Here is a 115,343-nt window from a genome sequence, read left to right as displayed (position 1 = left end):
CGACGTCGTGGTCGAGCGGCTCACCGTCCGGAACACCGGGCGCGTGATCGATTGCCAAGGCCTGCCGCAGGCGCCGGTCGGCCGGCTGACGCTGCGGGACTGCCGCTTCGACGGGGTGCGCGAGCCGAGCATCGTCCAGCGGATCACGGCGCTGACGCTCGACCGCGTGCTGGTCAACGGCAGACCCGTGTCCAGCCTATGACGGAGCCACTTGTCATATAAGACCCTGCGATCTAGCCTCCCGCCAAACACAAGATAACTCTGGGAGGAGGATGCGATGCAGGCGGACGATCTTGGACGGCGCGCAGTGCTAGTCGGCATGGCGGCGAGCGCCGCGGCGGTAGCGGGACGCGTATCGGCGGCGACGGGCGCGCCCAGACGCTACGTCCAGGTCGGCGTCGGCAGTCGCGCGCGGATGTACCAGGACGCGATCTGGGGCCCGCACAAGGCGCATGCTGAGCTCGTCGGCATCTGCGATACCAATGCGGGCCGGCTGGCGCTGGCGGGTCGGCGCGCCGCGCAGGCAGGGGCACGACCGCCCAAGGCCTATGCCGCCGCCGACTTCCGGCGGATGATCGACGAGTTGAAACCCGACGGCCTGATCGTCACCACGCCCGACGTGACGCATGTCGACTATATCGTCCGCGGCCTCGATGCCGGGCTCGACGTCATCACCGAGAAGCCGATGACCACCGACGCCGCCAAGACGCAGGCGATCATCGACGCGTGCAAGCGCAACAACCGCCACGTCCGCGTCAACTTCAACTATCGCTACGCGCCCTATCGCAGCCAGGTGAAGCGGCTGCTGATGTCGGGCGCGATCGGCGACGTGCTGTCGGTCGATTTCCACTGGCTGCTCAACACCGTCCACGGCGCGGATTATTTCCGCCGCTGGCATTCGCAGAAGCCGATTTCCGGCGGGCTAATGGTGCACAAGGCGACGCATCATTTCGACCTGGTCAACTGGTGGCTGTCGGACATGCCGGTGTCCGTCGACGCGACCGGCAAGCGCGATTTCTATACGCCGGAAATGGCCAGACGCATGGGGTTGAGCGGACCGCACGACCGCTGCCTGACCTGCACCGAAAAGACGAAGTGCAGCTTCTATCTCGACCTTGCCGCCGACCCGGGACTGAAGGCGCTGTTCCTCGATAACGAGGCATTGGACGGCTATCACCGCGACCGCTGCGTCTGGCGGCCCGACATCAGCATCGAGGACACGATGAACGTCATCGTCGGCTATGCCGGCGGCACGACGCTCAGCTACAGCCTCAACGCGTTCAACGCCTGGGAAGGGTATCACGTCGCGTTCAACGGCACCAAGGGTCGGCTGGAGCATAGCGTCGTCGAGAGCGGTGGGACCGCCGGTGCGGCGGAACGCGCCTCGCGCGACGTGGTGACGACGCGGATCATCCCGATGCGCGGCACGCCGCAGATCATCACGCCCGACGAGGGCGCGGGTGGCCATGGCGGCGGCGATGCGGTGATGCTCGCCGATATCTTCGACCCCGGGCACGCGCCCGACCCGCTGCTGCGCATGGCCGACGAGCGCGCGGGCGCGGCATCCTGCCTCGTCGGTATCGCCGCCAACCGGTGCTTCCAGACCAAAAAACAGGTCCAGATCGTCGACCTCGTCACCGGGCTCGGCCGCCCGGACCAGCCGAGGATGCCGCCCCATTCGGGGCCGGTGCCGATGCCCATCAAGCGAGCCTGATCGTTCCGAGATCGATGGCGGAAATTCTCGAAGGACGTTGCCGCGGCGCGCCGCGATGGCGCGCGCGATTTTCTCATTGATCGAAATCCGTTCCAACTATATACAATGGGGTCTCAAAATATGAGATAAATGGACCGGCGGGAAACGCGGGCCAGTTGGGGAGAGAGCCTGATGCGCGTTGTCCACACCGTGACCCGTCTGTTCCTCGCGTCGATGCTGGTCGGAGTACCGACCGCCGTTGCCGCGCAACGGACCGAAACCGCGCCCACCCCGCGCGAATGGGTCGATCCGGTCACCAAGCATCGCATCGTCCGGATCTCTGACGAACCCGGCAGTTCCAGCCTGTATTTCAACTATAACGGCTTCACGCCGCAGGGCGACAAGCTGGTGATCTCGACCCCCAAGGGGATCTCGGCCTACGACCTCAAGACGCGCAAGCTCGCGCCGGTCATCGCGATCGCGCAGCCGTTCCGCCTGTTGTTCACGGGGCACAAGACGCGGTCGGTCTATTACCAGACGCTGGGCACGGCGGGGGACCGTTCGGGCGCCAAGACCGTGTTCGCGGTCGACATCGACACCGGCAAGGCGCGGAAGATCGCCGACGTACCGAACGGCGACATCCAGACGATCAACGCGGACGAGACCCTGCTGGGCGGCGTCCTCACCGATCCGGCTGCGACGGCGGGCGTGCTGCAGACCTTCGCGAAGCGCGATGCGCGGTTCGACCAGGCCGACTACCGCGCCAATTGGCCCGACGGCCGTCCGATGAGCTATGCGGAATCGAAGGAAGTCCGCATGAACGAGCGGCTGGAATCGGCGATCCCGATGTCGATGTTCGTCATCGATACGCGGACCGGCCAGCAGCGCACCGTGCGGCGCGCGACCGACTGGCTCAACCACCTTCAGTTTTCGCCGACCGATCCGAACCTGCTGATGTTCTGCCACGAGGGGCCGTGGCACAAGGTCGACCGGCTGTGGCTGATGCGCGTCGACAAGCCGAACGAGGCGCCGGTCAAGCTCCACACCCGCACCATGAACATGGAGATCGCCGGCCACGAATGGTTCAGCCATGACGGCAAGACGATCTGGTACGACCTGCAGACCCCGCGCGGCGAGGATTTCTGGGTCGCGGGCTATGAGGTCGCGAGCGGCAAGCGCACCAAATATCACCTGCAGCGCAACGAATGGTCGGTGCATTTCAACAGTTCGCCCGACGGCACGATGTTCTCCGGCGACGGCGGCGATTCCGAGATGGTCGCGCACGCCCCCGACGGGAAATACATGTACGCGTTCACGCCGCACGGGATTCCGGACGTCGCGGGCCTGAAGGCGCCGAACGCCGAGACGCTGATCCATCCCGGCTATTTCACGTCGGAGAAGTTGGTCAGCCTCGCGAAGCAGGACTACCGGCTCGAACCCAATGGCGTCTTCACGCCGGACGGCAAATGGCTGGTGTTCCGCGCGAACATCTCCGGCGCGACGCAAGTCTACGCCGTCGAGATCGCAAAGGCGTAATAACGACCGCGGACCAGTCGCCGGAGAACACGGCACGGTCGCGCAACACGACAGACTTTCTACAGGACATCGAGAGGGGATTATCATGCGCACCGTTCGTCATCGTCGCTTCGCCACCGGCTGTGCCACGGCCGTCCTTGCGGCTGCACTCGCGATGCCCGTGACGGCCGTGGCACAGAACACGCCGGTCGACCCGCAGGATCCGGCGATCACCGCCCCCGCGCAGCAGCCGACCCCGACCGACCAGCAATCGCTGCCGACCACCGCCGCCGAGCCTGGCGATCAGGGCCCCGACATCGTCGTCACCGGGTTCCGCCAGTCGCTCGCGTCCGCGATCCAGATCAAGAAGCAGTCGGCGGGCGTCGTCGACGCGATCAACGCGGCCGACATCGCCGACTTCCCCGATGCCAACCTCGCCGATTCGCTGCAGCGCATTCCCGGCATCTCGATCGAGCGCGACGGCGGCGAAGGCCGTACCGTCACCGTGCGCGGGCTCGGCGGCGATTTCAGCCGGACGCGCTTCAACGGGATCGAGGCGATCTCGGCGACGACCGGCTCGACGCTCGGCGCGGGCGTCAACCGCGGCCGCTCGTTCGATTACTCGGTGTTCGCGTCGGAACTGTTCAATTCGATCGTCGTGCGCAAGACCCAGTCGGCCGAGGTCGACGAAGGCTCGCTCGGCGCGACGATCGACCTGCAGACCGGGCGTCCGTTCGACAATCCAGGGTTCCAGGCCGCGATCTCGGGCCAGGCGGCCTATTACGACATCAACGAAAAGGTCGCGCCGCGTCTCGTCGGCCTGATCAGCAACACCTTTGCCGATGGTCGCATCGGCGTGCTGCTGTCCGCCGCCTACAACAAGCGCGTGACGCAGGAGGACGCCTATTCCAATACCGCGCTGACCGATTTCAGCGATCTCAACAACGGCTTCTGCCCGGTCGTCCCGAACACACCGACGACCCCGGTCAACCCGCTGATCGGCAGCGCGCCGCGCACCTCGCCGTGCATCGCGGCGACCGGCGCCAATCCGGGCTCGACCCCGGCGGCGTACAACACGATCAACCAGCCCGGCGTCTTCGTGCCCCGCCTGCCCGGCTATGGCCGCTTCCTCAACAAGCAGGAGCGCCTCGGCCTGACGGGCACGGTGCAGTTCAAGCCGAGCGACACCAGCGTCATCACGCTCGACGCCGCCTATTCGCGGTACAAGCAGGACAAGAACGACCTCGCGACCAACCCGATCAGCCTGAACCGCGGCGCGGGTGTCGCGGCCGCCGGGCTGACCGCAGCGCAGCTCACCGGCCGGCCGAACATGAAGGTGCGCGATGCCATCGTCGAGAACGGCCAGCTAGTCTACGGCGTGTTCGACGGCACCGACTTCTCGGTCACCAACAGCCATGACGTCTCGACCACCAAATTCTACCAGGTCGACCTGCATATCGAGCAGGAGATCGGCGACCGGGGCCATGCCTCGGTCCTGTACGGCCAGTCGGACTCGGTGCTCGACAACCCCTATTCGCGCCTCGTCACCTTCAGCCGCTTCGACGGCAACGGTTTCACCTACGACGCGCGCGGCGCCAACAAGAAGACGCCGCTGATCAACTACGGCTTCGACGCGACCAATCCGACCAACTGGCAGTTCCAGAACGGCTACGACAACATTCGCGAATTCACCTCGCGCGTGACCAACCGGCTGCGTAACCTCAAGGTCGACTTCAAGTACGACCTGACCGACGAACTGACCGGCAAGATCGGCATTGCGGCCAAGCGCTTCACCTTCATCTCGGAACGCCAGCAGCGCATCGCCGGCACGACGGTCATCCCGACGCTGGCCTCTGCCGGGCTCAGCGTCGCCGACGTCAGCCTGCCCGCGATCACCATCGACACGATCGGTATCCCGGCCGGGTCGAGCAACAGCTTCATCGTGCCCGACATCGACAGGATCATGGCGGCGTACAATGTCGATTGCTACTGCATCAACCAGTTCGGCGACTTCCGGATCGGCAGCGTCGGCACCGGCGCGCAGGGCGACAATCGCGCGGTCGTCGAACAGGATATCAGCCCGTACATCCAGCTCGACTGGAAGATCGCGCTTGCCAACGGCATGACGCTGCGCGGCGACGCCGGCCTGCGCTACGCCAAGACCTATCAGCGGTCGCGCGGGTTCGTGGGCACGGGGACGCTGGTGCGCGTGAAGCGCGACTATGACGACTTCCTGCCCGCGCTGAACGCCGCGCTGGACGTGACGTCCAAGCTGACGGTGCGTGCGGCGGCGGCGAGCGTGATGTCGCGTCCGTCGCTCGGTTTCCTGACGCCCGGCGGGTCGATCGGGACCGCGCAGTCGCCCTTCACCGCGACCGTCGGCAATCCGCAGCTCGACCCGTACCGGGCGACCAATATCGACGCGAGCGCGGAATGGTATTTCGCACCGGGCGCGATCCTGTCGGCAGGGTATTTCTACAAGGATATCGCGAGCTTCGTGCAGCAGATCAGCTCGACCACGACCTATGCCGCCGCGGGCCTGCCGCTCGGCCTGCTGACCCCGGCGCAGGATCCCAACACGACCACCAACATCACCTCCTACGTCAACACCACCGGTGGCAAGATCAAGGGGTTCGAACTGCAATACCAGCAGCCCTTCACCTTCCTGCCGAGCTTCCTGTCGAACTTCGGCACGATCCTGAACTACACGCACATCAAGTCGAACATCCGCTACATCCTGACCACCAACGCGAGCGGCCCGACGCTGATCGCGCCCCTGGTCAACGTGTCGCCGAATGCCGCCAATGCGACGCTCTATTACGAGGACAGCAAGCTGTCGGCGCGCGTGTCGGTCGCGTATCGCGACGAATATGTCCGCCAGGTTCCGCTGCGCTCAGGGCTGGCCGACTATACGGGATCGTACAGCACGACCAATGTCGATGCGTCGCTGTCGTACAAGCTGACCGACGGGCTGACGCTGTCGCTCGACGCGATCAACCTGACCAACCAGGCGACCAGCTATTGGGACGGCGTCGCGTTGCGCGACCAGCAGGTCTATTCGAAGACCGGCCGGCAGTTCTTCGCGGGCGCGCGGTACAAGTTCTAGGCGTGCGGCGCGCGATCCTTGCGGCGCTGCTGCTGGGCGCGGGTCCGGCCGCTGCGCTCGATCGACCGGACGCGGTGCTGCAGGTGTTCCAGTTCCCCGCCGATGCGATTCCCCGCATCGACGGGGATGCCGGCGACTGGACGGCGGTGCCCGACAGCTACACCGTGCGGTCCGCGATGTTCGGCGCGGACGACGGCAGCGGTCGACATCCCGACCCGAAAAGCCTGAACGCCACGATCAAGGTGGGCTGGGTCAAGGGGATGAACCGGCTGTATGTGCTGTACAAGGCCTATGACGATTACTGGGACTTCGCATCGCCGGGGCTCGAGCAGGACATTCTCGAGCTGATCGTCGATGGCGACCGGTCGGGCGGGCCGCTGATCGCGCGCTTCCATCCCGACACCGCGCCGCCGGGTGCTCCCCGGGCGCTTGCGTCCGACGGTCGCACATTGTCGGACGCCGACGGGTGGTTCGCCTTCCAGAACCGCCACGCGCAGAACTACCACATCTTCACGCCCGCGCGCGACAAGGACTGGGCGATGGCCTGGGGACCGCAGGCGGCGTGGATCAAGCGGCTGCCCTGGTCGAACATCGCCTATCGCTATGCGTTCAAGCCCGGCGAGCGCGGCAAGCTGACCGCGGAATTCTGGATCACGCCGTTCGACCTCGCGGATGCGGAGGGACCGGGACGATCGGTCGAGACGCGCCTGGTCGAAAACGCGATCGTCGGCCTCGGCTTCGCCATCATCGACCACGACGGTCCCGGCGTGTCACGTTTCTGGAACCTCTCGTTCCCGCAACACACGATGTACGGCCAGGCGTCTGCGTTGCGCGCGTTCCGGCTGATGCCGCTCGACCCTGCGCCCGCGATCCGGGCGGACTGGTCGTTCACGATCCTCGACCGGTCGACGCGCACCGTCGCGTTCCACGACGATACGCAGGCGGCGGTCACGACGCAGCGCTGGGACTTTGGCGACGGACAGACCGGTACCGGCCCCTCGCCCGTCCACCGCTACGCCCGCCCGGGCAAGTATGTCGTCGTGCTGCACGTCGACGGACCGACCGGGAGCTCCAGCCTGTCCAGGGTCTGGGACGTCTCGTTCGTGGGAGATCCGCCGAAATGACGTACGCCCGTCGCGACGCGCTGCGCCTGTCTACCGCGGCGCTGGTCGGCACGCTCGCCGCGCCGCTATCCGCTGCGTCGCGCAAGACGTTCGACGCGCGCAGCTTCGGCGCGAAAGGCGATGGCCGGACGCTCGACACCGCCGCGATCCAGCGCACGATCGATGCCGCCGCGCAGGTCGGCGGCCGCGTCGTCCTCGGCGGTAGCGCGCGCTATCTGACCGGCCCCCTGACGCTCGCGGGCGGGATCGATTTCCATATCGAGCGACACGCGACGCTGTGCGTGAGCACCGATCCCGCGCACTATGCCGATCCGCTCGCAGGCGTCCTGGGTGCCAGAGGCGCGCACGGCCTGACCCTGAGTGGCGCGGGAACGATCGACGGGCGTTCGCCCGCGTTCATGGAACGCTACGACGCGGTCGGCGAATGGTGGATCCCCAAGCCGTTCCGGCCACGCCTGGTCGTGCTGGCGGATTGCGCCGACCTGGTAATCCGCGATCTCACCTTCGCGCGCGCGCCGCACTGGACGGTGCATCTGGTCGGCTGTCGCCGCGTCCTGATCGACCGCCTGACCATCGCCAACCAGCTCGACGTGCCGAACTGCGACGGGATCGACCCGGACCACTGTCAGGACGTCGAGATCCGCAACTGTCGGATCACGTGCGGCGACGACGCCATCGTCATCAAGACCACCGCGGGTTACGAACGCTATGGTCCGTCGCGCAATATCACGGTGCGGGATTGCGTGATCGAAACGCAGGATTCGGGGCTCAAGATCGGCACCGAAACCGTCCAGGACATTCACGACATCCTGTTCGAACGCTGCGAGATCCGCCGCAGCTCGCGCGGGCTGTGCATCCAGCTGCGCGATGCGGGTACGGTCCGCAACATAGTCTTTCGCCAGATCCGGTTCGTCGCGCAGTATTTTGCGGATCCCTGGTGGGGTCGCGGCGAGGCGATCTCGTTCACCGCGGTGCCGCGCACGGCCAGCACCCGAATTGGCACGATCCGCGACGTCCTCGTGGAGGACGTGACCGGGCGCGCCGAAAACAGCATCCGTATCGAGGGGCTGAACGGCGCCCGCGTGTCCGACATCCGGTTGCGCAAGGTGCACGTCACGCTGGATCGATGGACCCGTTATCGCGGCGGCCTTTTCGACAATCGCCCTACCAATGTCGGCGTGGCCCTGGAGCCGCACGATACCGTCGGCGTGAATATCCGCCATGCCGACCGCGTGACGCTGGACGATGTTACCGTCGCCGTTGCGCCGCGTGCCCGGGGGCAGGTCTCCGACGAGGTGCGGAGCGAGGACACCACGGCACTCGTGCGCCGCTGAGGGCGGACTGCCCCCGAACGACGGACCCGCGCGTTGGGGCAGGATACCCCTCCCCACCCACCGACGAGGACGATTGCCATGGCTGATCAGCCGAACACCAAGCCAGAGCCCGAGACTTTCGCCGATCTGGCCAACCAGCCGTCGGGCTCCGGCGTAGCAGCCGAACAGACGGCCTATATGGAGGCGGCGTTGGACGATGCCGCAGCCGAGGGCGCGATCGAGACGCGCCGTTCGGACATTTCGGCCGCGGATGCCGATGCGATAACGCCGACGCAAGGCGGGCCGGCCGAGACCGAGAGCGAGGCCCAACCGAGCTGACATCCGCCGAGACGCCGTGCCGCGGATATTCCTTCCAGGACCCGGCACGGCGCCCCCGGATCGAAACGGTTTGGCAACGAACGCACGATACTTAAGCCCCCGGTAACGACACAACGCCTGTGGGGGGCTCTACGATGAAGAGATTTACGAGGTCGCCGCGTGCGGCCATCACGACTGGTGTGCTGGCCTGCGCGTTCGGCGCGCAGGCGCACGCTGCGCCGCCGTGCCTGCTCGGCACCAGTGCGATGAGCGCGCGACTGGTCTGCGATCAGGACGGCTGCGTCAGGCCACAGGTTGACGCCGAGTGCGCGCTGACCCCTGCAACCGTGGTGCGCGTCGACCGAAGCCGTTCGCCGTCGTTGACGCGCAAGCGCGTCGTGCGGGACGACGTCGCGATCCTGCTCGCGCGACTGGATTGATCCGCGGCGACGGTATGGGGATCATCCCGGCGGATATTGGCTAACCGGCCGCGCTCCGATACCGCCGGGCAGCAACCGGACGGAAGGGATTATCATGGCAGCCACGGTCATCACGCCTAGCGGCACCGGCGCGATGGAGGCGGGGCTGGTCCTGGACGAGGACGGCCAGCGCTTCGTGATCCTGACGTTCAAGGAACCACAGGGCGAGCCGACGCTCGTCACCTTCACCGTTCCGGTCTTCAAGAACTATGTCGAGCATCTCGTCCGCACCGCAAAGGCTGCGGACGAAGAGGCGAACTGGGGCGTTCCCGGCTGACCGGATGGCGGGCCGAAGCCCGCCATCGCGGCGTCAGGGGAGAACCGGCACCTCGGCCGCCTTCGCGCGGTTCTCGGCGCGGGCGTCGCGGACGCGCTGGCCAAAGCAGCCGGTGGCGCCGCCGACGCCGACCGCCGAACAACTGCCGATGCTGTTGACGCCGACACCGGTGTCCATCGTGCCCTGCGCCTTCGCCGCCCAGCTCTCGTTCTCGGGCGTGACGACGAACTCGCGAAGCTCCTTGGGAACGCGATACTGCTCCTGCGCGCTGCGACGGACGCAGACGACGATCTCCTCGCCGTTCGCGTTCGTGGGGCAGCGTTCGTTGCCGAACAGCGTCAGCACGCCGTTGATCGGCGCATTGCGCGAGACCTGTCCCGGCGCGGTCGCCGCCGGCTTGGCTGGGGCCGCAACGGGCCCGTGGACGGTTTGCGCCGTCGCCGGTGCGGCGAGCAGCATCGCCGCCAGGAGAATCTTCATACGCCCACTCCCTCAAATACGCTTTGCGGTCGCGATCGCGACCTTCGTGCCCAGCCGGATCAACCCGCTGAGCACTGGATAGCCGAACGCAGTCTCCGCGCCCGCGGCGAGTGCGGTGTCGCGGTGCTCCAGCTCCTCGGCCTGAAAGTCGGCGATCGCGTCGGACAGTTCGGGGTCGCTATCGCCGAGCTCGACGAGCTGCTCGGCATAATGCTTGTCGATCTCGGTCTCTACCGCCGCGGTGCACGCCATTGCGGCGGCGGGCCCGATCGCCGCGGTGACCGCGCCCAGTGCGAAACCGGCGACGCTCCAGATCGGCTGCAGGATCGTCGGCCTGACACCACGCTCGGCAATCATCCGGTCGAAGAACGCGCGGTGGCGTTCCTCCTGCTGCGCCATGTGGTGGATCTGCCGTGCGGCGGGATGACGGTCGCCCAGCACCGCCAGCTGGCCGGCATAGATGCGGATCGCACCGAACTCGCCCGCTTGGTCCACGCGGACCATCGCATGGGACGCGCGCCTGGCGTCACCGGGCTTCCATCCACTCATCGCGTCTTCCTCATGAGGGCCAAGATGGTGAGCGCGCCGCCCAATGAAAGGATCGCGTTGAACCCGGCGAGCGATATCCCCGCCAGCCGCCACTGCGCAACGTCGCAGCGGATCATCGGCGCGTCCATGATCGCCGCCAGCCGCTCGGCCGAGGTGGTCGCACCACCCGCGATCGTCGAGGTGCAGGCGGTAATGCCGTTCCACCAATGATATTCGACGCCCGCGTGAAACACGCCGATGGCGCCGCTGAGCGCGATCAGCAGCGCCGCGACCAGCACCAGCGATTGCCGCATCGCACGACCGGGCACGATGAACGCGCCGCCCGCGATCAGCACCGCCGAATAATGCGGCCAGCGCTGCCAATGGCACATCTCGCACGGATAGAGCCCGCCGAGATATTGCGACCCTAGCGCGCCGAGCAGCAGCGCCAAGGGCAGGCCGAAGGCGATTGCCCGGGCCAGTTCCTGGTTCTTGGTCACGCTATTTGGCCGCCGGCTTGGCCGGACCGGCCACCGGCCTAGTCGCGGCAGCGACCTGCGCCGCGCCACCCAGCCGGGCGACGGTCTTGAGCGCGTAATAGAGCTGGAAGTCCTCGATACCCTGCTTCTTCAGCTGCTCGGGCGTCTCGGCGAACCGCGGATCGGCCTTGCTGTCCTCCTCGAGAACGGCGTTGTCGGCCTTCATCTCGTTGATCAGATGTTTACGCAGGTCCGCCTCGCGGAACACCGGGCGCGACTTGTAGTCGGGGTCGCTGATCTGTGGCACCTTGATGTCGGGCTCGATCCCGCCCTCCTGCACCGAACGCCCTGACGGCGTGAAATAGCGGGCCGTGGTCAGCCGCAACGCGGTCTGCGGCCCGAGCGGGAGCACGGTCTGGACCGAGCCCTTGCCAAAGGTCCGCTCGCCCATGATCAGCGCGCGGTGATGATCCTGGAGCGCGCCTGCGACGATCTCGGACGCCGATGCCGTGCCCGGATCGGTCAGCACGACGACCGGCAGGCCATGCGCGTCGTCGCCGGGCTTGGCGTAGTAGCGCTCGATATCGGTCTTCTCGCGGCCGCGCTGGCTGACGATCTCGCCGTGATCGAGGAATGCGTCCGACACCGCGATCGCCTGGGTCAGCAGCCCGCCGCCATTCTCGCGCAGGTCGACGACATAGCCGAGCGGCCGGTGGCCGAGCGACTTGTCGATGCTCATGATCGCGGCGCGGGTGTCAGCGCCGGTGCTCTCGGAGAAGGTGTTGATGTTGATGTAGCCGACGTCGCCGCGGACTTCCCACTTCACCGGCTTCTGGACGATGATCTCGCGCATCATCGACACCTCGAGCGGCTTGTCGCGGCCCGGGCGGACGAGGCCCAGCGTGATCTTGGTGCCGGGCTTGCCGCGCATCTTGCCGATCGCCTCGTCGAGCGAGTCGCCGTAGATCAGCTTGCCGTCGATATGCGTGATGTAGTCGCCGGACTTCACCCCGGCGCGGGCGGCAGGCGTGTCCTCCTGCGGCGCCACGACCTTGATCGCGCCGTCCTCCATCTGCACGGTCAGACCCAGGCCGCCGTAATTGCCCTCGGTCATGATCCGCAGATTTTCGTAGTCGAGCGCGTCGACATAGCTCGAATGCGGATCGAGCGCGGCGAGCATGCCCTGGATCGCACCCTTGATCAGCGTCTTGTCGTCGACCTTGTCGACATATTCCGATTTCACCCGGTTGAAGACGTCGAGGAACTGGTCGAACTCGCGATACGTGTCGGTATCGACCGCGGCCATCGCCGACGTCGCCAGCGGAATGAGCGTAAGCGCGCCGACGATCGCGGTCGCGGTAATGATAGGACGAGGCATCAAGGGTCCTGGAGCCGGAGGTGCAGATGAGCCTAGCGACAATATGCGGCACGAGCAAAGGCGCATGGGGCTGAACCGCACCTGACCGGGCGTTTCGGTCCGCCGTTGCCGGAGGATCGTCTATCCGATCAACGCCGCCGCATCGACGGGCCGGCCACGACGACGGAGTTCGACCGTCACGCGCGGATCGTCGCCGCCGGGTGCGGTGCCGAGCGTCGCGCCGGCGGCGAGCCGCTGCCCCGGTGCGACGACGACGCGGTCGAGCCCGGTGACCAGGCTGGTCCAGCCATCGCCATGGTCGAGGATGACGATCCGCCCATAGGCCCGGAAGCGACGCGCGTAACGGACGATGCCCGCCGCCGGCGCAACCACGGCGGCAGCCGGCGCGGTGGCGAAGGTCAGCCCGCGCGATCGCACGCCGGCGTCCGAGACTTCGTCGAATCCGGTGACGAGGCGCCCCGCTACGGGAACCTGGTAGACGCCGCGGGGCGCTGCGGGGCGCACCGACCCCGCGGCGACCGGGCGCGGCGTCGGGCTCGGCAAGCCCGCAAGGCTCGCTGCCGTCGCCTCGGCGCTGCCCGCTTCCGCCATGTCGTCGACGAGGTCGCGGGCGCGCTCGCCGAGCGCCAGCGCGCGGTCCGATTCGCTGAGCGCGCCGCGCCTGAGCGCCACGCTGCGCCGGCGATGCGTCGCTTCGAGCTGCGCGAGCGCGATGCGGTCCGCCTCGAGACGGGCGCGGCTGTCGCGAAGTGCCGTGGCGGCGAGCAGCGCGCTGTCCTGCAATCGCCGCGTCTCCGCCAGCGCCGCCCGCACGCCTTGCGTCCGGACGCGCACGACGGGCAGCGTGCTGCCGAGTACCGCGCGGACATGGACGAGGTCGTCGACCGATCCGGGCTGCGCCACCGCCACGATCGTGGGCCGGCGCGCGAGCGATTCGAGTGCCGCCAGCAGCCGCGCGACCGGGGCCTGGACGACGCCGAGGCGTGCGCGCTGCGCCGCGAGCAAGCGATCGACGATCGCGACCCGGGCCTGCGCCGCGGTGAGGTCCGCCTCCGCCGCGCTCACCCGGGCGGCGAGCGCGCGTTCCTCGGCGCGGGCGCGCTCGGCGGCGTCGCGCTCGGCCGCGGCCGCGGTGGCGAGCCGGTCCGCGCGTCGGGTCGCGGTAGCGGCGTCGCGCTTGGCGATCGCGAGCCGCGCCTGCTGGTCGACGAGCGGCGGTACCCGCACGGCTCCGCCCAGCGCGAGCCCGCACGCCCCAATCGCCAAAACCGTCCCCGCCCGCATCGGGCTATCCTTCGCGGTGATAGGGGTGGTTGGCAAGGATGCTGGTGGCGCGGAACAGCTGCTCGGCGAGCATGGCCCGGGCGAGCAGATGCGGCCAGGTCGCGCGCCCGAACGAGAACAGCAGGTCGGCCTGCGCGCGGGCGCCGTCGTCGAAGCCATCCGCAGCACCGAGTTCGAACCGCACCTCGCGGACGCCATCGTCGCGCCACCGCTCGAGGATCCTGGCGAACGCCGTCGACGACAGCGTTTCGCCGGTCTCGTCGAGCAGCACCCGCCTGGTCTGCGGCTCGACCGCCGGGATCTTGCCGCCGATGTCGGGCAGCTCGGTCACGCGGGTAGGCCAGGCGATCCGCTTCAGATAGCGCGCGACCAGATCGGCCTCGGGCGAGCGCCCGATCCGGCCGCGCGCGACGATGTGAAGCAGCATCGCGCGGCCGGGATCAGTCTTCGCTCATCATCGGTTCGGCAGGCGGGGTCGGCGCGTCGCCGAACGCCCACATGCGTTCGAGATTGTAGAAGCTGCGAACCTCGGGACGGAACAGGTGGACGATCACGTCCCCCGCGTCGATCAGCACCCAGTCGGCGGTCGGAAGCCCCTCGATCCGGGTCTGGCGCTTGAGTTCGCCCTTGATCCGCTCGGCGAGCTTCTGCGCCATCGACGCGACCTGACGCGTCGAGCGACCGCTGGCGATCACCATGAAGTCGGCGATGCTGGTCTTGCCCGCGAGCGGGATCGAGACCGTCTCGACGGCCTGGTCGTCGTCGAGCGACGCCAGGATCAGCGCGTGCAGCGCCGCTACTTCTTCGGGGTCGGTCGCACGCGGGACGGTAGGGGAAGTGGCCAAGTCAGCTCCTGGGTTGGGCTACCGGACCGGCAAAACGCCGGTACCAGTCGGGATCGCCGGCGCGCAGGCCGGTCGCGGAGGTCGGGTCGGGTCGGAAGCGCAACAGCACAAGTGCCGGCAATCTCCACGTCGTCCAGCTCTTCGCCTGGTCTGCGGGCCGTTGGAAGCGTCGCAGCCATCCCATCGCGGGGGCTGCGAGGGCGCGCCCATCATATCCCGGACGGGCGATTACCGCAATCGGAACCTCAGCGGCGATTTTCCGCCACTCCCGCCAGCGATGGAACTGCGCCAGATTGTCCGCGCCCATTAGCCAGATGAAGTCCTGTTTGGGGTATTGGCGCTTCAGTTTGCGGATCGTGTCGAGTGTGTAGCGGGTGTGCAGGCGGCATTCGATGTCGGTGGCGCGGATCGGCGCTCGCCTCGCCATGGCACGGGCGGAGCCCAGTCGCGCGGCGAACGGCGCCATGTCCCCCGCGCCGTCCTTGAGCGGGTTGCCGGGGGAGACGAGCCACCAAGCCTCGTCGAGCGCCAGCGCGCGAAGAGCGGCGAGCGTGATGGCGCGGTGTCCGCGATGCGCGGGGTTGAACGAACCGCCGAGGATGCCGATGCGGGTCAGCGGTCTGTACGCCAATTCTCGTACGCATGACGCAATCGAACAATCTCCACGCCGCCATCAACCAAGCGGTAGATCAGCAAATAATCCGTGTTCGCGATACGCCATTTCCGCGCTCCACCACCGAATACGGGGCCGGCCCGAGGGTGCTCGGCCAAAAACCGCCCCGCGGCGATTGCCGACTGGCCGATACGATATGAGAAATCGGGATTAAGCGGTCGATAATAGGCATCCGCGGCTGCGAGATCGGCGCGCGCGTCCTTCGTCCATCGAACTCGTTTCATTCAGCTGCAGCGGATCGGTATCGCGCCTCGAACCACGCTTCCATCTCTTCCTGACTGTACACGTCGCCACGATCAGCGGAGTCGATCCCCTGCTGGACGAATGCAGCCAGTTCGCCGTCCATCCGCGCCGCTTCCCGGATAGCGGATAGGGCAAAGTCTTCGACGGACATGTCACGCCATACGGCGGCAGCCTGAAGCGCAGCGTTCAACTCTTCATCGAGAGGCAATGACAGGATCTGCGGCTCAGCCATCTGCGGAGAATAAACCTGCCGCAGTTCACAATCAACCGCGCACCTGCCCCGTGCCGCGGCCGACCCATTTGTACGTGGTCAGCCCTTCCAGCGCGACCGGGCCGCGGGCGTGGAGACGGCCGGTGGCGATGCCGATCTCGGCGCCAAGGCCGAACTCGCCGCCGTCGGCGAACTGGGTGGAGGCGTTCCAGAGCACGATCGCGCTGTCGACGCCCGCCAGGAAGCGTTCGGCGACGCCCGCGTCCTCGGCGATAATCGCATCGGTGTGGTGCGAGCCGTGGTGGGCGATGTGGGTCAACGCCCCCTCGACACCGTCGACGAGCCCCGCGGACGCGATCGCCTCCAGATATTCGGTGTCCCAGTCGATGTCGGTCGTCGCGGCAAGCTCGGGTGCCAGGGCGCGCAGCCCGGGGCCGCCGCGGACCTCGCACCCGCTGGCGGCAAGCGCGCGGACCAGTTCGGCGGCGTGCGGATAGGCGCGGTCGATCAGCAGCGTCTCCATCGCGCCGCAGACGCCGGTACGGCGCATCTTGGCGTTGACGACGATCCGCTCGGCCATCCCGGGGTCTGCCGAGCCGTCGACATAGACGTGGTTGATGCCGTCGAGATGCGCGAGCACGGGCACGCGCGCCTCGGCCTGGACGCGTGCGACGAGGCTCTTGCCCCCGCGCGGGATGATCAAGTCGATGACGCCGTCCGCCTTGAGCATCGCGCCGACCGCGGCACGATCGGTCGTCGGCACCAGCTGCACCGCGTCGGCGGGGATGCCCGCGCCGGCCAGCCCCGCCGCCATCGCGACATGGATCGCGCGGTTGCTCGCCACGGCCTCGGATCCGCCGCGCAGGATCACGGAATTGCCCGCCATCACGCAGAGCGCCGCCGCGTCCGCGGTGACGTTCGGGCGGCTTTCGTAGATAATACCGATCACGCCGATCGGCACGCGTATCCGGGTCAGGCGAAGACCGTTTGGCCGGTCGCGCGAGTCGATCTCGGCACCGACCGGATCGTCGAGCGCGGCGACCGCCTCGACCCCCGCCGCCATCCCGCCAACGCGGGCAGGATCGAGCAGCAGGCGGTCGAGCATCGCGGACGACAGGCCACCGTCCCTACCCTTCTGCATATCGACCGCGTTGGCCGCGAGAATCTCCGCCTCGGCACTGCGGATCGCCGCGGCGGCGGCACGCAGCCCCGCGGCCTTGGTCGCGGTCGGAAGCGCGGCAAGCGTCGTCGCAGCGGCGCGCGCGCGCGCGCCCATGTCGGCAATCAGGGCGGTGGTTTCGTCAGCGTCGGCCATGGCGGTTGCTAGCATGGCATTCGCGCTCGCGCCAAACCCCGCGGCGCGGTACGCTGGCTGCGTTACACCGGGGGGCGTGCATGACGGCGAGTATCGAATCGGCAGCGGACATCGCGACGGGCCTGCTGGTGGGACGAGCGGTCGAACCCAGTGCGGGCGAGACGCACGGCGTGCATGACGGGTTATGCCTGAATTGCGGAACGCGGTTGCTGGGCGAACATTGCCATGCGTGCGGGCAAGCGGGACATGTGCATCGCTCGCTCGGCGGGATCGCGCACGAGATCGGGCACGGCGTGTTCCATTTCGAGGGCAAGATCTGGCGGACGCTCCCGATGCTGGTCCTGCACCCGGGCACGCTGACGCGGCGCTACGTACAGGGCGAGCGCGTGCGGTTCGTGTCGCCGCTCGCGCTGTTCCTGTTCACGGTCTTCCTGATGTTCGCGACGATCAGCGCGGTGGGCGGCGACGTCAGCGAACTGGCGCAACAGGCCGCTGCGAAGAGCGACAGCGCGGAGACGCGCGCGCAGCTGGGCGCGGCCCGGGCGGAGCTGACGAAAATCGAGGCCAAGCGCGCCGAAGCGGCGAAGGCGGGCACCGCGACCGGCGACTATGATGCCGAAGCCCGCGTGTTGCGGACGACGATCCGCGGGATCGACGCGGCGTCGGGAAAGCGGGGTTCGTCGCCCTTCACATTCACGACGTCCTGGCCGGTCCTCGACCACGGTATCGCGAAGGCCAACGCCAATCCCGGCCTGACGATCTACAAGCTGCAGACGAGCGCATACAAATATAGCTGGGGGCTGATCCCGTTGTCGGTGCCGTTCGTGGCGCTGCTGTTCCTGTGGCGGCGCCAGTATCACCTGTACGACCACGCGATTTTCGTGACCTATTCGCTGGCGTTCATGATGCTGCTGACGATCGCGTTGATGGTCGCTGGGCTTGCCGGCCTGCCGGGGGACTGGATCAGCACCGCCGCGCTCGTGGTGCCGCCGGTCCACATGTTCGCGCAGCTGCGTGGCGCCTATCAACTGCCGAAACGGTCCGCCCTGTGGCGGACGGCGCTCCTGCTGGCTTTCGCCTTTACCGTGCTGCTGACATTCTTCGTCCTGCTGGTCCTGCACGGACTGACGGAGTAGCGCTCGGGCCGCCCGCCCGCCGTGGACGACGGTCGTCAGCAGGGAAACCGCTTCGCCAGCACCCGCGCATAGCCATCCTTGAGCGGACGCTTCTGATCGGCGGCCGGGAGGGCCGCGAGGCCGTCGAGCATGTCCATGATCCCGATCGACTCACCCTCCGGAACGCAGGCGATCGGCTTCTTGCCGGCCGCCGCGCGCGCGGCGCGATCCGCCTTCAGCTGCGTCGTCGCGGCCTTCGCCTCCGCCTTCAGGACCGGCAGATCGGGGGACATCAGCGCCATCGGGCCCTGATCGCGCAGCGCGTTGGCGCGTTCGAGGAAGGTCTGGACCGTCATGGCCGCGTTCGCGGGAACGGCGATGCCGACCAGAACGAGGCTCGCGACTGCGGTACGCACAAACGACATGGGCCGACCCTTCCGTTGGAAAGGCCGGCCCATGCACCGTTTCAGCTTGCCGGCGGCTTAACCGATCAGGCGCCCAGCGGGGTGGGCGATCCGAACGGCCCGTTGGGGCGGCGCGTCTTGGGGATCGACGTACCGGCTTTGGGCACCGACGAAACCTTCGCGCCGGGGACCGGACGATCCATGTCCTCGCCCGCGATCAGCTTCTTGATCTCGTCGCCCGTCAACGTCTCGTATTCGAGCAGAGCGCCGGCCACGGTGTGGAGCTGGTCGATATGCTCGCTCAGCACCTGCTTGGCACGGTCGAGGCCGCCCTCGACGATCCGCTTGATCTCGTCGTCGATCAGCTGCGCGGTGGCGTTCGACATCCGCGACGGACGGCTCGACGAATAGCCGAGGAAGGATTCACCCTCCGGCTCGCCATATTCGAGCGGCCCGACCTTGTCCGACATGCCCCAGCGCGTGACCATGTCGCGTGCGAGGCCGGTGGCATACTGGATGTCGCCCGACGCGCCGCTCGACACCTTGTCGTAGCCGAAGATCACTTCCTCGGCGACGCGGCCGCCCATCGATACCGCGAGGTTCGCGTACATCTTGTCGCGGTGATAGCTGTACGAGTCGCGCTCGGGCAGCCGCATGACCATGCCCAGCGCACGGCCGCGCGGGATGATCGTCGCCTTGTGGATCGGGTCCGACGCGTGCTCGTGCATCGCGACGACGGCGTGGCCGGCCTCGTGATACGCGGTCATGCGCTTCTCGTCGTCGGTCATGACCATCGATCGGCGCTCGGCGCCCATCATGACCTTGTCCTTGGCCTCCTCGAACTCGGCCATCGCGACCAGGCGCTTGCCCTTGCGCGCGCCGGTCAGCGCCGCCTCGTTGACGAGGTTGGCGAGATCAGCACCCGAGAAGCCGGGCGTACCACGCGCGATGACGCGGGCGTCGACGTCGGGCGCCAGCGGCACCTTCTTCATGTGGACTTCGAGGATCTTGATACGGCCCTCGATGTCCGGGCGAGGCACGACAACCTGGCGATCGAAGCGGCCCGGACGCAGCAGCGCCGGATCGAGCACGTCAGGACGGTTGGTCGCGGCGATGATGATGATGCCTTCGTTCGCCTCGAAGCCGTCCATCTCAACGAGCAGCTGGTTCAGCGTCTGCTCGCGCTCGTCATTGCCATTGCCGAGACCAGCGCCGCGATGGCGACCGACCGCGTCGATCTCGTCGATGAAGACGATGCACGGCGCGGACTTCTTGGCCTGCTCGAACATGTCGCGGACACGGCTGGCGCCGACGCCGACGAACATCTCGACAAAGTCGGAGCCCGAGATGGTGAAGAACGGCACACCAGCCTCGCCTGCGATCGCGCGGGCGAGCAGCGTCTTGCCGGTACCGGGCGAGCCGACCAGCAGCGCACCCTTGGGGATCTTGCCGCCGAGGCGGGCGAACTTGGTGGGATCCTTGAGGAACTCGACGATCTCTTCCAGCTCTTCGCGCGCCTCGTCGATGCCGGCGACATCGGCGAAGGTGACCTTGCCTTCCTTCTGCGTCAGCATCTTCGCGCGGCTCTTGCCGAAGCCCATCGCGCCGGAGCCGGAATTCTTCTGCATCTGCTTGAGCACGAAGAACGCAATGCCGAGGAACAGCAGGAACGGCAGCGACTGGTAGAGCAACAGCATCAGCATCGACGGGCCCTCTTCGGGCTTGGCGCTGATTGCGACGCCCTTGTCGCGCAGCTTCGGCACCAGCGTCGAGTCGGGGATCGGGTAGGCCTTGAACTTCTCGCCGCTCGAAAGCGTGCCGGAGATCATGTCGCGGCTGATGTTGACGTCCTTAACGGTGCCCTCGTCGACCTTGTCGAGGAACGCCGAATAGGCGATCGTGTTGCCGCCCGTCGTCGCAGCCCGGCCGTCGAACATCGTCACGAAGATCGCCAGCGCCAGCAGGATGCCGACCCAGATCAACAGGCTCTTCATCCAGGGATTGCTGCCGCCGCCCCCATTGCCACCATTGTCGGGGCCCTGGGGCTTGTCGCCGCGGTTGTCGTTGTCGCTCATGGGTGCCGGATACCTTTCACCGCACAAGATAAGCGCCCGCGGGTTAATGGCAATGGAACAAGACGCAGAACGACGTCGCTATCCGGTGCGGCGTGCCGGGGCCACGCGGAACCGCCATCCGCCACCGCGCGGCGACACGATCACGCCGGCCTGCGTCGAGCGTTTTCCCGTCATCAACGCGTCGAGCAGGCGTTCGATATTGGCCGAGTCGCTCCAGTCCGGCTGCTCGATCGCGGCGTCGGCCCGCACGCAGCCGATCGCGCGGCGGGCCAGCCGGCGCAGCAGCTCGCGCGGCAGTCCCGCGGTGGCGATCCGGACCTCGCCGTCGGCGCGTACCGCGCGTTCGGTCCAGAGCCATTCGACGATCGCGCGGACGTCGGCATCGGTTTCGGCGAGCGTCGCTGCCGAGCGGGCGAGATGCGGCGGATCGAGCCATTCATTGTCCCCGAGCAACCGCCGGAAACGGGTGCGATCATGCCGATCGTCCTGGTTCGACGGATCGTCGACGAACGGCACCTCCGCGCGGCGTACGATCGCGCGCAGTTCCGCGCGACGCCAGTCGAGCAGCGGGCGCAGGATGGTGATGCCGGCGATCTCCGTGCGCGCGCGAATTCCGGCTAGTCCCGCCAGCCCCGATCCGCGTGCGGCGCGCATCAGGAACGTCTCGGCCTGGTCGTCGACGTGGTGCGCGGTGAGGATTGCCCCTGCCCCGCACGACCGCGCGTGATCGGCGAGCAGCGCGTAGCGGCTGGCGCGCGCCTGCGCCTGGATGCTCGCGCCGGCGATCGGCGTCGGCGGGGTGAGCGTCGCATGGGCTACTCCGATGCCCCGACACTGCGCCGACACCATCGCGGCTTCGTCGGCGGCCTCGGCACGCAGGCGATGATCGACGGTCGCAGCCATGACCTGTCCCGGAAACGCCTCCGCGGCGAGGGTCAGCATCGCCATGCTGTCGGGTCCGCCAGACACCGCGACCAGGAACGGTCGGTCGATGTCATGCGCGATCCGATCGATATCGGCGCGGAAACGGCGGGCTTCGTCGGACACTGATCACTCCATGTCCGTCGACCGGACTGCCGGGGCCGACCGTACCGCGAGCCCCGAGCGTGCGGATGTGCGGTGCGGGGGGTGCCGGAACAAGCCCAGCGGATCGAAAATGCGTCAGCCCGTTACGAGCATTTCGCCGCCGTGCGGCCCTTGGCGACATCCGCCTTCATCGCGGCCGACATCTTCGCGCCGTAGACATCGTTGAGCTCGTCATAGACCTTGCACGCGTCGGCGGGCTTGTTGAGCCGGGTCAGCGCGCCGCCCAGATTGAGCAGGCTGTCGGGGGCACGCTCGCCGTCCGGCATCTTCTTGTAGTTGTCGTAGAACGCCATCGAGGCGAGGCTGGGCTTGCCCTCGTCGAGATAGGCGCGGCCGAGCAGGTTCTGCGCGTAGCTCGCGCGCTTGCTCTTGGGATAGTCGGCGACGACCTTCTTCAGCTGCGCCTCTGCTTCGGGGTAGAGTTTCGCCGACCAGAGGCGATAGCCGTAGAGATAGGCGTCCTCAGTCGCATCGCCGGTCGACGGCTTCTCGACGGCGTCGACCAGCCGCGCGCGGTCCGAGCCGGAGGGCTTTGCAACCGGTTCGGGCCGCGTGGTCGGTCGAGCAGCAGCAGCGGCAGCGGCGGTCGTCGACGGCGCGGACATGCCGGGATCGGTGTCCCCGGTCGCACGCGGGGTAGCGCCGCCCTCAACCGACTTCATCCGCGCGTCGTTGCTGCGCTTGTAGGCGTCGAACGCCTCTTGCAGCTGGCGGGTCTTGTAGGTGTTCTGCTCGATCTGGCCGGTGAGGCCCGCCATCTGCTGCTCGAGCGAGGCGACGCGGCTCGACAGGTCGGCGATCGCGCTGGTCGCGGGAGACCCGGGTCCGGGGCCGGTGCTGCCCTGCGGCGCGCTCACCTCGGGCTGGAGCAGCTGCCCCGCGCCGCCCGGGAACACCTTGCGCTGTACCGCGCGCATCTCGCTCTCGAGCTTGCCGACACGGCCTTCGACGCCGGACTGCGCCAGCGCGCCCGCGGGCATCATCGCAATGGCGCAAACGCCGATCAGAACAGACTTACGCATGGGCGACACCCCCCGGTGCAGTGGTTAATTGGCACCGTATAGCTGCAACAGTGATCCTGTCGCCAGCCTTAAGGGGCGGGCGGCGGGTTGGCGGCAGATTGCAGGTTGGCGCGCTGGGTCTCGGTCAGGACGCGACGCGGCCTCGACCGATTGCGCTCGGAGCGAGCGCCGCTCGATGCCGCCGGGCTCCGCGCGGGTTCCGCCTGCGAGACCGTCGCGCCGGACAGCCGTGCGGCGATCGCTTCGGGTCCGACCTTGACGTCCTTGATCGCACGTTCGCCGGTACCGAGCGGCGGCACGTTCGCGCCGTTCAGCGTCACCGTCAGCTTGTCGGGCCGGCCGACGTTGATCATCGGGTCCTTCGCGCCTGCGGGCACGTCGTACTTCTCGCCCGGCTTCATCGTGCCGAGGTAGAGCGTCTTGTCGTCCGCGTCGTAGACCCGCATCCAGACTTCGTCGGTTGCGGCCAGCGTCACCTGCCCGCCGGTCGGCGCAACCGGCTTCGGCACGGCGACCGAGACGGCGGGAGCCGGCACCGTGGCGACCGTCGCCGGGCCGCTCGCGCCGCCGGTGTCGCCTGCGCGGAACCAGTCGGTGCCATACCACAGCCCGACCAGGACCAGCACCGCGAGCGCGAGGCCGAGCGCGACGACGGCCACCCCGCGCGAGGGCACGCGGGCGGGGTCGGTCATCGTATAGGGTTCGTATTCCGGTGTGCGCCGACCGAGCTTGGCGACGTCGTCGCGGACCATCTGCGCGACGCGCACCTCGTCCGCGCCGATCGCGCGTGCATAGGCCCGCCCGAAGCCGACCGCATAGGTCGGCGACGGCAGGCCGGCATAATCCGATGCGTCGATCGCCTCCAGATGCCGCAGCGGGACGCGCGTGCGCGCCGCCACATCGGCAAGCGTCAGACCCTGCGCCTCGCGAGCGACACGGAGCACGTCGCCGGCACGTTCGGGGTGCGCCGGTGCCGCAGGGTGCCCGGTTTCGACCTCGTCCATTCTCGTCTCCGCATGCGGGCCGTCCGGGTTGGCCCTGGCTTGGGTTCCCATGTCACAGAGGCCCTAACCGGTGTCAACGCGCTCGCGTCCGATCGCGCGATCGGCTCAGGTCAGTTCAACGCCGTTTTGCAACGCCCAGTCGGTCAGCGCCCCGCGCATGTCGCGCGGCGGATCGGCGAGCAGCCCCGTCATGAAGCTGGTCACCGCGCTGCGATCGAGGCTGCGGACCATCGCCTTGATCGGGCCGACCGCCGCCGGCGTGATCGACAGGCGATCGATCCCGAGCCCGATCAGCGCCATCGCCTCGAGCGGCCGACCGCCCATCTCGCCACATACCGCCAGGTCGACCCCGGCCGCGCGTGTCGGACCCACCACCCGCGCGAGGAAGCGCAGGATCGACGGGCTCAGCCAGTCGTAGCGCTCGGCGAGCTTGGGATTGGCGCGATCGGCGGCGAACAGGAACTGCGTCAGGTCGTTGGTGCCGATCGACAGGAACTGGATGCGCGGCAACAGGATGTCGAGCTGCTCGGCGAGCGCGGGCACCTCGAGCATCGCACCATAGCGGATCTCGATCGGCATCTGCCGCCCCCGCCTGTTCATCCAGGCGCGCTGGTCCTCGAACAGCGCGCGGGCTTCGTCGAACTCCCAGGGCTCGCTGACCATCGGGAACATCACGTTCAGGGTCCGCCCCGACGCCGCCTCCAGCAAGGCGCGCGCCTGGACCTTCATAAGCCCGTCGCGTTCCAGCCCGAGCCGCAGCGCGCGCCAGCCCATTGCCGGATTCTCTTCCTCGGCATCGGTCTTGTGGAGATAGGGCAGCGCCTTGTCGCCGCCGATATCGACGGTGCGGAAGATCACCGGCCGATCGCCCGCGACGTCGAGCACTTCGCGATACAGCCGCTGCTGGCGCTCGCGCTGCGGCAATGTCGCCGAGACGAGAAACTGGAATTCGGTGCGGAACAGCCCGATGCCGTCGGCGCCGGTGACGTCGAGCGCGGCGACGTCGTCGCGTAGGCCGGCGTTGACCATCAGCGTCAGGCGATGGCCGTCCTTCGTCACGGGTGGCACGTCGCGCAACGCCGCGAACGCCGCCTTGCGCTTCTGGCGCAGCGCGAGCCGCGCCTCGAACGATTCCTCGATGCCGCTGTTGGGCCGCGCGAAGACGGTGCCGTCGCTGACATCGAGCAGCAGCAGGTCCCCTTCCGCGATCAGCCGGCGGACGTCGCGGACGCGGCCCAGCACCGGCACGCCCATCGCACGCGCGACGATGGTCACGTGCGCGGTCAGCGAGCCCTCCTCCAGCACCACGCCCTTCAGCCGGCGGCGGTCATATTCCAGCAGTTCGGCGGGCCCGAGGTTGCGCGCGATCAGGATCGTGTCCTGTCGCAGCCCGACCTGCGCCGCCGTCCCCATCTGGCCAGAGACGATGCGGATCAGCCGGTTCGACAGGTCCTCCAGGTCGTGCATGCGATCGGCGAGCAGCGGATCGTCGATCTGGCGCATCCGCTGGCGCGTGCGTTGCTGGACGCGCTCGATCGCCGCTTCCGCGGTCAGCCCGGAATCGATCGCCTCGTTGATGCGCCGCGCCCAGCCCTCGTCGTAGGCGAACATCTTGTAGGTCGCGAGCACCTCCTCATGCTCGCCGCCGACGCCGAATTCGGCCTCGCGGGTCATGCGGTCGATGCCTTCGCGCATCTTGTCGAACGCCGCATAGACACGGTGCCGTTCGGCATCGATATCCTCGGCGACGGTGTGCTCGATATGGATGCGCGGCTGGTGGAACACCGCATAGCCCGCGCCCATGCCGTCGACGAGCTTCTGCCCCGGAATCCGCATCGCCGCGGTCGATTGCGGCCGGTCGGTGCCCCCGCCGGTCGCGTCGATCAGCCCGGCATTGGCGATCAGTTCCGACAAGACCATCGCGACGGTCTGCAGCGCCTCGATCTCGACATCCGCATAGCGGCGACGGTCGGTATGCTGCACCGCAAGAACGCCAACCGCGCGTTCGCGGCGGATGATTGGCACGCCGGCGAAACTATGGAAGCGATCCTCGCCGGTCTCGGGCTTGTAGGCGAAGTCGGGATGGCTCGCGGCCTCGTCGAGGTTGAGCACTTCGACCCGCTGCGCGATCGTGCCGACCAGCCCTTCGCCCAGCGCCAGCTTGGTGACGTGCACCGCGCCCTGATCGAGCCCGCGCGTGGCGTAGAGTTCGAGCACGCCCTCGCGCAGCAGGTAGATCGAGCAGACTTCGCTGTGGATCGCCTCGCCGATGATCGCGACGACCGAATTGAGTTTCATCTGCGCGGTCGTCCGCGCCGCCATCACGTCGTGGAGGCGAGTCAGGATCTCGCGGGCGGAGGCGGCGGCCGAAACGGGCATGCGCGTTGGCTAGCAGGTCGAAGGCTTGGGTGCCACGCAACAAAAGCTAGGTCGGTCGGAAGCCGACGCGCTTGCACGCTCAGGCATCGAACAACCCGTCCTGCGCGCCGGCGGGCGGATTGAGCCCCAGATGCTTCCAGCCGCCCGCGTTCAAGCAGCGCCCGCGTGCGGTACGGGCGACGAGGCCGAGCTGGATCAGATAGGGCTCGATCACTTCCTCGATCGTGTCGCGCGGTTCGCTGAGGCCTGCAGCGAGCGTTTCCACGCCAACGGGGCCGCCGCGATAGATGTCGGCGATCATCATCAGGTAGCGCCGGTCCATCGCGTCGAGCCCGAGCGAATCGACCTCGAGCCTGGTCAGCGCGGCATCCGCCGCCTTGCAGTCAACGAGGGCGTGCCCCGCGACGTCCGCAAAATCGCGCACGCGGCGCAGCAGCCGACCGGCAATGCGCGGCGTACCCCGCGCACGCCGCGCGATCTCGACCGCGCCGTCGGGGGCGATGGCGAGGCCGAGCAGCCCCGCAGCACGCGTGACGACGCGCGTGAGTTCCTCGACCGTATAGAATTGCAGCCGCACGGGGATGCCGAACCGGTCGCGCAGCGGCGTAGTCAGCAAGCCCTGTCGCGTCGTCGCGCCGACCAGCGTGAAGCGCGGCAGGTCGATACGGACGCTGCGCGCGCTCGGCCCCTCGCCGATCATCAGGTCGAGCGCGCGATCCTCCATCGCCGGGTAGAGCACCTCCTCGACCGCGGGCTGGAGCCGGTGGATCTCGTCGATGAACAGCACGTCGCCATCCTCGAGATTGGTCAGCAGCGCAGCGAGGTCGCCCTGCTTCGCGATCACCGGCCCCGAGGTGGCGCGGAAGCCGACGCCCATCTCGCGCGCGACGATCTGCGCGAGCGTGGTCTTGCCGAGACCCGGCGGGCCGAAGAACAGCACATGGTCGAGCGCGTCGCCGCGGTTCTTGGCCGCCTGGATGAACACGCGGAGATTTTCGCGGGCGGCCTTCTGCCCGACGAAATCGTCGAGCGTCTTGGGGCGGAGCGCGGCATCGACGTCCTCGGGACGGCGCGCGGCGTCGAGGATGCGACTGTCGCTCACTTCGAGGCCTTGCGCAGCGCGAGGCGGACCAGCGCGTCGAGGCTGGCATCGGTGCCCAGTTCCTCTTCGGCGGCAGCGACCGCGCTAGCCGCCTCGGCAGGGCGGAACCCGAGGTTGAGTAGCGCCGAGACCGCATCGGCCGACGCGCCCACGGCAGGCGCCATCGCCACGCCCCCGGGTGCCAGCGCGATGCCGCCGGTCTTGTCCTTGAGCTCCATGACGATGCGCTGCGCCAGCTTCGGGCCGACGCCGTTCGCGCGGGCCACCATCGCCTTGTCGCCACTGGCGATCGCACGGGCGAGGTCGTTCGGCTCCAGCGCCGACAGGATGGCCAGCGCGACGCGCGCGCCGACGCCTTGCACGCCGGTCAGCAAGCGGAACCAGTCGCGCTCCGACCCGCTGGAAAAGCCCATCAGCCGGATCGAGTCCTCCGATACCAGCATCTCGGTGAAGACGGTCGCCGCCTCGCCGATCGGCCCCAGCGCCGCGAGCGTCCGCGCGGAGGCGCCGACCAGATAGCCGACGCCGCCGACATCGATCACGGCATGATCGATTCCAGTGGAATCCAGACGTCCTTTGAGATGCGCGATCATCAGCCCGGAGTAGAACAAAGGGAGGGCGCCGTCACCCCGTCGGCTGCGTCGGACCCGAAGCTTATTCTCCGGTCGCCTTTACCCGACGGACCGGATTCACCATATCCGCGCTTCACCAATGCCATCCGGCTCGCGACGCAGACGCGCGACCGGTTTCCCGAGGATATGCCATGACCGCCGACCCGATCATCATTGCCAGCTATGCCCGTACGCCGATGGGCGGCTTCCAAGGCGCGCTGTCCGGCGTCACGGCCGTCGAACTCGGATCGACCGCGGTCCGCGCGGCGGTCGAGCGCGCGGGCGTCGACCCGGCGGCGATCGACCGGATCTACATGGGCTGCGTGCTCCCCGCGGGGCTGGGCCAGGCGCCGGCGCGGCAGGCCGCACTCGGTGCAGGCCTGCCGATCTCGGTCGAGGCGACCACGATCAACAAGATGTGCGGATCGGGCATGCAGGCGACGATCATGGCGGCCGAGGCGCTGATGGCGGGCACCGTCGACGTCGTCGTCGCGGGCGGTATGGAAAGCATGACGAACGCGCCGTTCCTGCTCGCCAAGCACCGTTCGGGCGCGCGGATCGGCCATGACGTCGTCTCGGATTCGATGATGATGGACGGCCTCGAAGACGCCTATGACAAGGGCAAGCCGATGGGCGCCTTCGCCGAGGACACCGCCGGCGAATACCAGTTCACGCGCGACGCGCAGGATGCCTTCGCGATCGAGAGCCTCGAGCGGGCCAACGCCGCGGTGACGGGCGGCGGCTTTGCCGACGAGGTCGTGCCCGTGACCGTCAAGACCCGCGGCGGCGACGTCGTCGTCAGCGAGGACGAACAGCCGGGCAAGGCCAGGCCCGAGAAGATCCCCGGCCTGCGCCCCGCCTTCGCGAAGGACGGCACGATCACCGCGGCGACCTCGGCCTCGATCTCGGACGGCGCGGCGGCACTGGTGCTGACGCGGGCGAGCGTCGCGGATCAGCTCGGGCTGACCCAGGAGGCCGTGATCGTGGCGACCGCCGCGCACGCACACGAACCGGCCAAGTTCACCACCGCGCCGGTCGCGGCGATCCGCAAGGTGCTCGACCGCGCCGGATGGAGCGTGGAGGAGGTCGACCTTTTCGAAGTGAACGAAGCGTTCGCGACCGTTGCGATGATCGCGATGCACGAACTCGGCATTCCGCGCGACAAGCTGAACGTCAACGGCGGTGCGACTGCGCTCGGTCATCCGATCGGCGCCAGCGGCGCGCGGATCATCGCGACGATCGTCGCCGCGCTGAAGCGGCGCGGACTGACCAAGGGCGTCGCGGCGCTGTGCATCGGCGGCGGCGAGGCGACCGCGGTCGCGATCGAACTGGTGCGATCTGTGGACGGATGACCCTCACACTCTAATCTGGGTAAGGGCGGCGTCGTGGCCGGATCGTTAGCCTTCCGTGATGGGGAGCGACGAATGCCACGATATTACTTCAATTCCGACAACCATCAGCATGACGAGGACCGCGAGGGAACGGACCTGGCCGACGCCGACGAGGCGCGCGCGCAGGCCGTGATCTTCGCGGGCGACTATCTGCGCGATCATCCCGAACTCGTTTGGGATGGATCGCGATTCAAAGTGACCGTGGTCGACGAAGCGAGGACGGTACTGCTCACCGTCGTCGTCAGCGCAGAAAAACCGGCGGCCGAGGCAACATAGATTGGTTTAAGATCAGCAATCGTAGGATAAGGTAACGAAATCACCGGCGCGCTAGTCAAGGCATGGCGACAGTGAGAAACTAATGCTCCCCGCCCCAGAAGCGGAGCGACCACGTGGACATTTCCACCGTCATTGAACATATCGTCAGAAGATTTGCATTGCGGGTCGAACTACCCAGCGAAGCGCGCGAAAAGATCGCGAGTCTTGCTATCAAGATCCGCACGCTCGAACCGTCGACCTATCTGCTGCGCGAAGGCCAGCGGCCGCAACGTTGCGCGTTCATCGTCGACGGGTTCGCCTATCGCCAGAAGCTGACGCCCAATGGCGAGCGCGAGATCGTGTCGATCCTGATGCCCGGCGAGTTCATCGACGTGCAGAACCTGTATATCGAGGAATCGGACCACGATATTCAGGCGCTGACGCGGATCACGGTCGCGGAGATCATGATCCCGGCGCTGCGCGACCTGGCCGAAACCTATCCCGCGGTGAACCAGGCGCTGTGGATCGACGCACTTGTCGAGGCATCGATCCACCGCGAGTGGCTGCTCAACATCGGCCGCCGCAACGCGAAGACGCGGATGGCGCATCTGCTGTGCGAGTTCTGCGTGCGGCTGAAGACGTCGGCGGTAGGGGCGACGCGCGCGTACGACCTACCGATGACGCAGGAGCAGCTGGGCGACGCGCTGGGCCTGACGCCGGTGCACGTGAACCGGGTGCTCAAGGCGCTCGAGACCGACGGACTGATCGTCCGGCGCAAGCGTCAGGTCAACGTCGTCGACTGGCCGGCGCTGCGCGACGCGGCGGAGTTCAACGAGCGGTATCTGCACCTGGAGCTCATGCGGCGGTAGCGCTGGCCGCCCGGCACCTTGACATTTTGGGCGGCGGGGCGCATCTGGCGCTCATCGAGGCGTCATGCAGCGTGATCGGACCTTAATCGGTTCAAGCTCCGCCTCGGTCGATTCCAACGGGCTTCCCTTTTCACGCGGGGTGTCAAAACACCACCGCCACTCGTGCGTCCGCTTCGTGGATTCGCGAGCCCGGCATCTATTGAGAGACCATATATGTCATTCGCAAACCTCGGCCTCGCCGAGCCCCTCGTCCGTGCGCTCGAAGCCAAGGGCTATACCGAGCCGACGCCGATCCAGGCGCAGTCGATCCCGATCCTGCTCGAGGGCGGCGACCTGCTCGGCATCGCGCAGACCGGCACCGGCAAGACCGCCGCGTTCGTGCTCCCCTCGATCCAGCGCCTGACCGAAACCCAGAAGCGCGTCCTGCCGACGCATTGCCGCATGCTGGTGCTCGCGCCGACGCGCGAACTCGCCAGCCAGATCGCCGACAGCGCGCGCGCCTACGGCCAGTTCAGCAAGATGTCGGTGACCACCGTGTTCGGCGGCACCAGCATCAACAAGAACCGCCAGGACCTCAGCCGCGGCGTCGACATCCTCGTCGCCACGCCGGGCCGCCTGATCGACCTGATCGAGCAGGGCTTCTGCAACCTGTCGATGATCGAGATCCTCGTGCTCGACGAAGCCGACCAGATGATGGACCTGGGCTTCATCCACGCGCTGAAGAAGATCGTCCGCATGCTGCCCAAGAAGCGCCAGACGCTGTTCTTCTCGGCGACGATGCCGACCGCGATCCGCGACCTCGCCTCGCAGTTCCTGCACGAGCCGAAGACGGTGTCGGTGAAGCCTGCGGCGACGACCGCCGAGCGCGTCGACCAGTATGTCACCTTCTGCAACCAGTCCGAGAAGCAGGCATTGCTGACGATCACGCTGGGCGATCCGGCGATCGACCGCGCGCTGGTCTTCACGCGCACCAAGCATGGCGCCGACCGCGTCGTGAAGCTGCTCGCGGGCAACGGCATCGCCTCGAACGCGATCCACGGCAACAAGAGCCAGGGCCAGCGCGAGCGTGCGCTCGGCGAGTTCAAGCAGGGCAAGGTCAAGGTCCTGATCGCGACCGACATCGCCGCGCGCGGCATCGACGTCTCGGGCGTCAGCCACGTCATCAACTTCGAGCTGCCCAACGTCGCCGAGCAGTATGTCCACCGCATCGGCCGCACCGCGCGTGCGGGCGCCAGCGGCATCGCCGTCGCGTTCTGCGCGGATGACGAGAAGGCCTATCTGCGCGACATCGAGCGGATCACGCGCCAGAAGGTCACGGTGCGTCCGCTGCCCGAGGACTTCGTCAACCTGTCGAACCAGATCAAGGCGACGCGCGTCAAGACGATGGGCGCCGACCCCGAGGTCCGGATCGACCGTCCGCGCGATCCGGCACGTCCGCGCGCGACGCATGCACCGCGCGCGACCGGCAGCACCGGCCGCAACTATGCCGGCGCGAGCCGTGGCGGCCAGGGCGGTGGCCAGGGCGGCGGCGGCGGTCGTTCGCAGGGCGGCGGCCGTCCCGGTGGTCAGGGCGGCAGTCGCCCGGCTGGCGGCGGCGGCCGTGGTCCCGCCCGCGGTGCCGGCCCGAACTCGGTACGCTAAGCATCGGATGATCCCCTCGCGCGTTTGCTCTATGCAGATGCGCGAGGAGAAGGATCATGGACGTTTCCACTACCCCGGTCGCCGAGCGCATCGCGCGCGTGCTGGCCGGTCAACGGATCAGCTGCAACGCCGGCGGTGACGCTGGGTCCGCCGCGCAGCTGATCGATGCGGCGTGGCCGGATTATATTCCCGATGCCCTCGCGGTGTTGAAGACGCTGCGGGAGCCCGACAAGGCGATGGCCGCGGCGGGGGATCCGGCGGTCTGGGAGGCGATGATCCTCGCGGGGATCAAGGGCGCTACGCCGAAGACCGTGGTTCTGTAGCCCCGTCGTCATGCTGAACTTGGTTCAGCATCCACGTTGCCACGGGCGGTATCGCTCGTGGTGACATGGCCCCTGAAACGAGTTCAGGGTGACGGGTGGGTTACAGCACGTAGCGGCTCAGGTCGGTGTTCCGCGCGATTTCCTTGAGCTGGCTGTCGACATAGGCACCGTCGATCGTGACGCTCGACCCGCCGCGGTCCTCGGCGTGGAAGCTGACGTCCTCGAGCAGCTTTTCCATTACCGTCTGCAGACGCCGCGCGCCGATATTCTCGATCTCGGCATTCACCTCGGCCGCGATCCGCGCGATCGCGGCGATACCGTCCTCGGTGAACACGATGTCGACGCCCTCGGTCGCGATCAGCGCCTTGTACTGGAGCGGCAGCGACGCCTTGGTGTCCGACAGGATCGCGACGAAATCGCTTTCGGTCAGCCCCTTCAGCTCGACGCGGATCGGCAGGCGGCCCTGCAGCTCGGGCAGCAGGTCGCTCGGCTTGGCGACGTGGAACGCGCCGCTCGCGATGAAGAGGATGTGATCGGTCTTCATCGGCCCGTATTTGGTCGCGACCGTCGTCCCTTCGATCAGCGGGAGCAGGTCGCGCTGGACGCCCTCGCGGCTGACCGAGCCGCCGCGGCCGTCCGAGACCGCGATCTTGTCGATCTCGTCGAGGAAGACGATGCCGTTCGCCTCGGCATCCGCGAGCGCGACGCGGCTGACCTCGTCCTGGTCGAGGCGCTTGTCGGCTTCCTCCTCGACGAGTTTGTCCCAAGCCGCGGTGACGGTCAGTTTCCGCCGCTTCAGTTGCTGGCCGCCGCCGAGCGACTTCATCATCTCGCCGATATTGATCATCTGCGGCGCGCCGCCGGGGATCTCGAATGGCGTGGTCGGAGCCTGTTCGACCTCGATCTCGATCTCGGCGGTGTTGAGATGCCCGTCGAGGAAGCGCTGCTTGAAGCTCTCGCGCGTCGCGGTGCTCGAATCCTTGCCGACCAGCGCGTCGAGCAGGCGGCCCATCGCCGCTTCCTCGGCCTTGTCCTTCACCGCGATGCGGCGGCGTCCCTTCTCCAGCCGGATCGCTTCCTCGACCAGGTCGCGCGCGATCTGTTCGACGTCGCGGCCGACATAGCCGACCTCGGTGAACTTGGTCGCCTCGACCTTCACGAACGGTGCGTCGGCGAGCTTGGCCAGGCGGCGGCTGATCTCGGTCTTGCCGCAACCGGTGGGCCCGATCATCAGGATGTTCTTGGGCGTGACCTCGTCGCGGAGATCCTCGTCGAGCTGCTGGCGACGCCAGCGGTTGCGCATCGCGACCGCGACCGCGCGCTTCGCGGCGGACTGGCCGATGATGTGCGCGTCGAGCGCTGCGACGATGGCTTTCGGGGTGAGCTGGTCGTTCATGTCACTTCTTGCTCCCCTCCCTGGAAGGGAGGGGTTGGGGGTGGGTGGAGGCAAGGGCGGCGCATGTGGCGACCCACCCCCGGCCCCTCCCTTTCAGGGAGGGGTGAATCTGTTATTCGGTCGCGATCGTCTCGATGGTCAGGCGGTCGTTGGTGTAGACGCAGAGCTCGGACGCGATGCCCATCGCCTTGCGGCAAATCGCCTCGGCATCCTGTTCGTAATCGACCAGCGCCCGCGCCGCGGCGAGCGCATAGTTGCCGCCCGAGCCGATCGCCGCGACGCCCGCCTCGGGTTCGAGCACGTCGCCATTGCCGGTCAGGATCAGCGTCACGTCCTTGTCGGCGACGATCATCATCGCCTCAAGGTTGCGCAGGAACTTGTCGGTCCGCCAGTCCTTGGCGAGCTCGACCGCGGCGCGGAGCAATTGCCCCTGGTGTGCCTCGAGTTTCCGCTCGAGCCGCTCGAACAGCGTGAAGGCGTCCGCGGTCGCGCCGGCGAAGCCGCCGATCACGCTGCCGTCGCCGAGGCGCCGGACTTTGCGCGCATTGGGTTTCATGACGGTCTGGCCCATCGAGACCTGACCGTCGCCGATCACCACCACCTTGCCGTTGCGCCTGACCGAGAGGATCGTCGTGCCGTGCCAGACCGGCGTTTTGTTTTCGCTCATGGGCCGGATGTAGGGTGCGCGGCACGACGTGCAATCCTCCCCTGCAAGGGGAGGTGGCTGGCGCAGCCAGACGGAGGGGTGACCCGCTCTCGATAGGGCGACACCCCTCCGTCAGCCCTGCGGGCTGCCACCTCCCCTTGCAGGGGAGGATGCAAGGGTCACTCCATCCCGCGCAGCTTTCCCCAGCAGCGCGCCGCCGTGTAGCCGAGATAGCCGGTGCCGAAGAGCGCGTAGAGCGGTTCCGGGATGCCGTTGAGATACGCGCTCATGCCCTGGATCATCGCCGCCGCGGTCGCCGGACTGAGCGCCGCGACCACGCCCATCGGGATCGACCAGAGCAGCAGCACGTACATGACGTAGAGAAAGGCGGGCCGCGCGCGGGCGGTCCAGGGGTCGGGCAGGACGGGATCGGGCAGGATCGGGTTGGGCATCATCGGTCTCCAACGGGCCGGAAGTTGTCGAACTTCACGCTACGTCCCCGCGAAACGGGGGTCCGGCGCGCTATCCGATGCGGTTGGTGAGCCAGCCGTAAAGGAACGCCTCGTTCGCCGGGCGACGTTCGGCGAGCGCGAGATAGCGTTCGCCCTGGAGTGCCTCGATCGCCTTGAGCAGCACCCCCTCCGCCCCCGGCCCGCGCCGCGCGAGGAAGGCGTCGAGCGCGGTGAGCAGGCGCGGGCCGACGACGCCGTCGAGCACGATGTCGGGATAGTCGGTGGCGCCGCGGTTGAGCGCGTTGAGCGCGCGCTGCAGGAACCCGGTCGCGACCGCGGGCCCCATGTTGATGCCGGTGTCGAACAGCTCGGCGGCGATCGTCGGCGCCCGCTGTGCCACGGCATCGAAACCGGGCTTCAGCCAGTAGAGCCGACGATAGATCGCGGCCGCGGTCGCACGCGGCAGGGCGCGCATCGCGCCGGCATAGCCGTTGGCGCGCGCGACCGCCTGCGTGATGCCCCAGTTGGTCGCGCCGCCGCGGTCGGCGGGGTGGTCCACGAAACCGCCCTCGCGGTCGATCGCGCCGTCGATCAGGTCGTCGATGTCCATCGCCTTGCCCCCGGATGCTGGAACGGCATGTGAACCATATAGGTTCGCTGTAGGACAGCGGCTTTTTCGTGCGGTTGCGCGCGGCGGGGTGCGAGGCTAGCGCGCGGCGATGCGGTTCCTCCCCTTCCTGTCGCTCGCGACGCTCGTCGCCACTCCCGTCCTCGCGCAGCCTATCCCGGGACCGAGGCCCGGAATCGTCCGGGTGAAGATCGTGACCTCCGACGGCGCGATGCTGCTCGCGATCGATACGAAGCGCGCGCCCAAGACCGCGGCGAACTTTCTCGCCTATGTCGATGACGGGCGGTTCGACGGGACCAGCTTCTACCGCGCGGCGCGCAGCAAGAAGGATCCGAAATCGGGGTTCATCCAGGGCGGGATCCAGACCGACGCGCGACGGATCCTGCCGCCCTTCCCGCTCGAGACGACGGCGATGACCGGGATCCGCCATCTCGACGCGACGGTGTCGATGGCGCGCGCGGCGAACCCCGATTCGGCGGGGGGCAATTTCGTGATCACGATCGGCCCCGCACCGCAGATGGACGCGCGGCCGGGATTTCCGGGCTATGCCGCGTTCGGGCACCTGATCGCCGGGCGCGACACCGTGAAGCGGATCCTCGCCGAGCCGAGCGGCGGCGGGATGGATGCGTTCAAGGGGCAGATGATCCTGCGCAAGGTCAGGCTGATCAGCGCGCGGCGGCTGGACGGCGTGGCGAAGCCGACGGGCGGGCCGAAGGTATGGTTGCTGATGCGGGATTGAGGGGCGGCGGCGAGCGGCGGCTCGTCGGGTGCGGTCCGTCTATATCCGTTCGTGCTGAGCGCCGTCGGAGCACCTCCGCCTGGGGCATGCCCTTCGACTTCGCTCAGGGCGAACGGAAAACTTGGCGTCACCCCAGCGCGGGCTGGGGCCTTTCCATTAGCGGATGCCGTGGCCCGAACCGGGAGACCCCAGCCTTCGCTGGGGTGACGGCGCATCAGGCCGAGTGACGGATTGATGACCGGGCCCGTTACCCCGAGTCCCGGGTCTATCCCGTGATGCCGATCTATTGATTTTGGTCGGGGCGACAGGATTCGAACCTGCGACCCCCACACCCCCAGTGTGATGCGCTACCAGGCTGCGCTACGCCCCGACCGAGCCGCGCGCCCTAAACGGGTGTTGGCGGATATGCAAGCGATGGATGCGTGAAGGTCATCCTCCCCCGCCAGGGGGAGGTGGCGCCGAAGGCGACGGAGGGGGCGGACACGGAACGGACGTCACACTTTCCGCCCCCTCCGTCACGCTGCGCGTGCCACCTCCCCCTGGCGGGGGAGGATTTGCGTCGGCCAACCCCGTCAGTTGCACGCGGGGCCGTGCGGTGATAGCGGGCGGCCCATGCGAGCGCGGGCCGTTGATGGCCCGTCAGAGCCCACGTCCTTCAGATACGGAACGCCATGTTCATCTCACAAGCCTATGCCCAGGTCACCGACGGCGCGTCAGCAGCAGGGGGAGCAGCCGGGGGCGGGATCGCGTCGTTCCTGAGCCTCGCGCCGCTGTTCCTCGTCTTCGTCGTGTTCTACTTCCTGATGATCCGCCCGCAGCAAAAGCGGATGAAGGCGCTGCAGGCCTCGGTCGCAGCGGTGAAGAAGAACGACAGCGTCGTCACCGCGGGCGGCATCGTCGGCAAGGTGACCAAGGTCGAGGACGCGTTCGTCGAGGTCGAGATCGCACCGAACACGCGCGTGCGCGTCGTCAAGGCGACGCTGACCGACATCACGAGCCCCAACACGAAGCCGGCCAACGACTGATGCTGGATTTCCCGCGCTGGAAGGTCGCGTCGATCATCGGCCTGCTGGCCGTGCTCTGCGCGCTTGCGATCCCGAGCTTCTTCCCCGAATCGACCACCAGCAAGTGGGGCGCGATCCCGCATCCGCGGATCAACCTCGGGCTCGACCTGGCGGGTGGCAGCTACCTGCTGCTCGAGGCGGACACCGCCGACCTCGCCAATTCGCGGCTCGAGGTGATGCGCGACAGCGTCGCGGGGACGATGCGCAACGGCACGCCGCGGATCGACATCGGCGACATCTCGTCGCGGAACGGCCAGCTGTCGTTCCTGCTGCGTGATCCGAGCCAGGTCGATGCGGCGCGCGAGCGCTTGCTGGCGATCACCGGCGGTGGCGCCGGGATGAGCGGCCAGCGCGAATGGGATATCTCGGTCGTCGACACCAGCCGGTTCATCCTGAAGCCGACCGAGGCGGGTCTCGCCCAGGCGGTCGACACCGCGATGAAGGACGCGACCGAGGTCGTGCGCCGGCGCATCGACGAGCTCGGCACCAAGGAGCCGACGATCATCCGCCAGGGCGCGACGCGAATCGTCGTCCAGGTGCCGGGCCTGCAGAACCCGCAGGCGCTGAAGGACCTGATCGGCAAGACCGCCAAGCTCGAATTCAAGCTGGTCGACGAAAGCGCGAACCCCGCCGACGTGGCCAAGGGCATCGCGCCGATCGGCAGCCAGGTCCTGCCCTATCCGGGCGACCCGCGCGGTGCCGTGGCGCTGAAGCGCTCGGTCGTCATTTCGGGCGACCAGCTCGCGGACGCCCGGCAGGAATTCGACCAGCAGACCAACGCGCCGCAGATCGCGATCACGTTCGACGCGGTCGGCGGTCGGCGCTTTGCCAAGGTCACGACCGAGAACGTCAACAAGCCGTTCGCGATCGTGATCGACAACAAGGTGATCTCGGTCGCCAACATCAACGAGCCCATCCTGGGCGGGCGCGCGTCGATCTCGGGCAGCTACACCGTCCAGACCGCGAACGACCTCGCGATCGCGCTTCGGTCGGGCAAGCTGCCGGTCAACCTGAAGGTGATCGCCGAAAGCACGGTCAGTCCCGACCTCGGCAAGGATTCGATCCGCGCCGGCGTGCTGGCGAGCGTGATCGCCGCGGTCGCGGTGATCGTGTTCATGCTGGTCACCTATGGCCGGTTCGGCGTCTATGCGAACCTCGCCGTGGTCATCAACATCCTGGTGATCGTCGCCGTGATGGCGATGCTCAACGCGACGCTGACGCTGCCCGGCATCGCCGGGTTCGTGCTGACGATCGGTACCGCAGTGGACGCCAACGTGCTGATCAACGAGCGTATCCGCGAGGAACGCCGTCGCGGGCGCAGCGTGCTGCAGTCGGTCGAGCTCGGCTACAAGGAAGCGTCGCGTACGATCTTCGAGGCCAACGTGACGCATGCGATCACCGGCGTGATCATGCTGTTGCTGGGCTCGGGGCCGGTGAAGGGCTTTGCGGTCGTGCTGCTGATCGGTATCTGCACGAGCGTGTTCACCGCCGTTCTGTTCACGCGGATGCTGGTCGCCTTGTGGTTGCGCAAGAACCGTCCCACCACGATCAATATTTGAGGCGGGAGACACCATCATGCGCCTGCTGAAACTCGTACCCGACAACACCAACCTGAAGTTCGTCGCCCTGCGCAAATGGGCGTTCGGGCTGACGCTCGCACTGTCGCTGATCGCGGTCGGACTCGTCGTTACGAAGGGCCTCAACATGGGCGTCGATTTCGTCGGCGGCGTGCTGATCGAGGAGAAGTTCGCGACGCCGCCGTCGATCGACGCGGTCCGCAGCGAAGTCGACCGGCTCGGCGTCGGCGAGGCGGCGATCCAGTCGTTCAGCGACCCCAAGACGCTGTCGATCCGCCTGCCGCTGCCCGAGGGCGGCGACGAGGGCGCGACGAACCGGCTGGTCAAGAAGGTGTCGGACGACCTGGCGGTGAAATTCCCGGGCGCGACCTTCTCGAAATACGACACGATTTCCGGGAAAGTCTCGGACGAGCTGATCAGCAAGGGACTGCTCGCGGTCGGCCTTGCGATCCTCGGCATCGCGCTGTTCGCCGTCGTGCGGTTCGAATGGCAGTTCGGCGTGTCGACGGTCGTCGCGATCGTCCACGACCTGCTGATGACGCTGGGCTTCTTCGCTCTGACGGGGTTCGAGTTCGACCTCAACATCGTCGCGGCGGTGCTGACCATCATCTCCTATTCGATCAACGACAAGATCGTGATCGACGACCGCATCCGCGAGAACATGCGCCGGTACCGCAAGATGGACATGCGCGAGATCATCGACCTGTCGGTGAACGAGACCCTTCCCCGAACCGTGATGACGTCTGTGACGATCCTGCTGGCGCTGGTCGCGATGCTGGTGCTGGGCGGCCATGTGCTGCGCGGCTTCACCGCAGCGATGATCCTCGGCATCGTGGTCGGCACCTATTCGTCGATCTACGTGTCGTCGTCGCTGCTGATCACACTGGGGCTGCGCGCCGAGCCGACCCCGGGCAAGGCGAATGCCGCCGATGGTGCGGAGCGCGTGGGACCGAAGACGCCGCGCGCATGACGCCTCGCATGAGCCCCTTCGCGTGAGAATGGACCGCGAGAAGACCGATGGGCCGATGATCTCGGCGTTCGGTCGCCACGGGTTCAAGGTCGACGACGGCTATTACCGCGCGCTGCTGATCACGCCCGAGCGCGCAGACGGATGGGAGCCACCGGCCTTCGAGGCGCTGGGCGAGGCGGACGTGGCAGCGCTGTTCGCGCTCGACCCGGCGCCGGAATTCCTCCTGCTCGGCACCGGCGCGACGCTGCGGCATCCGCCGCTCGCGTTCCGCAAGGCGATGGAGGCGCGCGGGCTCGGCATCGAGGCGATGGACAGCCGCGCCGCGGCGCGCGCGTGGAGCGTGCTGCGCGGCGAAGGCCGCTGGGTCGCGGGCGCGCTCTACCCGTTCGCGGAGTAGGCTGATCCTCCCCCGCCAGGGGGAGGTGGCAGGCGCAGCCTGACGGAGGGGGCGGAAACGATACCGCCCGTTCCGTGCCCGCCCCCTCCGACGCCTTCGGCGCCCCCCCCCCCTGGCGGGGGAGGATTATCGCAGTTCTGACAGATGCGCGTAGAGCGCGTCCGTGTTCGCTTCCCAGGTGAAGCGGGCGGCAGTTGCGCGGGTCGCCGCCTGTGACGGCGGACACGCCAGCAGGTCGGTGATCGCGGCAGCAAAGGCCTCGGGCGTCCGTGCCGCGATGCGACCGGCATCGGGACCGGTCACCACCTCGCCCGCGCCGCCGGCATCGGTGATGACGATCGGCGTGCCGCAGGCGAGCGATTCGACCCAGGCATTGGCAAGCCCCTCCGACGACGAGGCGAGCGCCATGACGTCGGCCGCGGCGATCAGGTCGGGAATGTCGGCATGCGGCACGCTGCCGAGCAGGCGGATGCGGTCGGCGGCGCCGGTCCGCGCGACGAGCGCTTCGAGACGCGCCTGATCGGGGCCGGCGCCGGCGATCCGCAGAGACACGCCGGGGAGGGCCGCGACCGCCTCGATCACGATATCATGGCCCTTGCGCGGGATCAGCGCGCCGAGCGACACCACCAGCGGGCCGTGGATGCCGAGCAACGTCTTGGCGCGGCCGCGGTCGACGGGGGCGAAGCGGTCCTGGTCTACCCCGGTCGCGTGGACGCGGATGCGGTCGGCGGGCATGCCGAGCGCGATCATGTCGCGCTTCATCGCGTCGCCGACCGCGAGGAGCCCGGCGGCCCCCTGCCCCGCCGCGCGGACCTGTGCGGCGGTGGCAGGGTTGGCGCCCCAGTGATGAATGTCGGCGCCGCGCGCCTTGATCGAGACGGGAACGCCGTAGCGACGTCCGAGCGCGACCGCCGCGGGGCCGTCGGGGTAGAAGAACGAGGCGTCGATGACGTCGAACGCGAAGCGCTCGCGGATGCGGTCGAGGACGGGGACGAGGGCGCGTTCGAGGCTGCGCGCGTGGTGGCGGCCGCCGGTCATCGGCCAGGCGGTGAAGCGTGGGCGGTGGACGTCGACGCCCTTCCAGGTCTCGCGCCCGGGAAGCGCCGCCAGCGCGGAACGCCCAGGGAGGTAGCGGAGCGGGCCGGGAAGCAGGCCGACCGGGGCCACGACCTCGAGCTCGACATCCGGGTGCGCGGCAAGGCCGAGCGTCTGGCGTTCGACAAAGACACCGAAGTTACGGCGCGTGGCGTCGGGAAAGAGCGTGGAGAGGGTCAGGACGCGGAGCATGCCGGGGGTGTAGCGGGGAATGGTTAAGCTGGGGTGGTGGATCTGATCTGCGGCGCGACGCGTGCCTATCCTCCCCCGCCAGGGGGAGGTGTCACCGAAGGTGACGGAGGGGGCGGATACGGAACCTCTGTTACCCGTTCCGCCCCCTCCGTCAGGCTACGCCTGCCACCTCCCCCTGGCGGGGGAGGATCATGGGTCAGATCCGCTTCGTACCCGGATAGGCGAACAGCACGTCCGCGTCGGCGCTGGTCTCGATCGATTCGCTGCCCGTGACGGTCACGCACTCCCCCGCCTTGAACGCGACGTCGGCGACCGAGCCGGAGCCGGTGATCGGAATCACCCAGCCGGTCTTCCCCTCGGGCAGGTTGACGACATGCTCGCCGCCCTTCCAGCGTTCGAGGACGAATTTCGGGCCCTCGACCATGATCGTGCGGCCGGTCTCGATCTCGAGCGGCGGGGCGACCGGCACGTACGGCGTGGGATCGGCGACATCGATGCCGTCGTCGAGGTGCAGCTCGCGGTCGCTGCCGTAATCGTAGAGCCGGTAGGTGGTCTCCGAATTCTGCTGCACCTCGATCACGGTGAGCCCGCCGCCGATCGCGTGGATCGTGTCGGACGCGCAGTACATGAAGTCGCCGGCCTCGACCGGCTTCCAGTCGAGCTTGTCCTCGATCGTGCCGTCGATCGCCGACGCCCGTAGCTCGTCCTTCGCGATCGGCGCCTTGGTGCCGACCGCGATGGTCGAGGTCGGTTCGGCGGCGAGCACGGTCCAGCACTCGTCCTTGCCGCGCGGCAGGCCGCGTGCATGCGCCTGTTCGTCGTTCGGATGGACCTGCACCGACAGCTTCTCGCTGGTGAAGAGATATTTGATCAGCAGGTCGGGCGTGGTGTCGCCGGGTTCCTGGAACCAGACTTCGCCGATCTTCGGCGAGCCCGGCGCGGGATCGTCGAAGCCGGGCCACAAGGTGCTCCGCCCCCAGGGCTTTTCGACGCGGTGCGTGTGGAGCAGAGTGGCGGGCATGGTAGTCCTTCTTGCAGTATGACGAGACGCGTCAACGCACGGACTTTGCCCCGCGATCCACCCGGCGTGAAGCCCCGCCGGAAGGGCCGCCGAAAGGGATTGTTCGCGTGGCGCGGCATACGCTATGGAACCTGTCGATGCGTATCCCCCAGTCTCGTGCAAAGTTGCCTCGTGCGCTTGTCGTCACGCTCCTCGCCGCGCTTGCGCTCCCCGTCGCCGGTTGCGCGAGCTCGCGTACGAAGGGCGACCTGCCCTATGTCGCCCGCGACGTGGGGACGCTCTACTCGACTGCGAAGAACCGACTCGACCAGGGGCGGTACAAGGAAGCAGCCCAGCTGTTCGACGAGGTCGAGCGCCAGCATCCCTATTCGATCTGGGCCCGCCGCGCGCAGATCATGAGCGCGTTCAGCTATTATCTCGGCAAGGACTACACCGCGTCGATCTCGTCGGCGCAGCGCTTCCTGGCCGTGCACCCGGGCAACCGTGACGCGCCCTATGCCTATTACCTGATCGCGCTCGGCTATTACGAGCAAATCACCGACGTCACGCGCGACCAGAAGATCACGCGCCAGGCGCTCGATGCGCTGGGCGAGCTGATGCGGCGCTATCCGAACACGCGCTACGCGTCGGATGCGCGGCTGAAGATCGATCTGGTCAACGACCATCTCGCGGGCAAGGAGATGGAGATCGGTCGCTTCTACGAGACGCGGCGCCAGTGGCTCGCGGCATCGGGCCGCTACCGCACGGTGATCGACCAGTATCAGCAGACCACGCACACCCCCGAGGCGCTGATGCGCCTGACCGAGACCTATCTGGCGCTCGGCGTGCCGGTCGAAGCCGAGAAGTCGGCGGCGGTGCTGGGTCGCAACTATCCGGGTACCGACTGGTACAAGCACGCCTATGAGCTGCTGGAGAAGCACCCCGCCAAGCCCGTCGCGCCGCTGAAGCCGGGCGAGCCGGTCGTCCCCGTCGGGACCAAGGGAACGCCGTCGGTCTCGGTCGAGCTCGACGAGCCGACCTCGACGCCGGCCGGACCCGCGGGTCCCGCGCCGCGCGGGAACCCGGTCGGGTCGGGCGGGCAGCCGTCGAACACGGGTCCGGGGATCTGATCCTTTCCGTCACGACTGCAGACGCGGGCGACCTTCCGCCCGAACGATCCAGCTCTCGATCCTCCCCCGCCAGGGGGAGGTGGCACGCATAGCGTGACGGAGGGGGCGGACGCGCGGAGCATCGTTGCAGAGGGCGTCGTCTACCGCCCCCTCCGACGCCTTCGGCGCCACCTCCCCCTGGCGGGGGAGGATTTCGGCAACATGGAACATAGGGGGATCACTTATCCTCCGTGTTCGTCTATGGCGGCGTCACGATGCTGACCGAACTCTCCATTCGCGACGTGGTGTTGATCGAGGCGCTGGACCTGGGGTTCGGCGACGGGCTCGGCGTGCTGACCGGCGAGACCGGGGCGGGCAAGTCGATCCTGCTCGACGCGCTGGGACTGGCGCTGGGCGCGCGCGGCGATTCGGGGCTGGTGCGGCACGGCGCGACGCAGGCCGTGGTCACCGCGACGTTCGATCCCCCTGCCCCGGATGCGCCGCTGACCGCGTTGCTCGACGACAACGCGCTCGAGATCGAACCGGGCGAACCGCTGATCATCCGCCGGATCGTCAAGGCCGATGGCGGCAGCCGCGGGTTCGTCAACAATCAGCCGGCGTCCGCCGGGCTGCTGCGCGAGATGGCGCCCCATCTGGTCGAGATCCACGGCCAGCATGACGAGCGCGGGTTGCTCAATCCGCGCGGACACCGCGCACTGCTCGACATTTTCGGGCGGACCGAGCCAGGGGCGGTATCGCGCGCCTGGGGCGTGTTGCGCGCGGCGGAAGCCGAGCTTGCCGCGGCGCGTGCGGAGATCGAGACCGCGGCGCGCGATCGCGAATGGCTGGAACACACGGTCGGCGAGCTGACGACGCTCAGCCCGCAGCCGGGCGAAGAGGAGACGCTCGCCGAGACGCGGCGGTCGATGCAGCGCGCGGAGAAGATCGCCGACGACCTGGCCGCGATCGACGAGTATCTGGACGGGTCGGACGGCGGGCTGGCGAAGCTGCGCCAGGCGGCGCGCGTGCTGGAACGGATCGCAGGCGATCATGCCGCGCTCGGCGAGGCGCTGGCCGCGATCGACCGTGTAGTGATCGAAGGTGCGCTGGCAGAAGAGCATCTGCGCGATGCCCGCGCGGCACTGTCCTATGATCCGCGCGCGCTGGAGGATGACGAGGCGCGGCTGTTCGAGCTGCGGGCGATGGCCCGGAAACACCGCGTGCAACCCGACGAGCTGGCAGCGCTGGCGGACGAAATGCGTGCCAGGCTCGAGCGGCTCGATGCGGGCGAAGGCGGCGTGCTGGTGCTCGAGACGCGCGTGAAAGAGGCGCAGAAGGATTTCGACGCGGCGGCGGCGGCGCTAACGACCCGGCGGCTGGCGGCGGCGGCGAAGCTCGACGCGGCGGTGGCGGGCGAGCTGGCGCCGTTGAAGCTCGACGCCGCGCGGTTCCGGACCGTGGTCGCGGAGACCGAGGAGTGGTCGGCGGCGGGCAAGGACCGGGTCGAGTTCGAGATCTCGACCAACCCGGGCGCGCCGTTCGCAGGGCTGACCAAGATCGCGAGCGGTGGTGAATTGTCGCGCTTCATCCTCGCGCTGAAGGTGGCGCTGGCGGAGGAGGGCGGCGCGTCGACGATGGTGTTCGACGAGATCGACCGCGGCGTCGGCGGCGCGGTGGCAAGCGCGATCGGCGAACGGCTCGCGCGGCTGGCGCGGACGACGCAGCTGCTGGTGGTGACGCACAGCCCGCAGGTCGCGGCGCGCGGTGCCGAGCATCTGCTGATCGCCAAGAGCAACGACGGCATCGTCACGCGGACCGGGGTCCGGACGCTCAGCGAAGCGGAACGGCGCGAGGAAATCGCGCGGATGCTGTCGGGCGCGTCGATCACCGACGAGGCGCGCGCGCAGGCCGAGCGGTTGTTGGAGACGGCGTAGCGCGACCGCCGGCCGGCGTATCGGGGCCGCGTGCAACCGAACACGGAATTCATCTGACATTGCCGCGGGCGTGGTATAATTCGTGCCATGGCGCTGACCAAAGCTGCATCCCTGGCCGACGATCTCGTGCGGCTCTTCGCGATGCAGATCGAGAACGGCACGCTGGCGCCCGGCGCGCGCTTCCCCACCGAGAAGACGATCACGCTCGACTATGCGGTCAGCCGCACCGTGGTCCGCGAGGCGTTCGCGCGGCTGGCGGCGCGGGGCCTGTTGCAGTCGCGGCGCGGGTCGGGCGCCTATGTCGCGGACAATGCGCGGTACCAGGCGTTCCAGGTGACCCCGGACGAACTGGGTGCGATCGAGGACGTGTTGCGGCTGCTCGAGATGCGCGTCGGGTTCGAGACCGAGATGTCGTCGCTGGCCGCGGAACGCCGGACCGATGCCGACCTGACGGCGATGCGCGCGGCGCTTGACGCGATGGAGGACAGCCACGACATGACGGAGTCGGTCGCCGCAGACGCCGCTTTCCATGCCGCGATCGCGCGGGCGTCGAAGAACGACTATTTCCAGCGCTTCACCGATTTCCTCGGCGTTCGGCTGGTGCCGTCGCGGCGGCTGTACCTGCAGACCGACGACCCCGCAGCGCACCGGGCCTATGCGCGGACGATCAACCGCGACCACCAGGCGATCTACCGCGCGATCGAGGCGCAGGACCCCGCGCGCGCGCGAAGCGCGGCGCGGCGGCACATGCAGAAGAGCTTCGAGCGCTATCAGGCCTTGCGCGAGCGGATGCCGGGCTGAGGCGCGTCGATGTCGACCATGTAGACATGGTTGGTGCCGTGCATGTTCGACCCGAACACGATGTGCCGGCCATCGGGCGTGAAGACGAGGTTGGGTTCGAGCCGGTAATCATGCGCGCGCAGGTCGACGAGGCGCTGCGGGCGTAGATATTCTGGGGTGACGAGGTCGGGATCGTAGACCGCGGTATCGCCGTCGACGACGGGTTCGGGACGCAGCAGCACGAGCCATTTGCCGTCGGGCGCATGCGCGACCATGTCGGCGTCGCCGCCGTCGCCCGCGAAGGTCCGGCCATCGGGCGACACGGTGAAATGGACCGACCAGTCGTTCCTGTCGACACGGCGCCTGAGCCGCCGGCCGCTGGCGAGATCGATGCCCGCGACCCAGAACACCTGGCCGCGCGGGGTCTGCAGGTCGTACCAGACCGTGCGGCCGTCGGGCGCGAAGAATTCGTGGCCCCAGATCTCCATGTTCATCGTCCGCGTGTGCAGCGGCGCGAGGCCGCTTCCGTCGGTGCGGATCCGCCACATGCGCGTGACGCGGTGCCAGGGCCCCTCGTGCGAGAAGATGATCTGGCCGGGATCGGTCGGCGAGAATTGCGGATGGTTGAGCCAGTCGGTCGCCTTGTGGACGATGCGGCGCTGGCCGGTGGCGATGTCGATGACGAACAGCTCCATCGGCACGCGCGCCGCCCAGCGCTGCAGCATCCGCACGCCCTTGGCCTTGGCGAAGTTCAGCGGGCGGCCATCGGGGCCGTTGGCGGCATATTCCGCCTGGCCGAAGCGTCGGTTGCGCGGATCGGGGACGTCCGGCTGCAGCGGCGTGTCGCCATAGGCGACGGTGCCGACCAGCAGCGTCTCGTCGGCGTTGATCGATCCGACCTGCCCCTGCGCCAGCCGCGCGATCCGGCGGCTGCGGCGGGTGTCGATATCGAGCGCGAAGATGTCGCGCGGACGATCGGTCGGCGCGCCGTCGCCGGGGTCGGATATGCTGTAATAGACGGTCCGCGTGCGCTGCCCGGTGAAGAGCAGGTCGGCACGCGGGTCGCGGACCAAGGGCGTCAGCGCGTGCGTCTTCATGTCGACCGCGACGATACCGGCGGGCGTCGACATCACCATCAGGTCGCCCTGCGGCGTGAAGCTGTTGCGGTAGAAATAGAGCTTGCTGCCGCCGCCATCGTCCGAGAGCCGGACGATGCGATGCCCGGTCGCGGGGTCGGTCCACGCGCGCGGTGCGGGTGCGACGGCCGCTGCCGCCGCGGCTGCCGACCGGGCGGGCGATGCCGCCGCGGCGACGCCCATCGCGGCCGCGCCGAGAAGATCGCGGCGGGAGGGGTGCAGGTCCGTGATCATGGGGTCGGCGCCAGGCCTTCGGACCGGACGCGCCAGCCCTTTGCCGGGAACCCCGGCGCGGATCCGGTCGAGCCGTCCCAGCCGCCCGCCATCATCCCGACCGCGAACAGCAGCGCGCCGTTGGACGGGAAATAGGTCTCCGCCGCGCGCGCATAGCCCGGCCCGTCGGGATTGGCCGCGAGCGCGGCTCCCCCTGCCCCCGCCGACTTCGGGACGAGCTCGGCGGCGTGCGCCTCGACATGGACGCGCGGGGTCATGCCGGTCGGACCCCATTGGTTGTTCTTGCGGTCGGCGAACAGCCAGTCGACCGCCTTGTCACGCTCGCCGAGCCGCGCCGCGGTCATCGCGATCATCGGGAAGTCCCAGCCCCAGGTCTGGCGGACGTCCCAGTTGCGCTCCATCGCCTCGAAGGTGCGCCGCATCGCTGCGGGATCGATCCGTGCGCCCGGGATGAAGCCGTACGCCATCAGGAAGGACGGGTGGTCGCGGTTGGCGCAGGACGGTGCGTCGGCATGGCCGCGACACAGGTCGGAGGCCGCCGTCTTCCAGAAATCCGGCACCGATTCGGCGGGAAGGTACACTCCGTCGCGCATCGCCGGCGGGGCGATCCGGGCGATCGCGCGATCCCAGTCGGCGCGCCGCGCGAGCCCGCGGCGTTCGCGCCAGTCTTGCGCCACGCCGATCGCCCAGCGGAAATATTCGACCTCGAAGGTCGGGTTGCGCGTCGTCAGCGGGTCGTAATTCTCCTGCGCAGGAATGATCGGCGGGCCGAGATCGAGCCGGCCGTTCCGGTCGAGCGGCCAACTGGCGAGCAATGTCGCGGTCTGTTCGACGATCTCGCCGTAGCGTTCGAGCACGGCGGGATCGCGCCGCGCGCGCCAGGTCAGTTCGGCGAGCAGGATCGGGTGTGGTTGCTGCCACATCAGGAAGGGCGAGATCAGGCTCGGGCTGTTGCGCCCTTCGGGTCCGACCATCTTGGGCCACCAGGCCCCGGTGACCCTGTGCCGCGCCGCCTCCGCGCGCGCGGCGGGCAGCGTGCGAATGTACCAGGCGAGGCTGCGTTCGAGCAGCGCGGGGTGACCCCAGAGCGCCTGCCAGGCCTGGTGCCAGGGATGCATTTCGAGGTGGAACTTGCCGAACCAGCTGTTCGAGAACAGCCCCTCCTCCTGCGGCGGCAGGCTGCCCGCGCCGTTGATCGCGGACAGATATTGCGACAGCACGACGCGGCGTTCGAGTTCGGGCGCACGCGGATCGGTGCTGCCCGTGAAGTCGACCGCGGCGCCGTCGCTCCAGAACGACCGCCACTGCGCCGCGACGGCTGCGGCCACGGTGTCGAAGGCGGGGGCCGCGGGCGCGTCCGCGGTCTGGTCGAAGGTGACGATCGCGCGGAGCGACTGGGCCTTATCCCCCTGGACCAGGAACCGGCCGTCGGTCGCGGTCGAAACGGTGCCGTTCGCGGCGATCGTCGACCAGTAGCGCGTGGCGTCGAGCGTGCGTTCGATCCGCCACGCGCCCGGCGCGCGCGACACGATGCGCGTCGCCTCGCCCGCGCGCGGCGTCCAGCTCGACGGATCCGGGTTGATCGCGGGCGCGACGCCCGGATAGCCGACCGCCAGTCCCAGCTCGCCGCGCGCGACGAGCGGCGACGTGATCTCGACCGCGACGGCATCGCGGCCCGAGATGACGCGCGTTACCACCGTTACGGCCACGCCGCGATAGGTGAAGCGGCTGGTCAGCGTGCCGGTCCACATGTCGAGCCGCTGGTCGGTCGCCGCGATGTCGGCGAACCGCACCGCGCTGCCGCCCGAGACGAGCGAAAGCCGGGCGAGCGAGATGCGGTGCGGGTTGGCGCGCAGCCAGCCGAACGCCGGGTTGGCGTCGCCGTCGGCCCACGACTTCATATAGGCATAGGGTTGCGCCCCGCGGCCGGGCACCGCGACCATCTGCAGCCCGTCCTTCTCGGTATAGCCGCGCGGATTGGGGAAGCTGTGCCACACTCTTTGCGACATCGTCAGCAACGGCGCCATCGACGAATACCGATCGGCGAAGGTCTGCAGCCCGGTGATGTCGGCGGTGAAGCCGAGTTCGCCGTTGCCGAGCATCACCGGCGCGTGCGGATCGAGCGTCGTGAAACGCGGGTCGTGCCGGCTGACCAGCGCATGGCGATCGATGCGTTGCGCAGCCGCCGGCATGGGGGTCGTCGCGGCACCGAGCAGTGCGGCGGCGACGATCGAGCGTCGTATCAACGATACCGTGGTCGGGGCTTTTGCCATCATTTCTCTCCCTCGACCCAGCGTAGCACGACCCGCCGTTCGTCGCCCCGAATATAGCAACATGCGAAGTTGTATTGCAACTAATGGGACGATTGGCGCATAAGCCATTGATGACACCGGTGACACCGCCGAGCATGGGAGAGGAAAGTATGACAGGTTTCGGGGGGACGGCGCGATCCGCGCTACTGGGTTCGGCGTGTATATGGGCGATGTCGATGGCGAGCGGGGCACAGGCGCAGACTGCGATCGCCCCGCCCGAACCGTCGGTACAGACGCAGGTACCGACCGCGCCGACATTGCCCCCCGCCCCGGCCGTACCGCAGGCAGGTCCCGCAACGCCTGCCGCCGGCGATGCGCCCGCCGATCCGGCGTCCGACGAGGCGGCGAGCCCCGATATCATCGTCACCGGGTTCCGCTCCAGTCTGCAGGAAGCGCTCAACATCAAGAAGCGCGAAGCGGGCGCGGTCGATGCGATCCTCGCCGAGGACATGGCGGATTTTCCCGACCTCAACCTCGCCGAGGCGATCCAGCGCCTGCCCGGCGTGACGATCGAACGCGACGCCGGCCAGGGACGCACGATCAGCGTCCGCGGGCTCAGCGCCGATTTCACCCGCGTGCGGATCAACGGGCTGGAGGCGCAGGCCGCGGCGGGCGGCAATCGCAGCCGCGGGTTCGACTTCTCGATCTTTGCGTCCGAGCTGTTCAACAGCATCACGGTGCGCAAGACGCAGTCGGCAGAGATCGAGGAAGGGTCGCTCGGCGCCACCGTCGACCTGCAGACCGGCCGCCCGCTCGATTTCAAGCGCGGGTTCGATTCGGCGGTGTCGGTGCAGGGGTCGTACAACGACCTGTCGAAGAAGCTGCTGCCGCGCTTTGCCGGGCTGGTCAGCTGGACCAATGACGACCAGACCTGGGGCGGGCTCGTCTCGCTCGCCTATTCGGAACGCCGGCCGACGTCGGAGAGCTTCAACACCACGCGCTGGCAGTCGGGCAACGCCGCGCAGGCTTACGGCACCAACCAGAATTTCGCGGGCTGCCCGAGTTGCTCGCCGGCGCAGCGGACCGAATTGCTCAACGCCTACTATCCGCGCATCCCGCGCTACACCTTCGGCAGGTTCGCCGAGGACCGGCTCGGCATCACCGCGTCGCTGCAATGGAAGCCGACCGATGCCACCGAAGTGGTGGTCGACGCGCTGCATTCGCGCTTCAACCAGGAGTTCGAGAGCCCGAACATCGAGGCGATCTCGTTCAGCCGCGCGACCGCCGACGGCGTGCGCCAGACGATCGTCCGCGACTATGCGGTCGACCCCGAGAAGAACATCATCTCCTACGGCGTGTTCGACCGCGTCGACGTGCGGTCGGAGAACGGATTCGATCGCAACGAGAGCCGGTTCACGCAGGTCTCGCTCAACGCGCGCCACCAGTTCAGCGAAAAGCTGCGCGGGCAGCTGAAGCTCGGCAAGTCGAAGTCGGAGGCCAACACGCCGATCTCGATCGCGTACCAGTTCGATGCGCTCAACGTGAACGGCTATACGTACGACTTCCGCAAGAACGACCGGACGCCGCTGATCAACTACGGCTTCGACGTCACCGACCCGTCGAAGTTCACGCTGACCGAAGTGCGGTCGAGCGAGACCGGCGCGACCTATGGCCTCGAATCGATCTCGGGGGCGCTCGCCTACAAGATCGATTCGGTGTTCGAATTGAAGCTGGGCGGCGAGCGGCGCGGCTATGCGTTCAGCCAGTTCGGGCGGCAGCGCAACCGCGTGCTGACCGCGGCCGAACAGATCGTCGGCGTCGGTGGCCTCGGCAAGGTGGTGAGCATCGACGGGGGGCTCGACATCCCGTCGGGGTCGAACCTGAGCTACGTCACGCCCGATGTCTTTGCGATCACCGACAGGATCGGGCTGTACCAGAACTTCCCGCTGACCACGACGTTCAACGGCAACCGCGACGTCAGCGAGATCGACACCGGCGCGTACGGCCAGCTCGATTTCAGCTCGGACCTGGCAGGCATGACGCTGCGCGGCAATGTGGGCTTGCGCTACGCGCGCACCGAGACGTCGTCGTCGGGGTTCCTGAACACGACGTTCGTGACGGTCGACAACAAATATGCCGACTGGCTGCCGTCGACCAACCTGGCGCTGGACGTGACCGACAAGCTGATCGTCCGGCTGGGCGTGGCGAAGGTCATGTCGCGGCCGACGCTGGGCGCGCTGACGCCGGGCGGGTCGCTCAATACCTCGGGCCAGACGATCACCTATGGCAACCCGTTGCTGAAGCCGTTCCGCGCGAAGAACGTCGACCTGTCGGCGGAATGGTATTTCGCCAAGGAGTCGCTGATTGCGATCGCCGGCTTCTACAAGACGATCGACAGCTTCGTCGCGACCGACATCTCGTTCCTGCCCTATCGCGAGCTGGGTCTGCCGGATTCGCTGCTGATCGGGACGCCGTCGTCGCCCGACCAGCTGTTCCAGGTGACACGCAACATCAACGGCACCGGCGGCACGCTGAAGGGCATCGAGTTCCAGTATCAGCAGCCGCTGAGCTTCCTGCCGGCGCCGTTCGACAAACTGGGGTTCATCGGCAACTACACGTACGTCGACAGCCGGGTGAACTACCGCACGGCGGCCAACCCGTTGTTCAACCGCCTGACCGGCCAGTCGCGGCATTTGTACAACGCGACGCTGTACTACGAGCTGAAGGGGTTCAGCGCGCGCGTGTCGGCGGCGTACCGCGACGGCTATCTGGTCGCGTTCCCGGGCGGCAACGGCAACAGCGAGGAGGGCGTCAACGCGGCGACCAACATCGACGCGTCGATCCGCTACGACCTGACCCCCAAGATCAGCGTCACGCTGGAAGGCGTGAACCTGACCGACACCTATTCCGACAGGTATGCGGACGCGACCAATCGCGTGTCGAACTATCGACATTTCGGCCGCGAGATCCTGTTCGGTTTGCGTTGGCGCTACTGAGCCCCCTTCCGGTGGCGCCGTTCTGCCCGGAGCGACCGTCGCTCGCTCCGGGCTTTTTTCCACGTTTGCAGGAGGCAGCATGAGCGTGTCCGGATACTGGGTCGGCTTGGCGGCCATTGCCGTCGCGCAGGCTGGACCGCTTGCCGCCCAGCCATCACCGACTCTGGGCGTCGAGGCGGCGTGGCAGGCCGTGCCGCCGCGGCCGTCGCTCGATTTTCCCGCGACTGCGGTGCCCGACAGTGCTGCGGTGCTGCGCGCGCTCGACTATGTCGTGGCAGCGCAGATCGCGGAGCTGAGCCGCCGCCCCCTGCCGCTCGCGACTGGCGGCGCGCTCGACAGCATCGCGTCGAACTGGGTGGCGGCGACCTTCTATGTCGGCGCGGCGCGGCTCGCGCGGGTGTCGCCACGGCCCGAGACGCTGCGCTTCCTGACCGCGACCGCCGAGCATTACAATTATGCGGTCCGCGGTGCGCGGTCGGGGGCGACGATGCTCAACGCCGACGATGTCGCGATCGGTGATCTCTACGAGGAACTGTACGCGCGCCGACGACAGCCGGGGACGCTGCTGCCGCTGCGGCAGCGGCTCGACTATATGGTGCCGCATCTGGCGCGGACGCAGGAGACCGAGGCGCTGGTCTGGTGGTGGTGCGACGCGCTGTTCATGGCGCCGCCGGTGCTGGCGCGGATGTCCGCGCTGACGGGCGATCCGACCTATCTGCGGGCGATGGACAAGGAATGGCGGCGGACCGCGGCGCGATTGTGGGATCCGAAGCAGCGGCTGTTCTTTCGCGACGCGCGCTTCAAGCGTCGTGAGGGCACGCCGGTCTTCTGGTCGCGCGGCAATGGCTGGGTGCTTGCCGGGCTCGCGCGAACGATCGAGGCGATGCCCGCCGACTTTGCGGGACGCGGCTATTATACCGACCTGTTCGTGAAGCTCGCGACGCGGGTCGCGGGGCTGCAGCAGGCGGACGGGCTGTGGCGGTCGAGCCTGCTCGATCCGAAGGGCTTTCCGGAAGCCGAAACGTCCGGGTCCGCCTTGCTGCTCTACGGGCTCGGCTGGGGGGTGAACCATGGCCTCCTGCCCCGTGCCGCGTTTGTGCCGAAGGTGACGCGCGGCTGGGCGGCGCTCAACCGCCAGGTCCTGCCGAACGGACTGCTTGGCGCCGTGCAGAAGACCGGCGACCAGCCGGTGCCGACGCTGCCCGGCGAGACCGGCCTGTATGGCACCGGTGCCTATCTGCTCGCGGGGCTGGAGGTCGCGCGGCTCGGCCAACCGCCGCGTGCGCTGCCCGAGCCGGAACCGGCGCGCGACGCCCCCGCGCTGATCGTCGCGACGACGCCGCAGCCGCCGCCCCCCGCCACCGTGGTCGGCGACGCCGAGCTACGCCGTCGCGCGGTCGAGATGCAGGCGGTGCGCGCACTGGCCTACGACCCCGACACGCTTCCCCCGGCGCCGCAGCCGTGAGGCCGCCGATCGGCCGGCGCCTCCCCCCACCCATCCCGTTCCTAATCGAAAGAGGATCGTTCGCATGACGTACAAGCCATTCCTGCTCGCGCTGGCCCTCGTCGCGGCGCCGCCCGCGACCGCGCGTGTCATCGGCAAGAACACCCCCGCCGAGCGCGTGACCGCCGCGCGCATCGCGACGCTGCCGACCGCACGGCAGGGCGCGTGGCGGACCTATCTTCAGCGCTCCGAAACGCAGCGGGCGGCGGACCGCGCATCGCTCGCCGCCGAGCTGAAGCCCGGGCAGACGCCCCCGCCCCCGCCGCTTGCGGTCGGTGGCGGCGAGGGCGGCATGCCGCTCGACCGCGACGCCGCTTGGTATGGCGGGCCCGAGGCGCGCGCGATCGCCGACACGATCGTCAGTTTCCAGACGCCCGCGGGCGGGTGGAGCAAGAACCAGAACCGCGCCGGCCCCAAGCGCTTGCCCGGGCAGCGCTTTGCCAATGATGCCGAGACGATGAACCCCGACCGCTCCAATTTCGATGCGCCGGACGACCGCTACTGGACCTTTGTCGGGACGCTCGACAACGACGCCACCACGCTGGAGATGAAGTTCCTCACGCGGGTGGCGCGGGCGCTGCCGGGAGCGCAGGGCGCGGCGTACCGGGCGAGCATCGTCAAGGGCATCGGCTATCTGCTCGCCGCGCAATATCCCAATGGCGGCTGGCCGCAGATCTGGCCGCTGGAGGGCGGGTTCCATGACGGCATCACCTTCAACGACAATGCCGTCGCGCAGGCGGCGATGCTGTTGCAGGCGGTCGCGCACGACCCCGGCTACGCGTTCGTGCCGGCGTCGCTGCGCAAGGCCGCGGCCGCGTCGGTCGAGCGCGCGGTGGCGGTCATTCTCGCGGCGCAAGTCCGGGTGGATGGGCGCGGCGCGGGCTGGCCGCAACAGGTCGATGCGCTGACGCTCGCGCCGATCTCCGCGCGCAACTACGAACCGCGCTCGATCGCGAGCGGCGAGACCACCGACATCCTGCTGTTCCTGATGGACCAGCCCCGTACGCCTGCGATCACGCGGGCGGTCGATGACGGCATCGCCTGGCTCAAGGCGCGCGCGATCTACGGCCAGGCCTGGACCGGCAAGGGCACCCCCGAGGGTCGCCGCATCGTGCCGCAAAAGGGCGCCGGGCCGATCTGGTCGCGCAACTACGACCTGGTCACCGGCCAGCCGATCTTCGGCGACAAGGACCAGTCGATCCACGACGACGTCAACGACATCTCGATCGGTCGTCGCAACGGCTATAACTGGTACGTCACGCAACCGCTGCAAGCGATCGCCGCCTATGACGCATGGCGGGCCGGCACACGGGCGATCACCCCGAAACCGGTATCGTTGAGGGTGCAATGATCCGGTTTGGAATGGATCCGGTCCGTGGTAGACGCGGCCGCCATCAACGGGAGGGCGTGTCGGGACGGCCGGCATGACCGCGACCGACGCCAAGGGAGGACGCTGACACATGACCGAGGTCGCCGATCGCACGCGGGACCCGTCCGGGAATCCGGACGAGGCCGTGGCCCGTATCGTCGGTGCACAGACGCTCGAGCGCGGGCTCGACCTGCTGGAGCGCGCGGCGCGCGATCCGATGTCGATCCTGGACCTGATCCGCCAGTCGGGCATCAACCGGGGCGTGGTCTACCGGCTGGTATCGGTGCTGACCGCGCGCAACTATCTGTCGATGACGAGCGACGGGCGGCTGTGCGGCGGTTCCACGCTGCTGCAGCTGGGACAGGCCGCCTCGGCCTCCACCGACATCGTCACGGTGACGCAGCCGCATCTCGAGGCGCTTGCGCAGCGGACCGGCCTCAGCGCGTTTCTCGCGCGGCGCGACGGCGATCATTCGGTCCATCTGTCGCGGGTCGCGGGGACCGAGCGGATCGCGGTGACCTCGCAACCCGGGACGCGCCGGTTGCTGCCGGAGACGGGCCTCGGCAAGACGCTGATGAGCGACGACGATCGCGCGAATTGCGAGCGGTTGTGCGACCGGGTCGACGAGCGGTACCGACAGGCGGACCTGTACGACCAGCTGGCGACCGTGCGGACGAAAGGCGTCCTGAACCAGATCGGTCCGGCGCCCGATTTCATCAATTCGGTCTGTGCGCCGATCCGCGACGCTGCCGGCCGGATCGTCGGCGCGATCAACATCGCCGCGCCCGCGCATTATCTCGATGCCGAGACGATGGCGCTCTACACCCCGCTGGTGACGGAGACGGCGCGAGCCGTCAGCCGTGCCCTCGGCGCCGTGGACCGGACGACCGCTGCCGGATGAACCGGGATCACCCTGACGCCGCCGGACGGCCGGCGGATCAGGGCCGCGGGCGATCAGGCGGTGGCGGACACCTCGGTGATCAGGACGGACGCGATGTCGCCGTCGTGCAGCACGGTCGTCAGTCCCTGGCGGAGTAGCGCGGCGTCCACCGGCATCCGCGGCGAGGCGTGAAGGCGCGAGAATTCGATCGCCTGCCCCACCGCGGTCGCACGCAGCACGGGGAGCTTCTGGGTCAGGCGGGCAAGAGCCGGTTCGTCCGGCGCGGTCAGTGCGACCGTGATGCGCAGCGCGCCGTCGAGCCGATCGGACGCGACGATCGGCACGACGATCGGTTTCATCGCCAGGATCTGCGGGGGCTCGTGCGACGACCCGGCACGCGCTCCGGCGGCAGGTTCGGCGGTAGCGGCCGTCAACGACAGCAGCAGGAGCAGTCTCACTGGCATGATCGGAATGGGACGAACTCCGGCGGTGGCCGCATCTGGGTGCGGGCCCCTGTCATCATAGATTCTCATTATAGACGATCCGCGGACCGGGTGGCGCGCCGCACGATTTTCTAGATTTTCGCATATCGCGCTCGCAAGTAACGGTCGGTCGCGCTGCGCGCGTCCAGCCTAAGTATCGCGCGGCGTCCTGGCCGGCGTGATCGAGGGGACGACGCGACCGAGTTCGTTCAGCCGCGTGAGCGTCGTCTGATGCGCGGTGCAGATAAAGGCACCAACGACGAACTCCTGCAGGCTGTCCGCGAGTTCGAGGCACCGCGCGAGCTGCGCTTCGATCACGCGAAGCGTCTCCGCGGGGTTAGAAGGATGGGTCATGGGTCGGGCCTTTGCCGGTGTTCGCTATCCTATGATTTATAGCTGCGGCCCGGCTCCCTCCGTCGCGGGGGCGCACAACCACGTGTTCGTACGGATGGCGGGCGGGTGGCGCTGCGTGATGCGGCAGTCCGGGCTTCGGTCCCTCTATAAGGAAGAGATCGACCGAAACGCGGGAAAGCAATGAGCAGCGACCAGAGACCGGCCCGTACCGTCATCGTCGCGCCCGATGCGGCGCGCGTCCCGCCCGAGCGTCGTGCGGTCGATCCCGTCGGCGACACCACCGCGCCTGCCGCCGGCGCAGCACCGCGGACGCTGTTGTTGTCCGGGCTGTTCCTGTTCGCCTGTGTGGCGGGTGCCGTCGGCGTCGCGTTGGCACCGTGGCTGATGTCGGGACGATGACCGCGCGGTTACCGTCGATCGTCGCGCTGTTGCTGGCATCGGCATCGGCATCGCCACCCGGAACGCGCTCGGCGGTACAATCCGGCACGTCGAATGCGGCGGCAGGACCGGGCGACCGTGCCCGCGTGGCCGTGAAGCCCGCGCTGCTGCCCTTCTCTCCGCATCTGTCGAACCTGCCGCTGCTGACCACGCCGCAGGGCTGGCAACGCGCAGGTCGCCGCGGCTGGGAAGGCCTGATCGCCGCGGGACCGGCCGATCGGCAAGCGGCACGATGGACCTATGCGAACGCTGCGATCGCAGACGGCCGGGCACAGGAAGCGATCGGTGCGCTCGACGTCATGCGGCAGGACGAACCGGACCTGATGCTGGTGCCCGCGTTCCGCCTCGCGCTCGGTGCGACGCTCGCGATGCTCGACCGGGCGACCCCCGCCGTCGACGCGCTGTCGACCGATGCGCTGGCGGGCAATCCGGAGGCCTGTGCCTGGCGGATCCTGGCGCTCGCACGCGGCGGTCTGCCCGGGCCGGCGCTGGGCCAGGTCCGCTGCGCCGTCCCGGCGCTGAACGCGCGCCCCGCCAACGCGCGCGCGCCGTTCCTGCTCGCCGCCGCGCGGGCCGCCGCCGATCTCGGCAAGCCCGCGCTGACGATACAGTTGCTGGAGACGATTCCCGCGGGCGACCCGGCGGCCAACCTGCTGCGCGGCCGCGCGACCATCGGCCTGGGCGACGATGCCGGGGGCCGGTTGCTGCTGGGACGCGCGCGCCAGAGCGGCGACGATGGACAACGGATCGATGCCGACCTCAGCCTGATCGAGGTCGCCGCGCGGGCCGGCGCGCTCGGGGGCCAGGACAAGGCGACGCTGCGCCGCATCCGGTTCGTCTGGCGCGGCGACGACATCGAGGTGCGCGCGCTGCGGCTGAGCATCGACCTCGCGCGCCGCGCGCATGACCTGCCGGCGACGCTCGAGGCGGGAGCGACCCTGTTCCGGTATTTCAGCGGGGGCGCCGATCGCGCCGCGCTGGTCGCCGAGCTGCAGCAGACGGTCGCGCAGCTGCTCGCGCCCGACAGTGCGTTGCCGCTCGACCGGATAGCCGGGCTCTATTGGGATTACCGCGATCTGGCCCCGGCCGCCGCAGCGGGCGACCTGCTGGTATCGCAGCTGGCGGACCGGCTGCAGGCCGCCGGGTTGTACGAGCGTGCGGGCGAGCTGCTCGATCACCAGCTGCGCGTGCGCACCCGCGACCTTGCCCAGGGGCCGCTATCCGCGCGCGTCGCGTCGCTGTTCATCCTCGCGGCAAAGCCCGCACGCGCGCTGTCGGCGCTTCGCGATACCGACGGCTATGCCTATCCCGACGAGATGCTGTGGAACCGCCACCGCGTCGAGGCGATCGCGCTCGACCAGGTCGGGCGGACGGCGGAAGCGATGGCGGTACTGCAGGACGTCCCCGACGCAGCGGTGATCCGCGCCGAGATCGCCTGGAAGCGCCATGACTGGAAAACCGTGGCCGCCGACGCGCCGCCGCCCGCGGGGGGCGGGCGCCTGACGACGGTGATGCAGGCGCGGCTGCTGCGCTATGCGACCGCGCTGGCCATGCTGGGACGCGAGGGCGATCTGGCGCAGTTGCGCGTCCGCTACGCCGGTGCGTTCACCGGGCTGCCGACCGCGGCGGCGTTCGCGGCGTTGACCGATGCGGTGGGCGCAGTCGATCCGGCCGCGCTGAGCGCTGCCATGGCTGCAATTCCCTCCGCCAGCCCTGCCGGCGGGATCGCGGACCTGATCGACGCGGCGCCGGGCGTGGTTCGCCAGAACTGACGCGACCGCCGCTTCCACGGTATCCGACTGTTACGTAGTACTCAGGTCCGGCGTCGATTGCCGCCGCGGCCGTGCCCTGCGCGAGCGCAGCGAGGGCGGCGCCGGCCTCATCCCCTCGCCACCCGGTTCGCGCTCCACCGGCGTAGGGCAGGCATAGCGGTTGCCGCCGCTTCCTCGCGCGAGCCATGACAGGAGCGCGGGCATCGTCATCGCGCTGCCGAGCAGATAGCCCTGCCCGATCCGGTACCCCAGACGGCGGACCTCGCGAAACTGCCGCTCGGTCTCGATCCCCTCGATGATGCAGGTGAGGTGGAGCGTGGTGCACAGCCCCAGGATCGCCGTGATGATCTTGCTGCCGGGATCGTCGTCCATCCGCGCGACGAAACTCCGATCGACCTTGACCTTGTCGAGCGGGAGGCGGTGGAGCGAACTGAGGCTGGAATAGCCGGTCCCGAAATCGTCGAGCGCGATCCTGATCCCCAGCGCGCGCAGCCGGTCGATCGCGATGATCGCCGCGTCGAAATTGCGCATCAGCGCGGTCTCGGTCAGTTCGAACGTGATGCGCGAGGGATCGGCCCCCTCCTGCTCGATCGCGTCGATCAGCTGGTCGACGGTCTCCGTCGAGACGATGTCGTGCGCCGAGAGATTGAACGACAGGCCGATCGCCCGGGGCAGGACCGCGAGGCTCGCCAGTGTCTTGCGAAACAGGATGAGCGTGATCTGGTTGATGAGCCCGACGCGCTCGGCCATCGCGACGAAGCGGTCGGGCGCCACCACCCCGACCAGCGGGCTGGTCCAGCGGCCGAGCGCCTCGACGCCGACGATCGTCATGGTGTCGAGGCACATCAGCGGCTGGAAGACGACGTGGAGTTCGGCATGGAGATCGGCCGACTGGAGTGCGGCCTCTGCCGCGCGATCGGATCGGATCCGCATTTCCTGCTCGCTCGAGAACAGGGCGCATCCCCCGCGGCGCTGCGACTTGACGTTGTAGAGCGCATAGTCGGAACGATCGAACAGCGCGTTCGCGGTCGTGCCGGCGTCGGGGTAGATCGCCAGCCCCCCCGAGCAGCCGATCGTCAGGCGGTTGTCGTTGATCTCGAACGGCTGCGACAGGAGGTTGCAGATCCGCTGTCCGGTCGCACCGACATCGGCGATGTCGCTCTGGACGATCAGCCCGAACTCGTCGCCGCCGAGCCGCGCGATGATCGCGTCCTGGCGCGTGAAATCGGCGAGCCGTCGCCCGACCTCGACGAGCAGGCGGTCGCCGACGATGTGGCCATAGGTGTCGTTGATCGGCTTGAACCGGTCGAGGTCAAACACCCCGACCGCGAACCGCTGGCCGGTCGCCTGGTGCTCGCGCAGGACCTCGTCGAGGCGGGCGAAGAAGTACCGGCGGTTGGGCAGGCCGGTCAGGACGTCGGTCAGCGCCAGCCGGGCATTGTCGAGGCCGAGCCGCTCCGCCTCCGACTGTTGCGCCGCGAGGCTCGCCTGCGAGCGGATCAGCTCGGCAAACCGGTCGAAGCTGGTGAACAGCACCCGCAACGTCACCGACGTCACCAGCATGAAGTTGAAGGCGATCGCGATCATCACCGCGTCGCCCAGCCACAGGTAATAGGCGAGCACCGAGACGGTGACGATGACGTGCACCAGCAACGCCACCTGGGGCACGTAGACCAGGCAGAAGATGCAGCCGATCACGGTGACCGCGGTAAAGACGGCGATCCGCGCATGTTCGAGCGGTCCGCCATATTGATCGAGCAGCGCGGCCCAGACCAGGAAGGCGGACGCGGCCACCGCGGCGGATACCATCGTCCTGCGCAGCACGCTTCGCGCGCGCTCGACCGTGATCGTCTCGACCTGCTCGGCAAAGGCCAGCCAGTAGATCATCCGTGCGACGCAGACCGCGATCAGCAGACCGGTCCCGCCGACGGTGAGCCAGGTCGGCGCATAGGCGTGATGGGTGACGGATACGGCCAGCGCCGTGATGACGAGCAGCGCGTAGAGCATCGGGTTCTGGCGGCGCAGCTCGCCATATTGCGCGATGACGATACCGGGATCGGTCGCGAACCTCAGCCATGCCCCGAATTGCCGAACCATCGTCACATCCCTGTATGCCTCTCGGCGGACCCGGCCGGGCGACTGAGAGGCGCACGCCGGCGGTACGAGGCGGGCGCGATGCGCTTGCGGGGCGCGGCGAGCCGGGTGTTGCCGCGCCCCGCAAGCGCCCCTTTGTCGGTCCCGATGCTAGCGCAGCAGCGCGGGGACGGCGGCGGATGGCAGGGGGCGTGCCGCGGCGGCTGCGTTGGGTGTGAAGTCCCCCGTGCCGAACGCACTGCGGACCTTGGCCCGTACGCCCGTGCTGCGGATCGTGAAGCGATTGGCCGCCTCGGTCAGTGCGCCGACCTCGCCGCTCAGGTTGCGCGCCGCCGCCGAGGTTTCCTCGACCATCGCGGCGTTCTGCTGCGTCGATTCGTCCATCGCGCGGATCGCCGACGAGATCTGGGTGATCGCGGCGGACTGGGCCTGGTTGTCGGTCGCGATCGTCGCCAGCAGCTCGTGGACCTGCCCGACGTCGCCCGAGATACCCTCCAGCGCGCCATCGACCTTCTGGACCGCCTTTACCGCGATCACGATCTCGGACTGGGTCGCGGTCAGCTGGTCACGCGCGCGCTTGGCTTCCTCCTCCGCGCGCATCGCCAGCGCCGAGACGAGATCGGCGACCACCGCGAAGCCGCGACCGGCATCGCCCGCACGCCCCGCCTCGACCGCGGCGTTCATCGCCAGAACGCGCGTCTGGAACGCGATCTTGTCGAGCCCCTCGATCACGCTGTCGATGCCCTTGGCGCTTTCCGAGACCCGGCCCATCGACTGCACCGCCTCTGCGGCGACCGCGCGGCCGCTGCCGACGGTCTCGATCGCCTGGTCGGCGCGCCCGACGGTGCTCTGCGCGGCAACCGCCGTTGCCTTGAGGCGACCGTCCATCTGCGTCACCGCGGCCGCGGTCTCCTCCAGGCTGGCGGCATTGCCTTCGGTACGGCGGGCCAGATCCTCGGACGCCTGCGCGATCTCGCTGGAGCCGGTGCGGATCGTCGCGGCGCCGTCGCTGACCGACGTGATGAGCGCGCGCAGGCTGTCGAGTGCGGCGTTGAAGTTGGTCTTCAGCGCGAGATATTCCTCGGGAAATTCCATCTCGATCTCGGCCATCAGGTCGCCCGCCGACAGTTGCTCGAGATGGTGCGAGACCGTGTCGACGACGATCTTCTGCTCGCTCGACTTGTCCATCTGGACCGCCAGGTCGCGGAAGGTGAACATCGCCTTGGTCAGCCGGCCGACGCAATCGCCATAGTGCGTGAACTGGATCGGGCTCGCCAGATCGCCGGCAGCAAGCCCCTCCATGCGGACGACGGTCGTCACGTACGGATCGGCGATCGCGGTGCGGCACCAGGCGCCCACCACCGCGGACAGTGCGGCCATGACCGCCGCCACGCCGACGCCGGCGACGAGCCCGCTGAACGATGTCGCCAGCGCAGCGCCGATCGCGCCGAGTGCGACCAGGGCCGTCATGATGCAGAACGTCACGAACAGTTTCTGCCGGATGGGAGCCGTTTCACGATACCATGTCATCATTGTCTGGATCTTTCGGAGACTAGCCCGAAGGCCGTTGCACATTCATTTTAGACGCGAATTGTCCGACGCCGTTCGCGAGGGATCGATTCTTGCCTGTTTCGCGATAGTGTCCGGTGGTTGCGCAGACCGCGGGCGGTTCAGCGCGCGGTGTTCGCGATCGGACCGGTTGCCGAATGACGGTGCAGGGTCGCGCTGTTCTTCATCACGAACTGGCCCGCCTGCGCCGCGGTCATCGCCTTGCCGAACAGATAGCCCTGCCCGAAGTCGCAGCCCCAGTCGGCGAGGCTGGCGAGCTGTTCGGGATCCTGTATGCCTTCCGCGGTCGTCGATAGGCCCAGGCTCTTGCCGAGGCTGATCATCGCGCGGACGAGGATGTTGCCCTCGCCTTCCTGCTTCATCCGCTCGATCCGCTCGACGAACGACCGGTCGATCTTGATCTTGTCGAACTTCAGGTCGCGCAGCTGGTAGAGGCTGGCATAGCCGGTGCCGAAATCGTCGAGCGATATCGTCATGCCGAGATCGCGCAGCGCGAGCAGCAGCGTCTTGGTCGCATCGAGATCGGTGATCAGCGCATTCTCGGTCACCTCGATCTCGATCCGGGAAGGCGATATCCCGGTCTGGTCAAGGATCGCCTTCAACCGTGCGGCGAGCAGCGGATCGCTCAGCTGGCTGGGCGCGAGGTTCAACGACAAGGTGAGGTTCGACGGCCAGGGTCGCGCATCCTCGCAGGCGCGGCGGAAGATCTGGTAGGTCATGTCGGTCAGCAGGCCGCGTTCGTCCGCCGCCGCGATGAACTGGTCGGGCATGATGATCCCGCGGGTCGGGTGATGCCAGCGGGCGAGGATCTCGAAGCCGACCACCTCGCCACATTCGATGCCGACGAGCGGCTGGTAATAGGGCCGGATCTCGCCATCCGCGATCGCGCGCCGCAGTTCCGTATCGATGAATGCGCGGTGCTGCGCACGGTCCTGCATCGATTGTTCGAAGAGCTGGCACGACGCGCCGGGTTCCTGCTTGGCGCGGTACAGCGCGAGACCGGCGGCGCGCAGCAGTGCGGAGGGGTTGGCGCCGTCCTGCGGATAGAGCGCGACGCCGATGGTCGCGCCGACTTCGAGCCTGGACCCGGCGATGTCGATCGGCTGCACCACGATGTCGCGGATCCGCTGTCCTGCCGCCACCGCGTCGTCGGTGCCCTCGCGGATCGGAACCACGACGGCGAACTCGTCCCCCCCCAGTCGCGAGATGACGCCGAGGTCGTTCCGGTGGCGAACGAACCGGTCGGCCAGTTCGCACAGCACCATGTCGCCGGTTTCGTACCCGTGGATCTCGTTGATCGGCTTGAAGCGCTTGAGGTCTATCAGCAGGACGGCGCAGCGCGCGGCGGGATCCTGCGTCGCGCGCATCAGCGAATCGACGAACTGCCGGCGGTTGGGAAGCCCGGTGAGAATATCGTTCCGCGCCAGGCTGTCGGCATGCGCCTGCGCCTCGCGCGTCTGGCAATGCGCGACTTCGAGTTCGCGCGCGCGCCGGCGGAAGATCTCGAGCGCCCGCACCAGCGCACCGACCTCGTCGTCGCGCTCGCCGCCGCCGACCGCGACATCGAGATCGCCTGCGGCCAGATCGGACAGCGACCGGGTGATGTCGGTCAGCGGACCGACGACCTCTTCGCGGACGTATCGCAACAACAGCAGTTTCAGGACCGCGCCAAGGACGCTCAGAACGAACAGCGCGAGGATGATCATCTCGCCGTTGAACTTGGCCCTGTCCTCCATGGTCTTGGACGAGTGCATCAGCCCAGTCGCGAGCGTGTCGATGGCCGCATCCATGTCACGATGCGCGACCTTCAGCCGCGCCCGGTAGATGCTGGATCGTTCCGATTGCGACGCCCGCTGCGCCAGCGCCGTCTCCGACGCCAGCCATTGCCGGGCGTTGGTCCTGTACCGGTCCCAGGACCGTTCGAACCCCGCGACATCGGCGGCGGCAGCCGGCCCGTCGGCGAGCGCTTTCAGCGCCGCGATCCTGGCGTCGACGGCCTGGGTGTTGCGCAGGACGATCGCGCCGCTCCGCGGGTCGGGATGGAGGACCAGTTCGGCTTCGGCGAGGTGCTGGTCGGACAGGATAGCGGCGATCTGCCGGGCCGTGACCAGGCTTTGCATGTGCCGTTCGTGCTGCAGGTTCGCGCTGCGCGACACGTAGATCGCCGACAGGACGCCGCACGTCATCAGGCCATACAGGACAAACCCCAGCACCTGGATTCTGACGAGCGCTGTTCCGATACTTTTCATGACACCCCGCCGGCTCTCGAACCTCTATTCCTGGAAGGACCCGAGACCGCGTCCGCGGGGCTTTCCGTTGAACATCCCGAAGCACTCAGGTCATTATAGACTAGAGGATCGGCAGAGACGGGATGCTCGCCAGAATAGGGAAGGCAGACGTCGAGCAGAGACCGCTGCCGCGATCATGGCAATCGCGGTACTGCCATCGCCTTTGCGCTATTCGGGCTCGACGACCGTTGCCCCATCCTGCCGCGGACCTCGCCTTGCGAGATATATCCGACACCTAGACGCGGGCAGACAATTTGACAGGTCGGGACGACGCCCGACAACTACGGCAATTTCGCCCAACGCAAATTATACTAAAGTACATTATATAGGAATTTATAATTTGGGTTATTAGTCAGTATCATTCGGACAAGACGATTCAAAACCATTCTGGGTGTATTAGCGGCGGCGATGGGGCAACATTCTACACAGGTTACCGCCGCCCCGATGTCCGGTATCGTCCGAACCGAGCCCTACGCTCTTCTTGCGATCGTTCTCGGGGGCGCCGGCCTACTGGCCCGCTGGAACGGCTATTCTCTGCCCGAAGGGTATGCCAACGCCGGCCATGCGGCCAACCCCTTGGCATTGCTTGCCTATATGGCGCTCGCGGGGGCGGGGTTGGGGGGGGTGCGGGGGTGGGGGATGATGCGGCGGGTGTTGCTCGCGGTCCCGGTATTCATCATCGCGCTCGCCGTGTTCCGCATCTCGCTGGGTACGCGGTTCGCGACCGGATCGCTGATCGCGCTCGTGCTGGGTCGGCCGCAGGCGACGGCGCTGATCGACCAGTTCAAGCCCGTCGGCGTGATCACCGTCGCCACGCTGGGCATGCTCACGCTCGCCACCGCGATCATCAACCGCAGCGGCCGCGGCGCCACCTGGGCGATCGTCGCCCTCGTCAGCGTGGCGATGGGCGTATCGATCGTCGCCGGTGTGGCCGTGGTGACCCAGGTCGATGCGGAGGATGCCGCATCGCAGGCCATGCTGCCCGCCTTGCTGCCGATCGCACAGGCGATACCGATCGGGATCGGGCTGTTGCTGTGGCGCGGCCGGTACGGCTGGTCGGACATCCTCGCGCTCGGCGCCACGCCCGGCAGGATGTTCCGGCGCGCCTTCCCGCTGGTGATGATGGTCCCGGCGCTCATCGCGCTGTTCGACATCTTCACGATCTCGGCCGAGATACTCCCCACGCTGATCGCCGACATCTTCATCGCGGGCTGCAACATCGCCATCTTCTCGGCGCTGATGCTGTGGTCGATGACGATGGTGTCGGCCGAGCACGTGGCGCTGGCCGAGGCGACCACCGCGATCCGCAGCGAGCGCGAAGCCGAGCTGCTCGAACAGCACGAACTGCTGCAATCGATCCTGAAGACCGTGCCGTCCGCGCTGGTGGTGTTCGATGCGCGGGGCGTGATCAAGGCGTTCAGCGCCTCGGCCGAGCGCATCTTCGGCCATGCCGCCAAGGACGTGATCGGCTGCAGCGTCGAGATCCTGTCGTCCGGTCCGGATCGCAACTCGATCGCGGCCTACGTCACGCGCTACCTGGCCACCGGCGTCCGCGAGATGTCGGATGGCACCCGACCGCTGTACGCGCGCCGGCGCGACGGTACGATGATCCCGGTCGAGCTGTGGCTGGGCGACCTTCAGGTCGGACCGAACCGCCTCTTTACCGGCTTCTGGAAGGACATTTCCGAGCGCCTGGCGAACGAGGAACGCCTCGCCTCGATGCGGAGCGAACTGCTCCACGTCGCACGGTTGAGCGCGATGGGCGAGATGGCGGCGGGGCTGGCGCACGAACTGAACCAGCCGCTGGCGGCGATGGTCTATTTCCTCGGCGCGTTCGAGCATCTGCCCGACGACGAGACGAACCGCGAACGCGGGCTGGCGCTGGTCCGGATGGCGTCGCAGCAGGCGATGCACACCGGCGAGATCGTCCGCCGGATGCGTACCTTCGCCAGCAACGACGATGCCGAAATGCGCGTCGAGCCGATCGCGGAGGTGCTGGACGATGCGATCGCCGTCACCTTCCTCGACGGCGGGCGGTACGACATCCAGCTGGTCTACGATCTCGATCCGGCGGCGGTGAACATCCTCGCCGACCGGGTCCAGATCCAGCAGGTGTTCGTCAACCTGGTGCGCAACGCGATGGAGGAACTGGGCAAGAGCCCGCCCGGTCACCGCACCATCACGATCGCGACCGAACTGATCGATCCCGAGACGGTGGCGTTCAGCGTCGCCGATACCGGACCCGGCATCGACGCCGCGATGATCGAGCAGCTCGGCATGCCGTTCTTCACGACCAAGGGGACGACGGGCATGGGCCTGGGCCTGTCGATCTCGCGCCGCATCATCGAGGCGCATGGCGGCGTGCTGACCGCCGCCAACGGCCCGGCGGGCGGCGCGGTCTTCCGCTTCACCCTGCCCCATATCGACGCTTAGCCCCGGAAGGAAAGTTGGATGGCGACCCGGAATATCTACATCGTCGACGACGACCAGTCGGTCCGTGCCGGCTTGCAGAGCCTGCTGGCGACGCAACCCAGCCTGATGGTCTTCACCTATCGATCGGGCGAGGACTTCGTGGCGCAGATCGCCGACCTCGAACCCGGCTGCCTGCTGCTCGACTACAACATGCCGGGGATGGACGGCCTGGACGTGCTGGAGGCGATCGCCGACGTGCGGGACCGGTTCGGCACGATCATCCTGACCGGGCAGGGCGCGATCTCGGTCGCGGTCCGGGCGTGGAAACTGGGTGCGCTGGACTTCCTCGAAAAGCCGTGCGACCCGGCGCTGCTGCTGCAGGCGGTCGAGAGCGCGTTCACGATCGTCGAGCAGGACCAGCAAAAGGCGTCGGTCGCCGAGCGCGCGAAGAAGAGCGTCGACAGCCTGACGCAGCGTGAACAGGACGTCCTGCTCGGCCTGATCGAGGGCCGCGCCAACAAGCTGATCGCCTATGACCTCGCCATCAGTCCGCGGACGGTGGAGATCCACCGGGCCAAGCTGATGGCGAAACTGGGGGTGCGCAGCCTGTCCGAGGCGCTGCGGATCGCCTTCGCCGCCGGGCTGATCCCGATACGATGATCAGACCGCGAGTTCGCGTCGCCACCGGTCGATGATCGGCGGGATGGCAGCGGGCGCCTGCCGCCGATGCACCAGCGCGACCCCTTGCGTTTCCGGGACCAGTTCGACGAGCGTGTGGGTGATGATGATGTGCCAGCCGGTCCAGCACTGATCGTGCAGCGTTTCCGTCCAGTCGCGCGGCTGCGATGCGATCAGCGTTTCCTCGATCACCAGGATCGCGCTGTTTCGCAGTGCCGCATTCAGCGTCGGATCGAGATGGTCCGCGGTCGAGATCGGGGTCTCGCCCGCCATCGTCAGATAGGCCGCGAGGATGGCGCGCAAGCCCGGGTCCACGATTGCCAGGATCAGCGGCCGCTCCATCGGACGCCTCCGCTTTTCGCAGACCCGGTTATCATATCGTGGACCATGATAGCGTTATACACACCAATCTGATTGTAATAATGGCCAATGAATAGGTACATTTACCTATAGCAGGGCCCTCTTCGTGCGCGCTGCCCCCAAACGGGGCCGCGCGATCCGAACGGCCGGCGGTCGGGCCGGCCTGTCTGCACTATAGGTGATCCGGGATAGCGGAGGGTCGACTAGGTAGTCGTCGCGCGCGCCGGCGGACCGGCGCCAGCCGAGACGAGGCATTAGGCTGCGCGATGATGCAGTGCGGTAGCGGAGGGGTCGAGCGTGGACTGCGGCGGGGCGGCGGCGGGCGATCAGCCCGGCAGGCCGGTGCCCGACAGTCCGTCGATGATGTCGCGGTTGACCGCAATCAGGTCGTCGATCGATTCGCGCCCGACGACGACGTCGCTGGTGAACTGATCGACCCATAGCGCGAGCGACACGATGCTCGCGCGCATCGCGACGGGCAGCGCGTTGCCGCTGCTGCCGCACGCGGCCGAGAAGGTGCTCCACAATTCGCGGTTCCGGTGCAGCGGCTCGATCAGCGCGCCGCCGCGGCGGCCGGCGTCGCGCGCCTGCATCATCTCGCCGGTGATCTCGCACATCAGCCGGCGTTCGGCCTGGCGGGGCGTCTCGACGATGCTGCGGGCACGTTGATAGGCGTTGAGCGACATGGGCATTCCTCCGGACTGATACCGCATTCTAGACGGTTCGGGCGCGGAAGCGCGCGCGCACCCGCGATGCGCAGCTCATCCTATAATGGATGAACGCCCTCCCCCGAGCGGCATCTCCCCTCTCCTGCCGAGGACCTGCCCCGCATGACCGACACGATCCTTGCGCGCGATCTTTCCACCGCCCTGGATGCGTGGCCCGGCTTGCGCGTGCTGTCGCTCGACTGTTTCGACACGCTGCTGTGGCGCGATACGCATGCGCCGCAGGACGTGTTCGGCGCGCTGGGCGCCCCCAATGCGCACCAGCGCGTCTGGGCCGAACAGCGCGCGCGCGGCACCGCGACGCTGCGCCATCACCGCAACGAGGTGAGCATCGCCGAGATTTATGCCGAGCTCGCGCCGAACGCGACCGCCGACGCGCGTGCGGCGATGGTCGCGCACGAGTTGGCGACCGAGGCACGCCACTGTTTCGGCTTCGCGCCGGTCATCGCCCTGATGCAGACAGCGCGCGCCCGCGGGCTGATGGTCATCGTCATCAGCGACACCTATCTCGACCGCGAGCAGCTGGGCGCGTTGATCGCGCACGCGGCGGGCGCCCCGGTCCGCGCGCTGATCGACCGGATCTATTGCTCGTCGGATTACGGCGTGTCGAAGGGCGAGGGCCTGATCGGCAAGGTGGCCGCGCAGCTCGGCGTGCGGCGCGACGCGATCCTGCACATCGGCGACAATCGCGCCGCCGATCTGGTCGCGGGGCAGAAGGCGGGGGTGCACGCGCTGCACCTGAAACAGTTCGGCACGACGACCGAGCAACGCCTGCGCCTGGAAGCAGCAACAAGCGCGATGATTCATCCAGGTACCGCCATCGGCGAGGCCGCCGACGTGCCGGCCGCGCAGCCGCACCGCGCCGCGATCGCGGTCGCCGAGCCGGGCATCGACGATCCCGCCGAGCGGCTCGGCTATACCACGATCGGTCCCGTGCTGCGGGGTTTCGCCGACTGGATCGCGCGCGAGGCCGCGACGCTGCGAACGACCTGTACCGGCCGGGTGCATGTGCTGTTCCTCATGCGCGACGGGCATCTGCCGCGCCTCGTTCAGGACGCAGTCGCGCCGGACGGCATTTCGCACGCGATCGAGATCAGTCGGTTCACCGCGACCGCGGCGACGTTCGAGACCGAGGACGACGTGACGCGCTATCTCGAAGGGGAAGCGGGGAGTTCGGCGGACGCGATCCTGACGCAGCTGCTGTTCGTACCCGCCGAGATCGCGGTGATGAAGCGCGGACTGCCCGCGCAGGGCGCGCACGCGGCGCTGGTGAAGGCTATCCGTGCGCCGCACCGCATGGCGCGTATCCTGACGCGATCGCGCGCGTTCGCCGAACGGCTGTGCGGCTATCTGCGCGCGACCGTGGCGCCGGATGCGAGCGACACGCTGATGCTGGTCGACCTGGGCTATAACGGGTCGGTCCAGAACCAGGTCGAACCGGTGCTGCGCCGCGCCCTGGGCGTCGCGGTCGCCGGCCGGTACCTGCTGCTGCGCGAACAGGACATGCCGGGGCTCGACAAGCGCGGCTTCATCGGCGCGCGCCACTACGACGCCAACACGCTCGAGGCGCTGTGCGGCAATGTCGCGGTGCTCGAACAGCTGTGTACCGCGGCGCAGGGGTCGGTCGTCGACTATACCGCCGACGGCCACTCGGTGCGCGCGGCGAACGCGATCAAGGGCGCGCAGAGCGAAACGCGCGACGCGGTGCAGCGCGGCGCGATCCGGTACGCGCGGGAGGCTGTCACGCCGATCGTGCGCGCCAGCCCGGCAACCGACATCGACGTGCAGCGCCGCGCCGCGGTGTCGGTGCTGGCGCGGCTGATGTTCCTGCCGATGCCCGACGAGCTGGCGGTGCTCGATCAGTTCCAGCACGACGTCAACCTGGGCGGCGGCGAGGTCGTGCCGCTGTTCGACCGCGCGATCGCGCAGCGTGGGCTGCGCCAGCGCGGGCTGTTCTACATGCGCGGATCGGAACGCATGTACCTGCCCGCCGAGCTTCACGGCGAGGGGCTGGCGGTCAAGCTGACGCTGCTCGCGCACAAGCGGTTCGGGCTGGCGCTGAAATATGCCGATTTCATCGACCGGACGATCACCCTGCCCGTGCTGATCGCGGACGGCCGCACCGTCGATACCGCGACGATCACCGCGACGCCGACGCATGACGGCTATTTCGTCGCGCCGATCCCGATCAGCGACTGCCGCTATGCGATCGGGCTGCAGTTCGGCCAGCTGTACGAATGGCTGCAGGTCGAGAGCGCGGTGTTCATGCCGGTCGACCGTTTCCTGAGCGACCGCCAGCGCGCGGGCGCCGAGGAGGTCGCCGCGGTGCCGACGCTGGAGGGGATGGAGCAGGCCGGGCCGCATCTGTTCCGGTGCGAGGACCGCGCCGCGTTCATGATGATCCCGCCGCCGCCGCGCGCCGATGCGCGCGCGATGATGCTGGCGGTCGTGTTCCGGCCGATCGTCGCGCGCGACGCCGTCGATACGCCGCCGGCCGGGTCCGCGCGCGCAATCATGGAGGTCGCACGGTGACCAATCTGCTGATCCATTCGATGGCCGAGTTTTCGGACCTGATCCTCGGCGCGCTCGACCTGGCGGGCGCGCGGCACGTCGTCGAGATCGGTGCCGAGTTCGGTGGCATGTCGCAGGTGCTGGCGGACCATGTCGCGACCGTCGACGGCCGGCTGACGAGCATCGACCCGTCGCCTGCCCCCGCCTTTGTCAGCTGGGCGGCGCGGACGCCGCACGTGACGCATCTCGCCGCCCCCAGCCTGGAGGTGATCGCGGACCTGCGCGACGTCGACGCGTGGCTGATCGACGGCGATCATAATTACTACACCGTCCTCAACGAGCTGCTGGCGGCCGACGCCGTGTGCGCGCGCGACGGCAGGCCGCTGCTCGCGTTCCTCCACGACGTCGGCTGGCCGGCCGGCCGGCGCGACATGTACTACGCGCCCGATCGCATTCCCGACGCCTATCGCCACGCGCATGAATTCGGCGCCGGCGCGATGCTCGACCAGGTCCGGCTCGTGCCGGGCAAGGGGTTTCGCGGCAACGATGCCTGGGCGATGGCCACGCTGTCGGGCGGCCTGCGCAACGGCGTGCTGACCGCGGTCGAGGACTTCATCGTGCACGCCGGCGAAACCGGGCGGGTGCTGGCGTTCGCGCAGATTCCGGCGGTGTTCGGGCTCGGCATCCTGTTCGACGCCGGCGCCGCGTGGAGCCCCGCGCTGGCGACGCTGGTCGCGCCGTTCCACGACAATCCGCTGATCGCGACGCTCGAGCGCAACCGGCTGCTCAACTACCTCAAGGTGATCGAGTGGCAGGATGCGGCGGCGCAGGACCAGAGCGACGGCCCCAGGTAATTCGGGCCCCGGTAATTCGGGCCCCGGTAATTCGGACCTGCCGGACCCGTCCGGGACCGGCGCTCTCCTATAAACAAATACCATCCTCGTCCACGGAGACACTGTCCTCATCATGCTGAACGGCGTCGGTTTCCTTCTCATCCTCGGATGCGTGTTCGGCAGCTTCCTGATGTCGGGGGGCAAGATGGAGGTGATCCTCCATGCGCTGCCGCACGAGCTGATGGCGATCGGCGGCGCGGCGATCGGCGCGTTCGTGGTCGGCAACTCGCTGGCCACCGTCAAGAACGCCGGCAAGGGCCTGCTGCGCGTGTTCAAGGGACCGCGCTGGAAGGACAGCGACTATCGCGACCTACTGACGCTGATGTTCGGGCTGCTGACCACCTTCAAGAAGGGGGGCGCGACGGGCATCGAGCCGCATCTGGACGATCCCGCGAGCAGCCGGCTGTTCGCGCCCTATCCGCGGCTGCTGGCGGACCACCACCTGATCGAGTTCGTCTGCGACTAGCCCTGGAGCGCGCGGTGGACGGCGATCGCGCAGCACTGCTCCGCGTCCTCCCAGTGCGAGACCAGCCCGTACTGGCGGATGAAATGGCGGATGCGCGGCGCGATGAGCTTCAGGATCGCGGTGAACGCCTTGTCGATGTTGGCGCGCTGCCGTGCCGCGGACAGACCTTCGGTATTCATGTGCTGGGCGAGAACGGCGGCGACGGCGGCCTCCAGTGCGATCGTGGTCTTCGACATAGATATCCCCTGTTTTACGGGGCTTTCCGACCCTCTGGTCGCCCGCCCTCGGCGCTCTTTTGGGATAAGTGCGGTAAAAGACCTGGTAGCAAACCTATATGTAGGAATACCTACTAGTCCTATATTTGACGGAGCGTTTAGGCGGCGAACCGTCCCGGGGTCACGTGGCGATCGATATAGTCGAGCAGCCAGGACCGGTGCGCGCTCGCGGCATCGCCGGTGCTGGCGATGCGACGGCTGGCCGCCGCGCTGCCGACCTGCGAATCGAGCAGCAGCCTGGCGCGGCCGCTGCCGAGGCCGCCTTTCAGGAAGCGGACCGCGTCGGCGGTGCCGAGATGGTGCCCGAGATACGCCGCGCGCGCGACCGTCGTGACGTCCTCGCCGATCGCGATCCCCGCCTTCTTCAACAGCGTCACGCTGCGATGTGCATAGTCGGCGGTGGCGTTGATCGCGGTCGCGGCGTCGTAGCGCAGCGCCAGCAGCGCCGAGCGTGCGCCGGGAAGGACATGGCCGTCGGCGGACAGCCACCCCTGCCCCAGCGCGATGCCGTGGAGCCAAGTCCCGGCGCGCTCCGCCTCGCTCTGCCAGGTGGAGCCGAGGAACTGGCCGAGCCCCGCGGCGCTGGACCGCGGATTGCGCGAGGTCGTCTTCCAGCTGCCGTCGCATCCCTTCGCCGCCTCGGCATCGACGATCGCGGCGAGGGCGGCCGCGGGGATCCCGGTGCGCCTGGCGGTGGCCTCCAGCGCGTCGCCGAACCGGCCATTGGGGCCGAGCCCGCCGAGCCTGCCCGGCTCTGTCGTGTCGACGACGCACGGCACCCGGTCCGCGGGCGCGGCGGTGCCGTCGACGGCGGCGGGGGGCGCTGCCGTGGCGGTGTCCTGCGACGTCAGCAGCGAGACCAGGGCGTCGATGTCGAGGTCCGGCGCATCGGTGGTGCGGAGGCGGCGCGCGATCGCATCCGCGCTGCCGTCACCGTCGGTGTCGCCACCCAGCGCCGCGCGCCAGAGCCGGTTCGCGACATTGCCGTGCGCCTCGGCATAAATCATCGCCGCCCGTTCTTTCGGCGCCAGGCGCGCCAAGTCCGCCGACACGATCATGCGAGACGCTCGTCCGTTGCGCGGGCGCGGCGGGCGGCATGGCGCGCGCGCGCGAAGCCGGCCGCGGCGAAATCGTCCATCTGGCTCTGTTCGGCGACCGCGGCGAGGCGGGCGGCGTCCTCGCGGTGTCGCAGCGCCGCACCCTCGATCGCGCGCACCGCGCCGTACGCGTCCGCGGCCTGCGCGCGCAGCACCGCGAGCCGGCCGTCGCTGGCTTGGCGGTCCCGACCGAGCGCCTCGCGCTGCGCCCGCATGCGACCGGCAAAGGCATGCGCGGACAGCATCGGGTCGCTACCGGCGAGCGACAGTTCCTGCCGGACCGTCCGGTCGATCGTGTCGCGGTGGCGGTCGAGGAGGACGATCTGGTTGACCTCGACACTGATCGACAGGCGCACCGCGTCCATCTCGCGCTGGCGCAGGCGCAGCGCGGCATCATAGGGGGTGATCATGCCGCATCCTCCGGCTCGACAGTCCCCGAGCCTGCGTCTTCCAGGATCGCGGCGAGCGCGGCGAAGCTGTCCGCGACGTCGCCGCGGTCGCGCTTGGTTTGCATCAGCAGTGCCTCGATCCGCGGCGCGAGCGCGATCGCGCGATCCACCTCGGGATTGGCGCCGGTCTTGTACGCGCCAAGGCGAACGATCTCCTCCATGTCGCCGTATGTCGACAACAGCGAGCGCGCCGCCAGCCGCAGCGCGTTCTGATCCTCGGCCAGCGCGTGCGGCAGGGTCCGCGACACCGATTTGAGGATGTCGATCGCCGGATAGCGGCCGCGCTCGGCGATGCGGCGCGTGATGACGATATGCCCGTCGAGGATGCCGCGCACCGCGTCGGCGACGGGCTCGTTGTGATCGTCGCCGTCGACCAGCACGGTGAACAGGCCGGTGATCGAGCCCTGCCCCGGCCGCCCCGGCCCCGCGCGCTCGAGCAGCCGCGGCAGTTCGGCGAACACCGTCGGGGTATAGCCCTTGGTCGCGGCGGGTTCGCCGCTCGCCAGCCCGATCTCGCGCTGCGCCATCGCGAAGCGCGTGACCGAATCCATCAGGCACAGCACGTTCAGGCCTTGGTCGCGGAAATGCTCGGCGATCGCGAGCGTGGTCCACGCCGCCTGGCGCCGCATCAGCGCTGGCTCGTCGGAGGTCGCGACGACGACGACGCTGCGCGCGAGCCCGTCGGGGCCCAGATCGTCCTCGACGAATTCCTGCACCTCGCGACCGCGCTCGCCGACCAGGCCAATGACCGCGACGTCGCACGCGGTCCAGCGCGCGAGCATCGACAGCAGCACCGACTTGCCGACGCCCGAGCCTGCGAACAGCCCGAGCCGCTGGCCGGTGCAGAGGGGCGCGAAGATATCGAGCGCGCGGATCCCGGTGCCGATCCGCGCACCGACGCGCGCGCGCTCCGCGGCAGGCGGCGGCGGTGCCTTGATCGGGCGCGGATCGAGGCCGACCGGGAGAAGCCCCTTGCCGTCGATCGGTGCGCCGAGGCCGTCGACCATCCGCCCGAGCCATGCATCGCAGGGCCGCACCACGAACCGCCCGGCAACGAGGTCGACGCGCGATCCCGATGCGATCCCCTGTGGATCGCTGAACGGCAGGCAATGCGCGACGCTGCGATCGAGCCCGGTGACCTCGGCGGCGACCACGCCGTCCGCGGCGGTCACGGTGATGTGCGAGCCGATCCGGGCGGCGCCGTCGAGCCCCTCGACCTCGATCAGCGTGCCGCGCACGCCGATCACCCGGCCGAAGCGGCGATCGGGCGACAGGTCGCGCAAGCTGCGGGCGGCGGCGGCGAGCGTCTTCATCGGGGCTTACGCTCAGGCGGCCTGGTCGGCGCGTGCGAAGACGTCGGCCTCGTAGGCGATCAGCGCGCGGCAATCGGCCAGCGCGCGGTAGAAATCGGAGGTGGCGACCTTGCACGCAAACCGCGTGCAGGCGGCGCGCGCCTCGGGGGCTTCGAGTGCGCCGACCAGGCCGCGCAGATAGCCGACGATCGCGTCATGGTGCGCCGCCGCGCCGTCCGGGTCGATATAGGCGAGCATACAGGCGTAATAGAGCCGGCGCGCCGGGGTGGTGGCGTCTTCGGCGGACATGACCTCGCGCCCGCGCAGCACCGTCACGCTGTTCTCGACGCACAGATCGGTGCGCCCGATCGAGCGCAGCACCGCGCCGTTGACGATCACCTGCTCGCCGTCACGCAGGGAAATTCGCAGTGTCATGGGTCCGGTCCTCGATTGATGTCCTTCCATTATAGGAGGGCAAAACGCAGATCGGTTTCCCGAAAAATGTGCCGGCGATCCGTCGTTCCGTGCGCGACCATCCTACAAACGTAAGGAGCGCTATCGCTGCGGCCATTCCCGTTTCCTGGAGACCTGTCTTGAGCATCTATTCCGCCCTGTTCGCCGGTGTGTCCGGTCTCAATGCGCAATCGGCCGCGATGGCGAGCGTCGCGGACAACATCACCAACATCAACACGGTCGGGTACAAGACCGCGGACGCGCAGTTCCGCACATTGGTGTCCAGCGGACGCAGCTCGGCGGCCTATTCGGCGGGCGGCGTCAACGCGGTGACGCATACACTCGTCTCCAAGCAGGGCGTGCTGGCGGCATCGGGCAGCACGACCGACATGGGCATCGACGGCGCGGGCTTCTTCGTCACGCGCACCGGGCTCGGCGCGAATGCCGAGGTCGCCTATACGCGCGCCGGGTCGTTCACGCCCGACAAGGCCGGGTATCTGAAGAACTCGGGCGGCTATTATCTGCAGGGCTGGCCGCTCGACGCGCAGGGCGGCTATGCGAACACCGGCAGCCTCGGGTCGCTGGTCCCGGTGCGGCTGAGCCAGCTGACCGGCACCGCGACGGCGACCAGCCGTTTGCAGATGCGCGCCAATCTCGATGCGACCGCGGCGGCGTTCACCGGCACCTACACCGCGGGCGATCTGGCCTCGGGCGCGACGCCCGCGCAATTCTCGCGTCCGTTCGACATCTCGGACGCGCAGGGCGGCAAGCACACCGTCACGATGGCGTTTCTCAAGACCGGGCCCAACAGCTGGGTCGGGGAAGTCTATGCCACGCCCGCGACCGACGTGACCGCACCCGGCGGCTTGCTGGCGAGCGGTGCGGTCGCGTTCAACGGCGACGGCAGCCTCGACCTCGCGGGGTCGGATCCGGGCATGTTCGCAGCACTCACCCCGACCTGGACCAATGGGGCCGGCACCGGGCCGATCGCGGTCAGCCTCGGCACCGATGGCGGGCTCGACGGGCTGACGCAGTTCGGCGGCACCTCGTCGTTGATCTCGTCGAGCGTCGATGGCGGGCTGCTCGGCAGCGTCGCCTCGGTCCGGATCTCGGATGCGGGAATCGTCAGCGCGGTGTTTGACGACGGCACGACGCGCGACGTGTACCAGTTGCCGCTCGCCAGCTTCCAGAACCCCGACGGGCTCAACCGCCTGCCGGGCAATGCGTACGGCATCTCGGATGAATCGGGCAGCGTCGCGATCAACGCGCCGGGGTCGCTCGGCGCGGGCATGATCTCGGCGAGCGCGCTGGAGACGTCGACGGTCGACCTGGCGCAGGAGTTCACCAACATGATCCGTTTCCAGCGCGCCTATAGCGCGTCGTCGAAGATCGTCACGACGGTCGACGAAATGTTGCAGGAAATCAACACGTTGAAGCGGTAAACTACGACGCCGCAACGGACACATAACGGGGAGGACGCACGCGCGTGTCACTGAACGAGATCATGTCTGCGGCGATATCGGGGCTGGCAGCCTCGCAGGCGGGCTTGCGTTCGGTGTCCAACAACATCGCCAATGTCGGCACGCCCGGTTACGCCCGCGAAACCGTCAGCCAGACCACCGGGGTGTCGGCGGGGCGGGTCAACGGCGTCACGGTCGGCGAGCCGTCGCGGATCGCCGACAGCTTCCTCGAGGCGACGGTGTACCGGCGCGCGGGCGACATCGGGTCGGCCAGCGTCACCGCCTCCTATCTCGACCGCCTCCAGTCGCTGGTCGGCGCGCCGGGGGCGGAATATGGCCTGCCCGCGCGGCTCGACGCGATCGCGTCGTCGGCGGTGGCGATGACCGGCACGCAGACCTCCGCGCAGACCGCCGCGGCGTTCGTCGCCGACGTGCAGGACGCGATCACTTCCATCAACCAGCTCGGCACCGACGTCGCGGGGCTGCGATCCGACGTCCAGTCCGAAGTCGGCCAGTCGGTCGACCGGATCAACAGCCTGCTGGTCCGCATCAACGACCTGAACGGCACCGCCGCACGGCTCGACGGCAACGGGCGCAGCTCGGCGGGCGTGGTCGACCAGCGCATGGCCGCGATCGAGGAACTGAGCGGGCTGGTGAAGGTGACGGTCCGCGACCAGCCCGATGGCCGCGTATCGATCGACACCGCGTCGGGAATCCCGCTGCTCGACAACCGCTTGCGGCAATTGACGATGCCCGCCGCTGCCAGTTTCGGCCCGCAGACCAACTTCCCGGTCATCGCGCTGCGCTTTGCCGATGGCGGCGCGAGCGTCGGCGCGGCGACCGGTGACGTGCTCGATTCGGCGGCGGTCGGCGGCAAGCTCGGCGGGCTGCTCGACCTGCGCGACCGGGCGCTGCCGGCGTTCAGCGAGAAGCTCGGCGTGCTGTTCACCGGGCTGTCACAGACGCTCAATGCCGCGTCGAACGCCGCCACCACGGTGCCCGCGCCGGCGCAGCTAGCCGGGCGGCAATCCGGGCTGGTCGGGACCGACCGGCTGGGGTTCACGGGGTCTGCCGTCTTCGCGGTCACGAGCGGATCGGGCGCGCTGGTCGCATCGACGACGATCGACTTTTCAGCACTGGGGCCGACCGCCACGGTCGACGATGCGGTCGCGGCGATCAACACCGGGCTCGGCGGCAGCGGCACGGCGTCCTTTGCCGGCGGGATCCTGTCGATCACCGCGAACGGGGCGGGCAACGGCGTGGTCATCGCGCAGGACCCGACCGTACCCAGCGACCGCGCGGGCGTCGGCCTCTCGCAGTATTTCGGGATGAACGACCTGATCCGCAGCGCGGACAGTCCGCTGGTGCCGTCGGGCTTCGTCCCTGCCGACCCGCACGGCTTCGCGTCCGGTCAGTCCGCGCAGATCGTGCTGCGCGACGCGTCGGGCCGGGCGATGAGCAGCTATACGATGACGGGATCGGTCGGCCCGACCTTCGGCGATCTCGTCACCGAACTGAACGCCAGCCCGATCGCCGGCTTCGGCAGCTTCGCGATGGACGACAAGGGGCGCATCCAGTTCTCGCCCAAGCCGAGCATCGCCGGTGCGATGCTGTCGGTGCCGTCGGATACCACCGACCGGCTCGGCTCGGGCCGGTCGTTCTCGAGCATCGTCCAGCTGACCGGCGCGACGAGCGGCGTCGCGAGCGCGGGCGTCCGGCCCGACATTCGCGGCAACGCGGGCAAGCTGGGGCTCGCGCAGTTGCAGACGGGGGCCGCGGTCGGCGCGAAGGCTTTGGGGTCCGGCGACGTCCGCGGCGCGACGCTGTTCGCCGACCGGCTGGCGGGCCGGGTCGATCTCGGCAAGGACGGCGTGACCTCGACCGCTGCGTTCACCGCGCAGCTGCTCGGCAATGCCGGGACCGCGGCGGCACAGGCGAAATCCTCGCTCGACGACGCGACCGCGCGGCGCGACGATGCCGTCAACCGGCGCGACAGCTTCTCGGGCGTCAATATCGACGAGGAGCTGGCGCAGATGGTCGTGCTGCAGAACAGCTATTCCGCCTCGGCGCGCGTCATCAGCACTGCCAGCCAGATGTACGACACGCTCATCTCGATGATCCGCTGAAGGAAGCCCCATGTCCCGCGTCGCCACCATCCCGCTCCAGCGCAGCATGTCGGTCGCGATCCAGCACGCGCAACAGCTGCTCGCGACGACGCAGCAGCAGCTGGCGACGGGCAAGAAGGCGCCGGACTATGCCGCGCTCGGCACCGAGGCGGTGCGCACGCTGTCGACGCATTCGCTGATGGCGCAGCAGGACGCCTATGTCGCGGTCGCGACCCGCGTCGCCACCACGCTGTCGCTGAACGACGCGCACATGGCCACCATCGACACCGCCGCGAGTTCGTTGAAGCAGGAGCTGATGACCGCGGTCGGCACCGGCCGCGCGGCCGGCCTCGCCGACAGCATCACCGCGGCGTTCGGCCAGTTCCGCGCGGCGCTGAATGCCAGCGACGGCGGTGGATCGCTGTTCGGCGGATCGCAGACCGACACGCCCCCGTTCCTGCCCGAAACGCTCGCCGGCACGATCGGCGTGCCCGCCAGCGCCGCCTTCGCCAATGACGGCGTGAAGGCGACGGTGCGCGCCGCCGACGGGCTCGACGTCGAATATGGCGTGACCGCAAGCGATATCGGATCGGGGCTGTACGCGGCGTTCCAGACGCTGGCAGGCGCCGGCGCGATCGGCGACCCGCCGACCGCCGCGCAGCTCGGCATCCTGGCGACCGCGGCGGGGCAGATCGATACCGGGCTTGAGAGCCTGCGCACCGTCAACGCCGAGAATGGCCGCAAACAGGCGCAGACCGAGACGCTGTCGGTGCGCGCGGAGGACCGCAGCACGCTGTTGCAGGGGATCATCCAGGACAATGAGGATGCCGATCTCGGCCAGGTCGCGATCGACCTCGCGCAACAGAAGACGATGCTGCAGGCGAGCTATTCGGTGTTCGCGCAACTCTCGGGACTGAGCCTGTCCAGCTATCTGCGCTGAGCACGACCCTGGCACCGATCCCGGTGCGACCGGGCCGGCCGGCACGGGAAAATCGACCACCCGTCTGACATTTCTACCACGCGCGATGGGTGTTTCCGATCACGCGCGGCATACCGCGTTGCCGTAACGACGGCGCTCTATCTTCCGGGAGTGAGCGCCGTGACGGACCAATCCGCTATGATTTTTGCCGACGACGACGATACCGACCAGCTCTATTTTCGGCAGCGATCCGAGTGGCATGCGCATCGCGCAGCGATCGCCGACGATGGCTCCACCCGGACGCTGCACGAACGGTTCGCCGCGTTGTATGCACAGCGTGCCGTCTCCCCTTCTAGTACATAACAGCCACGATCCTGCTGCAAAAATACCAGGAACCAAGCATCCGCGTTGAGTCTTTACGCATCCTGTTCCGAGCGACCGACCGTGTTCCGCATGATGACGGACGCGGGCGACGGGCCAATTCGAAAAGGATGACGCGATGAACAAGGACGAATTCCAGGGCGGCGCGCGCTATGTCGGCGGCAAGGTCGAGAAGACCGTCGGCGATACCGTGAACAGCCGCGACTGGCAGGTCGACGGCGTCGTCGACCAAGTCGCCGGTGGCGCACAGAACCTGTACGGCCGGGCGAAGTCGGCGATCGAGGACGTCGTCGACGGCGCCCCCGAGCTGGCCGACAAGATCGGCAGCGACGCGCGCGAGGCCGCCGACCGCGCCGCCGAAGCGGCCAAGCGCGGCGCACGCACGGCACAGGAATCGGCAAAGGATGCGCCTTTGCTGTGGGCGCTGGGTGCCGCCGCGATCGGCTATGGCATCGCCTGGTTCGTGCACGGCTCGCGCGACTGACCGCGTGACGTCGGCCCCGCCCCTCAAGTCGTTGCGCGACTCCGCCGATCTGCGCCACCTGCGCCAGATCATTGCGGGGCTCGACGAAGGCGTCATACTGGTCGACCCCGACCAGAGCATCCTGTGGGCCAATGAAGCGGCGCTCGGGATGCACGGGGTCGATTCGGTCGAGGACCTCGGGGCCGACGTCGACGAGTATCGCCAGCGGTTCCAGCTGCGCTATCGCAACAACCACCGGCTGAACGACGCCGACTACCCGATCGAGCGGGTGGTGTCGGGCGAGGCGTTCTCGCAGGTCGTCGTCGAAGTGGCGGTGGCCGGCGAGGCGGAACCGCGCTGGGTCCACCAGGTCCGCAGCCTGGTGCTGACCAACGACGCGGACGAGCCCGAATGCCTGGTCATGGTGATCCAGGACGTGTCGGCACAGTTCGAGGCGGAGGACCGGTTCGAGCAGTCGTTCAACGCGAACCCGGCGCCGGCGGTGATCTGCCGGCTGTGCGACCTGCGGTTCGTGAAGGTCAACCAGGGCTTTATCGACATGACCGGGCATGACCGGGCGACGATTCTGTCGCGGACGGTGTACGATATCGACGTGCTGGAACGCGCCGAGAAGCGCGATCTGGCCAAGGAACGGCTGTCGGAAGGGCGCACGATCCCGCAGATGGAGGCCGAGCTCGGCCTGCCGGGCGGCGGGACCAAGCTGGTCATCGTCGCCGGCCAGCCGATCGACATGGGCGACCAGCCCTGCATGCTGTTCACCTTCGCCGACCTCGAGCCGCGACGCAAAGCCGAGACCGCGCTGCGCCACAGCGAGGAGCGGTTCATGCGGACCTTCTCGCTGGCGCCGGTCGCGCTGGCGATCGGTGCGCTGGACGGCCACCGGCTGTGCGACGTCAACGAGGCGTTCACCGCGCTGACGGGCTATGGCGCCGAGATCATCGGTCGTCCGCTCGGCGATGTCGACCTGTGGGAGACGCCTGCGCTGCGCGAGGCGATCGAGGCGGATATCGAGGCCGGCCGCCCGATCCGCGACCGCGAGGTACGGATCCGGTCGAACGAGGGCCAGGTGCTCGACTGCATGGTCTCGGCAGAGCCGATCCAGCTCGACGACGAGGCCTGCGTGTTGTGGGCGATGCGCGACATCAGCGTCCGCAAGGCGTCGGAGCGCGACTTGGTCAACGCGATCGAGGCAGTGATGAAGGACACCAGCTGGCTGAGCCGCTCGATCATGGAGAAGCTCGCGCGGATCCGCACGCCCGACGCCGAGCCGGCCGGCGTCGGGCTCGACGAGCTGACCCAGCGCGAACGCGAGGTGCTGGCGCTGATCTGCCGCGGGCTCGACGACAAGTCGATCGCGCGCGCGCTCGACGTCACCGGCAACACGGTGCGCAACCATGTCGCGCGGATCTACGCCAAGATCGGCGTCAACCGCCGCAACGCCGCCGCCGCCTGGGCCCGCGCCCGCGGGTTCGACGGCGATTCCCTGCCGACTCCGCACCGCAGCGGCACCAACGTGAAGGACGCAGCAGCATGACCAGCGCGAAGGACACGGGCGCTAAGGACACTGGCGCGAAGGACACCGGCGAAAAGGGCAAGGGCCGCGTGCTGCAGGCGAAGGGCTCGGTGCGCGAAGCCATCGGCAAGATCACGGGCAACGCCGCGGTCGAGAAGCAGGGGCTGCGCGAGAGCGAGGCCGGCGCGAAGCAGGCCGAAGCGGACCACCCCTCCGATACCCCCATCGATACCGGCGCCAAGGACTGACGCCGTCCCCTCGAGTTTTCCCTACGTATAACAGGAGTGATTATGGCTACCCATGTGACGACCGGCGTCCTGCCGGTCGATGACGTTCGCTACGCGAAGACCCCGACCCGGATTTCCTGGGGTGCGATCTTTGCCGGCGTGGTGATCGCGATCGCGATCCAGCTCGTGCTCGGCATCCTCGGCACCGGCATCGGCCTGACGCTGGTCGATCCCGTCGAAGGCACCACCCCCGGCGCGGCCGGGTTCGGCATCGGCGCCGGGATCTACTGGATCGTCACCACCGTGATCGCACTGGGTGCAGGCGGCTATGCGGCCGCGCGCGTCGCCGGGGTGCAGGACCGGTTCGACGGCCTGGTCCACGGCCTGGTCGTGTGGGGCGTCACGCTCATCCTGACCCTGTACCTGCTGACGTCGGCCGTCGGCGGGATCATCGGCGGCGCGTTCCGCACCGTCGGTTCGGTCGCGACCGCAGCGGGTAGCGGCATCGGCGCCGCTGCGCCCAAGGTGGCGGACGTCGCGAACGTCGACGTCGGCGACGTGCGCGAGGAGGCCTCGGCCTATCTGTCGGACGCGCCGTCGGACCCGGCGCAGATGACTCCCGAGCAGGCGCAGAAGGAAATCGCCAAGGAACTGCCGGCGCTCGCGCGTGGCGGCCAGGACGGCGTCCGCGCCGAGAGCCGGATCGTCGACATCGTCGCCGCCCAGCGCAAGATCAGCCGTCCCGAGGCGCAGGCCCAGGTGACGCGCGCCAAGGCGCAGTTCGTCAAGACGAAGAACGACACGATCGCCACCGCCAAGTCGGCGACCGACACCGCCGCCGGTGCTGCCGCGGGCACGTCGTTCATGGTCGTGATCGCGCTGCTGATCGGCGCCGCCGCAGCAGGCTTCGGCGCCACCGCCGCGGCTCGCCGCCGGATCTGATCGCCACAGACCTGATACCGCGTTCGAGGGCGCTACCGGTTCGACCGGTAGCGCCCTTTTTTTGTGTCACCGAAGCGAACCCGAGTGCCGCTGCGCCTGGTCTCGTCGACCGCCTGCTACCCGAGGTCGGTGCGTGGTGCGCGCGCGATCACGCCTTGCGCCACGCGAAGGCGCGCCTTCCATGTCTTCACCGATGGATGCCCGGCGGCGAGGTCGCCGAGACGGGCCTCGATCTGCGCGACCTCGCGCCTGGCGGCGTCGAGTTCGGCGGCCGTCGGCGGCGGCTGGATGTTCGCGCGCGCATGTGCGCCGGTGCGGCCCTTGCTTTTCGTCATCGCCCCCGATGGTACCAGATGCCGGGTCCGGTCAATCTCGTATGGCATCACGGATGGTCACGCCGTCGTATCCGGCGCCTCGACCGGGTCGAGCCGGACCAGCGCGCCGATCAGCACATGGAGGTCGATCACCGAGCAGGCGCCGTCGGCCGTCTTGATCGTCGCGGCGATGCGGCCCATCGCGCGGTCCGACCCGGCGTCGCGCAGGAGCTGGACGGGCGACCGTTCGACCGCGCAGAGTTCGTCGACGATGAACCCGGCCTGGTTCCCCTCGACCGACGCGAGGACGGTGAACGCTCCGCCCGGAGGGTCGCCGGGACGCTCTGCGGACAGGCCTAGCGCGCTCTGCAGATCGACCAGCGGCACGCCCCGCCCGCTATGGATGGCGAAGTCGACGATCGCCTGCCCGGGATCCGACAGCCCGATGCCGGATGCGCGTGTCGGGATGATCTCCTCGATCTGGTCGAGCGGGATGGCGAGGCGGCGGCGGCCCAGCCGGACGATCAGGAACGCCCGCAAGGTCTGCTGGTGGTCGCGCTCCGCCTGCCCCGCCATTTCCGCAGGATCGTACAGCCGGCTGACGACGGCGAGCCGGTCATCGGCCTGCACCGCGTCGGACGCGAGCACGAGACTGGGGTCGTCGGTGCCGTACAGTCCGGCGAACAGCCGCGCGTTGCCGACCGCGAACTGCTGCAGCGGCTTGATGTCGGAATCGACGATCCGCCGCATGTCGTTCACCGCGTCGATCTGCAGGCCGACGAGCCGGCGATCGGGCAACCGCACGATCACCGCCGCGGTGCGCGTGCGCGGCTCGCACGCGCCCAGCTGCAGCAGGCGCAACGTGTCGACGACGGGAACCCGGCAGCCGTTATGCGTGAGCGTCCCGCACCAGAAATCGTCGTCGACCGGGCTGGGCATCATCGCCTGCTCGGGCACCGACGCCTCGATCGCGCGCGCCGCGAGGCCAAGCCGCACCGATCCCACCGTGAACAGCAACGTCGGCACGCCGCCCGTCGCGCCGCCAGTGTCGATGCCAGCGGTGCTGCGCTCGACCGACAGCGGCATGCCGTCGAGCCCGGCGAGCGCATGCGGATCCAGCACCATCCCGCGCGTCGCGTCGCGCACGAAGCCGGCGCGCATCAGCGTCGCGGTACTGCCCTGCCCGCTCGCGCCCGGGTTGCCCCGCAACAGCGTCAGATCGGCCGCGCGCAGCGACACCACGCCGGCGATGCCGTCGATCGCGATGCCGAGGACACGGTCCTCGTCGCGCAGGATCAGGACCACGGCGCACGCACCCGCATCGGTCACATGGAGCAACGGGACCGGGTCCAGCACCGGAATCAACCGGCCGCGCAGGTCGATCGCGCCGAGGATGTCGTCGCGCGGCGAGGGGAACGGCAGCAGCGCGCGCGGGCGGGGTACGACTTCGCAGATCGCGCGGATCGGGACGGCCAGCGTCAGCCCCCCGACGATCACCGCACCGTAGAGATCCGGCGCCTGGTCGTTCGCCGGATCCGCGACGTCACGCCGCAGCACGATCGGTGGCCTTGGACAGCGTGCAGATCAGCTCGACGACCTTGGCGGATGCCTCGTCCTGGATGACCGTCGTCCGGGCGATCGCGTCGATCGCGTCCCCGGTCTTGTGGACCGAGTCGACGATTCCGGAGAAGGCGCTGGTCGCCTCGCGCGACCGATCGGTCCCCTGGTTGATCCGTTCGAGCGATTCGTCGACCAGCCGGTTGATCTCGCGCGCGGCGGTCGAGCTGCGTTCGGCGAGCTTGCGCACTTCGCCCGCGACGACCGAGAAGCCGACGCCGTGCTCGCCCGCGCGCGCGGCCTCGATCTCGGCGTTGAACGCCAGCAGGTTGGTCTGCCCCGCGATCTCGCCGATGACCGAGACGATCTCGGCGATCCCGGCGGCGGAGCGCTGGATCAGGTCGATCGATTCGATCGCGCCGTTGAGCGCGGTGCGGCCCTCCTGCGCTTCGGTCCGGGTCCGCGCCGCAAGCTCGGTCGCGATATCGGTGGCATTCGAGATCGACGTGATCGACTTGGTCAGCGCGCCGACATGCGCGGTCATGTCGTGCGAACAGGACTGGATCTGGTGTTCGAGCTGGACCTGGTCGGTGACGTCGGTCGCGTATTTGATCACGCGCACGGGGTTGCCGCGCAGATCGAGCACGGGGTTGTAGGTCGCCTGGATCCACACGTCGCGGCCATATTTGCCGATCCGGTGGAACCGCCCGAAATGCACCTCGCCCTTGTTCAGCTTCAACCAGAAGTCCCGGTATTCGAGGCTCCGGATGTAATCGGGCGAGCAGAACATCGAATGGTGCTGGCCGATGATCTCGCGTAGCGAATAGCCGGTCGTGAGCAGGAAATTCTCGTTCGCCGACAGGACGTTGCCCTCGAGGTCGAACTCGATCACCGCCTGCGCACGATTGATCGCCTCGATCTTTGCCTGGTGATCGTTGGCGGCGAGCTTCTGGTCGGTCACGTCGACCGCGAACTTGACGACCTTGATCGGCTTGCCGCCGAGGTCGAAGATCGGGTTGTACGTCGCCTGGATCCAGACTTCGCCGCCGCCCTTCTTCAGCCGCTTATATTCGCCCGCGTCGTATTCGCCGCGGCCGAGCTTTTCCCAGAACGCGGCATAGCCGTCGGATCCGGTCGTGGCGGCGTCGCAGAACAGCCGGTGATGCCGCCCGCGGATTTCCTCCAGCGCATAGCCGGTAAGCGCGAGGAAATTGGCGTTCGCGTCGAGGATCGTCCCGTCCATCGCGAATTCGATGACACCCTGCGCGCGGTCGATCGCGCGCGCGCGCCCCTCGAACTCGGCGTCGCGCAGCTTCTGCTCGGTGATGTCGTAGGCGAACTTGACGATCTTGCGCGGCTTGCCCTCGATATCGAGGATCGGGTTGTAGGTCGCGCGGATCCAGACGTCGCGCCCGCCGTGCGCGACCCGTTTGAAGACGCCGGAGACGAACTCGCCGTCGCGCAGCCGCCGCCAGAGATCGGCATAGTCGGGCGACGCGACATAGCCCTGGTCGCAGAACATCCGGTGCGGCTGTCCCACCACCGCGTCGCGGTCATAGCCCATCACGCCGAGGAAATTGGCGTTGGCGTCGAGCACCGTGCCCGCCAGGTCGAATTCGATCACCGCCTGCGCACGATCGATCGCGGCGGCCAGTCCCTGCGCCTCGATCATCGCGAGCCGCTGCATGGTGACGTCGGTCGCCACCTTGACGACGCCGTAGGGTTGCCCGTCGGTATCGAACAGCGGGTTGTACGACGCCTGGATCCAGACCTCGCTGCCGTCCTTGCGCAGGCGCTTGTACTCGCCCTGGTCGAGCTCGCCGCGGCCCAGCCGCTGCCAGAACTGGCGGTATGCCGGGCTTTGCGCATAGTCGCGGTCGCAGAAGATGCGGTGGTGCTCGCCGACGACCTCGTCGAGCGCATAGCCCATCAGCGCGAGGAAATTGGCATTCGCCGAGACGACCCGGCCCGACAGGTCGAACTCGATCAACGCGAACGCCCGGTCGATCGCGACCATCCGGCCATGATTGTCGACCGCGGTCTGGTGCTGCGCGCTGATGTCGTAGGCGTAGCTCAGGACCGAGACGAGCTGCGCGGTTTCGTCGAACGTCGGGACGAAGATCTCGCGGACCCAGACGGTATGGCCGCTCTCGTGCTTGTACCGGCGGATCACCGTGTCCGATTCACCGCGCGCGAACTTGCTCCAATAGGTCTCGGCGTCGCCGGCCTCGCGCTCCTGCGGGGTCCATAGCGCATCGAAACGGCACCCGACCGATGCCTCGCGCGACAGGCCGGTCAGTTCGAAGAACCGGGCGTTGCCGTCGAGCAATACGCCCGCGGGCGAATATTGGCAGATCGCGAGCGCGGCGTTGATCGCGTTGAAGCGATGCCGCATCAGCGCCGTGTCGTGCAGGCTGGCGGGCGTGACCGAGCCCATGAACACCAGTTTTCCCGATGCCGACGGCACGACGCCGAGCAATCCCTGGACGTGCTGGCAGCGGCCGTCGGCATCGGCGAGCATGCCCTCGACCGCCACGGTCGTCGTCGCATCGTCCGACAGGCTCTGGATCGCGTCGGCATACAGCGGGAACAGCGTGGCGAAGCCGGTGTCGCCGTGGATCGATTCGAGGAGATGGCGAGCGGCGTCATTGGCCTCGATCAGCGTTCCCTCCGCGCTGAAGGCCAGAACGATCATCGCGTCTGCCAGCGTCGCCGCGGCGCGTGCGCTCAGATCGATAACGGCGTGCTCGACGGACATACCAGGCTCCAGGGCTGTTTCCGTCATTATAGGAAGCGGTCCGGGGGGATGGGCCAGACCCCGGTATTTTGCCGGGCGCGGCGGACCGGTCGGGCGGCCGGGCCTAGCCGCCGGCCGCGGCGACGACCGCGCGCGTCACGTCGCCCATCAGCCGCATCCGCACGGGTATCGGCTGGCGGGTGCTCGCGATCATCACCGCGACCGCATAGCGATGGCCGTCGGGCGCAACGAGCAGGCCGACATCGTTGTAGCCGGTCGACAGGCTGCCGAGATCCTGCCCGGTCCCCGTCTTGTGCGCGAGCGTCCAGCCGGGACGGAGGCCGGATTTGAGGCGAAGCGGGCCGGTCTTGCTCGAGCGCATCAGCGTCAGCAGCGACGCCGTCGAGCGCGCGCCCAGCAGCTTGCCTTGCGCGAGCAGCGAGAGTCCGAGAGTCACGCCATTCGCCGACGCGCCGTCGATCGGATCGGCGAGATAGCGCCGCAACGCCTTGTCCCGCGCTTCGTAGCGCATCGCGGCGCGGGCCTGCAGGAATCCCCAGCCCCCTGCCCATTCGGGTCGCCATTCCAGCCCGGTGGTACGCGCCTGCAGCTGGCGTTCGCCCGGGCCGAACGTCACGCCGGCAATGCCCTTGTCGGCGAGCATCCGGTTGATCGCGGCGGGCCCACCGACGCGCCAGAGGAGCACGTCGTTGCAGGTGTTGTCGCTCCGCGTCATCGCACCGCGCAGCAGCTCGCCGATCGTCGTCCTGTAGCCGTCCGCGCCGACGAGAGTCCGGATCGGCTGGTGGAACACGGTCAGGTCGGACCGCGTGACCGTCACCGGATCGGCGAGCGACAGCCGGCCGCGGTCGACCGCATCCATGACCGCGATCGCGACCCACAGTTTGCTGACGCTCTCCTGCGGACGCGGCGTGTCGCCTTCCCAGGCGACCACCCAGCCCTCGTCGATATCGCGGACGCTGATGCCCGCCGCGCCCTGGAAGCGCGCGCCGAGCGCCTGGACCGCATTGAGCAGATCGGCCGATGGCTGTGCCCGGCGTGCCGGTCGCGGCGGCGTCCGTGCCGGCGTGGTGGTCTGGACCGTGATCGGTACGGACGCGGGCGAGGCCGGCTGGCGTCCGGCGGGAACGCACGCCGCAAGCGCGGACAGGCCGGCAACGAGGCCGAGGCGACGACACAGCAATTCAGATGGCAACGGCACTTCCCTTTTGGGGCTTTGTACCCGCCTGTCCCGGCAGCGATACCGGACCGGGGGCGCGTTCGACGCGCATCGCACTCCGTCTGACGCAGATACGCGGCCGGACCGGACTCATCGAAAGTGCCTTGGCCAGCATGAACATCCTGTCATATTCCGGTTACGCTCCCGCGTTCGAGGCGCTAGGGCGACCGGGAAAGCTGACGGCAAGGGCGTGATGCGGACGAAGACTTTTCCAGCCGCGGTTCTGGCGCCTGCCCTGCTCGGCGCCTGCAACCGCCATCAATCGACGCTCGCGCCGTTCGGCGAGGACGCCGCCGACATCCGCAGCATCGCGATCGTGCTGCTGGTCGGCGCGGTGGTCATCGCGGTCGGCATGGCAGCGCTGATGCGCGCCGCGGTCCGCGCGCCCGAAGGACGGATGACGCACCAGGGCGGCATGAAGATGGTGCTGTGGCTCGGCGGGATCATCCCGTCGATCCTGTTGTTTGGGCTGCTCGTCTGGTCGCTGCCCGCGATGCGCCCGCGCGAGGTCGCCCCCGCCGACCTGCGGGTGGGCGTCGAGGGCGAGCAGTTCTGGTGGCGGATCCGCTACGCACCGCAGGGCGGGACGGTCGTCGAAAGCGCGAACGAGCTGCGGCTGCCGGTCGGGCGCACCGTATCGCTCGCGCTGTCGAGCACCGACGTGATCCACAGCTTCTGGGTGCCGGGCCTTGCCGGCAAGATGGACATGATCCCCGGGCGCACCAACCGCCTCGTCGTCCGCGCGACCAAGGCGGGGCGGTACCGCGGCGTCTGCGCCGAATTCTGCGGGCTGAGCCATGCGTTGATGGCGTTCGACGTGATCGCGATGGAGCCGGCCGCGTTCGATCGCTGGCTCGCCGGGGAGCGCACGCCCGCGCCGGACTCGCCCGGCGCGCGGCAGTTCGCGGACGCCGGCTGCGCGGCGTGTCATGCGATCCGCGGCACGGCCGCGGCCGGCAAGATCGGCCCGGACCTGACGCATTTCGGGTCGCGCACGACGCTCGCCGCGGGCGTGCTGCCGATGACGCGTGCCAATATCGCCGGGTTCATCCGTGATCCGGGCAAGACCAAGCCCGGCGTGCGCATGCCCGCCTTTCCACAGATCTCCCCGGCCGAGGCCGACGGTATCGCCGCCTATCTCCAGGGTCTGAAATGACGACGAGCCCCGACCAGAACGATCCCGCGGTCCGCGCCGCGCAGGAAGAGCGGCTGCGCGAGGTGTGGAAGCCGCCCTCGGGCTGGTTCTTCCGCTGGACCGACGTCAACAACAACCGGATCGGCGTGTGGTACACGCTGACCGCGTTCGGCTTCATGCTGTTCGCGGGCGTGCTGGCGCTGATCATGCGCACGCAGCTCGCGGTGCCGAGCAACGACCTGGTCACCGCGAACACCTTCAACCAGCTGTTCACGCTGCACGGCTCGATGATGATGTTCCTGTTCGCGGTGCCGATGTTCGAGGCGGTGTCGATCATCCTGCTGCCGCAGCTGCTCGGCGCGCGCGACCTGCCGTTCCCGCGGCTGTCGGCGTTCGGCTATTGGAGCTTCCTGATCGGCGGCGTGTTCGTCTCGGGCTCGATCTTCTTCGACGCGGCGCCCGATGGCGGCTGGTTCATGTACCCGCCGTTGACGACGCGCACCGACCTGAGCGGGCTCGGCGCCGACATCTGGATGCTCGGGCTAAGCTTCATCGAGGTGTCGTCGGTGGCGGCCGCGGTCGAGCTGATCGTCGGCGTGCTCAAATGCCGGCCGCCGGGAATGCGGCTGAACCTGATGCCGCTCTATGCCTGGTACATCCTGGTCGTCGCGGTGATGATCCTGTTCGCCTTCCCGCCGCTGATCGCGGGCGACGTGCTGTTCGAGATGGAGCGGCTGCTCGACTGGCCGTTCTTCAACGAGGCCAAGGGTGGCGATCCCTTGCTGTGGCAGCACCTGTTCTGGATCTTCGGCCACCCCGAAGTCTATATCGTCTTCCTGCCCTCGATCGCGCTGTTCGCGATGCTGATCCCGACCTTCGCGCAAAGACATTTGCTCGGCTATCCGTGGATCGTGCTGGCGGCGGTCGGTACCGCGTTCCTGAGCTTCGGGTTGTGGGTCCACCACATGTTCACGACCGGGCTGCCCAAGATCAGCCTGGCGTTCTTCTCGGCGGCGAGCGAGGCGGTCGCGATCCCGACGGGGGTGCAGATCTTCGTGTTCATCGCGACGCTCTGGGCGGGCAACGTCAAGAAATCGACGCCGCTGCTGTACGCGTCGGGGAGCCTGGCGATCTTCGTGATCGGCGGGCTGACGGGCGTGATGGTCGCGGTCGCGCCGTTCGACTGGCAGGCACACGACACCTATTTCATCGTCGCGCACCTGCATTACGTGCTGATCGGCGGCACGCTGCTGCCGCTGTTCGCAGGGCTCTATTATTACTGGCCGCTGGTGACGGGGAAGAAACTGTCCGACCGGATGGGCAGGACCGCGTTCTGGATCCTGTTCGTCGGCGCGAACCTGACCTTCTTCCCGATGCACCTGTCGGGGCTGCTCGGCATGCCGCGGCGGGTGTTCACCTATCCGGGCGAGCTCGGGATCGGCGGACTGAACCTGGCGTCGACCGCGGGATCGTATCTGTTCGCGGCGGGCGTGCTGATCATCTGCGTCGACCTCGCGCGGTCGCCGTGGCGGGCGAAGGCGCCGCGCAACCCGTGGAACGCAGGCACGCTCGAATGGCTGGCGCTGCCCGATGACGAGGACTGGGGCATCCGGTCGGTGCCGCTGATCGAGAGCCGCTATCCGATCTGGGACCAGAAGGACTTCGTCGCCAAGGTCGACGAGGGCCGATTCTTCCTCCCCGATGCCGAGGAGATGCGGCGCGAGTCGATCGTGACGACGGTGCTCGACGCGCGGCCGCTGCAGGTCATCCGGCTGGGCACGCCGAGCGTGAAGCCGATGCTGACCGCGATTGCGCTGGCGGGCGTGTTCATCCTCACCACCTATCATTTCTACATCGCCGCTGCGCTGAGCGGCGTCGCGACGCTGGCCTGCGTGCTGACCTGGTTGTGGACCGGGACCGCCGAGATCCCCGAAAAACCGACCAAGTCGATCGGCCACGGGATCGAGCTGCCGCTGTATCTGTCGGGCCCGGCGGCGTCCGGCTGGTGGGCGATGTTCATCACGATGATGGCCGACGCGACCGCGTTCTCAGGGCTCGTCTTCGGCTATTTCTTCTTCTGGACGATCCACAGCGATTTCCCGCCGAGCGGCGCCGGGCTCGACGGGCCGGGCGTGGTCTGGCCGATGGTCGCGCTGGCGACGACGCTGGCGGGCTGGGCCGCGACCGTCGTCGCGCGCGAGGTGCATCGCCGCGGGCATGTCGGCCTCGCTCGCGCGCTGCTGGTCGGCGGGATCGTCGCGACGCTGGCGAGCCTGTTCGCGGGGCTTGCCGGACCGTGGCTGTCGGGGCTCGAGCCGACGTGCCACGTCTATCCGGCGATCGTCTGGACGCTGGCGATCTGGACCGCGGTGCATGCCGCGATCGGCGCGATCATGCAAGCCTATACGCTCGCACGCAGCCTGGCCGGCAAGATGACCCCGCAATACGACGCCGACCTGCGCAACATCACGGTGTTCCACCACTTCCTCGCACTGACCGCGCTGGTGACCTATTGCACCATCGGCCTGTTCCCGGGTGTCGCATGAAGCGCCGGTTCGGACATTGGGCGCACGACCTGAAGGTCACGCTGTGGACGCTGATCGTGCCGCCGACGATCTGGGCGGCGCATTTCCTGTTCTGCTACCTGTGGGTCGCGGTGACGTGCGCGAAGACGCCGGGGACGTCGCTGCGCGGCTTTCCGCTCGCTGTGCTGATCGCGACCGTCGCCGCGCTGCTCGGGATCCTCGCGGCCGGCTATATCGCGCGCGTCCAGTCGCAGGCGCCGGGCGACCCCGCCCCGCACGACAGCAGCACCGAGATCGACCGCCTGCGCTTCCTCGCGCTGTCGACCCGGCTGCTCGCGGGGCTGAGCTTCATCGCGGTGCTGTTCACTGCGGTCCCCGTCGTGATCTTCGGCGACTGCCGGTGAGGCGCGCGAGCCTGGCGGCGGGGGTCGCGCTGGTCCCCTCAGGCTGGGCGTTCGCCGCCGCGCCGCTCGGCATGGTCGGGCACATGGCGGGGCACATGATCGCGGTCGCGGTTGCGGCGCCGCTGCTCGCCTACGGCGTGGCGGGGACGCGGTACGATCCCGCCGAGCGCTGGCCTGCGATCGTGACGCCGCTGGCGATGTCGCTGGTCGAGCTGGTGGTCGTCTGGCTGTGGCACCTGCCCGCATTGCGGCTCGGCGTCGACAGCCAGCCGCTCGCGCTGGTCGTCGAGCAGGCGAGCTTCCTCGCTGCCGGCGTGCTGTTGTGGAGCGCCGTTCTCGGCACTGCGACCGGCGGCGCGAGCGACCGGCGCGCGGCAGGAGTCGCGGCGCTGTTGCTCACGTCGATGCACATGACCCTGCTCGGCGCGCTGGTCGGGCTCGCGCCGCGCCCGCTCTACGCGGCGATGCATCATGCCGGCCACGGGCTCGACACGCTCGAGGACCAGCAACTGGGCGGCGTCGTCATGCTGCTGGTCGGCGCGGCGAGCTATTTCATCGGTGGCCTCGCGATGCTCGCGGGCCTTCTCAGGACACGCACGGCATGACGATCCGCATCACCTGGGCGCGCGCGGCGGCGGCGATCGTCGCGCTCGCGCTCGCCGGCCTGCTCTTCGCCTGGTCGGGTATCTTCAACATCGCCGCGTCGTCGGGGCATTGGAAGGTCACCGACTGGTTCCTGCACTGGACGATGCGCAATTCGGTCCGCACGCACGCCGCGCTGACCGCGCCGTCAGACCCCAAGGCCGACCAGCAGCTGGTCAGCGCCGCCGGCCTGTTCGCGGCGAGCTGCGCCAGCTGCCACGGCGCGCCGGGCGTGCGTCCCTCGCCGGTGATGCAGGCGGCGACGCCCCCTGCCCCCGACCTCGCGATCAACGCGCGCGAATGGACCGACCCGCAGCTGTTCTGGATCCTCAAGCACGGCGTCAAATATACCGGCATGCCCGGCTGGGCAGCGAAGCACCGCGACGACGAGGTGCGGCGGATGGTCGCGTTCGTGCGGCAGCTGCCGACGATGACGCCCGCGACCTACCGGGCGCTGACCGCGATGCCGACGGGCGACGCAGTGCTCGACAGCTGCACGGGGTGCCACGGCACCGACGGCCGCGGGCGTGGCCAGCCCGACATCCCGGTCCTGGGCGGCCAGGACCCCGCTTACCTGCTCGCCGCGCTCGAGGGCTATGCGACCGGCAAGCGGGCGAGCGCAGTGATGCAGACCGCCGCCGCCCGGCTGCAGCCGGCCGACATGGCTCGGCTCGCAAAGCATTTCGCCGCGATGCCCGGGCTGGCCCCGGCACCCGCCGGCACGACCGCGGATCGCGCCGCCGCGCAGATCATCCGCGTCGGCCGGCCGGACCTCCAGCTGCCGGCCTGCGCGAGCTGCCACGCGCCGGGCAAGCCCTATCCCGTGCTGACCGGCCAGCGCGCGAGCTATCTGGCACAGCGCCTGCGCCAGTGGCGCGGCGACGAGACGATCGTCGACGCCCGCAAGTCGCAGGCGACCATGCCCGTCATCGCCCGCCGCATCCCGGAGGACATGATCGTACCGCTCGCGACGGCGCTGGCGGGACGCTAGGGGTCCACCGGAGCGAACGCGCCGGCACGGGTCACGCGTCCACGCTTGGTCCGCGCGTTACAGGATCACCGTCCTCTGTCCGTTGCGGAAGACGCGGGCCTGCGCGATCCAGGTCAGTGCCCGCGCCAGGACCTGCGCCTCGACGTCGCGACCTCGACGGACCATCTCTGCGGCGTCGCAGCGATGATCGATGCGCATGACCGCCTGTTCGATGATGGGCCCGCAATCGAGATCCGCCGACACGAAATGCGCCGTGGCCCGATGAGCTTCACGCCGTTGTCATAGGCTTGCCGGTACGGGTGCGCGCCTTTGAAGCTCGGCAGGAAGCTGTGGTGGATATTCACCACCCGCCCCTCGAAATCGCTGCAGAAGCGCGGCGAGACGACCTGCATGTAGCGCGCGAGCACGATCAACTCGATCCCGTGCTCGGCGATCAGCCCGCGCCACGCCGGCTCGACGCTCGCCTCGTGCCCCTCCGCGCCGACCGGCACATGGACGAAGGGCAGGCCGTGCCGCTCGACCGCGCAGCGCCACCGATCGTGGTTGCTGACGACGGCGACGATGTCGATGGCAAGGTCGCCAGTCTCGTGACGGTAGAGCAGGTCCGCGAGACAATGACCCTGTTGCGAGACCATGACCAATGTCCGCGGCCGGTGATCGGCGCGCTGCACCGCGAAGGTGAGCCCGAGCGGATCGGCAAGCCGGACCAGACGCTCGGTCAGATCGGGCATGTCGGCCGCGCCAGCCGCGACCTCTAGCCGCATGAAGAAGCGGCCGGTTTCGGGATCCGCATATTGCGCGGAGTCGACGATGTTGGCGTGCGCGGCCTGGCAGGCATTGGCGATGACCGCGACCAGCCCCAGCCGATCGCGACATTCGATCGTCACCCGCCATCGCAGCCCGTCGCTTGCAGCACCCCCGCCCCCGTCCGGCGCAGGCAGATCAGCTTTCACGGAACGCCCGGCGGAAACTGTCGATCAGCGGCTGGCTGAAATATTGGAGGAGCGAGCGTTCGCCGGTCTGAACGAACACTTCGGCGGGCATCCCTGACACCAGCCGGACCGAGGGGACTTCGCGCAGGGCGGCGGGCGGCAGGATCACCTGCGTCTCGTAAAAGACCTCGCCGGTCTTCTCGTCGACGCTGGCATCGGCACTCACCTGGCGGACATAGCCGATCAGGGTCGGCACGGACCGCGTCTTGTAGGGGGTCAGCCGGACCTCGGCACGCAAGCCCGGATGGACGACGTCGATATCGTTGGCATGCAGCCTGACGATGACGACGGGCGGCATGTCGCGGGGCACGATGTCGAGGATCGGCTGGCCCGCGGGCAGGACGCCGCCCGGCGTCACCAGCCGCAGATTGGTAACGATGCCGGCGACAGGCGCGGAAATGATTCGCCGGCGGGCGATGTCGCTACTGATCTTGAGTTTCTCGCGCGCCTCCGTGAGCCGGGCCTGCACCTCGCGTTGCTCGGCCGCCGCTTCCGTCGTCCGCTGCCCGCGCACGAGCGACACCTGTGCGCGCAACTCGCCGATCGTATCCGCAATCTTGTTCCGGCTCGTCGCCAGCCGTTCGCGCTGCGATGCGAGGTCGGCCTGCTGACGCTGCAGCGTCAGCAGGCGCGTACGGCGCTCCAGCCGTTCCCCGACCAGCGTCTCCACGCCCGCCAGTTCCTCGCCGATCAATCGCGACTGCTCGGCGACCGCGGCGAGCTGGGGTGCGGTGCCGACGAGTTCGGCGCGGCCCTGCGCGATGCGTTGCGCGAGCACGCGGACCTGGTCCCCCTGCGATCCCAGCCCCGCGCGGAACAACCGGTCCGACGCGCCCAGGATCGCCTTCACCTGGGGTTCGTCGCGGCGCGCCAGGAGCTCGTCGGGATAGACGACCGAGTCCAGCCCCTGCCGTTCGGCGGAGAGTCGCGCGTCCTGGGCCAGCAGGGCGTCGTAGCTCCCGCGCAGCGCCGCGCCTTCGGCCGCGGTCGCGGTGCTGTCGAGTTCGACCAGCGCCTGTCCCGCCGCAACGCTGTCGCCCTCGCGCACCAGCAAGCGTTTGATGATGCCGCCCTCAAGATGCTGGATGACCTTGCGGCCGCCCTGATCGGCGCGCAGCAACCCGCTGGCGACCGCCGCGCTGTGCAGCGGCGCGAGTACCGTCCAGAGCCCGAACAGCAGGACGAACGCGGCCAGCCCCATAGGCGAGACGCATCGACGCGCGTACCGGGGGGCCGTGATCGACGGGCTCCGCGGGCGCCGGCAGCTGGAGCGGCGTGCCTTCCCAGTTTCCGATGACCGTCGCGTTCATGCCCGAGCCTCCCCGACGGCGGCAGGACTGCCGTCGGCCGTCGGCGCGGCGCGTACCGGGGTCGGCGGTTCCACGCGCGTCGGCCTTTCCGCCGCGCGCGCGAGCTTCGCGACCACGTCGCGCGCCGTGCCGAAACTGGCGACCATGCCCGCATCGAGCACGAGCACCTTGTCCGCGATCCGCAACAGGTTGGTACGATGCGACACGACGATACAGGTGACGCCGCGCGTCTTGAGCTGCCGCAGTGCGCGAAACAGCGCGTCCTCGCCCGCGGCGTCGAGGCTGGCGTTGGGCTCGTCGAGCACGACGAGGCGCGGCGTCCCGATCAGCGCGCGCGCCAGCCCGATGCGCTGGCGCTGGCCTCCCGACAGCTGCAACCCGCCATCGGTCAGCTGCATGTCGTACCCGCCCTCGAGCTGCAGGATCATCTCGTGGCAGTCCGCGAGCTGCGCTGCCGCGACGACATCGTCGTCGGTCGCATCGGCGCGAAACCGCGCGATGTTGTCGCGCACCGATCCCGGCAGCAATTCGACGTCCTGCGGCAGATAGCCGATATACGGCCCCAGATCGCTGCGCATCCAGTCGAACGCATCCGCGCCATCGAGCCGCACATGCCCCTGAGTCGGCTGCAGCGTGCCGATCAGCGAGCGTGCCAGCGTCGTCTTGCCCGATGCCGACGGCCCGACCAGTGCGAGCATCTCGCCCGCCGAGACCGCGAAACTGACGTTGCGGAGCACCGGCATGTTCAGCGCGGGCGGCACATAGGTCAGGTTGGCGACGGTGATGGCGCCGGTCGGTGCCGGCAGTCGCATCGTCGAGGTGCGCGACGGCGGGAGCCGGCAGAAGGCCTCCACCTGCCGGAAGGCATGGCGCGCCGCGACGAACTGCCGCCAATAGCTGATCGAGGATTCGATCGGTGCCATCAGCCGGCCGACGATGATCGAACCGGCGATCATCGCGCCGCCGGTCAGTTGGCGATCGAGCACCAGCCAGGCGCCGACCGCGAGTATCGCGACCTGGATCGCGTAGCGCACGAAGCGCGCGATGCTCGTGATCGTCGTGGTGAAGCGCTGTGGCCGGCTGCTCGCGGCGATCTGCTGCCGGTGGCGCCTGGCCCATTGGTCGACGGCCGCGCCAGTCATGCCGAGCGCGTCGATCACCTCGCCGTTCCGGACGAGCGCCTCGGCATGGTCGAGATTGGCCGACGCGAGCGACTGGGCATCCCCCAACCGGGCGCGCGTGCCGCGTTCGTTGATCCATGCCAGCGTCAGCAGCACGACCGCGCCCACCGCCGCGACGGTGCCAAGGTCGGGATGCAGCAGATAGATGGCGATCAGGTAGACCGGCACCCAGAGGATATCGATCACCGAGAACAGGGTCGGGGTCGAGAGAAAGCCCGTGACCGCCGAAAGCCCGCGCAGTGCGCCCAACCGCATGTCCGGCGGCAGCGATCGCTGGTCGAGTGCGATGGACAGCAGCATGGGTGCCAGCCGTTCCGACAGCCATTGTCCCAGCTGCCCGGCGACGCGTTGCCGCACGCCCTCCAGCGTCGAACTCAGCGCGATGGCGAGCATGACGGCCAGACACAGGAAGCCGAGCGTATCGAGGCTCGAGCTGGTCAGCACCCGGTCGAACACGTTCAGCGAGAAGATCGAGACCGCCAGCGCCATCACGTTGACGATGCCGGAGAACACCAGCAGCGCGATCAGCACCGACCGATAGGGCGCGAGCAGCGCGGCGATGTAGCTCGTCTGGCTGCGCTGCGGCTTGCCGGGTTTGGGGCGAACCATCGGCCTATTCCGCCGCGACGGTTTCGGTGGCCGGAAACAGCGGCGGCACCAGACCGAGGACGAGCCGCGCGAGATCGATCTGCCGATGCACGCCGAGCTTCGCACGGACGCGCTTCAGGTAGGTCCGCGCGGTCTCCTGCGACAGGTTGATGCGCTCGGCCGTCTCGGCAAGGCTGTTCGATCGCAGGAAGCTGTCGAGGAAGCGCTGCTCGGACGGCAGCAGGCCGAGCGCTGCGAGAACGCAGGGCGGCGCGCTGATTGCGCCCAGCTCGTGCACGACGATCATCGCGACGTTCCGCTCGGCGGCGCCATCGTGGAAGCGCGCGGGCACGACGACGGCCAGCATCAGATTGGCATCGTCGTCGTTGATGCGCACCGCGCGCATGTCGACCTTCTCGGTGATCGTCTCGATGACCGCATCGCGCAGGTTGCGGGTCTCGCGCGAGTAGCGCGTGGCGATCGTGCCGTCCCCGGGACGCAGGAAGATCGACCGACGACGCAGAAGGTGCCCGGCCGACGCGTTGGTCAGCAGGGGCGTCATCCGCTCGTCGACCAGGAACGTCGGCATGGCCATGCGATCGAGGACCGAGCGCATCATCGACAGCCGGCCGGCGCTGCGGTCGTTCGCGGCTTCGGCGAAGATCAAACTGACGATCAGGGGCAAGGCCGCGCGGAAGGCAGCGGCCGTCGCGTCGGCGATCGGCACGTCCATCGGATCCCGAAACACGATTCCCTCGAGCTGCCCCGACTCCGCGTCGCACGAGACGGCCAGGCCCCTCGCATAGCGGCTGCGTCCCGGCGGCAGGTCGTGCCGCGCAGCGGCCGCAGGCGACAGCGCAGTCGAGGCGGGCGGCATCACGACCTGCCGTACCGCGCCCGCCCCCGAAAGCCCGTCCCAAAATGGTTCACAATCCCGTGCAAACCGCCGTATCGCTTCCGGATCGCGCGACACGTGCGGCAACCCGACCAGGATATGCATCACCGGCGCCCCCTCCTTCGAGGTCGCGCGGAAATAGGCATGGTCCAGCCCCAGTCCGTGCAGGAAGGATTCGCACGCGTCGGCGAGCTGCATGCGCGCGTGAGGCTTGGGAATGTCGATGCGGACCGTGTGCGAGCCCGGTGGCCGCGCTCCGATGATCGTCTTGTCGGCCATGCTGTCCCCCCGTTTCGACGTGTATCGAAATCTGTCCGCGCACTCGGCGAGAGGCCTCGCAATGCGCTGACAAATCAGGCGTTCGCTTGTTGGGCGCCGTCTTATGCATCCGTTTTGGAGGATTACGGCGAACGATCGGGACCGGCAATTGCGGCCGACTACGCAAGTCCGCAGCCCCGCCGCGTTCCCGAAAGGGAACAGATGACCACCATCTTTGGTGCGATCCTTCCCCCGCAACCGAAGCAACGACTTCGAGGTGGGGGAGATGAAATGAGCACCGAAAGAAGGGCGTTCTGCCTGCTGGTCTCGAGCGTCGCGCTCTGCGGCGCAGCGCCGCACCAACCGTACCGGCTGGCCGAGATGGTCTATGCCGCAAACCCCCGCATCCAGGCGCAACGCGAGGTCGTGCAGCAGGCCCGAGCCCGCCTGGATGCCGCGCGCAGCGGCAGCCTGCCCTCGATTGAGGGCGATGCGCTGGTGCAGCGCCGTCGTCTGGGCGTCGTGAACGGTCCGGGCGATCAGACCTTCACGCTCGGCCAGGCGTCACTCGAGGCCAGGATGCCGCTGTTCGACGGCGGCCGGACCGGGGCCGCGAAGGCAACGGCGCGCGCCGAGCTGGACAATGCGGAAGCCGTGCTCAACGATACCGTCGAACAGGTCATGCTCGACCTCGTCACCGCGCTGGCGGACACCCGAAGCGCCGCCGAGGTGGAAGGCTTCGTGCAACAGCAGAACGCGTCGCTGCAGAGCGAACTCGCCATGACCGAGCGTCGTCTCTCGGTTCGCGATGCGACGCTCACCGACATCAGCCAGGCGCAGGCACGGCTGGCGACGTCCGAAGCCGGCATGCTCGATGCGCAGACCCAGCGCGCGGCGAGTCGCAGCCGCCTGGAAGAGTTGCTCGGCGCTCCGATCGCCGACGAGACGATGGCCCTTCCGCAGATCGCGGCCGGACCGCCGACGATCGAGGACGCGAAGCAGCACGCGATCAGAAACAGCCCCGTGCTGCGGGCCGCGCGCGCCGCCGTCGCCGCCGGGCGCGGGGCCGTCTCCGCCGCGCGCGCGCAACTGGCACCCAATGTCGAGGCCGTGGTCGGCGTCGACTATCTCACCGGCGGCGTCGCGAACCTCTTCACCGGCCAGTTGCCCAACGACCGGACCGCGACCTTCGGCGGGGTCAGCGCCCATGTGCCGATCTTCCAGCGCGGAGCGGAATATGCCGAGATCCGCCGCGCCAAGGGGCTGGAAGCGCAACGCATGTTCCAGCTGGCCCAGGTCGAGCGCGAGGTGGTGCGGGACGTCGAGGTCACCTGGACCCGTCGCCAGGCCGCCGCGCGGATCGTCGCCATCGCCGGCAAGGCCGTCGTCGCGAACGAGAGCGCCGTCAGCGCGATCACGCGCGAGGCGACGTTCGGCGAACGCACGACCATCGACGTCCTCGATGCACAGCGCGACCTGTTGACCGCGCGTATCGACCAGACACGCGCCGCACGGGCGGAAATCGTCGCGCAGGCAACGTTGCTGGCCGAGATCGGTTCGCTGGCGCAAACCTTGCTCGGCTCGGCCCCGCCAAACAGGCCGTAAGTCGGAACACTGTCCCCGCCGGGGAATATGGCCGGCCGGTACCACTCTCTACGCCACGATGCGTGATGAACACTTTCATCGCCGGAACCCTTCGGGGAGCCCGTTCATAAAGGGAGAGAAGAGATGGTAGCTCCAACGACGCCCAAAGCGGCGACTTCTCGTGCGCAAGTACTTGGCACGAATGCCAACGAGATCATCGATCTCGCGACCAGCAACACGACTGCAGGTTTGCCGTACAATGCCCGGGCTGGCGGCGGCAACGACTATGTGTTCGGCAACAATTTCGACAATGACCTGTATGGCGACGCCGGCAACGACGTGCTGCTCGGCCGCCGGGGCAACGACCGCGTCGAGGGCGGCATCGGCAACGACGTGCTGTACGGCGATGACGTGGCCGAGTCGGCGAACGACGGCAACGACACGCTGCTCGGCGGCGCCGGCGACGACGCACTTTACGGCGGAGGCGGGAGCGACTTCCTCCATGGTGGCGACGGCACCGACATCCTCAATGGCGGCAGCGGCGACGATCGCGCGATCGGCGGCGTCGGCAACGATACCGTGAACGGCGATGCCGGCGACGACGATCTGTTCGGGCAGGCCGGCGCGGACACCGTCAACGGCGGCACCGGCAACGACTATATCGAGGGCGGGCTCAACGCGACCGGCGTCGACACGCTGAACGGCGGCGACGGCAACGACGTCATCTTCGGCGACAACGGCCACTCGTTCGGTGCCACCACGAGCGCCAACATGGGGGCGGGCAACGGCGCCAACGCCGTCGGCGGTCGCGAGGACGACAGCTTCGCCTATAATTCCGGGTTCGAATATAATCCGGACGAAGGCAATGCGGACGTCATCACCGGCGGTGCCGGCGACGACCAGGTCTTCGCCCAGGGTGGCGACGACCGCGTCAACGGCAATGACGGCAACGACCTGATCTGGGGCGATGCCGGCAACGACACGCTGGCGGGCGACGCGGGCGACGACCAAGTCGATGGCGGCGACGGCAACGACACGATGGACGGCAATGACGGCAATGACGAACTGGACGGCGACGCCGGCGAGGATCTGATCCGCGGCGGTGCCGGCAACGACTTCGTCCAGGCGGGTGCTGACAACGATAGCGTGTTCGGCGGTACCGGCGACGACGTGCTGAACGGCGACGACGGCAACGACCTTGTCGAGGGCGAGGCCGGCGCCGACAGGATCCAGGGTGGCCTGGGCAACGACACGCTCAATGGCGGCGACGGCAACGACGTCATCTACGGCGCCGGCGAGTCGATCGACGATAACACCGATCCCGGCGCCAGCGACAACGACGTCATCACCGGCGGCAACGGCGAGGATACCGTCTATGGGGGGATCGGCGACGACCAGATCTACGGCAATGTCGGCAACGACACCCTCCAAGGTGACGAAGGCAATGACTGGATCCACGGCGGTCAGGGCAACGACACGGTCTACGGCAATGACGGCAACGACGATGTCAACGGCGGCGTCGGCAACGATTCCGTGTCGGGCGGCGCCGGCAACGATATCGTCAATGGCCAGGCCGGTGACGACCAGCTGTACGGCGATGCCGGCAACGACACCGTGTACGGCGAGACCGGAAGCGACCTGCTGGTCGGCGGCCTCGGCAACGATACGCTCTGGGGCGGTGACGACAACGATACGCTGTACGGCGATGCCCAGGAGCAGACCGGAGTCAGCGGCGGCGGGATCGACGTTCTGCACGGCGGCAACGGCAATGATGCCATCTGGGGCGGCGGCAACAACGACACGCTGTACGGCGATGCCGGCGACGACCAGATGTTCGGCGACACCGGTAACGACCGCCTCGAGGGCGGCGCGGGCGACGACCGGCTCGAGGGTGAGGATGGCAACGACACGCTGCTCGGCGGAGAGGGCAACGACACGCTGCTCGGCGGAGAGGGCAACGACCTGCTGATGGGCGGCGCGGGCCGTGACATCTTCCGGTTCGACGAGACCAACAGCAGTCCCGGCTATGGCGACGACGAGATCTCCGGCCAGTTCGGGAACGGTCGCGACTTCAGCCTCACCAACCGTGACGCCGTCCAGCTCGATGTCGACGCCGGTTTCGACCGGAGCTCCGTCATCGTGGTCAACCTGGACTGGGATGGCCAGGGCGACGCGGTCGACGTCATGATCTTCACCGCGAACGGCTCGATCATGATCGAGGATTTCTGGGCAGGCGCCGATCCGCTGATCGCCAACCTGGCCGAAACCACGACCTTCTTCGACTCGGTCGAGGCGATGAATGCCTACAGCCAGGGCAATGCCGGCTACGACATGATCCAGTTCGTCTGACCGTATCGTCCGATCCGTCTCCCCCCACATCCGACGGATCGGGGTCGGATGCTCCTCAGGGCGGCCGCCTCACGCGGCCGCCCTTTTTTAATCTGCCCCCAATAAGGGACTCCCCGTATCCCCCCGTTGCTCCACGGGGTCTGGAAAGCTTCGGGGGGACCAGTGCGCCGCAGTGAGATCATCGCGATTGGCCGCTATGGCGTGCTGCCGCGCACCCGCTTGGCCCTGCAAGGCGGCCGGCCCTCATCATGACCGGACTGCTCGTCATCCTGCTGGCCGCCGGGCAGCCTTCGCTGATGCTGCCGGTCCGTTGCGACGTGCCGAAGGCGTGCGTCGTCCAGAAGCTGCCCGACCACGGTCCCGGCGCGGCGCGGCGCGCGAGGATTATCGCTGCGGTTCGCTGACGACCGATGCGCATGGTGGCACCGATTTCCGCGTCGTGGACGAGGCTGCGTTCGTCACCGGCGTGCCGGTCGTCGCGGCGGCGGCGGGAACCGTCGTGCGGCGCCGCGACGGCGAGCCGGATGTCAGCGTCCGGACGCGCGCCTTCGCGGCCGGCCGCGACGCGGGGAACGGCGTCGTCATCGATCACGGCGACGGCTGGGTTACGCAGTACAGCCATCTGCGCGCCGGCAGCATCACGGTCGAGCCGGGCGAACGCGTTGCCGCCGGCCAGGCGATCGGCATGGTCGGGTTGTCGGGCAACACGGAATATCCGCACCTCCATTTCGACGTCCGGCACGCCGATCGCCCCATCGATCCGTTCGACGCGCGGCCCCTCACGGCGGCATGCGCGCGATCGCGGGGACAGACCGGCCTGTGGACGCGCGGACTGGCAGCGGTGCTCGACCGTGCGACGACGGCGATCATCGGCGGCGGGTTCGCCACCGGTTTTGTCGACCCGGCGCATCCCCGGGCAGCCGAGGCCGCGACCTCGCTCGCGACGACGCGGCCACTGCTGCTCTGGAGCGAGGTGTCGGGAGGCCGCCGGGGCGACATCCTGCGCTTCGCGATCACGGGACCGCAGGGTGCGATTTTTGACGCCCAACGACCGCTGGACGGCGATCATCTGCTATGGATGAACTTCGGCGGCAAGAAACCGCCCCCGCGCGGCTGGCCACCCGGTCTCGTCCGCGGTGAGATTACCCTGTGGCGGGACGGCACGCTGATCGGAGACAGGACGGTGACCGCTCGCATTGATCCATGATTCTGATTTTAGGAAATAATCGCGGATGAAAATCGCACGACGCCGTGCGACCCTGCGACATTGGGAGAGATATAGGCCGCAATGAACCGGCTTTGGGAAGCACTCGACGACCGACCATCGGTACACCCTGTCCCGTTTGGTTCGGCTATCCGCGTCGGCTGTCTGGCGGCATGCGCGGCGCTGGCGACCAGCCTGACCATTCGGACCGTGTTCCACTATGAATGGCCCTTCATCTTCGGGTTCCTCACGACGCTCGCCGCATCGCTGCGTGCGAGCTGGCGCGCGGGAATCGTCGGTGCGGTGCTGGTTGTCGTCGGCGGGGTCCTGCTGTTTCCGGACGCCCCGCTGGTGACCGAACCGATCGTGATGGCGGTCATCGGATGCTATCTGATCCTGGCCGTGACGGGCGACACGCTGCGCCAGTCCCGGCTGACCGAACACGCGCTGGCGCAGCAGATTCGACAACGCGAAACCTATCTGCAGGCCATCTTCGCGACGCTTCCCGCGGCCATGCTGATCGTCAACGACAGCGGCATCATCGTGACCGCGAACCAGTGTGCCGAGCAACTGTTTAAACATCGCCACGAGCCGCTCGCCGGATGCAGCATCAGTGCCTTGCTGAACCTGCCGAACAACGGCTCGGCGATCGGTCATCTGGCGAAGCAGGTCGCGATCGGCCAGATGACGGGCCAGACCGTCTGCATTCCGGTATCCGGCGCGCATCCGCTCGAACTCACGATGCAGCTGGCCGAAGTGCCGATTTCGGGCAAGCCGTTCCACATCGTCTATCTGCGGGACGAAACGCCGCAACGCACGGCCGACGCCCGCCGCGCGGGCCTGGAGGCGCAGGTCCAGCAGCTGGGGCGAGCAACCGCGCTCGGCCAGCTCGGCAGCGCAATCGCGCATGAGCTCAACCAGCCGCTGGCGTCTGCGGCGCTCTACGCCGGCGCGGTGCGGATGATGCTGGCCGATCCCGATCACGACAAGGCGGAGGTCGACGCGACCGTCGTCGACATGCTGGGCCAGCTCTTCCGCGCCAAAACGATCTTCCAGCGCCTGCGCAACTTCGTCGCCGCGGACGAGCTCGACATGGAATGGGTCGACGTCCGCCGGATCGTCCTGGAGGCCAGCCAGCTCGGACGGATGGCGATCCGGCAGGCGAGCGCGCACCTGACGGTCGTGCTCGACGAGGAGTTTGGCGAAGTCTTCGTCGATCCGGTCCAGATCCAGCAGGTCTTGCTGAACCTGATCGTCAACGGGGTCGAGGCGGTACAGGACCGCCCCGTCCGCGAGGTGACGCTGAGCGTCGCACGCTGGACCGACCGCCAGCTCGTGATCAGCGTATCCGACACGGGCTACGGTATCGCCGACGAGGTCCGCAACCGCCTGTTCGAGCCGTTCGCGACCAGCAAGCGGCACGGCCTGGGGGTCGGGCTATCCATCTCGAAATCTATCGTCGAGCATCATCAGGGCGAACTTTGGTATGATCACGAACAACCCGAAACCACGTTCCGTTTCACCCTCGGATATCGCCCGACAGACGCCGTCGGCGTCGCTGCCTGATCTGCCCGTCTATATCGTCGACGACGAGCCCGAGGTGTGCCGGGCGATGAGCGCGGTCTTCCGCGCCTGCGGCCAGCCCCATGCCGGCTTCACCTCGTCGATCGAGTTCCTCGACGAACTGTCCGCGCTGGCGCCGGGCATCATCGTCAGCGACATCTGCATGCCCCATCTCGATGGCCTCGAACTGTTACAGGAACTGGCGATGCGCGGCCGCAAGGATCCGGTGATCATCATCACCGGCCATGCAGACGTCCCGCTCGCGGTACGGGCCCTGAAAAGCGGCGCGGTCGATTTCATCGAAAAGCCGTTCGACGCCGACGTCATCCTCGATGCGATCGCCTCGCTGCGCATCGAACCCATCGCGCACGACCAGGACCCGATGGTGACTCGCATCGCCGCGCTCTCCCGTCGCGAGCAGCAGGTGTTCGAACGCATCGTCGAGGGCGGAACCAACAAATCGATCGCCGCGTCGCTGAGCCTCAGCCCCCGCACCGTCGAATATTACCGCGCCCAGGTGATGCACAAACTGAAGACCAAATCGCTGTCCGAACTCATCAAAATCGGGATGCAGACCCCCTATTCGAACGGTGACCTCATGACGGCTGCACGCAGACGAGAGTGAGCCACCCGGGATTTCCCACTGGGCGGGTCGATACGACATGGGCCGTTCTTCACATGATGCGGTCCGGACCATGAGCCGGGCGGCCTGAGTTTGCGAGGATCCGCTACTCCGTCGGCGCAGCCTTCCCTCGCGATCATCGCGGTTGACAGGGCGAAAGGCGAACATGTTGCAGACGCGGCACGCGATTGGGCTTGAACCGGACGCGGGGGCGGGTAGCGCAGGACCGATGTAGCAACGCGCGGCAGTGAGGAACGATGATGTCAGACGAAGCTGGCGCGACCCTGGGACGCGTCATCCATATCGCCACGCAGGGCGATGCCGGCTGGTTCGAGAAGAACCCCGACCGCCGGATCCGCATCCGCAAGGCCGTCCCGATGGAATTCAGCGAGGACATGGGCCAGGCGCCGGTCAGCATGGCGTGGTTCGTGCTGGTCCTCGAGGCGCAACCCGGGGCCCGCCTGCGCCAGCCCATCGCGCTCCCGATCGGGTTCGACATCGGCGACATGGACGACAGCGCGTTGTTCGCGCTGTTCCGGCAGGCGGCCCCGGACAGCGCCAGGGACCTGCTGAAGACGCTGCGCGTCACCAAGCTGCCCGGCACCGGTAGCGGCCAGCATTAAGCGGCTTCCCGCGCGGGACTTCGCGGCTGGCAAAGGGCGCTGTTGTATGACAGGTTGGCGGCCAGTCCGATCGGAGACCCTATGACCGCCGCCTGCCTCGCCCTTGCCCTTCGCCCGCCGCGGCGACCGTCGCCGATGCGCGCGCGCCCGGCCTTGCGCTGACGACGCCGTAAGGATCCCGTCCGATGTCGACCGCGACGACGCCCCGCCCTGCCCGGCCGATCCGCACCGGCGCGTTCGCGCTGCTTTTCGCGCTCGCGGGTACCCCCGTCGCGGCGCAGGACCCCGCGCGCGATGCGCTGCTGCGCGATTTCCAGTCGCCGCCGGATGCGGCGAAGCCGATGGTGCGATGGTGGTGGTTCGGCCCCTCGGTCGACGCGCGCGAACTCGACCGCGAGATCGGGATGATGAAGGCCGGCGGGTTCGGCGGGTTCGAGGTCCAGCCGACCTATCCGCTCGCGCTCGACGGCGCGCTGCCGGGGGTGACCAACACGCCCTATCTGTCGCCTGCGTTCCTGGACGCGCTCGCGCACGCCGGCCGGACCGCGCGCGCGCGCGGCATGCGGATCGACGTCACCCTCGGCAGCGGCTGGCCGTTCGGCGGGCCGCATATCCCGATCAGCCAGGCGGCGTCGCGGGTCGAACGGCGCGTCGTCGCGATCCCCGCCGGCGCGACGTCCGCGACGCTGCCCGGCATGCAGCCGGGCGAACGCCGCCTCGCGGGGTTTCTCGACGGCCAGCGGATCGCGCTGACCGACGTCGATGCGGTGACGGTCGCCGCGGCCGCACGCGACCGGACGCTCTCGCTCTACACCGCCGGGCGCACCGGGCAGCAGGTCAAGCGCCCCTCGGTCGGTGCCGAGGGCTATGTGCTCGACCATCTCGATCCGGCGGCGATCGCCAACCACCTGACGACCGTCGGCGACCGGCTGCTCTCCGCCTTCCCGGCATCGGCGCCGCCCTATGCGATGTTCTCCGACAGCCTCGAAGCCTATGGGTCTAGCTGGACCGGCGACCTGCCGCAGGAGTTCCGCCGCCGGCGCGGCTATGACCTGCTCGACCATCTGCCGGCGTTGTTCGATGATGCGAAGGGCGGCAACGGCGTCCGGTACGACTGGGCGACGACGCTGTCCGAGCTGGTCAACGAACGCTATTTCGCACCGATCGACGCCTGGGCGGTCCGGCACGGCACGCGGTTCCGCGCGCAGGCTTACGGCATCCCCGCGCCGACTCTGGCGAGCAGCGCGCTGGTCGGCTTGCCCGAGGGCGAGGGCGACGATTGGCGCAGCTTCACCTCGACGCGCTGGGCGACGTCGGCCGCGCATCTCTACGCCAAGTCGGTGATATCCTCCGAGGTCTGGACCTGGCTCCACTCCCCCGCCTGGGCGGCCACCCCGCTCGACATGAAGGTCGAGGCGGATCGCCATTTCCTGCAGGGGATCAACCAGCTCGTCGGCCATGGCTGGCCGTACAGCCCGCCCGGTGCGCCCGAGCCGGGCTGGTCCTTCTATGCCGCCGCCGCGCTCAATGATCACAACCCCTGGTTTGCGGTGATGCCCGACGTGACGCGCTATCTGCAGCGCGTGTCCGCGATGCTGCGCCAGGGGCAGCCGAGCAACGCGGTCGCGATCTACCTGCCGGTCGAAGACGCCTTCGCCGCCATGCGACCGGCCCTCGCATCGGTGAACGACGTGATGCACGCGCATGTCCCCGACACGCTGATCGCGCAGGTGCTGGACTCGGGCAACGGCTTCGACTTCATCGATGCGGCCGCGGTCCGCGCGGGCAAGCTGACGCAGCGTGTCCTGATTTTGCCCGAACTCGCGCGGATCGATGCCGATGCCTATGCGGCGATCGCGCGCTGGGTGGCAAAGGGCGGCACGCTCGTCGCGATGGGGGCGTTGCCGCGTGAATCGGGCGGGCTGCATGCCGAGCGCGCGCGCGCCGCGGTGCAGGCGCTGTCGAACCGGCTCGCAAAGACGACCGCCAGCCTGCCGCAAGCGCTGGCCGCGACCGCCGACGTGCGGCTGGGCCGGCCCGATCCCGCCTTCGGGTTCGTCCGGCGGCATCTCGCGGACGGCGACCTGTATTTCGTCGCCAATACCGGCAACGTGCCGATGCGCACGACCGCGCGGTTCGCGGGCGACCGCGGCAACGGCGAATGGTGGGATCCGATGACGGGTACGCGATCGCCTGTCGGGCGCGACGCGATCGCGATCGATCTCGCGCCCTACGAAAGCCGGATCCTCGTGTTCGCCGGCGCATCAAAGACCGAGGGGCCGAAGACCGAGGGCCCCAAGCCCCTGCCCGCCACCCGCGAGCCGCTCGACGGCGGCTGGACGCTCGACCTCGCCGGTCCGCTCGACCGGCTGACATCCTGGACCGAGCGCCCGGCGCTGCGCAGTTTCTCGGGCACCGGCATCTATCGCCGGACCATCACCGGCGGCGGCTGCGTCGTGCTGGACTTCGGCGCCGCCGCGCCCGTCACGCCGCCCGCCGGCGCGCGCCCGTTCGCGGCGGTCGCAGCCCCCATTCGCGACGCCGCGATCGTCCGCGTCAACGGCGTCCGCGCCGGCAGCCTCTGGGCGCCGCCCTATCGGATCGACCTGACACGGTGGCTGAAACCCGGCCTCAACACGGTCGAGATCCAGGTCTCGAACACCGCGATCAACCAGCTGTCCGGCCGTCCGCGCCCCGATTATCGGCTGCTGACCGCGCGGTACGGCGAGCGCTTCCAGCCGCAGGACCTCGATCGCATCGCGCCGCAACCCTCGGGGATCGTGCAGCCCGTGACGCTCGAACGGACAGCCGGGGGCGGCACGTGCGACGTACCACGCTAGCCAGCCGTGAACGCCTGAACTCACACGCGGAGAATACGCCATGTCGACCCCGATCCTCACGCGCCGCCGGTTCACCGCGGCGATGCTCGCGGCACCCCTGGTGACCGCAGCAGCGCGCAAACCGGCGCAGGCCCTCATCACCGCGTTCGGCGCGCGCGCCGACGGTGTGACGCTCAACACCCGCGCGATCCAGGCGACGATCGATCACCTCGCAGCCGGCGGCGGCGGGACGGTGGTCGTGCCGTCGGGGGTGTTCGTCAGCGGCGCGCTGTTCCTCAAGCCCGGCGTGCACCTGCGGCTCGACGCGGGCGCGGTGCTCCGCTGCAGCACCGAGATGGAGAATTTTCCCCGACGCCGGACGCGGATCGAGGGTCATTTCGAGGCGAGCTTCACCCCCGCGCTGATCAACGCCGATGGCTGCGACGGGCTGACGATCAGCGGCACAGGGACGCTCGACGGCGCCGGGCGGCCGATCTGGGACCTGTTCTGGAAACTGCGCGCTGCGGCGCCCAACCCCGCCAGCTTCGCGAACATCGGCATTGCGCGCGCGCGCCTCGCGCTGATCGAGAATTCGAAGGGCGTGACGGTCGAGGGCGTCACCTTCAAGGATTCGCAATTCTGGAACCTGCACATCTATCGCTGCGACACCGTGCTGGTGAAGAACGCGCGCTTCGTCGTCCCCGACGACTATCCGCAGGCGCCGAGCAGCGACGGCATCGACCTCGACAGCAGCCGCAACGTCACGATCGACGGGTGCTATTTCTCGGTCACCGACGACTGCATCGCGGCCAAGGGATCGAAGGGACCCCGCGCGCTGCAGGACACCAACAGCCCGCCGGTCGAGCATATCCGCATCCGCAACTGCCATTTCCGCCGCGGCCATCAGGCGTTCACCTGCGGCAGCGAGGCGACGGTGGTGCGCGACGTGATCGTCGAGGACTGCCGGGTGACGGGCGCGATCAACCTGCTGATGCTCAAGCTGCGCCCCGACACGCCGCAGCTCTACGAGGACATCCACCTGCGCCGCATCACGCTCGACAGCGACGGCGGGCGGATCCTGCTGGTCGAGCCCTGGGGCCAATATGCCGACCTGCAGGGCCTGCCGCCGCCCAGGTCGACCGTCCGCAACGTCACGCTGAGCGCCATCACCGGCCGCTTCGGATCGTTCGGGATCATCCGGCCCAATCCCGGCCAGACGAGCTTCGGCGCGATCCGCGTGAGCAACCTCCGCGTCGATCTGACCAAGGACGCGATGCTGGTCGCCGAGGGGGTTCCCGATCTCGCCTTCGACCGCGTCGTCATCGGCGGAAAACCCGCCAGCGCCCCCCCCTATCGCGCCGCCGCCCCGGGCAAGGCGGATCCGGGGTACCGCGTATCCGGGTGACCGCGACGGCGTCCGTCGTCCCGCATCGGCTGCGATGCGCTGCTGCCATCTCCCCAACGAGCCGCGCATCGGGCCGGCAGGGGGCGATGCGCGTAACCTACTCGGCGCGTCCTGCCGTGGGAGACGCGCCGAGCGCGGTCGAGATCGCGTCCCCGGCCGTCATTAGCATCTGACGGGTCTGGTCGACATCGGTGCGTTGCGAACCGTCGATCATCTCGAGATAGGGAACGGTCAGCGCCGCCGCGATCGCGCCGCCGAAGCCGAAGATCGGCACGCTGATATCCGTCACGCCCGACGCCCGCGCGCTCGGGCTCATCTCATACCCTCGCTCGCGGACCGTCGCGAGATGCGGCGCCAACGCGCGACAGGCGGCGGCGGACTTCGCCGGAAGGGCGGCCAGCACCGCGTCGCGCTGGGTATCGTCTGAAAAGGCGAGCAGCACGTGTCCGGAACAGCTGGTCACCAGATCAATCACCGCGCCGGCCCGCATCGCGAAGCCAGCCGGGCCGATATTCTCGTTGCGCTGAATGACTAGGCCGCGGGCCTCCGCACGAACCACCAGGTGGCACGACTGGTTGGTGGCGCTGGCGAGCGACTGCATGATCGGCGCGGCGACCGTCGCCAGCGATTGCGCGGGTGTCGCGCGGTAAGCGACGTCGAGCATCCAGTAGGACACGCTGTACTGGTCCGACTGCGCGTCCTTCCGCAGCCAGCCGCGACGCTCCATGACGATCGTCACGCGGAACACCTCGCTCATCGAACGCCCGAGCTGCTGGGCGATCTCGGTGATCGTCAGCCCTGCCGGCGCCGTCGCCAGCAGTTCGAGAATGTCGAAACCGCGCTCCAGCGCGGGCGCGGCATAGGTGGTACGGCTCTTT

General features: G+C 68.5%; 102 protein-coding genes, 1 tRNA gene and 3 pseudogenes (2 of these 106 cut by a window edge). 57 read left to right on the top strand and 49 right to left on the bottom strand.

Annotated features, from left to right (window positions below):
- From FSB78_RS01065 to FSB78_RS01025, 9 genes are all read left to right on the top strand, one after another.
- Positions 1-202, top strand: the 3' end of a protein-coding gene (locus tag FSB78_RS01065; RefSeq protein ID WP_242007898.1) for a glycoside hydrolase family 28 protein. 1,196 nt of this gene lie to the left of the window's left edge; the window shows 202 of its 1,398 coding nt (coding positions 1,197-1,398); its start codon lies beyond the left edge, outside the window; it ends in the stop codon at positions 200-202.
- A 75-nt stretch (positions 203-277) separates the two neighbouring features.
- A complete protein-coding gene (locus FSB78_RS01060; RefSeq protein WP_147079218.1) occupies positions 278-1,714 on the top strand; it encodes a Gfo/Idh/MocA family protein in 1,437 nt (478 codons plus the stop codon).
- Between the two features lie 171 nt (positions 1,715-1,885).
- Positions 1,886-3,229 carry an oligogalacturonate lyase family protein gene (locus tag FSB78_RS01055; RefSeq protein ID WP_147079216.1) on the top strand — a complete coding sequence of 448 codons (1,344 nt, stop codon included), beginning with the start codon at positions 1,886-1,888 and terminating at the stop codon, positions 3,227-3,229.
- A gap of 85 nt (positions 3,230-3,314) precedes the next feature.
- Positions 3,315-6,314, top strand: a complete 3,000-nt coding sequence (locus FSB78_RS01050) for a TonB-dependent receptor (RefSeq protein WP_158637940.1) — start codon at positions 3,315-3,317, stop codon at positions 6,312-6,314.
- A gap of 2 nt (positions 6,315-6,316) precedes the next feature.
- Positions 6,317-7,438, top strand: coding sequence for a PKD domain-containing protein (locus FSB78_RS01045; protein WP_147079213.1), 1,122 nt, complete (start codon positions 6,317-6,319; stop codon positions 7,436-7,438).
- Complete coding sequence (locus FSB78_RS01040) at positions 7,435-8,772, top strand: glycoside hydrolase family 28 protein (protein WP_147079211.1); 1,338 nt, start codon at positions 7,435-7,437, stop codon at positions 8,770-8,772. The genes FSB78_RS01045 and FSB78_RS01040 overlap by 4 nt, the downstream gene beginning before the upstream one ends.
- A 78-nt stretch (positions 8,773-8,850) precedes the next feature.
- Positions 8,851-9,090 carry a hypothetical protein gene (locus FSB78_RS01035; protein ID WP_147079209.1) on the top strand — a complete coding sequence of 80 codons (240 nt, stop codon included), beginning with the start codon at positions 8,851-8,853 and terminating at the stop codon, positions 9,088-9,090.
- Positions 9,091-9,224: 134 nt separating this feature from the next.
- Positions 9,225-9,509 (top strand): hypothetical protein, encoded by a 285-nt coding sequence (locus tag FSB78_RS01030; protein ID WP_147079207.1) that lies wholly within the window; start codon positions 9,225-9,227, stop codon positions 9,507-9,509.
- Positions 9,510-9,603: 94 nt separating this feature from the next.
- Complete coding sequence (locus tag FSB78_RS01025) at positions 9,604-9,825, top strand: hypothetical protein (protein WP_147079206.1); 222 nt, start codon at positions 9,604-9,606, stop codon at positions 9,823-9,825.
- A 33-nt stretch (positions 9,826-9,858) separates the two neighbouring features.
- Here FSB78_RS01025 and FSB78_RS01020 read toward each other — a convergent pair whose 3' ends face one another.
- The 11 genes from FSB78_RS01020 to FSB78_RS00970 all read right to left on the bottom strand — a co-directional run bounded on the left by FSB78_RS01020 (position 9,859) and on the right by FSB78_RS00970 (position 17,261).
- Positions 9,859-10,305, bottom strand: a complete 447-nt coding sequence (locus FSB78_RS01020) for a hypothetical protein (protein ID WP_147079204.1) — start codon at positions 10,303-10,305, stop codon at positions 9,859-9,861.
- Positions 10,306-10,317: 12 nt separating this feature from the next.
- Entirely contained in the window at positions 10,318-10,854 is a 537-nt protein-coding gene (locus FSB78_RS01015; protein WP_147079202.1) for a demethoxyubiquinone hydroxylase family protein, read from the bottom strand.
- Positions 10,851-11,333, bottom strand: a complete 483-nt coding sequence (locus tag FSB78_RS01010; protein WP_147079200.1) for a disulfide bond formation protein B — start codon at positions 11,331-11,333, stop codon at positions 10,851-10,853. The genes FSB78_RS01015 and FSB78_RS01010 overlap by 4 nt, the downstream gene beginning before the upstream one ends.
- A gap of 1 nt (position 11,334) precedes the next feature.
- Complete coding sequence (locus tag FSB78_RS01005) at positions 11,335-12,690, bottom strand: S41 family peptidase (RefSeq protein WP_147079198.1); 1,356 nt, start codon at positions 12,688-12,690, stop codon at positions 11,335-11,337.
- A 120-nt stretch (positions 12,691-12,810) separates the two neighbouring features.
- Positions 12,811-13,974: a murein hydrolase activator EnvC family protein gene (locus tag FSB78_RS01000; protein ID WP_147079196.1), complete on the bottom strand. Its 1,164-nt coding sequence runs from the start codon at positions 13,972-13,974 to the stop codon at positions 12,811-12,813.
- Positions 13,975-13,978: 4 nt separating this feature from the next.
- Positions 13,979-14,401: a 23S rRNA (pseudouridine(1915)-N(3))-methyltransferase RlmH gene (locus tag FSB78_RS00995; RefSeq protein ID WP_147079194.1), complete on the bottom strand. Its 423-nt coding sequence runs from the start codon at positions 14,399-14,401 to the stop codon at positions 13,979-13,981.
- 13 nt (positions 14,402-14,414) lie between these two features.
- Positions 14,415-14,819, bottom strand: a complete 405-nt coding sequence (rsfS, locus tag FSB78_RS00990; RefSeq protein WP_147079192.1) for a ribosome silencing factor — start codon at positions 14,817-14,819, stop codon at positions 14,415-14,417.
- Between the two features lies 1 nt (position 14,820).
- The gene (locus FSB78_RS00985) at positions 14,821-15,450 is read right to left on the bottom strand and encodes a nicotinate-nucleotide adenylyltransferase (RefSeq protein WP_422396658.1); all 630 of its coding nucleotides are present in this window, start codon (positions 15,448-15,450) and stop codon (positions 14,821-14,823) included.
- Complete coding sequence (locus tag FSB78_RS00980; RefSeq protein WP_147079189.1) at positions 15,432-15,716, bottom strand: type II toxin-antitoxin system RelE/ParE family toxin; 285 nt, start codon at positions 15,714-15,716, stop codon at positions 15,432-15,434. Before FSB78_RS00980 ends, FSB78_RS00985 begins: the two co-directional genes overlap by 19 nt.
- Positions 15,713-15,967, bottom strand: a complete 255-nt coding sequence (locus tag FSB78_RS00975) for a hypothetical protein (protein ID WP_147079188.1) — start codon at positions 15,965-15,967, stop codon at positions 15,713-15,715. Before FSB78_RS00975 ends, FSB78_RS00980 begins: the two co-directional genes overlap by 4 nt.
- 31 nt (positions 15,968-15,998) lie before the next feature.
- Complete coding sequence (locus tag FSB78_RS00970; protein WP_147079186.1) at positions 15,999-17,261, bottom strand: glutamate-5-semialdehyde dehydrogenase; 1,263 nt, start codon at positions 17,259-17,261, stop codon at positions 15,999-16,001.
- A gap of 80 nt (positions 17,262-17,341) precedes the next feature.
- Between FSB78_RS00970 and FSB78_RS00965 the strand changes: the two genes are divergently transcribed.
- Complete coding sequence (locus FSB78_RS00965) at positions 17,342-18,397, top strand: DUF3667 domain-containing protein (RefSeq protein ID WP_147079185.1); 1,056 nt, start codon at positions 17,342-17,344, stop codon at positions 18,395-18,397.
- Between the two features lie 35 nt (positions 18,398-18,432).
- Here FSB78_RS00965 and FSB78_RS00960 read toward each other — a convergent pair whose 3' ends face one another.
- The 8 genes from FSB78_RS00960 to ruvA form a co-directional block, all read right to left on the bottom strand.
- Positions 18,433-18,801, bottom strand: a complete 369-nt coding sequence (locus tag FSB78_RS00960) for a hypothetical protein (protein WP_242007897.1) — start codon at positions 18,799-18,801, stop codon at positions 18,433-18,435.
- A 65-nt stretch (positions 18,802-18,866) separates the two neighbouring features.
- A complete protein-coding gene (gene ftsH / locus FSB78_RS00955) occupies positions 18,867-20,855 on the bottom strand; it encodes an ATP-dependent zinc metalloprotease FtsH (RefSeq protein ID WP_147079183.1) in 1,989 nt (662 codons plus the stop codon).
- 78 nt (positions 20,856-20,933) lie between these two features.
- Positions 20,934-21,902, bottom strand: coding sequence for a tRNA lysidine(34) synthetase TilS (gene tilS, locus FSB78_RS00950; protein WP_199743093.1), 969 nt, complete (start codon positions 21,900-21,902; stop codon positions 20,934-20,936).
- Between the two features lie 122 nt (positions 21,903-22,024).
- On the bottom strand, positions 22,025-22,963 hold the full coding sequence (locus tag FSB78_RS00945) for a tol-pal system YbgF family protein (RefSeq protein ID WP_147079181.1): 939 nt from the start codon (positions 22,961-22,963) through the stop codon (positions 22,025-22,027).
- 68 nt (positions 22,964-23,031) lie between these two features.
- Positions 23,032-23,967, bottom strand: a complete 936-nt coding sequence (locus FSB78_RS00940) for a helix-turn-helix domain-containing protein (RefSeq protein WP_147079180.1) — start codon at positions 23,965-23,967, stop codon at positions 23,032-23,034.
- A 105-nt stretch (positions 23,968-24,072) separates the two neighbouring features.
- Positions 24,073-26,346 (bottom strand): phosphoenolpyruvate--protein phosphotransferase, encoded by a 2,274-nt coding sequence (gene ptsP / locus FSB78_RS00935; protein WP_147079178.1) that lies wholly within the window; start codon positions 26,344-26,346, stop codon positions 24,073-24,075.
- A 79-nt stretch (positions 26,347-26,425) separates the two neighbouring features.
- On the bottom strand, positions 26,426-27,448 hold the full coding sequence (ruvB, locus tag FSB78_RS00930; RefSeq protein WP_147079176.1) for a Holliday junction branch migration DNA helicase RuvB: 1,023 nt from the start codon (positions 27,446-27,448) through the stop codon (positions 26,426-26,428).
- The gene (gene ruvA / locus FSB78_RS00925; protein WP_147079174.1) at positions 27,445-28,041 is read right to left on the bottom strand and encodes a Holliday junction branch migration protein RuvA; all 597 of its coding nucleotides are present in this window, start codon (positions 28,039-28,041) and stop codon (positions 27,445-27,447) included. Before ruvA ends, ruvB begins: the two co-directional genes overlap by 4 nt.
- Between ruvA and FSB78_RS19210 the strand changes: the two genes are divergently transcribed.
- The 6 genes from FSB78_RS19210 (at position 27,994) to FSB78_RS00900 (ending at position 32,538) form a co-directional block, all read left to right on the top strand.
- On the top strand, positions 27,994-28,215 hold the full coding sequence (locus FSB78_RS19210) for a hypothetical protein (protein ID WP_199743309.1): 222 nt from the start codon (positions 27,994-27,996) through the stop codon (positions 28,213-28,215). The two genes, ruvA and FSB78_RS19210, sit on opposite strands and share 48 nt — an antisense overlap.
- Entirely contained in the window at positions 28,212-29,411 is a 1,200-nt protein-coding gene (locus FSB78_RS00920) for an acetyl-CoA C-acyltransferase (protein ID WP_147079172.1), read from the top strand. Before FSB78_RS19210 ends, FSB78_RS00920 begins: the two co-directional genes overlap by 4 nt.
- A 33-nt stretch (positions 29,412-29,444) precedes the next feature.
- Positions 29,445-29,726 carry a DUF6894 family protein gene (locus FSB78_RS00915; RefSeq protein WP_147079170.1) on the top strand — a complete coding sequence of 94 codons (282 nt, stop codon included), beginning with the start codon at positions 29,445-29,447 and terminating at the stop codon, positions 29,724-29,726.
- Between the two features lie 113 nt (positions 29,727-29,839).
- Entirely contained in the window at positions 29,840-30,574 is a 735-nt protein-coding gene (locus tag FSB78_RS00910; protein WP_147079168.1) for a Crp/Fnr family transcriptional regulator, read from the top strand.
- Between the two features lie 213 nt (positions 30,575-30,787).
- Positions 30,788-32,215 carry a DEAD/DEAH box helicase gene (locus tag FSB78_RS00905; RefSeq protein ID WP_147079166.1) on the top strand — a complete coding sequence of 476 codons (1,428 nt, stop codon included), beginning with the start codon at positions 30,788-30,790 and terminating at the stop codon, positions 32,213-32,215.
- Between the two features lie 56 nt (positions 32,216-32,271).
- Positions 32,272-32,538: a hypothetical protein gene (locus FSB78_RS00900; RefSeq protein WP_147079164.1), complete on the top strand. Its 267-nt coding sequence runs from the start codon at positions 32,272-32,274 to the stop codon at positions 32,536-32,538.
- Between the two features lie 100 nt (positions 32,539-32,638).
- Here FSB78_RS00900 and hslU read toward each other — a convergent pair whose 3' ends face one another.
- The 4 genes from hslU to FSB78_RS00880 form a co-directional block, all read right to left on the bottom strand.
- Positions 32,639-33,934: an ATP-dependent protease ATPase subunit HslU gene (hslU, locus tag FSB78_RS00895; RefSeq protein ID WP_147079162.1), complete on the bottom strand. Its 1,296-nt coding sequence runs from the start codon at positions 33,932-33,934 to the stop codon at positions 32,639-32,641.
- A gap of 112 nt (positions 33,935-34,046) precedes the next feature.
- Complete coding sequence (gene hslV, locus FSB78_RS00890) at positions 34,047-34,601, bottom strand: ATP-dependent protease subunit HslV (RefSeq protein WP_147079160.1); 555 nt, start codon at positions 34,599-34,601, stop codon at positions 34,047-34,049.
- Between the two features lie 158 nt (positions 34,602-34,759).
- The gene (locus FSB78_RS00885; RefSeq protein WP_422396656.1) at positions 34,760-35,032 is read right to left on the bottom strand and encodes a 3TM-type holin; all 273 of its coding nucleotides are present in this window, start codon (positions 35,030-35,032) and stop codon (positions 34,760-34,762) included.
- 70 nt (positions 35,033-35,102) lie between these two features.
- The gene (locus tag FSB78_RS00880; RefSeq protein ID WP_147079157.1) at positions 35,103-35,642 is read right to left on the bottom strand and encodes a glycoside hydrolase family 108 protein; all 540 of its coding nucleotides are present in this window, start codon (positions 35,640-35,642) and stop codon (positions 35,103-35,105) included.
- A gap of 109 nt (positions 35,643-35,751) precedes the next feature.
- On the opposite strand from FSB78_RS00880, the gene FSB78_RS00875 reads away from it, so the two are divergent.
- Positions 35,752-36,399 carry a peptidylprolyl isomerase gene (locus tag FSB78_RS00875; protein ID WP_147079155.1) on the top strand — a complete coding sequence of 216 codons (648 nt, stop codon included), beginning with the start codon at positions 35,752-35,754 and terminating at the stop codon, positions 36,397-36,399.
- Between the two features lie 293 nt (positions 36,400-36,692).
- Here the strand turns inward: FSB78_RS00875 and FSB78_RS00870 are convergent.
- Positions 36,693-36,769, bottom strand: a tRNA-Pro gene (locus tag FSB78_RS00870).
- A 301-nt stretch (positions 36,770-37,070) separates the two neighbouring features.
- Between FSB78_RS00870 and yajC the strand changes: the two genes are divergently transcribed.
- From yajC to FSB78_RS00850, 4 genes are read left to right on the top strand one after another with little or no spacing between them, the layout of a single operon-like run.
- A complete protein-coding gene (yajC, locus tag FSB78_RS00865; protein ID WP_147079153.1) occupies positions 37,071-37,424 on the top strand; it encodes a preprotein translocase subunit YajC in 354 nt (117 codons plus the stop codon).
- Positions 37,424-39,022 carry a protein translocase subunit SecD gene (gene secD, locus FSB78_RS00860; RefSeq protein WP_147079151.1) on the top strand — a complete coding sequence of 533 codons (1,599 nt, stop codon included), beginning with the start codon at positions 37,424-37,426 and terminating at the stop codon, positions 39,020-39,022. Before yajC ends, secD begins: the two co-directional genes overlap by 1 nt.
- A gap of 16 nt (positions 39,023-39,038) precedes the next feature.
- Positions 39,039-40,010 carry a protein translocase subunit SecF gene (gene secF, locus FSB78_RS00855; protein WP_147079149.1) on the top strand — a complete coding sequence of 324 codons (972 nt, stop codon included), beginning with the start codon at positions 39,039-39,041 and terminating at the stop codon, positions 40,008-40,010.
- 28 nt (positions 40,011-40,038) lie between these two features.
- Positions 40,039-40,407 (top strand): MTH938/NDUFAF3 family protein, encoded by a 369-nt coding sequence (locus FSB78_RS00850; RefSeq protein WP_147079146.1) that lies wholly within the window; start codon positions 40,039-40,041, stop codon positions 40,405-40,407.
- A 126-nt stretch (positions 40,408-40,533) separates the two neighbouring features.
- On the opposite strand, the gene FSB78_RS00845 is transcribed toward FSB78_RS00850, so the two are convergent.
- Positions 40,534-41,694, bottom strand: a complete 1,161-nt coding sequence (locus tag FSB78_RS00845; protein ID WP_147079144.1) for a glycosyltransferase — start codon at positions 41,692-41,694, stop codon at positions 40,534-40,536.
- Positions 41,695-41,890: 196 nt separating this feature from the next.
- Positions 41,891-42,715 carry a class I mannose-6-phosphate isomerase gene (locus FSB78_RS00840; RefSeq protein ID WP_147079142.1) on the bottom strand — a complete coding sequence of 275 codons (825 nt, stop codon included), beginning with the start codon at positions 42,713-42,715 and terminating at the stop codon, positions 41,891-41,893.
- A gap of 164 nt (positions 42,716-42,879) precedes the next feature.
- Here FSB78_RS00840 and FSB78_RS00835 point away from each other — a divergent pair, with 164 nt between their 5' ends.
- From FSB78_RS00835 to FSB78_RS00825, 3 genes are all read left to right on the top strand, one after another.
- Complete coding sequence (locus FSB78_RS00835; protein ID WP_422396655.1) at positions 42,880-43,824, top strand: outer membrane protein assembly factor BamD; 945 nt, start codon at positions 42,880-42,882, stop codon at positions 43,822-43,824.
- Positions 43,825-44,078: 254 nt separating this feature from the next.
- The gene (recN, locus tag FSB78_RS00830) at positions 44,079-45,737 is read left to right on the top strand and encodes a DNA repair protein RecN (RefSeq protein ID WP_147079138.1); all 1,659 of its coding nucleotides are present in this window, start codon (positions 44,079-44,081) and stop codon (positions 45,735-45,737) included.
- 87 nt (positions 45,738-45,824) lie between these two features.
- The gene (locus FSB78_RS00825) at positions 45,825-46,538 is read left to right on the top strand and encodes a FadR/GntR family transcriptional regulator (protein WP_147079136.1); all 714 of its coding nucleotides are present in this window, start codon (positions 45,825-45,827) and stop codon (positions 46,536-46,538) included.
- Here the strand turns inward: FSB78_RS00825 and FSB78_RS00820 are convergent.
- Together FSB78_RS00820 and FSB78_RS00815 are read right to left on the bottom strand one after the other, a co-directional pair.
- Positions 46,508-47,887, bottom strand: coding sequence for an oligogalacturonate lyase family protein (locus FSB78_RS00820; protein ID WP_147079134.1), 1,380 nt, complete (start codon positions 47,885-47,887; stop codon positions 46,508-46,510). The two genes, FSB78_RS00825 and FSB78_RS00820, sit on opposite strands and share 31 nt — an antisense overlap.
- Complete coding sequence (locus tag FSB78_RS00815; RefSeq protein ID WP_242007895.1) at positions 47,884-50,160, bottom strand: hypothetical protein; 2,277 nt, start codon at positions 50,158-50,160, stop codon at positions 47,884-47,886. The genes FSB78_RS00820 and FSB78_RS00815 overlap by 4 nt, the downstream gene beginning before the upstream one ends.
- A 209-nt stretch (positions 50,161-50,369) precedes the next feature.
- Here FSB78_RS00815 and FSB78_RS00810 point away from each other — a divergent pair, with 209 nt between their 5' ends.
- The 4 genes from FSB78_RS00810 (at position 50,370) to FSB78_RS00795 (ending at position 56,909) form a co-directional block, all read left to right on the top strand.
- On the top strand, positions 50,370-53,135 hold the full coding sequence (locus tag FSB78_RS00810; RefSeq protein ID WP_158637939.1) for a TonB-dependent receptor: 2,766 nt from the start codon (positions 50,370-50,372) through the stop codon (positions 53,133-53,135).
- A 79-nt stretch (positions 53,136-53,214) separates the two neighbouring features.
- The gene (locus FSB78_RS00805; protein WP_147079130.1) at positions 53,215-54,600 is read left to right on the top strand and encodes a glycoside hydrolase family 88/105 protein; all 1,386 of its coding nucleotides are present in this window, start codon (positions 53,215-53,217) and stop codon (positions 54,598-54,600) included.
- Positions 54,601-54,664: 64 nt separating this feature from the next.
- On the top strand, positions 54,665-55,990 hold the full coding sequence (pelA, locus tag FSB78_RS00800) for a pectate lyase (protein WP_147079128.1): 1,326 nt from the start codon (positions 54,665-54,667) through the stop codon (positions 55,988-55,990).
- Between the two features lie 109 nt (positions 55,991-56,099).
- Positions 56,100-56,909: an IclR family transcriptional regulator gene (locus FSB78_RS00795; protein WP_147079126.1), complete on the top strand. Its 810-nt coding sequence runs from the start codon at positions 56,100-56,102 to the stop codon at positions 56,907-56,909.
- 53 nt (positions 56,910-56,962) lie between these two features.
- On the opposite strand, the gene FSB78_RS00790 is transcribed toward FSB78_RS00795, so the two are convergent.
- Together FSB78_RS00790 and FSB78_RS00785 are read right to left on the bottom strand one after the other, a co-directional pair.
- Positions 56,963-57,346 (bottom strand): hypothetical protein, encoded by a 384-nt coding sequence (locus FSB78_RS00790; protein ID WP_147079124.1) that lies wholly within the window; start codon positions 57,344-57,346, stop codon positions 56,963-56,965.
- Positions 57,347-57,520: 174 nt separating this feature from the next.
- Positions 57,521-57,724 (bottom strand): hypothetical protein, encoded by a 204-nt coding sequence (locus FSB78_RS00785; protein WP_147079122.1) that lies wholly within the window; start codon positions 57,722-57,724, stop codon positions 57,521-57,523.
- 180 nt (positions 57,725-57,904) lie between these two features.
- Between FSB78_RS00785 and FSB78_RS00780 the strand changes: the two genes are divergently transcribed.
- Positions 57,905-58,123, top strand: coding sequence for a hypothetical protein (locus FSB78_RS00780; RefSeq protein WP_147079120.1), 219 nt, complete (start codon positions 57,905-57,907; stop codon positions 58,121-58,123).
- On the top strand, positions 58,120-59,934 hold the full coding sequence (locus FSB78_RS00775) for a hypothetical protein (protein WP_147079119.1): 1,815 nt from the start codon (positions 58,120-58,122) through the stop codon (positions 59,932-59,934). Before FSB78_RS00780 ends, FSB78_RS00775 begins: the two co-directional genes overlap by 4 nt.
- Before the next feature lie 30 nt (positions 59,935-59,964).
- Here FSB78_RS00775 and FSB78_RS00770 read toward each other — a convergent pair whose 3' ends face one another.
- The 3 genes from FSB78_RS00770 to FSB78_RS00760 all read right to left on the bottom strand — a co-directional run bounded on the left by FSB78_RS00770 (position 59,965) and on the right by FSB78_RS00760 (position 65,846).
- Positions 59,965-62,031, bottom strand: coding sequence for a putative bifunctional diguanylate cyclase/phosphodiesterase (locus FSB78_RS00770; RefSeq protein ID WP_147079117.1), 2,067 nt, complete (start codon positions 62,029-62,031; stop codon positions 59,965-59,967).
- Between the two features lie 147 nt (positions 62,032-62,178).
- Positions 62,179-63,498, bottom strand: coding sequence for a methyl-accepting chemotaxis protein (locus FSB78_RS00765; protein WP_242007893.1), 1,320 nt, complete (start codon positions 63,496-63,498; stop codon positions 62,179-62,181).
- Between the two features lie 200 nt (positions 63,499-63,698).
- Positions 63,699-65,846, bottom strand: coding sequence for a putative bifunctional diguanylate cyclase/phosphodiesterase (locus tag FSB78_RS00760; RefSeq protein WP_147079113.1), 2,148 nt, complete (start codon positions 65,844-65,846; stop codon positions 63,699-63,701).
- Positions 65,847-66,329: 483 nt separating this feature from the next.
- On the opposite strand from FSB78_RS00760, the gene FSB78_RS00755 reads away from it, so the two are divergent.
- Both FSB78_RS00755 and FSB78_RS00750 read left to right on the top strand, forming a co-directional pair.
- The gene (locus FSB78_RS00755; protein ID WP_147079111.1) at positions 66,330-68,318 is read left to right on the top strand and encodes a PAS domain-containing sensor histidine kinase; all 1,989 of its coding nucleotides are present in this window, start codon (positions 66,330-66,332) and stop codon (positions 68,316-68,318) included.
- A gap of 18 nt (positions 68,319-68,336) precedes the next feature.
- A complete protein-coding gene (locus FSB78_RS00750) occupies positions 68,337-68,957 on the top strand; it encodes a response regulator transcription factor (RefSeq protein ID WP_147079109.1) in 621 nt (206 codons plus the stop codon).
- On the opposite strand, the gene FSB78_RS00745 is transcribed toward FSB78_RS00750, so the two are convergent.
- Together FSB78_RS00745 and FSB78_RS00740 are read right to left on the bottom strand one after the other, a co-directional pair.
- Positions 68,958-69,317: a hypothetical protein gene (locus FSB78_RS00745; RefSeq protein WP_147079107.1), complete on the bottom strand. Its 360-nt coding sequence runs from the start codon at positions 69,315-69,317 to the stop codon at positions 68,958-68,960.
- Positions 69,318-69,661: 344 nt separating this feature from the next.
- Positions 69,662-70,021: a flagellar biosynthesis regulator FlaF gene (locus FSB78_RS00740; protein ID WP_147079105.1), complete on the bottom strand. Its 360-nt coding sequence runs from the start codon at positions 70,019-70,021 to the stop codon at positions 69,662-69,664.
- Positions 70,022-70,165: 144 nt separating this feature from the next.
- On the opposite strand from FSB78_RS00740, the gene FSB78_RS00735 reads away from it, so the two are divergent.
- The 3 genes and pseudogenes from FSB78_RS00735 to FSB78_RS00725 form a co-directional block, all read left to right on the top strand.
- Positions 70,166-72,592 carry an HAD family hydrolase gene (locus FSB78_RS00735; RefSeq protein WP_147079103.1) on the top strand — a complete coding sequence of 809 codons (2,427 nt, stop codon included), beginning with the start codon at positions 70,166-70,168 and terminating at the stop codon, positions 72,590-72,592.
- Entirely contained in the window at positions 72,589-73,425 is an 837-nt protein-coding gene (locus FSB78_RS00730) for a class I SAM-dependent methyltransferase (RefSeq protein WP_147079101.1), read from the top strand. The genes FSB78_RS00735 and FSB78_RS00730 overlap by 4 nt, the downstream gene beginning before the upstream one ends.
- A gap of 112 nt (positions 73,426-73,537) precedes the next feature.
- Positions 73,538-73,927 (top strand): annotated as a pseudogene (locus tag FSB78_RS00725) (motility-associated protein); the annotation flags it as partial.
- A 5-nt stretch (positions 73,928-73,932) separates the two neighbouring features.
- Here the strand turns inward: FSB78_RS00725 and FSB78_RS00720 are convergent.
- From FSB78_RS00720 to FSB78_RS00700, 5 genes and pseudogenes are all read right to left on the bottom strand, one after another.
- A pseudogene (locus FSB78_RS00720) lies at positions 73,933-74,166 on the bottom strand (sigma-70 family RNA polymerase sigma factor); the annotation flags it as partial.
- A 137-nt stretch (positions 74,167-74,303) separates the two neighbouring features.
- Positions 74,304-75,263 (bottom strand): peptidoglycan-binding protein, encoded by a 960-nt coding sequence (locus tag FSB78_RS00715; RefSeq protein WP_147079099.1) that lies wholly within the window; start codon positions 75,261-75,263, stop codon positions 74,304-74,306.
- Positions 75,260-75,712 (bottom strand): hypothetical protein, encoded by a 453-nt coding sequence (locus FSB78_RS00710; RefSeq protein ID WP_147079097.1) that lies wholly within the window; start codon positions 75,710-75,712, stop codon positions 75,260-75,262. The genes FSB78_RS00715 and FSB78_RS00710 overlap by 4 nt, the downstream gene beginning before the upstream one ends.
- On the bottom strand, positions 75,709-77,064 hold the full coding sequence (fliI, locus tag FSB78_RS00705; RefSeq protein ID WP_147079095.1) for a flagellar protein export ATPase FliI: 1,356 nt from the start codon (positions 77,062-77,064) through the stop codon (positions 75,709-75,711). Before fliI ends, FSB78_RS00710 begins: the two co-directional genes overlap by 4 nt.
- Positions 77,065-77,076: 12 nt before the next feature.
- Positions 77,077-77,478 (bottom strand): flagellar biosynthesis repressor FlbT, encoded by a 402-nt coding sequence (locus tag FSB78_RS00700; protein WP_147079092.1) that lies wholly within the window; start codon positions 77,476-77,478, stop codon positions 77,077-77,079.
- 218 nt (positions 77,479-77,696) lie between these two features.
- Between FSB78_RS00700 and FSB78_RS00695 the strand changes: the two genes are divergently transcribed.
- The 8 genes from FSB78_RS00695 to FSB78_RS00660 all read left to right on the top strand — a co-directional run bounded on the left by FSB78_RS00695 (position 77,697) and on the right by FSB78_RS00660 (position 85,527).
- Complete coding sequence (locus FSB78_RS00695; protein ID WP_242008391.1) at positions 77,697-78,938, top strand: flagellar hook protein FlgE; 1,242 nt, start codon at positions 77,697-77,699, stop codon at positions 78,936-78,938.
- Positions 78,939-78,982: 44 nt separating this feature from the next.
- Complete coding sequence (locus FSB78_RS00690; RefSeq protein ID WP_147079089.1) at positions 78,983-81,082, top strand: flagellar hook-associated protein FlgK; 2,100 nt, start codon at positions 78,983-78,985, stop codon at positions 81,080-81,082.
- Between the two features lie 10 nt (positions 81,083-81,092).
- Positions 81,093-82,001 carry a flagellin gene (locus FSB78_RS00685; RefSeq protein WP_147079087.1) on the top strand — a complete coding sequence of 303 codons (909 nt, stop codon included), beginning with the start codon at positions 81,093-81,095 and terminating at the stop codon, positions 81,999-82,001.
- A gap of 150 nt (positions 82,002-82,151) precedes the next feature.
- Complete coding sequence (locus tag FSB78_RS00680; protein WP_147079085.1) at positions 82,152-82,343, top strand: hypothetical protein; 192 nt, start codon at positions 82,152-82,154, stop codon at positions 82,341-82,343.
- 136 nt (positions 82,344-82,479) lie between these two features.
- On the top strand, positions 82,480-82,845 hold the full coding sequence (locus FSB78_RS00675) for a CsbD family protein (RefSeq protein WP_147079083.1): 366 nt from the start codon (positions 82,480-82,482) through the stop codon (positions 82,843-82,845).
- Between the two features lie 4 nt (positions 82,846-82,849).
- Positions 82,850-84,379, top strand: coding sequence for a PAS domain S-box protein (locus FSB78_RS00670; protein WP_242007891.1), 1,530 nt, complete (start codon positions 82,850-82,852; stop codon positions 84,377-84,379).
- Positions 84,376-84,606, top strand: coding sequence for a CsbD family protein (locus FSB78_RS00665; RefSeq protein ID WP_147079079.1), 231 nt, complete (start codon positions 84,376-84,378; stop codon positions 84,604-84,606). The genes FSB78_RS00670 and FSB78_RS00665 overlap by 4 nt, the downstream gene beginning before the upstream one ends.
- A gap of 42 nt (positions 84,607-84,648) precedes the next feature.
- On the top strand, positions 84,649-85,527 hold the full coding sequence (locus FSB78_RS00660; RefSeq protein ID WP_147079077.1) for a hypothetical protein: 879 nt from the start codon (positions 84,649-84,651) through the stop codon (positions 85,525-85,527).
- A 116-nt stretch (positions 85,528-85,643) separates the two neighbouring features.
- On the opposite strand, the gene FSB78_RS00655 is transcribed toward FSB78_RS00660, so the two are convergent.
- The 4 genes from FSB78_RS00655 to FSB78_RS00640 all read right to left on the bottom strand — a co-directional run bounded on the left by FSB78_RS00655 (position 85,644) and on the right by FSB78_RS00640 (position 91,351).
- The gene (locus tag FSB78_RS00655; RefSeq protein WP_147079075.1) at positions 85,644-85,862 is read right to left on the bottom strand and encodes a hypothetical protein; all 219 of its coding nucleotides are present in this window, start codon (positions 85,860-85,862) and stop codon (positions 85,644-85,646) included.
- A 57-nt stretch (positions 85,863-85,919) separates the two neighbouring features.
- Positions 85,920-87,398: a chemotaxis protein CheW gene (locus FSB78_RS00650; protein WP_147079073.1), complete on the bottom strand. Its 1,479-nt coding sequence runs from the start codon at positions 87,396-87,398 to the stop codon at positions 85,920-85,922.
- Positions 87,385-90,156 (bottom strand): methyl-accepting chemotaxis protein, encoded by a 2,772-nt coding sequence (locus FSB78_RS19370; RefSeq protein WP_158637938.1) that lies wholly within the window; start codon positions 90,154-90,156, stop codon positions 87,385-87,387. The genes FSB78_RS00650 and FSB78_RS19370 overlap by 14 nt, the downstream gene beginning before the upstream one ends.
- Positions 90,157-90,259: 103 nt before the next feature.
- Positions 90,260-91,351: a serine hydrolase gene (locus FSB78_RS00640; protein WP_422396653.1), complete on the bottom strand. Its 1,092-nt coding sequence runs from the start codon at positions 91,349-91,351 to the stop codon at positions 90,260-90,262.
- 217 nt (positions 91,352-91,568) lie between these two features.
- Here FSB78_RS00640 and coxB point away from each other — a divergent pair, with 217 nt between their 5' ends.
- Genes coxB through FSB78_RS00615 form a run of 5 tightly spaced genes read left to right on the top strand, consistent with a single transcriptional unit; the run spans position 91,569 to position 97,072 of the window.
- Positions 91,569-92,531: a cytochrome c oxidase subunit II gene (gene coxB, locus FSB78_RS00635; protein ID WP_147079069.1), complete on the top strand. Its 963-nt coding sequence runs from the start codon at positions 91,569-91,571 to the stop codon at positions 92,529-92,531.
- A complete protein-coding gene (gene ctaD / locus FSB78_RS00630; protein ID WP_147079067.1) occupies positions 92,528-95,056 on the top strand; it encodes a cytochrome c oxidase subunit I in 2,529 nt (842 codons plus the stop codon). The genes coxB and ctaD overlap by 4 nt, the downstream gene beginning before the upstream one ends.
- On the top strand, positions 95,053-95,439 hold the full coding sequence (locus FSB78_RS00625; protein WP_147079065.1) for a hypothetical protein: 387 nt from the start codon (positions 95,053-95,055) through the stop codon (positions 95,437-95,439). Before ctaD ends, FSB78_RS00625 begins: the two co-directional genes overlap by 4 nt.
- Positions 95,436-96,044, top strand: a complete 609-nt coding sequence (locus tag FSB78_RS00620; RefSeq protein ID WP_147079064.1) for a cytochrome c oxidase assembly protein — start codon at positions 95,436-95,438, stop codon at positions 96,042-96,044. The genes FSB78_RS00625 and FSB78_RS00620 overlap by 4 nt, the downstream gene beginning before the upstream one ends.
- On the top strand, positions 96,041-97,072 hold the full coding sequence (locus tag FSB78_RS00615; protein ID WP_147079062.1) for a c-type cytochrome: 1,032 nt from the start codon (positions 96,041-96,043) through the stop codon (positions 97,070-97,072). Before FSB78_RS00620 ends, FSB78_RS00615 begins: the two co-directional genes overlap by 4 nt.
- 57 nt (positions 97,073-97,129) lie before the next feature.
- Here the strand turns inward: FSB78_RS00615 and purU are convergent.
- The 4 genes and pseudogenes from purU to FSB78_RS00595 all read right to left on the bottom strand — a co-directional run bounded on the left by purU (position 97,130) and on the right by FSB78_RS00595 (position 102,317).
- Positions 97,130-97,959: pseudogene (purU, locus tag FSB78_RS00610) on the bottom strand (formyltetrahydrofolate deformylase).
- Between the two features lie 55 nt (positions 97,960-98,014).
- Positions 98,015-99,265 (bottom strand): HlyD family type I secretion periplasmic adaptor subunit, encoded by a 1,251-nt coding sequence (locus FSB78_RS00605; RefSeq protein WP_147079060.1) that lies wholly within the window; start codon positions 99,263-99,265, stop codon positions 98,015-98,017.
- Between the two features lie 105 nt (positions 99,266-99,370).
- Positions 99,371-101,164 (bottom strand): type I secretion system permease/ATPase, encoded by a 1,794-nt coding sequence (locus FSB78_RS00600; protein WP_147079058.1) that lies wholly within the window; start codon positions 101,162-101,164, stop codon positions 99,371-99,373.
- A 4-nt stretch (positions 101,165-101,168) separates the two neighbouring features.
- Positions 101,169-102,317 (bottom strand): helix-turn-helix transcriptional regulator, encoded by a 1,149-nt coding sequence (locus FSB78_RS00595; protein WP_158637937.1) that lies wholly within the window; start codon positions 102,315-102,317, stop codon positions 101,169-101,171.
- A 201-nt stretch (positions 102,318-102,518) separates the two neighbouring features.
- Between FSB78_RS00595 and FSB78_RS00590 the strand changes: the two genes are divergently transcribed.
- The 9 genes from FSB78_RS00590 to FSB78_RS00555 all read left to right on the top strand — a co-directional run bounded on the left by FSB78_RS00590 (position 102,519) and on the right by FSB78_RS00555 (position 114,465).
- Entirely contained in the window at positions 102,519-103,901 is a 1,383-nt protein-coding gene (locus tag FSB78_RS00590) for a TolC family protein (RefSeq protein WP_158637936.1), read from the top strand.
- Between the two features lie 123 nt (positions 103,902-104,024).
- Positions 104,025-106,229 carry a calcium-binding protein gene (locus FSB78_RS00585; protein ID WP_147079052.1) on the top strand — a complete coding sequence of 735 codons (2,205 nt, stop codon included), beginning with the start codon at positions 104,025-104,027 and terminating at the stop codon, positions 106,227-106,229.
- Positions 106,230-106,477: 248 nt separating this feature from the next.
- Positions 106,478-106,633, top strand: a complete 156-nt coding sequence (locus FSB78_RS18990) for a hypothetical protein (protein WP_158637935.1) — start codon at positions 106,478-106,480, stop codon at positions 106,631-106,633.
- A gap of 35 nt (positions 106,634-106,668) precedes the next feature.
- On the top strand, positions 106,669-107,436 hold the full coding sequence (locus tag FSB78_RS00580; protein WP_158637934.1) for a murein hydrolase activator EnvC family protein: 768 nt from the start codon (positions 106,669-106,671) through the stop codon (positions 107,434-107,436).
- Positions 107,437-107,517: 81 nt separating this feature from the next.
- Complete coding sequence (locus FSB78_RS00575; RefSeq protein ID WP_147079049.1) at positions 107,518-108,999, top strand: PAS domain-containing sensor histidine kinase; 1,482 nt, start codon at positions 107,518-107,520, stop codon at positions 108,997-108,999.
- A complete protein-coding gene (locus FSB78_RS00570; protein ID WP_147079047.1) occupies positions 108,920-109,621 on the top strand; it encodes a response regulator transcription factor in 702 nt (233 codons plus the stop codon). The genes FSB78_RS00575 and FSB78_RS00570 overlap by 80 nt, the downstream gene beginning before the upstream one ends.
- A gap of 257 nt (positions 109,622-109,878) precedes the next feature.
- On the top strand, positions 109,879-110,241 hold the full coding sequence (locus FSB78_RS00565; RefSeq protein ID WP_147079045.1) for a hypothetical protein: 363 nt from the start codon (positions 109,879-109,881) through the stop codon (positions 110,239-110,241).
- Between the two features lie 185 nt (positions 110,242-110,426).
- Positions 110,427-113,081 carry a glycosyl hydrolase gene (locus FSB78_RS00560; protein ID WP_147079043.1) on the top strand — a complete coding sequence of 885 codons (2,655 nt, stop codon included), beginning with the start codon at positions 110,427-110,429 and terminating at the stop codon, positions 113,079-113,081.
- 40 nt (positions 113,082-113,121) lie between these two features.
- A complete protein-coding gene (locus FSB78_RS00555) occupies positions 113,122-114,465 on the top strand; it encodes a glycoside hydrolase family 28 protein (RefSeq protein WP_147079041.1) in 1,344 nt (447 codons plus the stop codon).
- Between the two features lie 97 nt (positions 114,466-114,562).
- Here FSB78_RS00555 and FSB78_RS00550 read toward each other — a convergent pair whose 3' ends face one another.
- Positions 114,563-115,343, bottom strand: the 3' portion of a protein-coding gene (locus FSB78_RS00550) for an IclR family transcriptional regulator (RefSeq protein WP_147079039.1). Its footprint extends 17 nt past the window's final position; only the last 781 of its 798 coding nucleotides appear in the window; the start codon falls outside the window, past its right edge; its stop codon occupies positions 114,563-114,565.

It is taken from the genome of Sphingomonas ginsenosidivorax (genome assembly GCF_007995065.1).
Taxonomy (GTDB): Bacteria; Pseudomonadota; Alphaproteobacteria; order Sphingomonadales; family Sphingomonadaceae; genus Sphingomonas; species Sphingomonas ginsenosidivorax.
This window is presented reverse-complemented; position numbering and strand designations above follow the sequence as displayed.

Coding starts and splice junctions, on each gene's coding strand:
- fliI (WP_147079095.1), bottom strand. CDS start 77,064: ATGAAGACGCTCGCCGCCGCCGCCCGCAGCTTGCGCGACCTGTCGCCC.
- ruvA (WP_147079174.1), bottom strand. CDS start 28,041: ATGATCGCGCATCTCAAAGGACGTCTGGATTCCACTGGAATCGATCAT.
- FSB78_RS00735 (WP_147079103.1), top strand. CDS start 70,166: ATGACCGACACGATCCTTGCGCGCGATCTTTCCACCGCCCTGGATGCG.
- FSB78_RS01055 (WP_147079216.1), top strand. CDS start 1,886: ATGCGCGTTGTCCACACCGTGACCCGTCTGTTCCTCGCGTCGATGCTG.
- FSB78_RS00695 (WP_242008391.1), top strand. CDS start 77,697: ATGGCGAGCGTCGCGGACAACATCACCAACATCAACACGGTCGGGTAC.
- recN (WP_147079138.1), top strand. CDS start 44,079: ATGCTGACCGAACTCTCCATTCGCGACGTGGTGTTGATCGAGGCGCTG.
- FSB78_RS00745 (WP_147079107.1), bottom strand. CDS start 69,317: ATGGAGCGGCCGCTGATCCTGGCAATCGTGGACCCGGGCTTGCGCGCC.
- FSB78_RS00875 (WP_147079155.1), top strand. CDS start 35,752: ATGCGGTTCCTCCCCTTCCTGTCGCTCGCGACGCTCGTCGCCACTCCC.
- FSB78_RS00885 (WP_422396656.1), bottom strand. CDS start 35,032: ATGCCCAACCCGATCCTGCCCGATCCCGTCCTGCCCGACCCCTGGACC.
- FSB78_RS00700 (WP_147079092.1), bottom strand. CDS start 77,478: ATGACACTGCGAATTTCCCTGCGTGACGGCGAGCAGGTGATCGTCAAC.
- FSB78_RS00675 (WP_147079083.1), top strand. CDS start 82,480: ATGAACAAGGACGAATTCCAGGGCGGCGCGCGCTATGTCGGCGGCAAG.
- FSB78_RS00795 (WP_147079126.1), top strand. CDS start 56,100: ATGACCGAGGTCGCCGATCGCACGCGGGACCCGTCCGGGAATCCGGAC.
- FSB78_RS00995 (WP_147079194.1), bottom strand. CDS start 14,401: ATGCTGCTTCACATCGTCGCGCGCGGCCGGATCGGGCGCTCGCCCGAG.
- FSB78_RS00555 (WP_147079041.1), top strand. CDS start 113,122: ATGTCGACCCCGATCCTCACGCGCCGCCGGTTCACCGCGGCGATGCTC.
- FSB78_RS00965 (WP_147079185.1), top strand. CDS start 17,342: ATGACGGCGAGTATCGAATCGGCAGCGGACATCGCGACGGGCCTGCTG.
- FSB78_RS00750 (WP_147079109.1), top strand. CDS start 68,337: ATGGCGACCCGGAATATCTACATCGTCGACGACGACCAGTCGGTCCGT.
- FSB78_RS00785 (WP_147079122.1), bottom strand. CDS start 57,724: ATGACCCATCCTTCTAACCCCGCGGAGACGCTTCGCGTGATCGAAGCG.
- FSB78_RS01020 (WP_147079204.1), bottom strand. CDS start 10,305: ATGAAGATTCTCCTGGCGGCGATGCTGCTCGCCGCACCGGCGACGGCG.
- FSB78_RS00770 (WP_147079117.1), bottom strand. CDS start 62,031: ATGGTTCGGCAATTCGGGGCATGGCTGAGGTTCGCGACCGATCCCGGT.
- FSB78_RS00755 (WP_147079111.1), top strand. CDS start 66,330: ATGTCCGGTATCGTCCGAACCGAGCCCTACGCTCTTCTTGCGATCGTT.
- FSB78_RS01035 (WP_147079209.1), top strand. CDS start 8,851: ATGGCTGATCAGCCGAACACCAAGCCAGAGCCCGAGACTTTCGCCGAT.
- FSB78_RS00810 (WP_158637939.1), top strand. CDS start 50,370: ATGTCGATGGCGAGCGGGGCACAGGCGCAGACTGCGATCGCCCCGCCC.
- ftsH (WP_147079183.1), bottom strand. CDS start 20,855: ATGAGCGACAACGACAACCGCGGCGACAAGCCCCAGGGCCCCGACAAT.
- FSB78_RS00850 (WP_147079146.1), top strand. CDS start 40,039: ATGGACCGCGAGAAGACCGATGGGCCGATGATCTCGGCGTTCGGTCGC.
- FSB78_RS00845 (WP_147079144.1), bottom strand. CDS start 41,694: ATGCTCCGCGTCCTGACCCTCTCCACGCTCTTTCCCGACGCCACGCGC.
- FSB78_RS00655 (WP_147079075.1), bottom strand. CDS start 85,862: ATGACGAAAAGCAAGGGCCGCACCGGCGCACATGCGCGCGCGAACATC.
- FSB78_RS18990 (WP_158637935.1), top strand. CDS start 106,478: ATGACCGGACTGCTCGTCATCCTGCTGGCCGCCGGGCAGCCTTCGCTG.
- FSB78_RS00975 (WP_147079188.1), bottom strand. CDS start 15,967: ATGGCTGAGCCGCAGATCCTGTCATTGCCTCTCGATGAAGAGTTGAAC.
- FSB78_RS00905 (WP_147079166.1), top strand. CDS start 30,788: ATGTCATTCGCAAACCTCGGCCTCGCCGAGCCCCTCGTCCGTGCGCTC.
- hslU (WP_147079162.1), bottom strand. CDS start 33,934: ATGAACGACCAGCTCACCCCGAAAGCCATCGTCGCAGCGCTCGACGCG.
- FSB78_RS01060 (WP_147079218.1), top strand. CDS start 278: ATGCAGGCGGACGATCTTGGACGGCGCGCAGTGCTAGTCGGCATGGCG.
- secF (WP_147079149.1), top strand. CDS start 39,039: ATGCGCCTGCTGAAACTCGTACCCGACAACACCAACCTGAAGTTCGTC.
- FSB78_RS00605 (WP_147079060.1), bottom strand. CDS start 99,265: ATGGGGCTGGCCGCGTTCGTCCTGCTGTTCGGGCTCTGGACGGTACTC.
- FSB78_RS00685 (WP_147079087.1), top strand. CDS start 81,093: ATGTCCCGCGTCGCCACCATCCCGCTCCAGCGCAGCATGTCGGTCGCG.
- FSB78_RS00825 (WP_147079136.1), top strand. CDS start 45,825: ATGGCGCTGACCAAAGCTGCATCCCTGGCCGACGATCTCGTGCGGCTC.
- yajC (WP_147079153.1), top strand. CDS start 37,071: ATGTTCATCTCACAAGCCTATGCCCAGGTCACCGACGGCGCGTCAGCA.
- FSB78_RS00820 (WP_147079134.1), bottom strand. CDS start 47,887: ATGATCACGGACCTGCACCCCTCCCGCCGCGATCTTCTCGGCGCGGCC.
- FSB78_RS00980 (WP_147079189.1), bottom strand. CDS start 15,716: ATGAAACGAGTTCGATGGACGAAGGACGCGCGCGCCGATCTCGCAGCC.
- FSB78_RS00760 (WP_147079113.1), bottom strand. CDS start 65,846: ATGAAAAGTATCGGAACAGCGCTCGTCAGAATCCAGGTGCTGGGGTTT.
- FSB78_RS00625 (WP_147079065.1), top strand. CDS start 95,053: ATGAAGCGCCGGTTCGGACATTGGGCGCACGACCTGAAGGTCACGCTG.
- FSB78_RS00805 (WP_147079130.1), top strand. CDS start 53,215: ATGAGCGTGTCCGGATACTGGGTCGGCTTGGCGGCCATTGCCGTCGCG.
- FSB78_RS19370 (WP_158637938.1), bottom strand. CDS start 90,156: ATGTCCGTCGAGCACGCCGTTATCGATCTGAGCGCACGCGCCGCGGCG.
- FSB78_RS00600 (WP_147079058.1), bottom strand. CDS start 101,164: ATGGTTCGCCCCAAACCCGGCAAGCCGCAGCGCAGCCAGACGAGCTAC.
- FSB78_RS00560 (WP_147079043.1), top strand. CDS start 110,427: ATGTCGACCGCGACGACGCCCCGCCCTGCCCGGCCGATCCGCACCGGC.
- hslV (WP_147079160.1), bottom strand. CDS start 34,601: ATGAGCGAAAACAAAACGCCGGTCTGGCACGGCACGACGATCCTCTCG.
- ctaD (WP_147079067.1), top strand. CDS start 92,528: ATGACGACGAGCCCCGACCAGAACGATCCCGCGGTCCGCGCCGCGCAG.
- FSB78_RS01050 (WP_158637940.1), top strand. CDS start 3,315: ATGCGCACCGTTCGTCATCGTCGCTTCGCCACCGGCTGTGCCACGGCC.
- FSB78_RS00880 (WP_147079157.1), bottom strand. CDS start 35,642: ATGGACATCGACGACCTGATCGACGGCGCGATCGACCGCGAGGGCGGT.
- FSB78_RS00970 (WP_147079186.1), bottom strand. CDS start 17,261: ATGGCCGACGCTGACGAAACCACCGCCCTGATTGCCGACATGGGCGCG.
- ptsP (WP_147079178.1), bottom strand. CDS start 26,346: ATGCCCGTTTCGGCCGCCGCCTCCGCCCGCGAGATCCTGACTCGCCTC.
- pelA (WP_147079128.1), top strand. CDS start 54,665: ATGACGTACAAGCCATTCCTGCTCGCGCTGGCCCTCGTCGCGGCGCCG.
- FSB78_RS19210 (WP_199743309.1), top strand. CDS start 27,994: ATGATCGATTCCAGTGGAATCCAGACGTCCTTTGAGATGCGCGATCAT.
- FSB78_RS00665 (WP_147079079.1), top strand. CDS start 84,376: ATGACCAGCGCGAAGGACACGGGCGCTAAGGACACTGGCGCGAAGGAC.
- FSB78_RS01030 (WP_147079207.1), top strand. CDS start 9,225: ATGAAGAGATTTACGAGGTCGCCGCGTGCGGCCATCACGACTGGTGTG.
- FSB78_RS01025 (WP_147079206.1), top strand. CDS start 9,604: ATGGCAGCCACGGTCATCACGCCTAGCGGCACCGGCGCGATGGAGGCG.
- FSB78_RS01015 (WP_147079202.1), bottom strand. CDS start 10,854: ATGAGTGGATGGAAGCCCGGTGACGCCAGGCGCGCGTCCCATGCGATG.
- FSB78_RS00585 (WP_147079052.1), top strand. CDS start 104,025: ATGGTAGCTCCAACGACGCCCAAAGCGGCGACTTCTCGTGCGCAAGTA.
- FSB78_RS00940 (WP_147079180.1), bottom strand. CDS start 23,967: ATGGACGAGGTCGAAACCGGGCACCCTGCGGCACCGGCGCACCCCGAA.
- FSB78_RS01000 (WP_147079196.1), bottom strand. CDS start 13,974: ATGCGGGCGGGGACGGTTTTGGCGATTGGGGCGTGCGGGCTCGCGCTG.
- FSB78_RS00815 (WP_242007895.1), bottom strand. CDS start 50,160: ATGGCAAAAGCCCCGACCACGGTATCGTTGATACGACGCTCGATCGTC.
- FSB78_RS01040 (WP_147079211.1), top strand. CDS start 7,435: ATGACGTACGCCCGTCGCGACGCGCTGCGCCTGTCTACCGCGGCGCTG.
- FSB78_RS00615 (WP_147079062.1), top strand. CDS start 96,041: ATGACGATCCGCATCACCTGGGCGCGCGCGGCGGCGGCGATCGTCGCG.
- FSB78_RS00900 (WP_147079164.1), top strand. CDS start 32,272: ATGGACGTTTCCACTACCCCGGTCGCCGAGCGCATCGCGCGCGTGCTG.
- FSB78_RS00595 (WP_158637937.1), bottom strand. CDS start 102,317: ATGGCCGACAAGACGATCATCGGAGCGCGGCCACCGGGCTCGCACACG.
- FSB78_RS00960 (WP_242007897.1), bottom strand. CDS start 18,801: ATGTCGTTTGTGCGTACCGCAGTCGCGAGCCTCGTTCTGGTCGGCATC.
- FSB78_RS00780 (WP_147079120.1), top strand. CDS start 57,905: ATGAGCAGCGACCAGAGACCGGCCCGTACCGTCATCGTCGCGCCCGAT.
- FSB78_RS00590 (WP_158637936.1), top strand. CDS start 102,519: ATGACCACCATCTTTGGTGCGATCCTTCCCCCGCAACCGAAGCAACGA.
- FSB78_RS00740 (WP_147079105.1), bottom strand. CDS start 70,021: ATGTCGCTCAACGCCTATCAACGTGCCCGCAGCATCGTCGAGACGCCC.
- FSB78_RS01005 (WP_147079198.1), bottom strand. CDS start 12,690: ATGCCTCGTCCTATCATTACCGCGACCGCGATCGTCGGCGCGCTTACG.
- FSB78_RS00715 (WP_147079099.1), bottom strand. CDS start 75,263: ATGATCGTGTCGGCGGACTTGGCGCGCCTGGCGCCGAAAGAACGGGCG.
- FSB78_RS00575 (WP_147079049.1), top strand. CDS start 107,518: ATGAACCGGCTTTGGGAAGCACTCGACGACCGACCATCGGTACACCCT.
- FSB78_RS00570 (WP_147079047.1), top strand. CDS start 108,920: ATGATCACGAACAACCCGAAACCACGTTCCGTTTCACCCTCGGATATC.
- FSB78_RS00565 (WP_147079045.1), top strand. CDS start 109,879: ATGTCAGACGAAGCTGGCGCGACCCTGGGACGCGTCATCCATATCGCC.
- FSB78_RS00775 (WP_147079119.1), top strand. CDS start 58,120: ATGACCGCGCGGTTACCGTCGATCGTCGCGCTGTTGCTGGCATCGGCA.
- coxB (WP_147079069.1), top strand. CDS start 91,569: ATGCGGACGAAGACTTTTCCAGCCGCGGTTCTGGCGCCTGCCCTGCTC.
- FSB78_RS00660 (WP_147079077.1), top strand. CDS start 84,649: ATGGCTACCCATGTGACGACCGGCGTCCTGCCGGTCGATGACGTTCGC.
- secD (WP_147079151.1), top strand. CDS start 37,424: ATGCTGGATTTCCCGCGCTGGAAGGTCGCGTCGATCATCGGCCTGCTG.
- FSB78_RS00945 (WP_147079181.1), bottom strand. CDS start 22,963: ATGCGTAAGTCTGTTCTGATCGGCGTTTGCGCCATTGCGATGATGCCC.
- FSB78_RS00840 (WP_147079142.1), bottom strand. CDS start 42,715: ATGCCCGCCACTCTGCTCCACACGCACCGCGTCGAAAAGCCCTGGGGG.
- FSB78_RS00710 (WP_147079097.1), bottom strand. CDS start 75,712: ATGATCACCCCCTATGATGCCGCGCTGCGCCTGCGCCAGCGCGAGATG.
- FSB78_RS00765 (WP_242007893.1), bottom strand. CDS start 63,498: ATGACGGCCCTGGTCGCACTCGGCGCGATCGGCGCTGCGCTGGCGACA.
- FSB78_RS00920 (WP_147079172.1), top strand. CDS start 28,212: ATGACCGCCGACCCGATCATCATTGCCAGCTATGCCCGTACGCCGATG.